106 protein-coding genes, 1 tRNA gene, 1 pseudogene and 1 riboswitch are annotated in these 110321 nt (G+C 72.5%); of the genes and pseudogenes, 53 read left to right on the plus strand and 55 right to left on the minus strand.

All coding sequences use genetic code 11. The features are described 5' to 3' along the window. Positions 1 to 280: 280 nt before the first annotated feature. Both H181DRAFT_RS30045 and H181DRAFT_RS22120 read left to right on the plus strand, forming a co-directional pair. Positions 281 to 463, plus strand: a pseudogene (locus H181DRAFT_RS30045) (maleylpyruvate isomerase N-terminal domain-containing protein); the annotation flags it as partial. After that, the gene (locus tag H181DRAFT_RS22120; RefSeq protein ID WP_368073286.1) at positions 417 to 845 is read left to right on the plus strand and encodes a TIGR03086 family metal-binding protein; all 429 of its coding nucleotides are present in this window, start codon (positions 417 to 419) and stop codon (positions 843 to 845) included. The pseudogene H181DRAFT_RS30045 and the gene H181DRAFT_RS22120, both read left to right, overlap by 47 nt. A 260-nt stretch (positions 846 to 1105) precedes the next feature. Here H181DRAFT_RS22120 and H181DRAFT_RS22125 read toward each other — a convergent pair whose 3' ends face one another. Next, complete coding sequence (locus H181DRAFT_RS22125) at positions 1106 to 1612, minus strand: winged helix-turn-helix transcriptional regulator (RefSeq protein ID WP_175439816.1); 507 nt, start codon at positions 1610 to 1612, stop codon at positions 1106 to 1108. Positions 1613 to 1720: 108 nt separating this feature from the next. On the opposite strand from H181DRAFT_RS22125, the gene H181DRAFT_RS22130 reads away from it, so the two are divergent. The 3 genes from H181DRAFT_RS22130 (at position 1721) to H181DRAFT_RS22140 (ending at position 4605) form a co-directional block, all read left to right on the plus strand. Then, positions 1721 to 2506, plus strand: coding sequence for an SDR family oxidoreductase (locus tag H181DRAFT_RS22130; RefSeq protein ID WP_045861920.1), 786 nt, complete (start codon positions 1721 to 1723; stop codon positions 2504 to 2506). Positions 2507 to 2531: 25 nt separating this feature from the next. Beyond that, complete coding sequence (locus H181DRAFT_RS22135) at positions 2532 to 2891, plus strand: nuclear transport factor 2 family protein (RefSeq protein WP_045861921.1); 360 nt, start codon at positions 2532 to 2534, stop codon at positions 2889 to 2891. Positions 2892 to 3393: 502 nt separating this feature from the next. Next, entirely contained in the window at positions 3394 to 4605 is a 1212-nt protein-coding gene (locus H181DRAFT_RS22140; protein WP_045862041.1) for a Cmx/CmrA family chloramphenicol efflux MFS transporter, read from the plus strand. 44 nt (positions 4606 to 4649) lie between these two features. Here H181DRAFT_RS22140 and H181DRAFT_RS22145 read toward each other — a convergent pair whose 3' ends face one another. Beyond that, complete coding sequence (locus tag H181DRAFT_RS22145) at positions 4650 to 4931, minus strand: DUF4031 domain-containing protein (RefSeq protein WP_045861922.1); 282 nt, start codon at positions 4929 to 4931, stop codon at positions 4650 to 4652. A gap of 151 nt (positions 4932 to 5082) precedes the next feature. Continuing rightward, complete coding sequence (locus H181DRAFT_RS22150) at positions 5083 to 5439, minus strand: hypothetical protein (RefSeq protein ID WP_045861923.1); 357 nt, start codon at positions 5437 to 5439, stop codon at positions 5083 to 5085. Between the two features lie 113 nt (positions 5440 to 5552). On the opposite strand from H181DRAFT_RS22150, the gene H181DRAFT_RS22155 reads away from it, so the two are divergent. The 3 genes from H181DRAFT_RS22155 (at position 5553) to H181DRAFT_RS22165 (ending at position 9607) form a co-directional block, all read left to right on the plus strand. Then, entirely contained in the window at positions 5553 to 6563 is a 1011-nt protein-coding gene (locus H181DRAFT_RS22155; RefSeq protein ID WP_074467991.1) for a MurR/RpiR family transcriptional regulator, read from the plus strand. Between the two features lie 228 nt (positions 6564 to 6791). Further along, positions 6792 to 7799 carry an N-acetylmuramic acid 6-phosphate etherase gene (murQ, locus tag H181DRAFT_RS22160; RefSeq protein ID WP_074467992.1) on the plus strand — a complete coding sequence of 336 codons (1008 nt, stop codon included), beginning with the start codon at positions 6792 to 6794 and terminating at the stop codon, positions 7797 to 7799. A 143-nt stretch (positions 7800 to 7942) separates the two neighbouring features. Further along, the gene (locus H181DRAFT_RS22165; RefSeq protein ID WP_045861924.1) at positions 7943 to 9607 is read left to right on the plus strand and encodes a PTS transporter subunit EIIC; all 1665 of its coding nucleotides are present in this window, start codon (positions 7943 to 7945) and stop codon (positions 9605 to 9607) included. A gap of 176 nt (positions 9608 to 9783) precedes the next feature. On the opposite strand, the gene H181DRAFT_RS22170 is transcribed toward H181DRAFT_RS22165, so the two are convergent. Continuing rightward, positions 9784 to 10395 carry a hypothetical protein gene (locus H181DRAFT_RS22170; RefSeq protein ID WP_052708364.1) on the minus strand — a complete coding sequence of 204 codons (612 nt, stop codon included), beginning with the start codon at positions 10393 to 10395 and terminating at the stop codon, positions 9784 to 9786. Next, complete coding sequence (locus H181DRAFT_RS22175) at positions 10392 to 11039, minus strand: hypothetical protein (protein ID WP_175439817.1); 648 nt, start codon at positions 11037 to 11039, stop codon at positions 10392 to 10394. The genes H181DRAFT_RS22170 and H181DRAFT_RS22175 overlap by 4 nt, the downstream gene beginning before the upstream one ends. Positions 11040 to 11239: 200 nt before the next feature. On the opposite strand from H181DRAFT_RS22175, the gene H181DRAFT_RS22180 reads away from it, so the two are divergent. Then, a complete protein-coding gene (locus H181DRAFT_RS22180; protein ID WP_045861925.1) occupies positions 11240 to 12595 on the plus strand; it encodes an MFS transporter in 1356 nt (451 codons plus the stop codon). Positions 12596 to 12630: 35 nt separating this feature from the next. Here the strand turns inward: H181DRAFT_RS22180 and H181DRAFT_RS22185 are convergent, their stop codons facing one another. Both H181DRAFT_RS22185 and H181DRAFT_RS22190 read right to left on the minus strand, forming a co-directional pair. Next, positions 12631 to 13395 (minus strand): SDR family NAD(P)-dependent oxidoreductase, encoded by a 765-nt coding sequence (locus H181DRAFT_RS22185; RefSeq protein WP_045861926.1) that lies wholly within the window; start codon positions 13393 to 13395, stop codon positions 12631 to 12633. An 8-nt stretch (positions 13396 to 13403) separates the two neighbouring features. Next, positions 13404 to 14819 (minus strand): MFS transporter, encoded by a 1416-nt coding sequence (locus H181DRAFT_RS22190; protein WP_074467994.1) that lies wholly within the window; start codon positions 14817 to 14819, stop codon positions 13404 to 13406. A 214-nt stretch (positions 14820 to 15033) separates the two neighbouring features. Here H181DRAFT_RS22190 and H181DRAFT_RS22195 point away from each other — a divergent pair, with 214 nt between their 5' ends. The 3 genes from H181DRAFT_RS22195 to secD all read left to right on the plus strand — a co-directional run bounded on the left by H181DRAFT_RS22195 (position 15034) and on the right by secD (position 18957). Beyond that, positions 15034 to 15831, plus strand: coding sequence for an IclR family transcriptional regulator (locus tag H181DRAFT_RS22195; protein WP_045861927.1), 798 nt, complete (start codon positions 15034 to 15036; stop codon positions 15829 to 15831). A gap of 156 nt (positions 15832 to 15987) precedes the next feature. Further along, the gene (locus H181DRAFT_RS22200; protein WP_045861928.1) at positions 15988 to 16371 is read left to right on the plus strand and encodes a hypothetical protein; all 384 of its coding nucleotides are present in this window, start codon (positions 15988 to 15990) and stop codon (positions 16369 to 16371) included. A gap of 195 nt (positions 16372 to 16566) precedes the next feature. Next, a complete protein-coding gene (secD, locus tag H181DRAFT_RS22205; protein ID WP_045861929.1) occupies positions 16567 to 18957 on the plus strand; it encodes a protein translocase subunit SecD in 2391 nt (796 codons plus the stop codon). A 93-nt stretch (positions 18958 to 19050) separates the two neighbouring features. Here the strand turns inward: secD and groL are convergent, their stop codons facing one another. From groL to thrC, 4 genes are all read right to left on the minus strand, one after another. Next, positions 19051 to 20679 carry a chaperonin GroEL gene (gene groL / locus H181DRAFT_RS22210; protein WP_045861930.1) on the minus strand — a complete coding sequence of 543 codons (1629 nt, stop codon included), beginning with the start codon at positions 20677 to 20679 and terminating at the stop codon, positions 19051 to 19053. Positions 20680 to 21037: 358 nt separating this feature from the next. Continuing rightward, the gene (locus H181DRAFT_RS22215; RefSeq protein ID WP_028429801.1) at positions 21038 to 21241 is read right to left on the minus strand and encodes a cold-shock protein; all 204 of its coding nucleotides are present in this window, start codon (positions 21239 to 21241) and stop codon (positions 21038 to 21040) included. A 475-nt stretch (positions 21242 to 21716) separates the two neighbouring features. Then, entirely contained in the window at positions 21717 to 21995 is a 279-nt protein-coding gene (locus H181DRAFT_RS22220; RefSeq protein WP_045861931.1) for a MoaD/ThiS family protein, read from the minus strand. Beyond that, positions 21992 to 23296, minus strand: coding sequence for a threonine synthase (thrC, locus tag H181DRAFT_RS22225; protein ID WP_045861932.1), 1305 nt, complete (start codon positions 23294 to 23296; stop codon positions 21992 to 21994). The genes H181DRAFT_RS22220 and thrC overlap by 4 nt, the downstream gene beginning before the upstream one ends. A gap of 19 nt (positions 23297 to 23315) precedes the next feature. Continuing rightward, positions 23316 to 23475, minus strand: a riboswitch (SAM riboswitch). A 165-nt stretch (positions 23476 to 23640) separates the two neighbouring features. On the opposite strand from thrC, the gene H181DRAFT_RS22230 reads away from it, so the two are divergent. After that, complete coding sequence (locus H181DRAFT_RS22230) at positions 23641 to 24612, plus strand: glucosyl-3-phosphoglycerate synthase (RefSeq protein ID WP_045861933.1); 972 nt, start codon at positions 23641 to 23643, stop codon at positions 24610 to 24612. 85 nt (positions 24613 to 24697) lie between these two features. Then, the gene (locus H181DRAFT_RS22235; RefSeq protein WP_045861934.1) at positions 24698 to 26203 is read left to right on the plus strand and encodes an alpha,alpha-trehalose-phosphate synthase (UDP-forming); all 1506 of its coding nucleotides are present in this window, start codon (positions 24698 to 24700) and stop codon (positions 26201 to 26203) included. On the opposite strand, the gene otsB is transcribed toward H181DRAFT_RS22235, so the two are convergent. From otsB to H181DRAFT_RS22250, 3 genes are all read right to left on the minus strand, one after another. Next, positions 26200 to 27072, minus strand: a complete 873-nt coding sequence (otsB, locus tag H181DRAFT_RS22240; RefSeq protein ID WP_045861935.1) for a trehalose-phosphatase — start codon at positions 27070 to 27072, stop codon at positions 26200 to 26202. The two genes, H181DRAFT_RS22235 and otsB, sit on opposite strands and share 4 nt — an antisense overlap. Before the next feature lie 111 nt (positions 27073 to 27183). Continuing rightward, positions 27184 to 27528: a DUF3263 domain-containing protein gene (locus tag H181DRAFT_RS22245; protein WP_078895362.1), complete on the minus strand. Its 345-nt coding sequence runs from the start codon at positions 27526 to 27528 to the stop codon at positions 27184 to 27186. Between the two features lie 50 nt (positions 27529 to 27578). Beyond that, on the minus strand, positions 27579 to 28859 hold the full coding sequence (locus H181DRAFT_RS22250; RefSeq protein WP_045861936.1) for an extracellular solute-binding protein: 1281 nt from the start codon (positions 28857 to 28859) through the stop codon (positions 27579 to 27581). Between the two features lie 312 nt (positions 28860 to 29171). On the opposite strand from H181DRAFT_RS22250, the gene H181DRAFT_RS22255 reads away from it, so the two are divergent. The 3 genes from H181DRAFT_RS22255 (at position 29172) to H181DRAFT_RS22265 (ending at position 32549) form a co-directional block, all read left to right on the plus strand. Further along, positions 29172 to 30152 (plus strand): ROK family protein, encoded by a 981-nt coding sequence (locus H181DRAFT_RS22255; RefSeq protein WP_045861937.1) that lies wholly within the window; start codon positions 29172 to 29174, stop codon positions 30150 to 30152. Continuing rightward, positions 30149 to 31336, plus strand: a complete 1188-nt coding sequence (gene nagA, locus H181DRAFT_RS22260) for an N-acetylglucosamine-6-phosphate deacetylase (protein ID WP_045861938.1) — start codon at positions 30149 to 30151, stop codon at positions 31334 to 31336. Before H181DRAFT_RS22255 ends, nagA begins: the two co-directional genes overlap by 4 nt. Positions 31337 to 31493: 157 nt before the next feature. Beyond that, on the plus strand, positions 31494 to 32549 hold the full coding sequence (locus tag H181DRAFT_RS22265; protein ID WP_045861939.1) for a 1-phosphofructokinase family hexose kinase: 1056 nt from the start codon (positions 31494 to 31496) through the stop codon (positions 32547 to 32549). Between the two features lie 110 nt (positions 32550 to 32659). Here H181DRAFT_RS22265 and H181DRAFT_RS22270 read toward each other — a convergent pair whose 3' ends face one another. Next, complete coding sequence (locus tag H181DRAFT_RS22270) at positions 32660 to 33598, minus strand: carbohydrate-binding protein (RefSeq protein WP_045861940.1); 939 nt, start codon at positions 33596 to 33598, stop codon at positions 32660 to 32662. 374 nt (positions 33599 to 33972) lie between these two features. Beyond that, the gene (cdgB, locus tag H181DRAFT_RS22275; RefSeq protein WP_045861941.1) at positions 33973 to 35613 is read right to left on the minus strand and encodes a diguanylate cyclase CdgB; all 1641 of its coding nucleotides are present in this window, start codon (positions 35611 to 35613) and stop codon (positions 33973 to 33975) included. A 578-nt stretch (positions 35614 to 36191) separates the two neighbouring features. On the opposite strand from cdgB, the gene H181DRAFT_RS22280 reads away from it, so the two are divergent. Beyond that, positions 36192 to 36725: a flavin reductase family protein gene (locus H181DRAFT_RS22280; RefSeq protein ID WP_078895363.1), complete on the plus strand. Its 534-nt coding sequence runs from the start codon at positions 36192 to 36194 to the stop codon at positions 36723 to 36725. 51 nt (positions 36726 to 36776) lie between these two features. Here H181DRAFT_RS22280 and arfB read toward each other — a convergent pair whose 3' ends face one another. Further along, entirely contained in the window at positions 36777 to 37214 is a 438-nt protein-coding gene (gene arfB / locus H181DRAFT_RS22285) for an alternative ribosome rescue aminoacyl-tRNA hydrolase ArfB (protein ID WP_045861943.1), read from the minus strand. 220 nt (positions 37215 to 37434) lie between these two features. Here arfB and H181DRAFT_RS22290 point away from each other — a divergent pair, with 220 nt between their 5' ends. Next, a complete protein-coding gene (locus tag H181DRAFT_RS22290; protein WP_045861944.1) occupies positions 37435 to 38010 on the plus strand; it encodes a TerD family protein in 576 nt (191 codons plus the stop codon). Between the two features lie 166 nt (positions 38011 to 38176). Beyond that, on the plus strand, positions 38177 to 38683 hold the full coding sequence (locus H181DRAFT_RS22295) for a hypothetical protein (protein WP_045861945.1): 507 nt from the start codon (positions 38177 to 38179) through the stop codon (positions 38681 to 38683). Between the two features lie 144 nt (positions 38684 to 38827). Here the strand turns inward: H181DRAFT_RS22295 and H181DRAFT_RS22300 are convergent, their stop codons facing one another. From H181DRAFT_RS22300 to H181DRAFT_RS22310, 3 genes are all read right to left on the minus strand, one after another. Beyond that, positions 38828 to 39508, minus strand: a complete 681-nt coding sequence (locus H181DRAFT_RS22300; RefSeq protein WP_078895364.1) for a pentapeptide repeat-containing protein — start codon at positions 39506 to 39508, stop codon at positions 38828 to 38830. 117 nt (positions 39509 to 39625) lie between these two features. Continuing rightward, on the minus strand, positions 39626 to 39988 hold the full coding sequence (locus H181DRAFT_RS22305) for a cupin domain-containing protein (RefSeq protein ID WP_045861947.1): 363 nt from the start codon (positions 39986 to 39988) through the stop codon (positions 39626 to 39628). Positions 39989 to 40253: 265 nt separating this feature from the next. Next, the gene (locus tag H181DRAFT_RS22310; protein WP_045861948.1) at positions 40254 to 41102 is read right to left on the minus strand and encodes a lysozyme; all 849 of its coding nucleotides are present in this window, start codon (positions 41100 to 41102) and stop codon (positions 40254 to 40256) included. A 259-nt stretch (positions 41103 to 41361) separates the two neighbouring features. On the opposite strand from H181DRAFT_RS22310, the gene H181DRAFT_RS22315 reads away from it, so the two are divergent. The 3 genes from H181DRAFT_RS22315 (at position 41362) to H181DRAFT_RS22325 (ending at position 43457) form a co-directional block, all read left to right on the plus strand. Further along, a complete protein-coding gene (locus H181DRAFT_RS22315; RefSeq protein WP_045861949.1) occupies positions 41362 to 41637 on the plus strand; it encodes a hypothetical protein in 276 nt (91 codons plus the stop codon). Between the two features lie 49 nt (positions 41638 to 41686). Continuing rightward, positions 41687 to 42460, plus strand: coding sequence for an SOS response-associated peptidase (locus H181DRAFT_RS22320; RefSeq protein WP_045861950.1), 774 nt, complete (start codon positions 41687 to 41689; stop codon positions 42458 to 42460). A gap of 94 nt (positions 42461 to 42554) precedes the next feature. Then, positions 42555 to 43457, plus strand: coding sequence for a bifunctional helix-turn-helix transcriptional regulator/GNAT family N-acetyltransferase (locus tag H181DRAFT_RS22325; protein WP_045861951.1), 903 nt, complete (start codon positions 42555 to 42557; stop codon positions 43455 to 43457). A 293-nt stretch (positions 43458 to 43750) separates the two neighbouring features. Here the strand turns inward: H181DRAFT_RS22325 and H181DRAFT_RS22330 are convergent, their stop codons facing one another. After that, a complete protein-coding gene (locus H181DRAFT_RS22330; protein ID WP_045861952.1) occupies positions 43751 to 44656 on the minus strand; it encodes a S1 family peptidase in 906 nt (301 codons plus the stop codon). A 566-nt stretch (positions 44657 to 45222) separates the two neighbouring features. Between H181DRAFT_RS22330 and H181DRAFT_RS22335 the strand changes: the two genes are divergently transcribed. The 4 genes from H181DRAFT_RS22335 (at position 45223) to H181DRAFT_RS22350 (ending at position 50760) form a co-directional block, all read left to right on the plus strand. Further along, on the plus strand, positions 45223 to 46740 hold the full coding sequence (locus H181DRAFT_RS22335; protein WP_045861953.1) for an FG-GAP-like repeat-containing protein: 1518 nt from the start codon (positions 45223 to 45225) through the stop codon (positions 46738 to 46740). Positions 46741 to 47206: 466 nt separating this feature from the next. Further along, positions 47207 to 47779 (plus strand): helix-turn-helix domain-containing protein, encoded by a 573-nt coding sequence (locus H181DRAFT_RS22340; RefSeq protein WP_045861954.1) that lies wholly within the window; start codon positions 47207 to 47209, stop codon positions 47777 to 47779. 40 nt (positions 47780 to 47819) lie between these two features. Further along, entirely contained in the window at positions 47820 to 49262 is a 1443-nt protein-coding gene (locus H181DRAFT_RS22345) for an NAD(P)/FAD-dependent oxidoreductase (protein ID WP_045861955.1), read from the plus strand. 115 nt (positions 49263 to 49377) lie between these two features. Continuing rightward, entirely contained in the window at positions 49378 to 50760 is a 1383-nt protein-coding gene (locus tag H181DRAFT_RS22350; protein WP_254666942.1) for a peptide MFS transporter, read from the plus strand. Between the two features lie 145 nt (positions 50761 to 50905). Here the strand turns inward: H181DRAFT_RS22350 and H181DRAFT_RS22355 are convergent, their stop codons facing one another. From H181DRAFT_RS22355 to H181DRAFT_RS22370, 4 genes are all read right to left on the minus strand, one after another. Continuing rightward, a complete protein-coding gene (locus tag H181DRAFT_RS22355; protein WP_045861956.1) occupies positions 50906 to 51556 on the minus strand; it encodes a hypothetical protein in 651 nt (216 codons plus the stop codon). Between the two features lie 666 nt (positions 51557 to 52222). Continuing rightward, the gene (locus tag H181DRAFT_RS22360) at positions 52223 to 52570 is read right to left on the minus strand and encodes a hypothetical protein (protein WP_139131743.1); all 348 of its coding nucleotides are present in this window, start codon (positions 52568 to 52570) and stop codon (positions 52223 to 52225) included. 728 nt (positions 52571 to 53298) lie between these two features. Further along, on the minus strand, positions 53299 to 53712 hold the full coding sequence (locus H181DRAFT_RS22365; protein WP_045861958.1) for an ATP-binding protein: 414 nt from the start codon (positions 53710 to 53712) through the stop codon (positions 53299 to 53301). 125 nt (positions 53713 to 53837) lie between these two features. Then, on the minus strand, positions 53838 to 55052 hold the full coding sequence (locus H181DRAFT_RS22370) for a helix-turn-helix domain-containing protein (RefSeq protein ID WP_045861959.1): 1215 nt from the start codon (positions 55050 to 55052) through the stop codon (positions 53838 to 53840). A 17-nt stretch (positions 55053 to 55069) separates the two neighbouring features. Here H181DRAFT_RS22370 and H181DRAFT_RS22375 point away from each other — a divergent pair, with 17 nt between their 5' ends. Further along, a complete protein-coding gene (locus H181DRAFT_RS22375) occupies positions 55070 to 55375 on the plus strand; it encodes a site-specific integrase (RefSeq protein ID WP_045861960.1) in 306 nt (101 codons plus the stop codon). Positions 55376 to 55579: 204 nt separating this feature from the next. On the opposite strand, the gene H181DRAFT_RS22380 is transcribed toward H181DRAFT_RS22375, so the two are convergent. Then, positions 55580 to 55653: transfer RNA gene (locus tag H181DRAFT_RS22380), tRNA-Thr, on the minus strand. 180 nt (positions 55654 to 55833) lie between these two features. Here H181DRAFT_RS22380 and H181DRAFT_RS22385 point away from each other — a divergent pair. From H181DRAFT_RS22385 to H181DRAFT_RS22395, 3 genes are all read left to right on the plus strand, one after another. Further along, positions 55834 to 56958: an ABC transporter ATP-binding protein gene (locus H181DRAFT_RS22385; protein ID WP_045861961.1), complete on the plus strand. Its 1125-nt coding sequence runs from the start codon at positions 55834 to 55836 to the stop codon at positions 56956 to 56958. A gap of 317 nt (positions 56959 to 57275) precedes the next feature. Next, on the plus strand, positions 57276 to 57692 hold the full coding sequence (locus tag H181DRAFT_RS22390; RefSeq protein WP_045861962.1) for a hypothetical protein: 417 nt from the start codon (positions 57276 to 57278) through the stop codon (positions 57690 to 57692). Between the two features lie 123 nt (positions 57693 to 57815). Beyond that, positions 57816 to 58571 carry a nucleotidyltransferase family protein gene (locus tag H181DRAFT_RS22395; protein WP_045861963.1) on the plus strand — a complete coding sequence of 252 codons (756 nt, stop codon included), beginning with the start codon at positions 57816 to 57818 and terminating at the stop codon, positions 58569 to 58571. A gap of 147 nt (positions 58572 to 58718) precedes the next feature. Here the strand turns inward: H181DRAFT_RS22395 and H181DRAFT_RS22400 are convergent, their stop codons facing one another. The 7 genes from H181DRAFT_RS22400 to H181DRAFT_RS22430 form a co-directional block, all read right to left on the minus strand. Then, positions 58719 to 60608: a DoxX family protein gene (locus H181DRAFT_RS22400; RefSeq protein WP_078895365.1), complete on the minus strand. Its 1890-nt coding sequence runs from the start codon at positions 60606 to 60608 to the stop codon at positions 58719 to 58721. A gap of 148 nt (positions 60609 to 60756) precedes the next feature. Beyond that, positions 60757 to 61707 (minus strand): 23S rRNA (guanosine(2251)-2'-O)-methyltransferase RlmB, encoded by a 951-nt coding sequence (gene rlmB / locus H181DRAFT_RS22405; RefSeq protein ID WP_045861965.1) that lies wholly within the window; start codon positions 61705 to 61707, stop codon positions 60757 to 60759. A gap of 191 nt (positions 61708 to 61898) precedes the next feature. Further along, on the minus strand, positions 61899 to 63308 hold the full coding sequence (gene cysS, locus H181DRAFT_RS22410; protein WP_045861966.1) for a cysteine--tRNA ligase: 1410 nt from the start codon (positions 63306 to 63308) through the stop codon (positions 61899 to 61901). 157 nt (positions 63309 to 63465) lie between these two features. Beyond that, the gene (locus H181DRAFT_RS22415) at positions 63466 to 63870 is read right to left on the minus strand and encodes a PPOX class F420-dependent oxidoreductase (RefSeq protein ID WP_045861967.1); all 405 of its coding nucleotides are present in this window, start codon (positions 63868 to 63870) and stop codon (positions 63466 to 63468) included. Between the two features lie 167 nt (positions 63871 to 64037). After that, a complete protein-coding gene (gene ispF, locus H181DRAFT_RS22420; RefSeq protein ID WP_045861968.1) occupies positions 64038 to 64565 on the minus strand; it encodes a 2-C-methyl-D-erythritol 2,4-cyclodiphosphate synthase in 528 nt (175 codons plus the stop codon). After that, positions 64555 to 65403: a 2-C-methyl-D-erythritol 4-phosphate cytidylyltransferase gene (gene ispD, locus H181DRAFT_RS22425; protein WP_078895366.1), complete on the minus strand. Its 849-nt coding sequence runs from the start codon at positions 65401 to 65403 to the stop codon at positions 64555 to 64557. Before ispD ends, ispF begins: the two co-directional genes overlap by 11 nt. Positions 65404 to 65834: 431 nt before the next feature. Beyond that, positions 65835 to 66317 carry a CarD family transcriptional regulator gene (locus H181DRAFT_RS22430; RefSeq protein WP_045861969.1) on the minus strand — a complete coding sequence of 161 codons (483 nt, stop codon included), beginning with the start codon at positions 66315 to 66317 and terminating at the stop codon, positions 65835 to 65837. Positions 66318 to 66900: 583 nt separating this feature from the next. Here H181DRAFT_RS22430 and H181DRAFT_RS22440 point away from each other — a divergent pair. Next, positions 66901 to 67533, plus strand: a complete 633-nt coding sequence (locus H181DRAFT_RS22440) for a copper chaperone PCu(A)C domain-containing protein (RefSeq protein WP_045861970.1) — start codon at positions 66901 to 66903, stop codon at positions 67531 to 67533. A gap of 165 nt (positions 67534 to 67698) precedes the next feature. On the opposite strand, the gene H181DRAFT_RS22445 is transcribed toward H181DRAFT_RS22440, so the two are convergent. Then, a complete protein-coding gene (locus H181DRAFT_RS22445) occupies positions 67699 to 68379 on the minus strand; it encodes a two-component system response regulator PhoP (RefSeq protein ID WP_045861971.1) in 681 nt (226 codons plus the stop codon). Next, positions 68376 to 69890 carry a sensor histidine kinase gene (locus tag H181DRAFT_RS22450; protein ID WP_045861972.1) on the minus strand — a complete coding sequence of 505 codons (1515 nt, stop codon included), beginning with the start codon at positions 69888 to 69890 and terminating at the stop codon, positions 68376 to 68378. Before H181DRAFT_RS22450 ends, H181DRAFT_RS22445 begins: the two co-directional genes overlap by 4 nt. A gap of 205 nt (positions 69891 to 70095) precedes the next feature. Between H181DRAFT_RS22450 and phoU the strand changes: the two genes are divergently transcribed. The 3 genes from phoU (at position 70096) to H181DRAFT_RS22470 (ending at position 72703) form a co-directional block, all read left to right on the plus strand. Then, positions 70096 to 70797: a phosphate signaling complex protein PhoU gene (phoU, locus tag H181DRAFT_RS22455; protein WP_045861973.1), complete on the plus strand. Its 702-nt coding sequence runs from the start codon at positions 70096 to 70098 to the stop codon at positions 70795 to 70797. A 597-nt stretch (positions 70798 to 71394) separates the two neighbouring features. Further along, positions 71395 to 71883: a GNAT family N-acetyltransferase gene (locus tag H181DRAFT_RS22465; RefSeq protein WP_045861974.1), complete on the plus strand. Its 489-nt coding sequence runs from the start codon at positions 71395 to 71397 to the stop codon at positions 71881 to 71883. An 88-nt stretch (positions 71884 to 71971) separates the two neighbouring features. Next, entirely contained in the window at positions 71972 to 72703 is a 732-nt protein-coding gene (locus tag H181DRAFT_RS22470; protein ID WP_045861975.1) for a class I SAM-dependent methyltransferase, read from the plus strand. A 72-nt stretch (positions 72704 to 72775) separates the two neighbouring features. On the opposite strand, the gene H181DRAFT_RS22475 is transcribed toward H181DRAFT_RS22470, so the two are convergent. Continuing rightward, entirely contained in the window at positions 72776 to 73975 is a 1200-nt protein-coding gene (locus H181DRAFT_RS22475) for a PP2C family protein-serine/threonine phosphatase (protein ID WP_254666943.1), read from the minus strand. A 222-nt stretch (positions 73976 to 74197) separates the two neighbouring features. Then, complete coding sequence (locus H181DRAFT_RS22480; RefSeq protein WP_045861976.1) at positions 74198 to 74956, minus strand: phosphoglyceromutase; 759 nt, start codon at positions 74954 to 74956, stop codon at positions 74198 to 74200. A gap of 101 nt (positions 74957 to 75057) precedes the next feature. On the opposite strand from H181DRAFT_RS22480, the gene H181DRAFT_RS22485 reads away from it, so the two are divergent. Continuing rightward, positions 75058 to 76506, plus strand: a complete 1449-nt coding sequence (locus H181DRAFT_RS22485) for an MFS transporter (protein WP_045861977.1) — start codon at positions 75058 to 75060, stop codon at positions 76504 to 76506. On the opposite strand, the gene H181DRAFT_RS22490 is transcribed toward H181DRAFT_RS22485, so the two are convergent. Continuing rightward, the gene (locus H181DRAFT_RS22490) at positions 76468 to 78378 is read right to left on the minus strand and encodes a helix-turn-helix domain-containing protein (RefSeq protein ID WP_045862050.1); all 1911 of its coding nucleotides are present in this window, start codon (positions 78376 to 78378) and stop codon (positions 76468 to 76470) included. The two genes, H181DRAFT_RS22485 and H181DRAFT_RS22490, sit on opposite strands and share 39 nt — an antisense overlap. 144 nt (positions 78379 to 78522) lie before the next feature. Continuing rightward, positions 78523 to 79323 carry a 3-hydroxybutyrate dehydrogenase gene (locus tag H181DRAFT_RS22495; RefSeq protein WP_045861978.1) on the minus strand — a complete coding sequence of 267 codons (801 nt, stop codon included), beginning with the start codon at positions 79321 to 79323 and terminating at the stop codon, positions 78523 to 78525. A 167-nt stretch (positions 79324 to 79490) separates the two neighbouring features. Here H181DRAFT_RS22495 and H181DRAFT_RS22500 point away from each other — a divergent pair, with 167 nt between their 5' ends. Next, entirely contained in the window at positions 79491 to 80504 is a 1014-nt protein-coding gene (locus tag H181DRAFT_RS22500; RefSeq protein WP_045861979.1) for an extracellular catalytic domain type 1 short-chain-length polyhydroxyalkanoate depolymerase, read from the plus strand. A gap of 220 nt (positions 80505 to 80724) precedes the next feature. On the opposite strand, the gene H181DRAFT_RS22505 is transcribed toward H181DRAFT_RS22500, so the two are convergent. Together H181DRAFT_RS22505 and mshA are read right to left on the minus strand one after the other, a co-directional pair. Further along, positions 80725 to 81267, minus strand: a complete 543-nt coding sequence (locus H181DRAFT_RS22505; RefSeq protein WP_045861980.1) for a type III secretion system chaperone family protein — start codon at positions 81265 to 81267, stop codon at positions 80725 to 80727. Beyond that, complete coding sequence (gene mshA, locus H181DRAFT_RS22510) at positions 81260 to 82663, minus strand: D-inositol-3-phosphate glycosyltransferase (protein WP_045861981.1); 1404 nt, start codon at positions 82661 to 82663, stop codon at positions 81260 to 81262. The genes H181DRAFT_RS22505 and mshA overlap by 8 nt, the downstream gene beginning before the upstream one ends. A gap of 305 nt (positions 82664 to 82968) precedes the next feature. Between mshA and H181DRAFT_RS22515 the strand changes: the two genes are divergently transcribed. Next, a complete protein-coding gene (locus tag H181DRAFT_RS22515; protein ID WP_045861982.1) occupies positions 82969 to 83775 on the plus strand; it encodes a class I SAM-dependent methyltransferase in 807 nt (268 codons plus the stop codon). A gap of 181 nt (positions 83776 to 83956) precedes the next feature. Here the strand turns inward: H181DRAFT_RS22515 and H181DRAFT_RS22520 are convergent, their stop codons facing one another. The 11 genes from H181DRAFT_RS22520 to H181DRAFT_RS22570 all read right to left on the minus strand — a co-directional run bounded on the left by H181DRAFT_RS22520 (position 83957) and on the right by H181DRAFT_RS22570 (position 96395). Then, the gene (locus H181DRAFT_RS22520) at positions 83957 to 84355 is read right to left on the minus strand and encodes a DUF2267 domain-containing protein (protein ID WP_254666944.1); all 399 of its coding nucleotides are present in this window, start codon (positions 84353 to 84355) and stop codon (positions 83957 to 83959) included. A gap of 172 nt (positions 84356 to 84527) precedes the next feature. After that, positions 84528 to 84950, minus strand: a complete 423-nt coding sequence (locus tag H181DRAFT_RS22525) for an Hsp20/alpha crystallin family protein (RefSeq protein ID WP_045861984.1) — start codon at positions 84948 to 84950, stop codon at positions 84528 to 84530. 228 nt (positions 84951 to 85178) lie between these two features. Further along, on the minus strand, positions 85179 to 86564 hold the full coding sequence (locus H181DRAFT_RS22530) for a CHAD domain-containing protein (RefSeq protein WP_052708366.1): 1386 nt from the start codon (positions 86562 to 86564) through the stop codon (positions 85179 to 85181). 190 nt (positions 86565 to 86754) lie between these two features. Beyond that, complete coding sequence (locus tag H181DRAFT_RS22535; RefSeq protein WP_078895368.1) at positions 86755 to 89064, minus strand: RNA degradosome polyphosphate kinase; 2310 nt, start codon at positions 89062 to 89064, stop codon at positions 86755 to 86757. Positions 89065 to 89229: 165 nt separating this feature from the next. Next, entirely contained in the window at positions 89230 to 90135 is a 906-nt protein-coding gene (gene mshD, locus H181DRAFT_RS22540) for a mycothiol synthase (RefSeq protein ID WP_045861986.1), read from the minus strand. A gap of 149 nt (positions 90136 to 90284) precedes the next feature. Then, positions 90285 to 90893, minus strand: a complete 609-nt coding sequence (locus tag H181DRAFT_RS22545) for an NADPH-dependent FMN reductase (RefSeq protein ID WP_045861987.1) — start codon at positions 90891 to 90893, stop codon at positions 90285 to 90287. Between the two features lie 120 nt (positions 90894 to 91013). Beyond that, positions 91014 to 92492, minus strand: coding sequence for a HAMP domain-containing sensor histidine kinase (locus H181DRAFT_RS22550; RefSeq protein WP_078895369.1), 1479 nt, complete (start codon positions 92490 to 92492; stop codon positions 91014 to 91016). After that, positions 92489 to 93214, minus strand: coding sequence for a response regulator transcription factor (locus H181DRAFT_RS22555; RefSeq protein WP_045862053.1), 726 nt, complete (start codon positions 93212 to 93214; stop codon positions 92489 to 92491). Before H181DRAFT_RS22555 ends, H181DRAFT_RS22550 begins: the two co-directional genes overlap by 4 nt. Positions 93215 to 93396: 182 nt before the next feature. Then, positions 93397 to 94350, minus strand: a complete 954-nt coding sequence (locus H181DRAFT_RS22560) for a S1C family serine protease (protein WP_045861988.1) — start codon at positions 94348 to 94350, stop codon at positions 93397 to 93399. A gap of 106 nt (positions 94351 to 94456) precedes the next feature. Beyond that, on the minus strand, positions 94457 to 95494 hold the full coding sequence (locus H181DRAFT_RS22565; RefSeq protein WP_045861989.1) for a LacI family DNA-binding transcriptional regulator: 1038 nt from the start codon (positions 95492 to 95494) through the stop codon (positions 94457 to 94459). A gap of 64 nt (positions 95495 to 95558) precedes the next feature. Further along, positions 95559 to 96395 (minus strand): response regulator transcription factor, encoded by an 837-nt coding sequence (locus tag H181DRAFT_RS22570; protein ID WP_045861990.1) that lies wholly within the window; start codon positions 96393 to 96395, stop codon positions 95559 to 95561. A gap of 134 nt (positions 96396 to 96529) precedes the next feature. Here H181DRAFT_RS22570 and H181DRAFT_RS22575 point away from each other — a divergent pair, with 134 nt between their 5' ends. The 11 genes from H181DRAFT_RS22575 to H181DRAFT_RS22625 all read left to right on the plus strand — a co-directional run bounded on the left by H181DRAFT_RS22575 (position 96530) and on the right by H181DRAFT_RS22625 (position 104493). Further along, positions 96530 to 97639: an alpha/beta hydrolase gene (locus H181DRAFT_RS22575; RefSeq protein WP_078895370.1), complete on the plus strand. Its 1110-nt coding sequence runs from the start codon at positions 96530 to 96532 to the stop codon at positions 97637 to 97639. 41 nt (positions 97640 to 97680) lie between these two features. Then, positions 97681 to 97947 carry a MoaD/ThiS family protein gene (locus tag H181DRAFT_RS22580; RefSeq protein WP_045862055.1) on the plus strand — a complete coding sequence of 89 codons (267 nt, stop codon included), beginning with the start codon at positions 97681 to 97683 and terminating at the stop codon, positions 97945 to 97947. Continuing rightward, positions 97944 to 98966 carry a hypothetical protein gene (locus H181DRAFT_RS22585; protein ID WP_052708367.1) on the plus strand — a complete coding sequence of 341 codons (1023 nt, stop codon included), beginning with the start codon at positions 97944 to 97946 and terminating at the stop codon, positions 98964 to 98966. The genes H181DRAFT_RS22580 and H181DRAFT_RS22585 overlap by 4 nt, the downstream gene beginning before the upstream one ends. Positions 98967 to 99095: 129 nt before the next feature. After that, a complete protein-coding gene (locus H181DRAFT_RS22590) occupies positions 99096 to 99803 on the plus strand; it encodes an LmeA family phospholipid-binding protein (RefSeq protein WP_045861991.1) in 708 nt (235 codons plus the stop codon). 198 nt (positions 99804 to 100001) lie between these two features. Continuing rightward, positions 100002 to 100085 carry a putative leader peptide gene (locus tag H181DRAFT_RS30270; protein WP_368073287.1) on the plus strand — a complete coding sequence of 28 codons (84 nt, stop codon included), beginning with the start codon at positions 100002 to 100004 and terminating at the stop codon, positions 100083 to 100085. Positions 100086 to 100319: 234 nt separating this feature from the next. Then, entirely contained in the window at positions 100320 to 101159 is an 840-nt protein-coding gene (locus H181DRAFT_RS22600) for a sulfurtransferase (protein ID WP_045861992.1), read from the plus strand. A gap of 61 nt (positions 101160 to 101220) precedes the next feature. Next, positions 101221 to 101508: a DUF1416 domain-containing protein gene (locus H181DRAFT_RS22605; RefSeq protein WP_045861993.1), complete on the plus strand. Its 288-nt coding sequence runs from the start codon at positions 101221 to 101223 to the stop codon at positions 101506 to 101508. Between the two features lie 127 nt (positions 101509 to 101635). Then, a complete protein-coding gene (locus H181DRAFT_RS22610; protein ID WP_045861994.1) occupies positions 101636 to 102004 on the plus strand; it encodes a DsrE family protein in 369 nt (122 codons plus the stop codon). A gap of 362 nt (positions 102005 to 102366) precedes the next feature. Next, the gene (locus H181DRAFT_RS22615) at positions 102367 to 102945 is read left to right on the plus strand and encodes a heme-binding beta-barrel domain-containing protein (RefSeq protein WP_045861996.1); all 579 of its coding nucleotides are present in this window, start codon (positions 102367 to 102369) and stop codon (positions 102943 to 102945) included. 22 nt (positions 102946 to 102967) lie between these two features. Then, positions 102968 to 103459 (plus strand): Fur family transcriptional regulator, encoded by a 492-nt coding sequence (locus H181DRAFT_RS22620; protein WP_045861997.1) that lies wholly within the window; start codon positions 102968 to 102970, stop codon positions 103457 to 103459. A gap of 62 nt (positions 103460 to 103521) precedes the next feature. Continuing rightward, positions 103522 to 104493, plus strand: a complete 972-nt coding sequence (locus H181DRAFT_RS22625) for a CAF17-like 4Fe-4S cluster assembly/insertion protein YgfZ (protein ID WP_045861998.1) — start codon at positions 103522 to 103524, stop codon at positions 104491 to 104493. Between the two features lie 56 nt (positions 104494 to 104549). Here H181DRAFT_RS22625 and dtd read toward each other — a convergent pair whose 3' ends face one another. Beyond that, positions 104550 to 104999: a D-aminoacyl-tRNA deacylase gene (gene dtd, locus H181DRAFT_RS22630; RefSeq protein ID WP_074468001.1), complete on the minus strand. Its 450-nt coding sequence runs from the start codon at positions 104997 to 104999 to the stop codon at positions 104550 to 104552. Positions 105000 to 105161: 162 nt separating this feature from the next. Here dtd and H181DRAFT_RS22635 point away from each other — a divergent pair, with 162 nt between their 5' ends. From H181DRAFT_RS22635 to H181DRAFT_RS22645, 3 genes are all read left to right on the plus strand, one after another. Further along, entirely contained in the window at positions 105162 to 105752 is a 591-nt protein-coding gene (locus H181DRAFT_RS22635) for an RsiG family protein (RefSeq protein WP_175439818.1), read from the plus strand. Between the two features lie 74 nt (positions 105753 to 105826). Then, entirely contained in the window at positions 105827 to 106915 is a 1089-nt protein-coding gene (locus H181DRAFT_RS22640; RefSeq protein WP_078895371.1) for an asparaginase, read from the plus strand. A gap of 157 nt (positions 106916 to 107072) precedes the next feature. After that, entirely contained in the window at positions 107073 to 108323 is a 1251-nt protein-coding gene (locus tag H181DRAFT_RS22645; RefSeq protein WP_045862001.1) for a GNAT family N-acetyltransferase, read from the plus strand. 45 nt (positions 108324 to 108368) lie between these two features. Here the strand turns inward: H181DRAFT_RS22645 and H181DRAFT_RS22650 are convergent, their stop codons facing one another. Beyond that, positions 108369 to 108764 carry a DUF6188 family protein gene (locus H181DRAFT_RS22650; protein WP_045862002.1) on the minus strand — a complete coding sequence of 132 codons (396 nt, stop codon included), beginning with the start codon at positions 108762 to 108764 and terminating at the stop codon, positions 108369 to 108371. A 157-nt stretch (positions 108765 to 108921) separates the two neighbouring features. Continuing rightward, positions 108922 to 109098 carry a hypothetical protein gene (locus H181DRAFT_RS29545; RefSeq protein WP_175439819.1) on the minus strand — a complete coding sequence of 59 codons (177 nt, stop codon included), beginning with the start codon at positions 109096 to 109098 and terminating at the stop codon, positions 108922 to 108924. Between the two features lie 263 nt (positions 109099 to 109361). On the opposite strand from H181DRAFT_RS29545, the gene H181DRAFT_RS22655 reads away from it, so the two are divergent. Continuing rightward, complete coding sequence (locus H181DRAFT_RS22655) at positions 109362 to 110237, plus strand: GntR family transcriptional regulator (RefSeq protein ID WP_045862003.1); 876 nt, start codon at positions 109362 to 109364, stop codon at positions 110235 to 110237. The last annotated feature ends 84 nt before the right edge of the window (positions 110238 to 110321 follow it).

Consider the following 110321-nt stretch of genomic DNA (forward strand, 5'->3'; position numbering starts at 1 on the left):
CCCGCGTGCCGGGACGACAGGGCGTGAGCAGCCGGCTCTTCCTGCTCACACCCGCGCCCGCCCCGGCACTCCCCCGAGTGCACGCAGCCCGGCGACCGCGCCGCCCGGAGCCGTACGCCACCGTGCGCGGCCCGGACGCCCGGTACACGCACCCGGGGTCGTCCCCGTATGACACGGAAGCAAGTGACGTATGTCACACGACGAGGGCGGATGCGGGTGCCCGGAGGCCCGTACGGGTCAGCCGGGATGCCGCCCGCCGCAGCAGGCGCACCATTGACGCATGGAACTGATCGACGCCTTCGACTCAGCCTTCAAGGAGTGGGACCGGCTGGTGCACGAGGTCGGCCCCCGGCAGTGGGAGGAGCCCACGCCCTGCTCGGACTGGAACGTCCGGGACCTGGTCAACCATCTCGTCAGTGAACACTGTTGGGCACCGCACCTGCTCGCCGGGGAGACGCTCGCGCAGGTCGGCGACCGCTACGAGGGCGACGTCGTCGGCGACGACCCCGTGGCGGCGTGGGAGCGCGCGGGCAGCGGCTCGTGGCCGGCGTTCCACCGCGAGGGCGCGCTCCACGGCGACGTCCACGTCACCGGGGGGGAAGAGCCCGGCGACGGAGTACGGCTGGCAGATGACCACCGATCTGGCGGTGCACGGCTGGGACCTCGCCCGGGGGATCGGCGTACGGAGCCGGATGCACGACGAACTCGCCGACGCCGTCTACGCCCACATCGCCCCGATGGCGGAGAGCTGGCAGGGAGCGGGCGTCTTCGACCCTCCGGTGCCCGTACCGGACGACGCGGTGCCGCAGGAACGGCTGGTGGCGCTGCTCGGCCGCCGTCCGTAGTGCGGTGACCGGGAAGGTTCACCAGGTCGGGCCGCACTGATTACTCACTCCGGCTCGGAGGGGATCCGGGGGCGCAGCCCATGACGGCGATTCTTGGAAGGACGGCCACCGTTGCCCCTCGCCTCACCTGACCTGGTCATCAACGTCTCGGGATGATTGGCATGCGTGATGCCGACGGCGATCCGGTGTTGCCTGGTCGATCAGGTACGAGGGTGCGTCCCGGTCCTGCTCACGGCGTTCGGTGCTGGACCGGGGCAGCCCTACGCCTCCGCGGGCGTGGTCGGTCGTGTCGCATATCGGTGGCGCATGGCGTCGCTGGCTGCAGGACCTGCGGTGAAGACGTAGGTGTCGCTGTCGTCGAGCCGGCGGCCCGTCTTGGCGTCAACGACGACGGGCTCGACTTCGTCGCCGCTGTGCGCGTCGATGAGGATCATGCTGCGTTCGGCCGGTGTGAGGCGGGAGTTGCCCCACGCGGCCAGGGCGACGACCACCGGTCGCAGGGAGCGCCCGAGTTCGGTGAGGACGTACTCGTGGCGTACGGGGTTGGTCTGGTAGGGCCGGCGCTCCAGCAGTCCGTCGGCGACGAGGGTTTTCAGCCGGGTGGTGAGCATGCTGGAGGAGATGCCGAGACTCTCCTGGAACTGGTCGAAGCGCGTGTAGCCGTCGAAAGCGTCGTGGAGGATCAACAGCGTCCACCACTCGCCTACGTGTTCCACCGTCGTGGACAGTGGGCACTCCCGGTCCTCCAGCCTTATCCGGCTTGCCATGGCGGCCATCCCCTCGGTTACTGCTAAAGTCGAAGCTAGTAGCTTCTATTTTAGCAGTAATGACGGGAGCGGTGCCTTCTGCGCCCGCATCCGGGAACGGAGCACACCGTGACCACATCCCTCAGCGAATCCCTCGAAGGCCGACGCGCTCTGGTCACCGGCGGCACCAAGGGCACCGGAGCCGCCATCGCCCGACGTCTCGCCCAGGCCGGCGCAACCGTGCTGGTCACGGCCCGCAGCCGCCCCGACGACGTCGAGGAGGAGGCGTTCATCACCGCCGACCTGTCCACCGCCCAGGGCGCAGCCCACGTAGCCGCCGAGGCGGACGCCCGCGTGGGAGGCGTGGACATCCTGGTCAACACCCTCGGCGGGTCCGAGTCGCCGGCTGGAGGGTTCGCCGCCCTCGGCGAGGACGACTGGGCCAGGGAGCTGAACACGAACCTCCTGGCCGCCGTCCGCCTGGACCGCGCACTCCTGCCGCACATGATCGCCACAGGCAAGGGCGTGATCGTGCATGTCACCTCTGTCCAGCGCCGCATGCCGCTGTGGAACGGAACCCTGGCCTACGCATCCGCCAAGGCCGCCCTGACCACCTACAGCAAGGGTCTGGCCAACGAGGTCGCCCCGCACGGCATCCGCGTCAACACCGTCTCACCCGGTTTCGTGCAGACCTCGGCCGCCGACAACCTCGTTGCCCGGATCGCCCACGACGCAGACATCACGCAGGAAGCGGCGCTGGGCCGGCTCATGGACTCCCTGGGCGGCATCCCGCTGGGCCGTCCCAACCGGCCCGAGGAAGTCGCCGAGCTCGTCGCCTTCCTCGTCTCGGACCGCGCCTCGGCCATCGTCGGCGCCGAACACGTCATCGACGGCGGCACCACCCCCACCGTCTGAACCTGCCACCACCCCAAGGAGCGTCATGCACGACAACCAGCCCCGAACCAGCAGCCCGGACATCCTGCCCGAGGTGATCACCCGCTATCTGGCAGCGCACCGCGCCCACGACATTGCCACCGCAATCACGGCGTTCACCCGCGAAGCCACAGTGATCGACGACGGCAACACCTACGAGGGCACCCAGGCGATCGGGAAGTGGCTCGGCCGATCGGCCACCGAGTTCACCTACACCATCCACCTCACCGGCGCCCAACAGACCGACGCAACCCGCTACACCGCCACTCACCACCTCGAGGGCGACTTCCCCGGCGGGAGCATCGATCTGCGTTACCAGTTCACACTCCGCGACGGTCTCATCGAACGCCTCGTCATCGAACCCTGAGTCCCTGCCGGCGCCACCCGTTGCCGCCTCGGGCGAGAAGCCCCGCTCGCCCCGCAATCTCGGTGACTCACCTTCCTGCCGGGTCACACCGCCACTCGCAGGGACCGTCCGCCCCACCGGCCGCACGCCGCGGCTCGGACGGGACTTTGAGACACCTCCTGGGCCCTCCCGGCCCTGGAGCCTCCCGCCCTCGGAGCCCGCCCGCTCGCCGGACCGCCGTCCGCACAGGACCTGCGCGGGACGCACGCGGGACCCGCCCCCTGCGAGACGCCTCGCCGGAATGCCGGGCGCCGGCGCGCCGTTGACGCGTGACATGCCCGACACCAGCGCAGAGAGCGGCCGTCCGGCCCGGCCCCCTTCCCACGAAGCCTCCGGCGCCCCCGGCAGCGCCGCCCGGGACACCGCCGTCGAGACCACCGTCCCCGGAACCCCCGCCTCGCAGGCTCCCGCCGGCTCCGGCCCCGACGGCGGCAAGGCTGCCGGCACCGCCCGTCGCAGCCGCATGCCGCTGTCCGTCCACGTCCTCGGACTGGCCGTCTTCGCGCTCGGCACCTCCGAGTTCATGCTCTCCGGCCTGCTGCAGCCCCTCTCCCGGGACCTGGGCGTCTCCATACCCCAGGCCGGCCTGCTGATCTCCGCGTTCGCGGTCGGCATGGTCGTCGGGGCGCCCGTGCTCGCCGCGGCGACGCTGCGCCTGCCGCGCCGCACGACCCTCGTCTCGCTGCTCCTCGTCTTCGGGCTCGGCCAGGTGGCCGGCGCGGTCGCCCCCACCTACGAGGTGCTCTTCGCCTCCCGCGTCGTCAGCGCACTCGCATGCGCCGGCTTCTGGGCCGTGGGCGCCGCGGTGGCCGTCTCGGTCGTGCACGTGGACGTGCGGGCCCGGGCGATGGCCGTTCTCGTCGGCGGGCTGAGCATCGCCAACATCCTCGGGGTTCCCGCGGGTTCGCTGCTCGGCCAGCACGCGGGCTGGCGGTCGGCGTTCTGGGCGGTGGCGGTGATGTCGGCGGTCGCGCTGGCCGGGGTGCTGGCGTTCGTACCGCGGACGCAGCCGCCGACGGGCGACGACCGCCCGAGGCTCGCCCGGGAGGTGCGCATCTACCGGGACAGGCAGCTGTGGCTCACCGTCCTCACCATCGCGCTGAACGGCGCGGCGGTCTTCGCCGTCTTCTCCTACCTCGCGCCGCTGCTCACGGAGGTCGCCGGTCTGCGCGAGAGCTGGGTGCCGACGGTGCTGGCGCTGTTCGGGCTGGGCGGGCTGCTCGGCACCGCCATCGGCGGCCGGGTCTCCGACGGGCACCTCTTCGGCACCATGTACGGGGGCATCGCGGCGTCGACGGCGGCGCTGGCGCTGCTGGCCCTCTTCGCCCGGAGCGGTGCCGCGGCGGTGGGGCTGGCGCTCCTGCTGGGGGTCACGGCGTTCATGACGGCCCCCGCGCTGAACACCCGGATGTTCGACGTCGCGGGCACGGCGCCCACTCTGGCGGGAGCGACGACGACGGCGTCGTTCAACATCGGCAACACCGTCGGCCCCTGGCTGGGCGGCCTGGTGATCGACGCCGGGTGGGGCTACCAGTCGGTGGCCTGGACGGGCGCCGCCCTCGCGGCGGCCGGCGTGGGCACGACGGCATGGGCGTCGCACGTGCGGAGGAGGACCGCCGCTTGCGTCCGTCCCCCGCTCCGCGAGCCCGCGGCGGCGTGCCCGGACCCCCGGTGAACGACAGCCGGTGAACGTCGGCCGGCGGGCGTCAGCAGGGGGCGTCAGCCGGCGGGCGGCGCCGGTCCCCGCCGGCGCGGTCGGCGCAGCCCGGCGCCGGTGAGGCGCCGCAGCAGCTCCTTGCAGCCCACCTCGACCGCCCCCGCCCGGACGGCCGCCTGGTAGAGGGTGCTCGGCACGTCGTAGTGGTCGCGGTCGAAGGCCCCGCGCGGGCAGCCGATCGCGACCGCGAACGCGTGCAGCTCCTCGTAGGAGGAGTCGCTGACGAGGTGCGACCACATGCGTCCCCGGCCCGGCCAGTCGGGCGGATCGATGTAGACGGTCATCGGCGTCGCGCCACGGCAGAGCAGGCCTGCGCCCCGGAGCGGCGGGCGTGCGTCCCCACGCCCGCGGCGCCGCGGCGGGTGGCATCGCCGCAGTTCGGGCCATACGCCCCTGGCCGTACGGGTCGTCGTCGCGCCGTCCGGACGCGGCGGCTCAGAGCCACTTGCTCAGCGCCCCGACGCGCGCCACCGAGGTCGTCGTCTTGCTGCACACCCAGTGCGGGTCCTCGCCCAGCGCCGGCTCGATGTCCAGCGCGTGCGGGTCGGAGCCGAGGCACACGGGGCACAGGGGCCACCGCCCGTACCGTTCGAGCAGGGCGTCCTGCACGTCCTGGGCGATCAGCCCGTTCACGAAGGCGACGCCCTCGGGCCACTGCTCGACCCACCACCGGCGGTGGGAGACCGCCTCCTCGACGAGCGAGACCACGTCGGCGTCCGCGACCTTGCCGGCCTCCAGGTCGGCGAGCACGAGGGCACGTGCCGCGTGAAGTGTCTGCTCCAGCTGGTCCATGCCTCCATTGCACCAAAAGGGCGGCGGCGACCGCCCCGGAGCGGCGCGAAGATCCCCGTCGATATGGCCTGAAAGCCTTGACGCACCCTCCCTGGTGAAAATATCTTCCGGCGATGACGACCTACCTGAAGGAAAGTTTCGCCAGGAACAACAGGACGCAGCGGAGACCCGAAAGCGGCGGCCCGGCCCCCGGCTCCGGCGCTTCGCACGGCCCGCCGCCCCCAGCCCCGCGGCCCGCTCCCGGCCCGCCCGCCCCGGGCGCCCTCGCCGCCAAGGTGCGCACCATGGCCCCCTCGATGACGCGCTCGATGCAGCGCGTCGCGGAGACCGTCGCCGGAGACCCCGCCGGCTGCGCCCAGTTGACCGTCACGGGCCTCGCCGAGCGCACCGGTACGAGCGAGGCGACCGTCGTACGCACCTCCCGGCTCCTCGGCTTCCCCGGCTACCGCGACCTGCGCCTGGCCCTCGCCGGGCTCGCGGCACAGCAGGAGTCCGGCGCCGCACCCGCGGTCACCGCGGACATCGCGGTGGACGACCCGATCTCCGACGTCGTGGCCAAGCTCGCGCTCGACGAGCAGCAGACGCTGGCCGACACCGCCGCCGGCCTGGACACCGTCCAGCTGGAGGCCGCCGTGACCGCCCTCGCCGCGGCCCGCCGCGTCGACGTGTACGGGGTCGGGGCGTCCGGCCTGGTCAGCAAGGACCTCGCGCAGAAGCTGCTGCGGATCGGGCATGTCGCCAACGCGGAGGCCGACCCCCATCTGGCCGTCACGACCGCGGTGCAGCTGCAGGCCGGGGACGTCGCGGTCGCGATCACCCACTCGGGGCGGACGGTCGACGTCATCGAACCGCTGCGGGTCGCCTTCGACCGCGGTGCCACCACCATCGCGATCACGGGACGCTCGGACGGTGAGGTCGCCCAGTACGCCGACCACGTGCTGGCCACCTCCACCGCCCGGGAGAGCGAGCTGCGCCCCGCGGCCATGTCCAGCCGTACGAGCCAGCTCCTCGTCGTCGACTGCCTGTTCATCGGGGTCGCGCAGCGCACGTACGAGAGCACGGCCCCCGCGCTCTCCGCCTCCTACGAGGCACTCGCACACCGGCATTCGCCCCGTCCACGCTGACCGCGCGAGGAGCTGCCCTCCGCCACCGGCGTGACACCCGTCCCGGTCGGAACCGGTTCCCGGCCCGGGCCGAGGGGGAAGGGTCAAGCGCCGGTCGCCGCACCCGTACCGACGAGGCAGCTCCACCCGGCACCCGTACACACCACACGCACCAACGCCCACCGACAGGCCCCACCGACAGCAACCTCCCAGCCGCAACCGCGCCTGCCAGAGAGAGCCGTTCCCTCCATGACCTCTACCGCCGACACACCGCCGTCCTGCAACGACGACGCCCCCCGCCCGGCCCGGGGCGGGACGGGCGGCGCCACCTACAGCGAACTGCGCGCCCAGCTGGAGACGCTGACCACGGAGGCGTTCCGCAGCGAGCTGTCCGAGATCGACCGGCTGCCCACGCTGGAGATCGCCCGCATCATGTCGGGCGAGGACTCCACCGTCCCCGCCGCCGTCGCCGACCAGCTTCCGCAGATCGCCTCGGCCATCGACGGCATCGCGGAGCGGATGGCCCGCGGGGGCCGTCTGATCTACGCGGGCGCGGGCACCGCCGGACGCCTCGGGGTGCTCGACGCCAGCGAGTGCCCGCCGACGTTCAACACCGACCCCGCCGACGTCGTCGGCCTCATCGCGGGCGGCCCGGCCGCGGTGAGCACCTCCGTGGAGGGCGCGGAGGACAGCAAGGAGCTGGCCGCCGCCGACCTCGACGGGCTCCAGCTGACGGCGGACGACACCGTCGTGGGGATCTCGGCCTCGGGCCGCACCCCGTACGCCGTCGGCGCCGTCGAGTACGCCCGCAACACCCACGGCTCGTTCACGGTCGGCCTCTCCTGCAACGCGGACTCGCCCCTCGGCGGCGCCGCCGCGCAGCCCATCGAGGTCGTCGTCGGGCCGGAGCTGCTCACGGGCTCCACACGGCTCAAGGCCGGAACGGCGCAGAAGCTCGTCCTGAACATGCTCTCGACCATCACCATGATCCGTCTGGGCAAGACGTTCGGGAACCTGATGGTCGACGTCCGCGCCTCGAACGAGAAGCTGAGGGCCCGTTCGCGCCGCATCGTCTCCCTCGCGACGGGAGCCGACGACGAGACGATCGAGGCCGCTCTCACCCAAGCGGACGACGAGGTGAAAAACGCCATCCTGATCATTCTGGCCGGGGTCGACGGCCGTACGGCCGCCAAGTTGCTCGCCGACGCCGACGGCCACCTGCGCGACGCGATCCGCACGGCCACGGGTGAGGGCTGACAGTGGTGCCAAGCGGCTGACGGAGACCGCGACCGGCGCCGGGGGGCGCCGGACGGCCGGCGCAGTCCCGGCGAGGTCCCGGCCGGCACGCCCGACCGCACCACGTTCCGGGCCCCCCGGACCGCCAGAGAGCGACCGCACCCATGAGCACAGACCAGAACCGCCAGATCGCTGAGGCTCTGCTCCCCCTCGTGGGGGGCGCGCAGAACGTCTTCTCCATCAACCACTGCATGACCCGGCTGAGACTCGGCCTGCGCGACCGTGCGCTGGTGCAGGACGCCGCGCTGCGGGCGCTGCCGGAAGTCATGGGCCTGGTCGAGGACGACGAGGCGTTCCAGATCGTGCTCGGCCCGGGCAAGGTCGCCCGGGTCACCCCCGAGTTCAGGGCCCTGGTCGAACGGGACCCGCACCCCGCCGCCGCGTCCGCGCCGGACGGAGGCGACGCCGCACGGACGGACGCGCCACCGGTACCGGCGGGCGGCGCCACCGCCGAGGAGCTGGCGGAGCGGGGCGAGGCGATCCGCGCCGCGCGCGGGCGCAGGAACGCCACCCCGGTGAAGCTGATGCTGCGCCGCGTGGCCAACATCTTCGTCCCCCTCATCCCGGCCCTCATCGGCTGCGGCATCGTCGCCGGCATCAACGGGCTGCTGACGAACCTCGTCAGCAGCGGCAGCGCGCAGTGGGCGTCCGGCATCGTCCCGGCGCTGACGGCGATCTCCACCGGCTTCATGTCGCTGATCGCGGTGTTCGTCGGCATCAACACCGCGGCCGAGTTCGGCGGCACGCCCGTACTGGGCGGGGCGGCGGCCGCGGTCATCGTCTTCGCCGGCGTCTCCGACGTCTCGGCGTTCGGCGAGAAGCTCGCCCCCGGCCAGGGCGGCGTGCTGGGCGCCCTCTTCGCCGCCCTGCTCGCCGTGCACGTGGAGCGGTGGTGCCGCCGCCGGGTGCCGGAAGCGGTGGACGTGCTGGTCACTCCCACCGTCACCGTGCTCGTGGCCGGCCTGGTCACCCTCTTCGGGCTGATGTACGTGTGCGGGCTGATCTCCACCGGGATCGGAGAGGCCGCCAACTGGCTGCTCCTGCGCGGCGGGGCGGTCGCCGGGTTCGTCCTCGGCGGCCTCTTCCTCCCGCTCGTGATGCTCGGCCTGCACCAGGCGCTCATCCCCATCCACACCACCCTCATCGAGCAGGACGGGTTCACGGTGCTGCTGCCGGTCCTCGCCATGGCCGGTGCCGGCCAGGTCGGAGCGGCCCTCGCCGTCTACCTCCGGCTGCGCCGCAACACCTCGATCCGCAAGACCATCAGGTCGGCCCTGCCCGCGGGGCTCATGGGCGTCGGCGAACCGCTGATCTACGGCGTCTCGCTCCCCCTCGGACGGCCCTTCGTCACGGCCTGCGTGGGCGGAGCCGTCGGAGGCGGCGTGGTCGGGCTCTTCCACCAGATCGGGACGTCCGTCGGATCCACCGCCATCGGGCCCTCCGGCTGGGCGCTCTTCCCCCTCCTCAAGGGCAACCAGGGGCTGGGCGCCATCGCCGCGGTGTACGGGCTGGGCATGGCGACGGGTTACGTGGCGGGCTTCGTCGCGACGTACTTCTTCGGCTTCAGCGAGCAGATGCTGGCGGAGCTCGACGTCGCTCCGGAGGCGGCTCGCCCGGCGGGCCGGGTCGTGGCGGGCGGCATGCCCGCGGCGCCCGAGGCCGCAGCTGCGGAGCCCGGGGCGCCGGCCCGCGGCGGCGGGGCGCCGGACGGGGCCGACGAGGAGGACGGCGACGGCCAAGGGGGCCCGAAGCGCCCGGTCGGCGTCTGACCGGGACCCGGCCGCAGACCTGGTCGGCCCAGCTGGGCCGGAGGGGCTTCCCGCCCGAGCGGGTTTCCCTGCGCGGACGCGGATCGGCCCGGAGGGGACGGGATGTCCCTCCGGGCCGATCCGCGCTCACGGTCGTCCGGCGGCCGCGACCGCCGGTCAGAGCTCGCGACCGCCGGTCAGAGCTTCAGCAGGCGCTCCGTCGCCTCCTTGTACTCCCGCAGGGCCAGCCGGAGTTCCTCCGTGCCGGCGTCCGCGCCGCCGGAACCGGCGGCGGTGCGCTGCCCGTCCCGGTGCAGTGGCTGCTGCAGCGCGCGGCGCCGATGGGCCAGTGCCTCGGTGAGGTGGCGGGCAGCCTCGTCGAAGACGTGGTCCGCCTCCTCGACGGCCTTCCGCGGACCGTCCACGAACCCGCTCACGGCGTGGTGGAGACGGGCCGTGAGACGGTCCCGCTCGTCCAGCCCGAGCAGCGGGCCGGACGCGTCGCCGGTCCTGCGGAGGGCCGCGGTCCGGTGCTCCTGCGACCGGTCGCTCCGGGGGTCCGCGGCCGGCGGGACGAGCCCGTGGCCCGGTCCGGAGTCGGCGGCGGCCGCGGGATCGGCGGGCGCGGCCGGCGGGACGGGCGGCGGGGCCGCCGTGTTCGCCGACGCCGGAGTCCGGGTCGAGCCCGGGTCGGCGGCCGGGCCGCCCGCCGGCTGCGCCGGCGTCTCCGCCGGAGGGGCGACGGGCGGAGCCGGAGCGGCAGGAGGCGTCCCGGCACCGGTGCGCCTGCCGGATTCGTAGGTCGTCACAGCGCCTCACGTCCCTTCGCGTTGCCGCGCGGCGAGAGCAACGGCCGCCGCGCGTGGCCGTCGTGGGTCAGCGGACGGTGGGTGCGGTCGCGGCCCTTACGGCCGAAGTGCTTCCCGGCGCCCGCGGTGCGGCCCGTCGGCTCGGCCGCCAGCGCGTCGAAGAACGCACGGGCCTGGAGCATGGCCTCACGCATCTCCTCGGTGCCGCTCAGACCGGCCGCGGCGGCGTGCACGCGCCGGTAGCCCTCGACGTGGTGCGCGTGGTGGACGGAGAGCGCGTCGACGTGTTCGTCGGGACGCTCCGGCCCCGGGAACCCGCGCGCCTGGGCCAGTCCGGCCAGCAGGCGTTCGGCCTCGGCCAGCGCCTCCTGCGGCGACTCGACGAAGCGCTCCTGCGCCGCCGCCCACCGCGTCACGTACTGCTCCCGCACATGCGGGGGGAGCGGATGCGCCTCGATGGTCCCGTACCGGCGCACACGCTCGGAGAGTTCGTGGTCGGCGGCCTTGGAGTCGCCGCTGTGCCGGGCGAGCACCCGGTCGTATTCGGGTCCGAAGCGCCGCCTGAGGCTCACGCCGCGGTTCCCCGCGCCCCGCTTGGCGAGGCTGGCGTAGGCCGTACCGGCGATGACAGCCGCAACGGCCACGATCAGGACAATGATCATAATTGTGGACACGGTGACCTACCCCGAGCTTTCTGCGCTTAGCGGATAGTTGACCTCCGGGTAGCCCGTACGGGGGAGGCACAAACCCTGCGCGCGGGAGAAGCGTTGAGGACGGCCGCGTCCAGCACGGGCCGCTGCGCGGCCTGTTCACGTAGCGCGGCAGGTGTGCCGATCATGAAGCCATGCATGCACCCGGCGAGGAACACCGCGCACGCGAACGGCGTCCCACGGCCCCGTACTCCGTCGCGTTCTGGCTGGTGGCCGCGGCGTTCGGGGTGACGATGCTCGGCACCACCCTGCCGACCCCGCTGTACGTCATCTACCAGCGCGAACTGCGCTTCTCGACCCTCGTGATCACGCTGATCTACGCGGCGTACGCGGTGGGCGTGCTCGCGGCGCTGCTCCTCTTCGGGCGCCTGTCGGACGAAATCGGCCGCCGCCGCGCCCTGTTGCCGGGACTGGCGGCCTCCGTGCTCAGCGCGGTGGTCTTCCTCGTCGCGTACGACGACCTCGAACTGCTCTTCGTGGGACGGGTGTTGTCCGGGATCTCCGCCGGGATCTTCACGGGTACGGCCACGGCCGCCCTCGTCGACCTGGCCGGGCGGCGCGGCACGGGGCGGGCCAGTCTCGTCGCGACCGTCGTCAACATGGGAGGGCTCGGCAGCGGTCCGCTGCTGGCCGGCCTGCTCGCCCAGTTCGCCCCGGACCCGCTGCGCCTGCCGTACGCCGTCGACCTGGGCCTGCTGATCGCCGTCGCGGCCGGGGTGTGGTTCATGCCGGAGCCCGTGCGGCCCGGCGGGAGTTCAGGTACCGGTTCGGACGCGGACGCCGACCCGGGCTCCGGTTCCGGTTCGGGCACGGGCTCCGGTACCGGGCCACCGCCGGCCCGGACCGGCCGCCGGCGCCCGAGGGTCATGAGGCCGAGCGTTCCGCCCCAGGTGCGCGGCGTCTTCCTGCGGGCGGCCATCGCCGGGTTCGCGGGCTTCTCGGTGCTCGGGCTGTTCACAGCCGTCGCCCCGTCGTTCCTCGGTTCGGTGCTGGACATGCCCAGCCTGGCCCTCTCCGGCGGCGTGGTCTTCTCGGTCTTCGCCGCCTCGACCGCGGGCCAGATCCTCCTCGTCCCGCGCTTCGGAGGTGCGTCGCTGGCCGCGGGATGCACCGGGCTCGTACTGGGAATGTCCCTGCTGACGGCGGCGCTCGCCGTCGAGTCCTTCGAACTCCTCGTCGCCGCGGGCCTGGTGGCGGGGCTCGGGCAGGGCATGAGCTTCCGTGCCGGGCTCACCGCCGTGAACGCCGCCGCACCCGCCTCCCGACGGGCCGCCGTGGCCTCGACGTTCTTCATCGTCATCTACGTGGCGCTCTCGCTGCCCGTGGTGGGGGTCGGTATCGCGACGGATCTCGCCGGGCTGCGCGTCGCGGGTATCGGATTCAGCGTGGCCGTCGCGGTACTGGCCGGGTCGGTGCTGGCCGCCCTGCTGCGGCACAGGAACGACGCGGGGGCCGCGAGCGGCACTCCGGGCGGCTCTTCGAGCCCCTGACCTCCTCGGGCAACTCCCCCGCGGAGGCGGCGCGTTCAGTACCGGACGTGCTTGCCCCCGTCCACGACGAGCGTCTCGCCCGTCACCATGTCCATCCCCAGCAGCCCGGTCACCGCCTGCGCCACGTGCTCCGGTTCGGCGGTCCTGCGCAGCGGCACGAGCTCCCGCTCGGCCAGGGCGCGCTCCGCGAACCCCGCCTCCCCGTGCAGGCCCGTCTGCCAGCGGGTCGCGACGGTGCCCGGTGCCACGGCGTTGACGCGTACCTCCGGCGCGAGGGCGCTCGCGAGGTTCCGGGTCAGCTGCAGCATGGCGGCCTTGCTCACGCCGTACGCGATGGACGAACCGCCCGCGCGGTAGGCGGAGATGGAGGAGACGTTGACCACCGCACCGGCCGCCTCGCGGAGCGCGGGCGCGAAGGCGCGGGTGGTGCGGAAGGCGCCGACGACGTTGACGTCGAGCAGGTCGTGCCAGATCTCGTCGCTCAGCCCGTCGAGGTCGGTCTCCGCCACGGCGCGGGTGGTGCCCGCGTTGTTGACCAGCACGTCCACCTGCCCGTAGCGCTCCAGCACGCTGCTCGCGAAGGACCGTACGGCCGCGTCGTCGGACACGTCGGCCCGTACGGTCATGGCCTCGCACCCGTGGCCCGCCGCGAGGCGGACGAACTCCTCCGCCGCCTCAGCCGACCGCGTCCAGCTCGCCGCGACCGCGCGCACCCCCGCCCCGGCGAGCGCCATCGCGGTCGCCCGTCCGATGCCGGTGCAGCCCCCGGTGACGACGGCGACCTTCCCGCGGAGCTCCATCGCCGCCCTCACCCCTTTCCGGGGCCGGGTCCCGCGTCTTCGGCCAGCTCCGGCCCGGCACGCCGCGACGGACCTGCCCCGGGCCCCGCCGGAGCGTGCTCCGCGAGACCGACGTCCGTCTCGCGGGACTCCTTGGAGTACAGGAACGCCACGAGCGAGATCACAGCGGTGCCCGCCATGAACAGGGCGACGAGCCACGGGTCGCCGTCCGCGTATCCGAGCAGCGCCGCGGCGATGAACGGCGAGAACCCGGCGAGCGCGGCACCGATCTCCCGCGAGGCCGCGAAGCCGGTGTAGCGCACGCGGGCCCCGAACAGCTCGGCGTAGAAGGCGGGCTGGACCGCGATCATCGGCGCCAGCCCGAGGGACGTCGCCAGGATCATCGCGAGCCAGATGACGGCGGGCACGCCCGTGTCCAGCAGCAGGAAGAACGGGTACGCGAACAGGCCGGTGAAGATCACGCTGAAGAGGTTGAGCGGCCTGCGTCCGATCCGGTCCGAGAGGGCGCCGTACACCGGCTGAAGGGCGATCACGACCAGCCCGAACGAGATCACCCCGGTGAGAGCAACCCACTTGGGCTGCTCGACCTGGACCGTCAGGTACGACACGGAGAACGTCGCGTAAATGTAGACGACGGACGTGTCGCAGATGTGCGCGCCGATGCCCACGAGGAAGCTGCGCGGGTAGCGCTTCAGCGCCTCGCGCACCGGCAGCTTCACCACGTCCCGCTCCGCCTTCATCCGCCGGAAGACCGGTGATTCGGCCACCCGCAGCCGCAGGTAGAGCGAGACGGCGATCAGTACGAAGCTGAACAGGAACGGCAGCCGCCATCCCCACGACTGCTGGCTCGCCTGCGGCATCAGCCCCACCAGCAGGAAGACCACCATGCCCAGTACGAGCCCGATCTGGACGCCCATCTGCGCGAACGAGGCGTAGAAGCCGCGCCGTTCGGCGGGCGCGTGCTCCGCGAGCAGGGTCGACGCGCCGCCGAACTCGGCCCCGGCGCCCAGCCCCTGGCACACCCGCATGAGGGTCAGCAGCACCGGCGCCGCGACGCCGATCGACCCGTACGTCGGCAGCAGGCCGATCACGCCGGTGGACAGGCCCATCACGAGCGTCGTCAGCACGAGCGTGGACCGCCTGCCGATGCGGTCGCCCAGCGCTCCGAAGAAGAAGCCGCCGACGGGGCGGAAGACGAAGCCGACGCCGAAGGTCGCCAGTCCGATGAGCGTCCCCATGGCCGGGTCGTCCTGGACGAAGAAGAGGTCGTTGAAGACGAGGACGACGGCGGTGCCGTAGATGAAGAAGTCGTACCACTCGAGCGCGGTGCCGACGACGGACGCGGTCACCACGCGCCGCAGCTCGCCGCCGGTTCCCGCGCCGCGCCCTTCTGGGACGTCCGCGCGGCTGGCTGTACTGGACATCGGCGTCTCCTCACGTCTCGCCGCAGCTCAATATTCCGCGTGAAGGAATTCCGTTCCGGAAATCCTGGAGGATGCCGAGATGCTGCCACAGGCCTCCGTGCCTGGGAACCCACCGCGCAGAGGAAGACCCGGCGCGCCTCCGCCCCGCCCGGCAGGCCCCGGGCCCCGCTCCGCACGCCCTGGACCCCTCTGCCGCCGCCCGTAGACTGGGGCGATGGCCAGTGAGGCGCGCCGTACCGCGGCAGACAAGACACTCGACGTGCTGGAGGCGCTGGCCCGGCACCGCAGCATCGCCGAGATCTCCGAAGCCACCTCGCTGCCCAAGCCGACGGTCCACCGCATCCTGCAGACCCTCGTCCAGCGCGGCTTCGCCCGGTACCTGGGGCGCGGCAGCTACACCGGCGGCCCCCGCATCCTCACCCTCGTCGGCAGCCACCAGCGCGAGGTCGACCTCCCCAACCAGGTGCTGCCCACCCTGGAGGAGCTCCGCGAAGAGACGGACTGGACGGTCCACTTCGCGCTGCTCACCGGGGACGAAGCGGTCTACGCCGCGAAGCTGGAGGCCGACAGGCCCTACCGGCTGGCCTCCCGCGTCGGCATGAGCCTCGCCCTGCACTCCACGTCCGTCGGGAAGTCCGTCCTGGCCGCCCTGCCGGAGGAGTCGGTGCTCGCGCTGCTGAAGCGCACCGGCATGCCGGCACGTACGGAGCGCACGCACACCGACCCCGCCCGGCTCCTGGAGGAACTGGCCGCGGTACGCCGCCGCGGGTACGCCGAGGACCACGAGGAGAACGAGGCCGGCGTCATCGCCGTGGGCGCACCGGTCTTCGACCACTCGGGCACGGCCGTCGGCGGCATGAGCGCGGCCACCCTCGGCAGCTTCTCGGACGAGGACGCCCTCGCCGGGTGCGGGCAGGCCGTGGCCGCCGCCGCCCGGCGCTTCTCGCTGACGCTCGGTGCCCCCGCACACCGCAGCGGCCTGACGCCCGGACAGCCCGACGCCCCGTCCTGAGCACCACGGCCCCGTACCGCCCCGTCACAACTCCCCGGCCGCCCCGGCACCGGCACACCGCCCGATCCCGCACCGCCGGACGGCGCCTGTGGCATGGTGGGCAGACCGCGCGCCGCCGATCCAGCGCGGTCACGGCCGGACCGGTGAGGAGAGCGCATGGTGATCAGCCGCACGGCGTCGCCCTCACGCCGGTCCGTCCGCCTGATCGGCGTCCTCTTCGCCGTGGTCCTGGCCGTACTCGGCGGCACCTCGCCCGTCGCGGCGGCCCCGCACCAGCCGGTCCAGGCTGCCGGAGCGCACGCGGTCAGCGCCGCGCCCGGACCCGACGCGGCGGACGACGCGTTCCACATGCGGGTGGCGCGTTCCGCTCCGCCCCTGCTCGCCGGCCAGCCCGACGCTCCGCTCCTGCCCGAGGCAGCGCGGGAGAACCCGGCCTGGGACCGCTCCGTCCTCCCGGCGCCGCCCTCCGTCTCGGCCGCGCACCTCGCGCACCGGTCGCCGCGCCACGGGCGCGCACCCCCTTCCCCGGCAGGCATCTGACACCCGGCGGTCGCACGCGCTGACGCGGTGAACCGGCGCCCCGCGCCCGGTACTCCCGCGTCCGTCCCGCGCGTCGCCGGCATCACCCGGCGGCCCCTCCGCTTCGCGCCGAGGGCGCCCCGGACCCCAAGCCGACCAGCACCGGAGTCCGTCCCGGACGGCTGCCGGTGTGCCTGTGCAGGAGGAAGAACACCCATGACTCGCGCCAACAGGGTGCGGGCGGTGATCGCGCTTGCCGTCATGGCTCTGGCCGCGGTACTCGCCGTCACGAAACAGCCCCGCCTGGGCATCGATCTGCGCGGCGGTACGCAGATCGTCCTCGAAGCCCGCGACTCCGCCGGATCGAAAGCCACGTCCCGGACGACGGACGACGCCATGGAGGTGCTGCGCCAGCGCGTCGACTCGCTGGGCGTCGCTGAACCGACCCTCGTCCGCTCCGGCGAGACCCGCATCATCGTCGAACTGCCGGGACTCCAGGACCCGCGTGAAGCCGCCGAGGTCCTCGGCCGCACGGCCCAGCTCACCTTCCACCCCGTCAAGGGCACCCCGCCCAAGGGCACCGGCGAGAAGCCTTCCCGGGCGGGCGAGGGCGGCGTGCTGCCCGACGAGTCCGGGCGGCGCGTGCAGGTCGGCGACGCCGCGATGACCGGGAAGGAGGTGAAGGCCGCCGAGGCGGCCATCGACTCCCAGCGGGGTTCCGGCTGGTTCATCGACCTGGGTTTCCGGTCGAAGGGCAAGGACACCTGGGCCGAACTGACCGGCAAGGCCGCCTGCGCCGCTCCCGGCGATCCGCAGCGGCGCGTCGCGATCGTGCTGGACGAGAAGGTCATCTCGTCGCCGCAGATCGACCCGTCCGTCCAGTGCGACCAGGGCATCAAGGGCGGGAACACCCAGATCACGGGCGACTTCAGCGAGGCGGGCGCCAAGGAACTCGCCACGCTGATCGAGGGCGGCGCCCTCCCCGTGCCGGTCGAGGTCATCGAGCAGCGCACCGTCGGCCCGACGCTCGGCGCGGAGGCCATCGAGGCGAGCGCGTGGGCCGCCGTGATCGGCGTGCTGCTCACCTCGGCGTTCATCGTCGCCGTCTACCGGCTGCTCGGCCTCCTCACCGCGATCGGCCTGCTCTGCTACGGACTGATCTCGTACGCGGCGCTGCTGGCGTTCGGAGCGACGCTCACCCTTCCCGGCCTCGCGGGCTTCGTCCTCGCGATCGGCATGGCCGTCGACGCGAACGTCCTCGTCTTCGAGCGTGCCCGCGAGGAGTACGCGTCCGCGCCGCCCCGGCGGAGAAGTCTGCGGACCGCCACGCTGAAGGGGTTCCGCGGCGCCTTCGGCGCGGTCGTCGACTCCAACGTCACGACGCTGCTCGCCGCACTGCTGCTGTTCACCCTCGCCTCCGGGCCGGTGCGCGGCTTCGGGGTGACGCTGTCGATCGGCGTGCTGGCCTCGATGGTCAGTGCGCTGGTCATCACCCGGGTACTGGCGGACTCCGTGGTGGCCCGCCGCGCCGTCCGCGCCCGCCCGAAGCTGACGGGTCTGGCCTCGCTCGGCCGGGTACGCACAAGGCTGACCGAGCGTGCCCCCGACTGGATGCGGCACGGGCGGCGGTGGCTTGCCTTCTCGTCCCTCGCGGTGCTGGCCGCGGTCGCCGGGATCGTGCTGCGCGGGCTCGACTTCGGCGTCGAGTTCACCGGCGGCCGGCTGGTGGAGTACACGACGTCCTCGGCCGTCGCCCCCGAGCAGGCCCGTGCCGCGCTCGCGGACGCCGGCATCCCGGACGCGCTCGTGCAGAGCTCGGGCGGCGAGGAGATCTCCGTGCGCTCGGAGCACCTCACCAACGAGCAGGAGGCGACGGTACGTTCGACACTCGCCGAGCTCGGCGGAGAGGCCGACAAGGTGCGCGACGAACTGTTCGGGCCGAGCCTCGGCGACGAGCTGCGCCAGAACGCCCTGATCGCCCTGGCCGTGGCCCTCTCGGCACAGCTGGCCTACCTCGCGTTCCGCTTCCGCTGGACGTTCTCGGCCGCCTCGGTCCTCGCGCTCGCCCACGACGCCGTCATCCTCGTCGGGGCGTTCGCCTGGCTGGGCAAACCGGTGGACGGGGTGTTCCTCGCGGCGCTGCTCACCGTGATCGGCTACTCGGTCAACGACTCGGTCGTCATCTTCGACCGCGTCCGCAGCGAGGGACGCACCCCGCGCGGGACGGCGTTCCGCGACATCGTCAACAGGGCTGTCGTACGGACGGTGCCGCGCACCCTCAACACCGGTATGGGGGCGCTGTTCATCGTCGCCGCGCTCGCCGCGCTGGGAGGCGACTCGCTCAACGACTTCGCCGTGGCCCTGCTCATCGGCATCGTCGTCGGCTCGTACTCGTCGATGTTCGTCGGGGCGCCGCTCGCCGTCGAGTTCGAGAAGCGCCGGGACCCCGGGAAGCCCGGCCGCGGCGGGGCCGGAGGCCGCAACGCGAGCGCCAAGCGGCCCAAGGAGGGCGGTGGTTCCGGAAGCCGGCCGCCGGAGCCGCGGCCACGTGAACCGCACAAGCGGCCGCGGGGGCGGCGGCCGGACGACAACGGCGCCCGCGTCTGACATGCCGAAGGCGGCACCCCGGTGCTCCGGGATGCCGCCCTCGGTCCTCGACCTGCCCGGCTGGTGCGGGCGGGACTGCTGACCGCTGCGCGATCAGAAGTCCATGCCACCGCCCATGCCACCGGTCGGGTCGGCCGCACCCGCGGCCGCCTTCTCCGGCTTGTCGGCGATGACGGCCTCCGTCGTCAGGAAGAGCGCCGCGATGGAGGCGGCGTTCTGCAGCGCGGAGCGCGTGACCTTGGCCGGGTCGTTGATGCCCTCGGCCAGCATGTCGACGTACTCGCCGGTCGCGGCGTTGAGGCCGTGACCCTTCTTCAGGTTCCGCACCTTCTCCGTCACGACGCCGCCCTCGAGACCGGCGTTGATCGCGATCTGCTTGAGCGGAGCCTCCAGCGCGTACTTGACGGCCTGTGCACCGGTCGCCTCGTCGCCCTCCAGCTCCAGCTTCTCGAAGACGCTGGAAGCCTGGAGCAGAGCCACGCCACCACCGGCGACGATGCCCTCCTCGACGGCTGCCTTGGCGTTGCGCACCGCGTCCTCGATGCGGTGCTTGCGCTCCTTGAGCTCCACCTCGGTGGCGGCACCGGCCTTGATGACGGCGACGCCGCCGGCCAGCTTGGCCAGACGCTCCTGGAGCTTCTCGCGGTCGTAGTCCGAGTCGGAGTTGTCGATCTCCGCACGGATCTGCGCGACGCGGCCGGCGACCTGCTCGCTGTCACCCGCGCCGTCGACGATGGTCGTCTCGTCCTTGGTGATGACGACCTTGCGGGCGCGGCCCAGCAGGTCCAGCCCGGCGTTCTCCAGCTTGAGGCCGACCTCTTCGGAGATGACCGTGCCGCCGGTGAGGATGGCGATGTCGCCCAGCATGGCCTTGCGGCGGTCGCCGAAGCCCGGGGCCTTCACGGCCACGGACTTGAAGGTGCCGCGGATCTTGTTGACGACCAGCGTGGACAGGGCCTCGCCCTCGACGTCCTCGGCGATGATCAGCAGCGGCTTGCCGGACTGCATGACCTTCTCCAGCAGCGGCAGCAGGTCCTTCACGCTGCCGATCTTGGAGTTGACGATGAGGATGTAGGGGTCCTCGAGCTCCGCCTCCATGCGCTCCATGTCGGTGGCGAAGTACGCGGAGATGTAGCCCTTGTCGAAGCGCATGCCCTCGGTGAGCTCCAGCTCCAGCCCGAAGGTCTGCGACTCCTCGACGGTGATGACGCCTTCCTTGCCGACCTTGTCCATCGCCTCGGCGATGAGCTCGCCGATCTGGGGGTCGCCGGCGGAGATGGAGGCGGTGGAGGCGATCTGCTCCTTGGTCTCCACGTCCTTGGCCTGCTCCAGCAGGGCGGCGGAGACGGCCTCGGTGGCGCGCTCGATGCCGCGCTTCAGGGCCATCGGGTTGGCGCCCGCGGCGACGTTGCGCAGACCTTCCTTGACGAGCGCCTGGGCCAGGACGGTCGCGGTCGTCGTGCCGTCACCGGCGACGTCGTCCGTCTTCTTCGCGACCTCCTTGACCAGCTCGGCGCCGATCTTCTCGTAGGAGTCCTCGAGCTCGATCTCCTTGGCGATGGAGACACCGTCGTTGGTGATCGTGGGAGCGCCCCACTTCTTCTCCAGCACGACGTTCCGGCCCTTGGGGCCGAGCGTGACCTTGACGGCGTCGGCGAGCTGGTTCATCCCGCGCTCGAGGCCGCGCCGCGCCTCCTCGTCGAACGCGATGATCTTGGCCATGTGAAGTGGTCCCTCCCGGACTGGGGATCCCCCTGCACAACCAGGGGACGGGGCTGTCCGGACCGCGCTGGTGCCCGCGACGGACGGCACGCTCACCGCGTGGTTCCTTGCTCCACGCGGCGGACGAGCCTCACCGACCCGGTCCTTGTCTGTCACTCTCACTCGTAGAGTGCTAACGCAATGATTAGCACTCGACCCCTGCGAGTGCAAGCGCCCTCAGGACATCACGCCGGACGCCGGGGAGCGCCGGACGGCCCCTCCGGAAGCCGAGCCGCAGCACTGTGGACACGCGTAGAGGGGCCGCATCCCGAAACCGGGATGCGGCCCCTCCAGCAACTCTGCGCAGTGTGGCCGGCGCTCAGGCCGTCACGCGGACCATGTCAGCCTGCGGCCCCTTCTGCCCCTGCGAGATCTCGAACTCGACCCGCTGTCCTTCGTCCAGGGTGCGGTAGCCGTCCATCTGGATCGCGCTGTAGTGCACGAACACGTCCGCACCACCGTCGACCGCGATGAAGCCGTATCCCTTCTCCGCGTTGAACCACTTGACGGTGCCCTGAGCCATGCCTAACTCCCCTATTACTGGCCCTTGCACGAGCCCGCACTTCACGAACCCGGGTCAGAACTCGCCCCCGGCCGGCCCCCTCCCCCACGGCGGGAGCACGGGACACACGAGCCAGGACGCGTCGACCGCGGCTGAATGTATCTGCACGGACGCCCTCTGCAACAGGCCATGAAGACGAGAAATCTGGGCAGGGGCCGAGCGGTCGAATGCCCTCAACTCCCGGGAAACCAGGGCAAGAAGGGCCAGGCATAGTGCGCCAACACGACAATTGCCGCCCCGATTTCGCGCACAACTTGTCGCGTTCTCATATGCGTCCGGCACGTACCGGATCACTTGCGGGGCGGGGATTCCCCGCACTCTATCGCGGCCCAAGACGCGGAATCGCCCCCTCCGCTTCGGACTTGTCCTGGAAGGGGGCGATTCGCCGGTGCGGGTCGACGGAAGCGGCAGAGGGCCTTCACCGAGCCCTCACGACTCAGCAGCCGCCCGCCACCGCCGGGATGATCGAAACGCCCGCGCCGTCGGGCGTCGGGGTCTCGAGGCCCTGCTCGAACCGGACATCGTCGTCGTTCACGTACACATTGACGAAACGGCGCAGCTTGCCCGAGTCGTCCAGCACACGGGGGCCGATGCCGGTGTGGTTCTTCTCCAGGTCGGCCAGCACCTCCGAGAGCGTCGAGCCCTCGGCGCTCACCTCCGCCTGACCGCCGGTGTAGGTACGCAGGATGGTCGGAATACGGACGTTGACGCTCATGATGCGAGACCAGCCTCTCGGAAGGAGTCCAGGTTGGGGCGGATGACCGCGGACGGCCCCGTCGTCGGAGCCACCGCGTCCAGTGTCTTCAGTCCGTCGCCCGTGTTGAGGACGACGGTGGTGAGGGACGGGTCGAGCCGGCCCTCCTCGATGAGCTTCCTCGTGACGCCGACCGTCACACCGCCGGCCGTCTCGGCGAAGACGCCCTCCGTCCGCGCCAGCAGTTTGATGGCGTCGACGATCTGCGCGTCGGTGACGTCCTCCACGGCGCCGCCCGTCCTGCGGGCGATGTCCAGCACGTAGGGGCCGTCCGCCGGATTGCCGATGGCGAGCGACTTGGCGATCGTCTCCGGGCGGACGGGGCGCACGACGTCGTGCCCGTCCTTGAAGGCGCGGGAGACCGGGGAGCATCCCTCGGCCTGCGCGCCGAAGATCCTGTACGGCTTGTCCTCGACCAGCCCCAGGGCGACGAGCTCCTTCAGACCCTTGTCGATCTTGGTGAGCTGGGAGCCGGAGGCGATGGGCACGACGAGCTGGTCGGGCAGCTCCCAGCCGAGCTGCTCGCAGATCTCGTAGGCGAGCGTCTTGGAGCCCTCCGCGTAGTACGGGCGGAGGTTGACGTTGACGAAGCCCCAGCCCTCGCCGATCGGATCGCCGATGAGCTCAGAGCAGAAACGGTTCACGTCGTCGTAGGTGCCCTCGATGCCGACGAGGTCGCCGCCGTAGACCGCGGCCATGACGACCTTGCCCTGCTCCAGGTCGTGCGGGATGAACACGCACGAGCGCAGCCCCGCGCGGGCCGCCGCCGCACCGACCGCTCCCGCGAGGTTGCCCGTCGAGGAGCAGGAGAGGGTGGTGAAGCCGAAGGCGCGCGCGGCCTCCACGGCGATGGCGACGACGCGGTCCTTGAAGGAGTGCGTCGGGTTGCCGGAGTCGTCCTTGATGTGGAGGGAGCCGGTCACGCCGAGCTCGCGGGCGAGCCGGTCGGCCTTGACGAGCTTGGTGAAGCCGGGGTTGATGTTCGGCTTCGAGGCGACGTCCGCCGGAACGGGCAGAAGCGGTGCGTAGCGCCAGATGTTGTCGGGCCCGGCCTCGATCTGCTCGCGGAGCCGGGCGGGATCGCCGCCGGGGAAGTCGTATGCGATCTCCAGCGGCCCGAAACACGCCTCGCAGGCGAAGAGCGGACCGAGCGGCAGCCGCTCCCCGCATTCGCGGCAGCTGAGCGCGGCGGCGGGACCGAGCCGGACACCCGCGTCGCCGGGAAGGGGGGTGGACTGCTCGGAAGCAGCTTGAACAGCCATGATTCGGCGAGGCCCTTTCTCCTCATCTTCCCCGTGACGTATCTCGCCACGAGACGGAATTGGCACCTTCCCGAGCCGGGAGCCTCGCACTGGACATCAGCTGTGACGCTGGACGCGAGACCGGCCGGAGGGTTGCCGGGGCTTCAACGGGCCGTTCCCTCTGCCCCTCTGGATGAGCGGTATGAAGTTGTGGACGCCGTGTCGGCGGCCCGCGCAGTACGGCGGCGGGAGCCGGGCGGGACCCGGCATGCGGACGCCGTCCGCGTTGTTCAAGACTGTAGCCGACGGACCCGGCCGTTGAGACAGGCGTCCGAACCGCGAGATGGATCACAGGGAGTGCGTGCGTGCTGGAGGAAGTCGAGCAGTGGCTGAGGCATCGCTCCTGGTCGTGCGGCGAACGCCCGCCGGCGGTGCTGGCGGCCGCCAAACGCGCCACGGGCAGCCGCGTCAGCGTGGTCCTGCCGGCGCTCGACGAGGAGCGGACCGTCGGGGAGATCGTCTCGGTGATCCGCGGCGAGCTGATGGCGCCGGCGCTTCCCGTCCCGCTCGTGGACGAGCTGGTGGTGATGGACTCGGGTTCGTCCGACCGCACCTCGCAGGTGGCCGAAGACGCGGGCGCGAAGGTCGTGCACCGCGACGACGTGCTGCCGCGGCTGCCCGCGCTGCCCGGCAAGGGCGAGGTGCTGTGGCGTTCGCTGCTGGTGACGAGCGGCGACGTCGTCTGCTTCGTCGACGCCGACCTGCGGGACTTCTCCGCCCGCTTCGTCTCCGGCATCGTCGGGCCGCTGCTCACCGACCCGCGGCTCCAGCTCGTCAAGGCGATGTACGACCGCCCGCTGGGCGGCGACCCCTCGGGCGGCGGCCGGGTGACGGAGCTCGTCGCCCGCCCGCTGCTGAACCTCCACTGGCCGCGGCTGGCCGGCTTCGTCCAGCCCCTCGGCGGCGAGTACGCGGCACGGCGCACGCTGCTGGAGGAGCTGCCCTTCCCCGTCGGCTACGGCGTGGAACTCGGGCTGCTCGTCGACGCGTTGCACACCGCCGGGCTCGACGCGCTCGGCCAGGTCGACGTGGGCGTGCGCCACCACAGGCATCAGGACGGGCAGGCGCTGGGGCGGATGGCCGCGGCGATCCACCACACGGCGCAGGCGCGGCTGGCGCGCGGCGGCCGGCCGGCCCGCCCGACGCTCACGCAGTTCGAACGGGTCGGCGGCGGCGGAGGGTTCGGGGGCTTCGCACCGCGCAGCCACGCCGTGGACACCGTGGAGCGTCCGCCGATGCGGGAGATCCCGGAGTACGCGGCCCGGCATGCGGCGTAGGGCGCGGCGTCGGGGCGGGCGCCACGCGCGGCGCATGTCACGTCTGCGTGGATCTGTCCTCGGACGGAACAGCTAAGCTCCGGCCATGGCTGCCGACCGCTCCGCCCAGCAGGGAAACGCCCCGGCCCGCGTCCTCGTCGCCTCCAACCGCGGGCCCGTCTCGTACTCGAAGGCCGAGGACGGCTCGCTGTCCGTCAAGCGGGGCGGCGGAGGGCTCGTGTCGGGGCTGTCCGCGATCAGCGCGGAGAGCACCGGAGGCGACGGCGGCGGAGCGGTCTGGGTGTGCGCCGCGCTGGGCGACGGCGACCGCGAGGCGGCACGCCGCTTCGCGGGCAGGCTGGACCCCGCGGACACCGGCGGCCAGTCCGTGCGCATGCTGGAGATCCCGGCCGGAGACTTCGCCGACGCCTACAACGGGGTCGCCAACTCGGTGCTCTGGTTCGTGAACCACCTGCTGTACCAGACGCCCCTCGAACCGTCCTTCGACACGGAGTTCGAGCGGCAGTGGGCGGCGTACGAGCGCTACAACGGCGCCTTCGCCGACGCGCTCGCGGCGGAGGCCGCCGAGAACGCCGCGGTGATGGTGCAGGACTACCACCTCACGCTCGTCCCCGGCCTGCTGCGCCGCCTCCGTCCGGACCTGCGCATCGGGCACTTCTCGCACACCCCCTGGGCGCCGCCGGACTACTACCGGATGCTGCCCGACGCCGTCGGCGGCGAGGTGCTGCGCGGCATCCTCGGCGCGGACCGCGCCGCGTTCCTGACCCGGCGCTGGGCGGCAGCCTTCGCCGACTGCTGCGAGCGGCTGCTCGGCGCGGACGTCCGGACGGACGAGCCCACCGGCGAGCTCCTCGTCACGCTGGAGGGCCGCACGACCCGGCTCGGGGTGCACGGCCTCGGCGCGGACGCCGGGTTCCTGCGGGAGCGCGCCAACCGCGAGGACGTCTACGACCGGATCGCGGCGCTGCGCGAGGAGATCGGCAGCGGACCGGACGGGAAACCGCGGCGGGCGCTCGTACGCGTCGACCGCACCGAGCTGTCCAAGAACATCGTGCGCGGACTGCACGCCTACCGCCGCCTCCTCGACGACCACCCCGAGTGGCGCGAACGAGTCGTGCACCTCGCACTCGCCTACCCGTCCCGGCAGGACCTGGCCGTCTACCGCGACTACATGGACGAGGTGTCCCGCGTCGCCGACGAGATCAACTCGGCGTACGGAACGGACGGCTGGACGCCCGTCGTGCTGTTCCTCAAGGACGACTTCGCGCGTTCCCTCGCCGCCTACCGGCTGGCCGACGTGGCGCTGGTCAACCCCATCCGGGACGGCATGAACCTCGTGGCCAAGGAGGTGCCCGTCGTCTCCGACGAGGGCTGCGCGCTCGTGCTCTCGCGGGAGGCCGGAGCGTACGAGGAGATGGGCGGGGACGCCCTGGTGGTCAACCCGTACGACATCGCGGACACCGCACGCGCCCTGCACGAGGGCCTCACGATGGATCCCGCCGAGCGCACGGAGCGCACCCGGCGGCTCGCCTCGGCGGCCACGGCGCTGCCGCCGGACCGCTGGTTCCTCGACCAACTGCACGCGCTTTAGGGCGCGTCGGGGCCCGCCGCACCGTCGGCAAGAGACGCCGCCAGCGACTCCAGGAGCCGGACCACGCCGGACGGGCCGTCGACGACGACGTCCGCCCGGTCGGCGACCTCCGGAACGCTCTCGCCCGTCTCACCGCCGCCGCTGCACACCAGCAGGCCGGGCACGCCCTCGCCGCGCAGCTTCTCCACGGCGGCGAACGCGGCGAGGTCCCCCAGGTCGTCGCCGCCGTACAGCACCGCGCCGCCGCCGGCCTCGCGCACGTACGCCTCCAGCGCCGCGCCCTTGTCGGCTCCCGGGGCACGCAACTCCAGGACCATGCGGCCGGGTTCGACGAGCAGTCCGTGCCGCTCGGCCAGCGCCCGCAGCGGGCCGCTCAGGAGGGCGAACGCGGCGGCGGGGTCGTCGGTGCGCCGGGTGTGGACGGCGACCGCCCTGCCCTTGTCCTCGACCGCCGTGCCGGGAGGCGCCCCCGACTCCCGCAGCAGACCGGGCAGTTCGGCCCGTACGGCCGCGACGCCGGGCGGCTGGGGCGCCGCGGTGAGCGAGCCGGTGGCGGCGTCCCAGCGTTCCGCCCCGTACGCGCCGAGGACGGTGAGGTGTTCGAGGCCCTCGACGCCTTCGAGCCCCGCGTAGCGCACGGCGTCCGCCGCCGGGCGCCCCGTGATGACCGCCACCGCGCACAGCCGCGGCGCGAGGCCGGAGAGCACGGGGACGGCGCCGGGATGGGCGCGGGCGTCGCGGGGGTCGGGGACGATGGGCGCCAGCGTGCCGTCGAAGTCGAGAGCGACGACAGCACGCCCGGGGTCGCCCGTGATCGCGTCGAGGCCCTCGCGCCCCGCGGCGGTACGGGGGGTGGGTAGGGCTGCCATAGTGCGAGCCTATCGGCAGCTCAGGGGCACGGCGGCATGGCGCGTGCCTGGTCCCGCCGTGCCGCGTGTGCCGCGTGTGCCGCGTGTGCCGCGTGTGCCGCCGAGGCGGTTCTAGCGGCGCGCGCGTTGCTCCTCGCGTCTGCGGAGGAGGCGGTTGACGGTCACCGGGTCGTGGGCGAGGGCGTTCCGGTCGTCGAGCAGGGCGTTGAGGAGCTGGTAGTAGCGGGTGGGCGACATGTCCAACTGCTCGCGTATCGCGCGCTCTTTGACGCCGGGGCCGCTCCAGCCGCGGCGTTCCAGGGCCAGTACGGCGACGTCGCGCGCCGAGAGGCCGTGCGGCAGAGGGGGCTCGGCGGGCCCACCGGCTTCCGGCCCGCCGGCCGCTCCGTCAGCCGCCGGCTCCCCGGAGGGCCGTTCCTCCGGGGCCGCCGCCGTACCGTCCGCTTCGGCGCTCATCCGTCCAATCTAACTCCCGGCCCGGACACGGCCGTCGGCCGTTCCGGCCGCTAGCGCGCCCGCGTCGCGGAGTCCTCCGCCTCCGCCTTCCGCTGGATGACGCCCAGCACGGCCGCCGGGTCCGTTCCTCGTTCGAGCACGTTCCCCACGGACGTCTTGAGCTCGCGGCTGACCCGGGCCCACGAGACCTTGCCCACGGGGTAGAACTCCGCACCGGGCAGCTGGTCCTGGAACCGGCGCAGCCGCTTGTGCTCGGGCGCCGCCCGCATCCGCTCGTTCGCGGAGGTCGTCACGGGGAGCAGGTCGTACCGGTCGACGAAGGTGTAGTGGTTCCTCTCCTCGAAGACGAACTCCAGGAACCTGCCCGCCTCTTCACGGCGGCCGCCCTGCTTGAAGGCCATGATCCAGTCGGCGACGCCGAGCGTCGTGTCGGCCGGGCCCTCGTCGCCCGGCAGGACCGCGGTGCCGTAGTCCACCCCGCCGGCGGCGGCTTCCTTCATCAGCTTGGGGTGGCCGTTGAGCATCCCGACCCGGCCGCTGGTGAAGGCGTCGAACACGTCCTGCCGGTCGGTGCTCCCCGGGGAGCGGTTGGTCAGCCCCCTGCCGACGAGGTTCTCCCGCATCCACTCGAAGGTCCTGATGTTGGCCGGGGCGTCGATGGTCCAGGCCCCGGCCTTGTCGGTGTAGCCGCCTCCGCCGCCGAGGACCCACATCAGCGCCTCCGCCGGAGCCTCCTCCCGGCCGAGCGGGAGCCCGTACGGGACACGCACCCCGGCGGCCTTCAGCCGCCTGGCCGTGCGCACCAGCTGGCCCCAGTCGCGGGGCGGCTTCGACGGGTCCAGACCGGCCTTGGCGAAGAGCTTCCGGTTGTAGAAGAGGAGCCTGGTGCTGGCGGCGAACGGCAGGCCGTACTGCACCCGCTCCACCTTGCCGGCTTCCGCCAGGCGCGGGAGGAAGTCGGCCTGCACGGGTATGGAGAGCAGCTCGTCGGCGCTGTAGAGCTTTCCGCCGGCGGCGTAGTCGGCGTAGGAGCCGAGCTGGGCGATGTCGGGGGCACGTCCCTCCGCGACCATCGCGGCCACTCTCTTGTCCACGTCCTTCCAGCTGAGGACGGTGACGTCGACGGCGACGCCGGGGTACCTCTGGTTGAACTTGCGGACGAGCGCGTCCCAGTAGCCCTGGGTGCTGTTGCCGCGGCGGGGCTCGCCGTAGTCGGCGGCGACCATCCTGAGGGTGACGCTCTCCGCGCTCGCCCCGGCACCGCATCCGGAGACCGCCAGGCCGCCGCCCGCTCCCGCCGCCGCCATGCCCAGAAAGCTCCGACGCTTCACAGCAACTACCCCTCACAGCAGACGACCCGCTCCGGCAGGGCGCCCCGCCCCGTTCTCCGGCCGGCCGGGCACGCACGGGAGAGGAGTCTTCCGCCCGCACCGCCGAAGGTCTATGCCATTACGGATATCGCTTTCGCAACAGTCGTCCCTTCTTCGGCCTTCTTCACCCTATGCATGACGCTGCGTCACCGGACGCAGTACATATCCGTCCCGTCCACCCGCCCCGGGGGCCCCACGTGCCACCTGCGAAAAACCCGAGAGATATCGCGAGTGGACTAGACCTGTTGGCGTCCGCCGGGCGACACTGACCCCGTGAGCCTCAGCCCCGGGAACCCGCAGTACGTCATCGCCCTCGACGTGGGCGGCACCAGGATCAAGGCGGCCCTCATCGCCCCGGGCGCGGAGACCCGGCCCGGCACGGAGCACGGCCTGCTGTACGAGACCCGGCGCGCCACCGCACGGGAGGGCGGCCCCGACGCCGTGGTCGACGGCATCCTCGACCTCGCCGCCGAGCTGCGCGCCCACGGCGTCCGGCAGTTCGGCACCGGCCCCTCCGCCGCGGGCGTGGCGGTGCCCGGCATCCTCGACGCGTCCACCGGGACCGCCGTCTACGCCGCGAACCTCGGCTGGCGCGACGTACCGCTGCGCGCACTGCTCACGGAACGGCTCGGCGGCATCCCCGTGGCGCTGGGCCACGACGTCCGTACGGGTGGGCTCGCGGAGGGGCGCATCGGGGCCGGGAAGGGGGTCGACCGCTTCTTCTTCATGGCACTGGGCACCGGCATCGCGGGGGCGCTCGGCCTGGAGGGGCGCCTCGAACCCGGCGCCCACGGAAGCGCGGGCGAGATAGGCCATGTGGTGGTGCGTCCCGGCGGACCGGAGTGCGGCTGCGGGCAGCGCGGCTGCCTCGAAGCGCTCGCCTCCGCGGGCGCGGTGGGACGCGCCTGGGCCGCGGCGTGCGGCGATCCGTCGGCCACCGCGGCGGACGCGGCGAGAGCGGTCGAGTCCAATGACGGACGCGCGATCGCCGTGTGGCAGGACGCGGTGGACGCGCTCGCCGCGGGGCTCGTCACCGCCCTCACCCTGCTCGATCCGCGCACGGTGATCCTGGGCGGCGGACTGGCCGAGGCGGGCGACGTCCTCTTCACGCCGCTGCGGGACGCGGTCCGCGCACGCACCACCTTCCAGCACCTACCCACCATCGTCCCGGCGGCCCTCGGGGACGCCGCGGGCTGCCTGGGCGCGGGACTTCTCGCCCAAGACCTACTCTCCGCGGAGGTTTCGAGCCGATGAGCGCCACGAATTCCACTGGTCACCGCCCGGCCGGGCGCACCGTGCTGGCCGGGGCGAGGGTGGTCCGGCCGGACGGCGTCGAGGACGCGGGAACGCTGAGCGTCGAGGGCCGCGCGATCGCGGCGAACGTCCCCGGCGAGGCGCCCACGCACCGTCTGGCGGGCCACTGGATCGTGCCCGGCTTCGTGGACATGCACGTGCACGGCGGCGGCGGCGCCTCCTTCTCCGCGGGCACCGTGGAGCAGGCCTTCACCGTCATCGACACGCACCGCCGGCACGGCACCACGACGATGGTCGCCTCCACCGTGACGGGCGAACTCGGCGATCTGGCTCACCAGGCGGGCGTCCTCAGCGAGTTGACGGAACAGGGCGATCTGGCGGGCGTGCACTTCGAGGGGCCGTTCATCTCGCCGCACCGCTGCGGGGCGCACGACCCTGGCCTGCTGCGCGACCCGGACCCGGCGGAGGTGCGCAAGCTCGTCGACGCCGCCCGCGGCAGCGCCAGGATGATGACCCTCGCCCCCGAGCGCCCCGGCGGGCTGGAGTCCGTACGGGCCCTCGCGGACAGCGGGGTCGTCGCCGCCATCGGCCACACGGACTCCACGTACGAGGGAACGGTGGAGGCCGTCGAAGCGGGAGCGACGGTCGCCACCCACCTCTTCAACGCCATGCCGGCGCTCGGCCACCGCGCACCGGGCCCCATCGCGGCACTGCTCGAAGACGAGCGCGTCACCGTCGAGTTGATCAACGACGGGACCCATCTGCACCCCGCCGTACTGGAGCTGGCCTTCCGCAGCGCGGGCGCGGACCGCGTCGCGCTCATCACCGACGCCATGGGCGCCGCCGGCATGGGCGACGGCCGCTACCCGCTGGGCCCCCTGGAGGTGGACGTGCGCGAGGGTGTCGCCCGGCTCGTCGAGGGCGGCTCCATCGCCGGGTCGACCCTCACCCTGGACCGGGCGTTCCGGCGGACCGTCACCGTCGACGGCCTCCCGGTGGAGGAGGCCGTACGCGCGCTCTCCGCCAACCCCGCGCGCCTGCTCGGCGTCGACGACCGGACGGGCTCGCTCGAGACCGGAAAGGACGCCGACCTCGTCGTCCTCGACGCGGACTTCGCGGTCGCGGGCGTGATGCGGCAGGGCGAGTGGGTGGTGCCCCCGCCCGCGGACGCCGCGGAGGGGTGACCGGCGGGCGTCCGCCGGTTCGGTACGAGGGGTCGCACGCCGTAAGGCCAAGTGGCATGATCGCTCGCGCGGTTGCCACGGACACCTCTACGCGCGTCCGCCCGGCCGGCCCCCGCTACGTCCCCGCCCTCGCCCAGCCTCCCCTGGAGTGTCTCCGGTGATCCTGACGGTCACGCTCAACACCGCCCTCGACCTGACCTACCGGGTGCCGCGCCTCGACGTCCACGGTTCGCACCAGGCACGCGACGTGACCGAACGCCCCGGCGGCAAAGGGCTCAACGTGGCACGCGTCCTCGCCGCCCTCGGGCACGCCACGGTCGTCACCGGGTTCGCAGGAGGCCGCACGGGCGAATGGGTGCGGGAACTCCTGGGCCGGGAGGCCGGCGTCTCCGACGCGCTCGTGCCCATCGGGGGCAGCACCCGGCGCACCGTCGGCATCGTGGACGAATCCACCGGCGACGCGACGCAGTTCAACGAGCCCGGCCCGCACATCGCCGCCGACGAATGGGCCGCGTTCCTCGACACGTACGGAAAACTGCTGCACCGCAACGCCGGGGCGGCGCACGGCAGTCCACGCTCCGGAGACGGCTCCCCGCCCCGGGGCGGCGGTGACGGCGGAGGCGGCGAGGGAACTTTCGGTGACGGGCAGGACGGGGGCGGCTCCCGCGTCGAGGCCGTCGCCCTGTGCGGCAGCCTTCCGCCGGGGGTGCCCGTCGGCGCGTACGCACAGCTGATCCGCGAGGCGCACGCGGCGGACGTACCCGTCGTGCTGGACACCAGCGGTGAACCGCTGCGCCGGGGCCTCGCCGCACGCCCCGACCTCGTCAAGCCCAACGCCGGCGAACTCGCGGGCATCACCGGCACCACCGAGCCCCTGCGCGCGGCGCGGGCGGCACAGCGGCGCGGAGCGCACGCGGTGGCGGCCTCGCTCGGGCCCGAGGGCATGCTGCTGGTCACCCCGGACGGCACGTGGCAGGCGAGCCCGCCCCGCTCCCTGACGGGCAATCCGACCGGCGCGGGCGACTCGGCCGTGGCGGGACTGATCTCCGGCCTGGTCGAGCGGCTCCCCTGGCCGGAGCGGCTGGCCCGGGCCGTCGCCCTGTCGGCCGCGACCGTACGGGCTGCGACGGCGGGCGAGTTCGACGAGGAGGTCCACCGGGACCTGCTGGCACGGGTGAGAGTCGAGGAACGCGGAGAAGCGACGGCTGACTGACCGGCACCGGCCGGAGCGGCGGGCCCGCCCCCGGACGGTTCGGCCGCCGCCCCGCGGCGTTCAGCGCCGGTCCGAGGCCGGCACCGTCCCCGCCCCGATCCCCGTCGGCGCTACCGCTTGACCTGGCCGGCCTTCAGCCACAGCTGGTCGAGGTTGAAGTTGCACTTGTTCCCCTGCTCGCAGGAGATCTTGAAGGTGTTCCGGCCTTCCTTGAGGTCGACCCAGGCCCAGGTACGGGCCCACCCCTTGTCCCACTCGCCCTTCTTCGCCTGGGCGAAGTTGGCCATGCTGAGCGGCTTCTGCTGGGCCTGGCCGTTCACCGTCAGCGTCGAGTCGGCGTCCTCGCCCGGCACGCCGAACCGGACGAAGAGGGTGTAGGCCCCTGACTCCGGCACTTCGGTCGTCCAGGTCGCCGCCGCGCCCGGCTTGTTCATGGCGGCGACGTAGTTGCCGTTCTTGCCCTTGGCGTTGGGGACGTCGTTCGCCGCCGCGGCGCCGCCGCCGAGGGCGAGGCTCGCCGCGTCCTGCTTGCGGCCCACGAGCTGGCCCTCGCTGAGCTTCTCGTCCTTCGGCTCGTCCTGCTTGCCGCCCTCGTCGCCGCTGCCGGCGCCGGCCGCGGGACCGCCGGTGTCGGCCTTCTCGGACGAGCCGCTGTTGAAATAGATCGCCGCCCCGATGCCCACGACGACCGCGGCGACGACGGCTATCGCACCGATGAGCAGACCGTTGCGGCTGCGTCCGCCGGCGGCCCTGGCGCCGCGGTGCCCGTTGCCGTCGCTCTGCACGGGGTGCTGCTGCGTCACGGCCCGGCCGCCGGGCATCGTCTCGGGTGCCGCGTAGTGCGCGTTGGGCTGCTGCCCGTAGCCGGCGCCCTGCGTCCGCGGGGCGCCGTACTGGCGCTCGCCGACGGTGCGGACCTGGTTGTACGAGCGCCGAGGGGTCCCGGGTTGCTGCGCCGTCGAGCCGTCACCGCCCTGCTGGCGGTACAGGTAGCCGAACGGGTCGTCGGCTTCCGGCGTCTGGCCGGCACCTTCGTTCTCGGCGGTCATCCCCTGTCACTCCCTACTGCGTCAGGTATCCGGCCGAGCCTACCTCTCCGGAGTGGACCTCACGCCAACTGCGGAGTGCCGGCAGCGGGCCTCCGGCGATACTTCCGGCCACTCCGCCCCGCGTCGTCCCGGGCGGCGGAACGCCTCCCCGGGGCCGCGGGCGCGAGCGGACGGAGATCCGGCGGAGAGGGAGCCCGGACCCAGGGCACACCGTTCGGATCTTCGCGGGCTCGCGATGCCCGGCACGCCCGTCTGCTGCGTCGTCGGAGTCGCCCGGGTACGCCCAAACACGAGGACGATCCTCCGCCCGGCGCCTGGACGCACCGGGCGCCGCTCACCGATCCACGGGTGTCAACAACGCTCGTGAGCAATACCTAACCCGCCCGGCGCTGCCCCTTCGAGCGTGAACGCTTCTCCACGTACATCCGCTGGTCCGCCGACTGCAGCACTTCCTCCGCCGTCATCCCGCATCCGGCCCAGCCGATGCCGAAGCTGGCGCCCACGCGGACGGCTCGGCCGTCGACGCGGATCGGCGGGATGATGGCGTTGCGCAGCCGCACCGCGAGGTCCTGCGCCTCGGCCGGCCCGACGCCGTCGGTGAGCACCACGAACTCGTCGCCGCCCATCCGCGCGACGGTGTCGTTGTCCCGCACCCCTGCCGACAGCCGCCGGGCGACCTCGACCAGGACGGCGTCGCCGCAGTTGTGCCCGAACCTGTCGTTGATCGACTTGAAGCCGTCCAGGTCGCAGAAGAGGACGGCGAGACCTTTCTCACCCGGCGTCTTCCCGGTCGGCGGCACCGTGTGGGTGTGGTGCGGGTCGTACATGCCGGTGGAGGCCAGCACGCCCGAGCCGGCCTCGTCGTAGCCGAGGCCCGGGCCGAAGGGGACGTCGGAGCCGCTGACGCCGGTGTGCGCGACGCCGGATATGACAGGCCCGGAGCGGGCGCACAGCCGCCCGTTCAGGCGGGCGCGCAGTTCGGCGCTGTTGGGCAGCCCCGTCAGGGAGTCGTGGCTGGCGCGGTGCGCGAGCTGGAGCTCGTGCCGCTTGCGGTCCTCGATGTCCTCGACGTGGGTCAGCAGGAAACGCGGACCGTCGGCAGTGTCGGCCACCACGGAGTTGCGCAGCGAGACCCATACGTAGGAGCCGTCCCGCCGGGCGAGACGCAGCTCGGCCCGGCCGCCCTCGGCCGACGTGCGCAGCAGCGTCCCGATGTCCTCGGGGTGGACTATGTCCGAGAAGGAGTAGCGCCTCATCGCGGAGGCGGGCCGCCCCAGCAGCCTGCACAGGGCGTCGTTGATGCGTATCAGGCGGCCGTGCTGCTCGCCGCCCATCTCGGCGACGGCCATGCCGCTCGGCGCGTACTCGAAGGCCTGGCGGAAGCTCTCCTCGCTCGCGCGCAGCGCCGACTGCTCCCGCTCCAGGCGGACGAGCGCGCGCTGCATGTTGGAGCGCAGCCGTGCGTTGCTGAGGGCGATCGCGGCCTGGGACGAGTACAGCTGGAGGGCCTCGCGCCCCCAGGCTCCGGGGCGGCGGCCGTTGCGGGGCCTGTCCACCGAGAGGACGCCCAGCAGTTCGCTGTCGGAGGCGTAGAGCGGTGCGAAGAGCCGGTCCATCGGATGCCAGTCGTCCGCGTTCTGCGGCGCCGGCCCGGCGGGATGCCACTGCGGCACGTCGTCCTCGTCGAGGACCCAGCCCTCCGTGTACGGGATGAAGCGGAGGTTGCCCCACTGCTCCCCCATGGACAGGCGGCGCTCCCAGGACGCGCGGGAGCCGACGCGGCCCGCCATCATCGCCTCGGCGCCCTGGCTCCCGGCGACGGCGGCGACGACGAGGTCGCCTTCGGGACGTACGAGGTTCACCGCGGCTATCTCGAATCCCAGGCCCTCGACCACGCCGTCGGCGACGGTCTGCAAGGTGTCGGCGAGACTGCGGGCGGTGCTGAGCCGGGCCACGACGTGGTGCAGCCGGCGCAGGCTGGCAAGGCGGACATAGGGCTCCGACTCGGTTTCCATCGCCCTCCCCCTGAGCCTCGTCCGTCAACTCCAGGTGTTCGCGGGACGTCGTTGTCCGACTGCCACGGCCACTGAATCACAGTGAGCTGTACACCAGGTACACAGGGTCAACAATTATTGCTCGCTGTGACTCAAGTCACAACTGTATGCAGCCTGTTGACTCCTCTCCGTGTGAGCCTGTCACACGCGGCGCCACCGGTCGAAGCATTCGTGGAGCACCCCCCGGCGGCACCTCCTGCCCGAACGGTACGGCGTTACCCGAGCGTAGAGCGCCGAACGGGAGCCTTTCGCACGCCCAACTACCCCTGCGATCAGGGCATTCCGGCCCCGCTCCCCTGCGGCCGCACGGCGCTCTCCAGCCTCCGCCCTGGTCACAAGGCCATTACCGGCCGGTCATCACCTGCGCGCACGAAGAGCACGCGAGCGACACATCTTTGTCACGGACGTGACCGCGCCCGGGCTGGGTCGCTGGTCCTGGTCCCAGGGCCCGATGCATGGGCCGCCCGGCAGCGGTTACCGTCCTTGACGTGTCATATGCAGTGCAGGATCAGCCGAGCCCCGGCCCGCCGGAAGGCCGCATGCCCCATGCTGGCGGGGTGAGCGAGGACGAGTTCCGGGCTGCCATGGCCCGGCTTGCAGCGGGCGTGGTGCTGGTGACGGCCCACGACCCCGACGACGGCCCCGGGGGCGCCGACGTCGGCATGACCGCGACCGCCTTCCTGTCCGTCTCTCTCGACCCTCCTCTGGTGATGGTCAGCGTCCGGGACGGCTCACGGATGGACGAGCTGCTGGAGCGCCAGCCGTACTGGGCGGCCTCGCTGCTCACGGAGGGCCAGCGCCAGACAGCCGGACGCTTCGCCATGAAGGGCCGGCTGAGCGACAAGCTCCTCTTCCGCGACCTCCCGCACACGCGCGGCGAGGCCTCGGACGCCCCGCTGGTGGACGGGGCGCTCGCCACCGTCGAATGCCACACGGAGCAGCGCGTACGGGCGGGCGACCACACCCTCGTCATCGGACGGGTGCTGGCGGCGGGACTGCCCCAGGTGCCCGACAGCGGGCCGCTGACCTACTACCGCGGCCGCTACCACACGCTCTCCAGAGGCAGCTCCTGAGCGACCGGTCCGCCCGTGGCCTCCGCCGCGGCGGCCGGGCCGGCGGGGCCTTCAGGTCCAGTCGCGGCCCGAACGGCCCCGCTTGAGATCGCCGCGCTGCTGCTTCTTGCGCAGCCGCCGCTCGTTCACCCCGCGCGGCACCTTCTTCTTGCGGCGCGGACGCGGCGGAGGAGCGGTGGCCTCCGCGAGCAGCGCGGCCATACGGGCGGCCGCCGCCTCCCGGTTCCGCCACTGGGAGCGGTGCTCGCTCGCCCGTACGGTCACGACGGAGCCGTTCACGAGGCGGCCCCCTGACGCGAGCCGCTCCAGGGCGCGCTCCTTCCACACCTCGGGCAGCGCCGTCGTCGCCGCAAGGTCGAAGCGGAGCTCCACCTGGGTGTCGCTGGTGTTGACGTGCTGGCCGCCCGGGCCCGAGGAGCGCATGAAACGCCACACCAGTTCGGCCTCCGGCAGGGAGACCGAGCCGCGGATGACGTAGGGCGGGGACATGGCTCCATGGTCTCGTGTCCCCATCCGCCCGTCACCGCCTTTTCCGGCGCCGACGCTCCGCCCGGGACGCATCGGCGCGGACTTCCGCGCGGATGCGGACAAGGAACGTGCGGATTGCTGGAACCCGCCCGCGCTCCGGCTGCGTTGTGCAGGGTGACAGCAGACACGTTTTGTGATCGCAGCGAGTCTCCGCGACTCACGACGAAAGAAGGGCATCCCCATGGCTGTAAGCCTGTCCAAAGGCGGCAACGTCTCCCTCACCAAGGAGGCCCCGGGGCTGACGGCCGTCACGGTCGGCCTCGGCTGGGACGTCCGCACCACCACGGGCACGGACTTCGACCTGGACGCGAGCGCCATCGCGGTCAACCCGACCGGGAAGGTCTACTCCGACCAGCACTTCGTCTTCTTCAACAACAAGACGACCCCCGACCAGAGCATCGTGCACACCGGCGACAACGTCACCGGTGAGGGCGAGGGCGACGACGAGCAGATCAATGTCAACCTGGCCGGGCTGCCGGGCGACGTCGAGAAGATCGTCTTCCCCGTCTCCATCTACGACGCCGAGGCCCGCAGCCAGAACTTCGGGCAGGTGCGCAACGCCTTCATCCGCATCGTCAACCAGGCGGACCAGAAGGAGATCGCGCGCTACGACCTGAGCGAGGACGCGGCCACGGAGACCGCCATGGTCTTCGGCGAGCTGTACCGCAACGGTGCGGAGTGGAAGTTCCGCGCCGTCGGCCAGGGCTACGCCTCCGGCCTCGTCGGCATCGCCCAGGACTTCGGGGTCAACGTCTGACGCAGCGCCACGAGCCGCCGAGGGCGGTGCCCGTCCCCCGTCGGGACGGCGCACCGCCCTCGCGGTTTCCGCGGCCCTCCCGCCCGTGTGCCCGGACACCCGCCACGGCCTCCGCTCTGCCCGGACACCCGACACGGGCCTCGGCCCGCCGTGACACGATCGGGCGGTGCTCGACATCGGCTACTCCCTCTCGCCGCGCTTCCCGGACCCGCCGCAGACCGATTACCGCTCGGCGGACGTGCACGCCCTGCGGCACGACCTCTTCTGCGGCGACGTCCACCTCGCCGACACGGAGACCGACCACGAACTCGCCACGTCCTGGGGCTGGTTGCCCGTACTCGACTTCGCCTGGGCGCTGTGCGACGTCGTGGCGGGCCTCGACGCCGACCCGCGCGGCAGCCGCGCGCCCGGCCCCCTGCGGGCCGAACTCGACTTCACCGAGAGCACCGACCGCATGCGCTTCGAGAGGCGCTTCGGCTGGGTGGACGTCACCGCCGACTGGGTCACGCGGAAGGACGGCCGGAGCACCCCCCTCACCTGCCCGTACGCTGAACTGCGGCGCGAGTCGCGGGACTTCCTGCACGACCTGCTCGCCGACCTGACGGATATGCACGAGGACCTCGCCGGCAACCCCGCGGTGTGGAACCTGCAGGCACGCTTCCCCCGCGTCTGAGGGCGCAGCCAGCCGGGGCGGCCCGGCCGCATTCACGCGAGTCGCTCTCGGAGGTGTAGGCGGACGTGGACGTGTAGGCGGACGCGGGCGAGGAGGCGGACGCGGGCGAGGAGGCGGACGTGGACGCTGGCCGCCGCAGCGCCCTCACCGCTCGACGCGGAGCCCCATCTCGGCCGCCAACGCCGGTGCGAGATCCAGCAGTTGACTCGTGTTCACCACCGCCCCGGCCAGCTCCCCCACCCCTGCGGCGATGTCCAGTTCGGCCGCCCCGCGCAGATCCACGTCCGTCATCGCCGCCTTCGTGAAGTCCACGCCGCGCAGTACGCAGCCGGAGAACGCGACCCTGTCGAGCTTCGCCCCGCCGAAGTCCGGCTCCACCAGGACGCAGTTCTCGAACGTGACGTCGGACAGCACCGACTGCCGCAGATTGAGGAAGTCGATCTTCCCGCCGCGCACGACGACCCGGGACAGGTGCGCGCCGTGCAACTGGACGCCGCCCAGCCGCGCGTCCACGATCTCCACGTCGCGCAGTTCGGCGCCCGCCAGGTCCGTGCCGACGCCCGTGACGCCCTCCAGCAGGCTGTCGAGGAGCCGCGCCCTCTCCCACCGGGCCTCGTCGAGGGAGCAGCGCCGGATCGCGCAGTCGAGGAACGTCGCCCCCGCGCCGTCCGTGCCCGACAGATCGGCGTCCTCGAAGCCGACCCCGTCGTGATCGCGCTCCAGCCCCGCGCCCTGACGGTACGCCCGCAGCTCCGGCAGTGAGAGCTCCGGGCGCCGGGGGCTGTTCACCGCCCCCGCGCTCTTCTTCGTCGTCGTCCTCGCCATCCGCACATCGTGCACCGTGCCACCGACAACGCGGCGGCGGCCGGACCGCGAGGCGGCGACGGCGGGCGGCACCCGTCCCGCGCGGGCGGACGGGACGGGAGTCCGGACGGTGCTCGCTCAGCTCGCCGGCTTGGCGTACTCGCTCGCCATGCCTCCGGCGAAGTCGTACACGATCACCGGTTCGTCGCCGACGACCCAGGCGTCGTGCCCCGGCGAGCAGACGAATACGTCACCGGGCCCCACTTCGGCCTCGGTTCCGTCGTCCATCCTTATGCGCAGGCGCCCCTGCATCACGAACCCGTTGTGGTGGACCTGGCAGGTGCCCGTGCCCGCGATGGGGCCCACCGACTCCGTCCAGCGCCAGCCCGGTTCGAACGTGGCGACCGCGAAGTCCATCCCGGTCAGATGCAGGCTCTCGAGGTGTCCCCGGGGAAAGTCGCGCCGCTCGTCGGCCTTGTCGATCGTCTTGACTTCCATCATGAGGCTCTCCTCCAATCGCCCCCGTGTGCTTCTTCCATGGTGCTGCGGGAGGCGCGGGGACCACGAATGCCGCGGCAGGCGAATCCGGGGAGGGCAGGGAAGGCGCGGGAAAGGCGGCGAGGGCGCTGGAGAGGCGGAGAACTCGTCGCCGGCGTGCGGGGAGGGGCCCTCGGCCGTCCCGGGCCCGGACATGCGCCCGGCCGGCGCCCCGCGAGTCCGCGGGGGCGCCGGCCGGTTCGTGCACGGACCGTGACGCCTCGGACGCTCAGCCCGTGGCGAGCACCTTGAGTCGGCTCAGCGCGCCGTTGAAGCGGTTGCGGTCCCCGACCGTCTTCCCGGTCGAGCTGTACTGCCAGAACGTCTGGAAGGGCCAGCCGCCGGGCAGCGAGCCCACCGACGAACCCCAGCTCGGGATCCACAGCGGGCTGGTGCTCTTGAACTTCGACGAGTTGCCGGTGCACTTCTTCCACCAGGTGGTGGAGGTGTAGATGACCATGTGGCGGCTCGTCCGCGCGCGGTACGTGTTCGCGAAGTCGGAGATCCAGTCGACCATGGCCTTCTGGGACTTGCCGTAGCAGGCGGAGCCGTACGGGTTGTACTCAAGGTCGAGAGCGCCCGGCAGGGTCTTGCCGTCCCGCGACCAGCCCCCGCCGTGCGAGGCGAAGTAGTTCGCCTGCGCCGCACCGCTGGAGTTGGACGGCAGGGCGAAGTGGTACGAGCCGCGGATCATGCCGCTCTTGTAGGAGCCGTTGTACTGCTGGGCGAACTTCGGGTTGGTGTAGGTGGTTCCCTCGGTCGCCTTCACGTAGGCGAATCGCACACCCTCCTTGTACAGGGCGGGCCAGGGCACGTCGCCGTTGTGGCTGGAGACGTCCACCCCTTCGACGGATGCCGCGAGCGTCCGGGACGAGGCGTCCCTCGTGTCGCGTTCGTGGGCGCGGATGGTGGAGCCCATCCAGTCCTTCTCTGGGTGAGCCGGCCGCTCCCCCTCGCCCTGCGCCTGCGCCGTTCCGGGAAGCGTCAGCAGCAGAGCGATTGCGGCGAGGATGACGGCGGGGGTACCCGCCGTGCCGGAGAGGGCACGGCGCGACGGGCCGGACCTTGGCAGGGGCATGCGTGCCTCCGTAGATGTCGATGAGTCGCGCTGCAGCAGATCGAATGTAACGGCAGATAAACGTATAAATAGGGCGCCTCGCCGAGTGCGGGCAGACCTGGGAGCGTCCCGTTCCCCGCACCCGCCCCTGCCGCTCGCTCCGGGCCTGGAGCCGCGCTCGTAGCAGGTCGGCACCGGACAGCGCATCCCTTTCATCACTTCGGGTGACCCAGACGCTCCGCACGGCTACCCTCCTCACCACGCTTCCAGGAGGGGGACCATGCGCGCCCGTGCCGTCGCACTACTGATCGCAGCCGCCGCACTGACCGGCTGCGCCCAGCCGCAGGAGGAGATCGCCGAAGAGTGCGCGGCGAAAGTCTCACAGATGAAGAAGCCCCCGAAGCACGCCATGAGCGACCCGCGGCCCGCGGAGTGCGAGGACCTCAACGACGAGGACTACGTCGTGATCGTCACGCACCGGGCGTACAACGACGAGGACATCTTCGACGAGGAGGGCGTCGTCGACCAGGAAAAGATCGACAAGGTCGACGAGTAGCTCCGCGCAGCCCCGACCGCTCCCCGCCCCGGCGTGGCAATGTGGACGCATGTGCGGCAGATACGCCTCCACCCGCGGGCCCGAAGACCTCGCCGGCCTCTTCGACGTCGACCGGTGGGAGCCGGAGCAGGCACTGGCCCCCAACTACAACGTCGCGCCGACGGACGAGGTGTGGGCCGTCGTCGAGGCACCCGACCGTGAGACCGGGGCGATCGAGCGGCAACTCCGGCCGCTGCGCTGGGGGTTGGTGCCGTTCTGGGCGAAGAACCCGAACGCCGGCGCGAAGATGATCAACGCCCGCATGGAGACCGTCCACGAGAAGCCGGCCTACCGGCGTGCGTTCGCCAAGCGGCGCTGCCTGCTGCCCGCGGACGGCTTCTACGAGTGGCGCACGGCCCGGGCGGCCGGGACCGGCAAGAGCTACAAGCAGCCCTACTTCATCACGCCGGAGGACGGCGGGATCATGGCGCTGGCGGGGCTGTACGAGTTCTGGCGCGACCCGGACCGCGACGACGGCGACCCGCGGGCGTGGTGGGCGACGTGCACCGTCATCACCACCGAGGCCACCGACGCCGCCGGCCGGGTCCACCCGCGCATGCCGCTCGCCATCACCCCCGGCGACCAGGCCGCGTGGCTCGACCCCGCACACCAGGACCCGGACGAGCTCCGCCCGCTGCTCTCCTCCCCCGCCGGCGGCCGCCTCGACGCCCGGCCCGTCTCGACCGCCGTCAACAACGTGCGCAACAACGGGCCCCACCTGCTCGACCCGGTCCCGGAGCCGGACGGCTCGCCGTCCGGCGACCAGCGGCAGGACGACTCGTAACCGGGCGGCCCACGCGGCCTGGCGGATCGGGCCGGCAGAGCTCAGGATCCGCCGCCTCTGGCCACCCGCACCATTCCCTGACTAGAGTCAGAGAATGGACCCGGCGCAGATCGAGCAGGTACGGCGGTTCAACCGCACCGTCACCGAACGCGTGGGCGCGCTGCACGACCGGTACCTGGGGCGGGAGCGGCCCATCGGCGCGGCGCGGCTGCTGTGGGAGACCGGGGACGGCGGACGCGACGTGCGGGAGCTGCGCGAGCGGCTGGGGCTGGACTCCGGATACGTCAGCCGGCTGCTGCGCTCGCTGGAGAACGACGGGCTCGTGACCGTCGAGCAGCAGCAGCGGGACAGGCGGGTGCGCACCGTCCGCCTCACCGGGGCCGGACGCGCCGAGCGCGCCGCCCTGGACTGCGGCAGCGACGAGCTGGCCGGCTCGCTCCTGGAACCGCTCAACCCCTCCCAGCGCGCCCGCCTCGTCGACGCGATGGCGGAGGTCGAGCGGCTGCTGACCGCCTCGACCGTGACCATGGAGACCGTCGACCCGGGCCACCCGGACGCGGAGTACTGCCTGCGGTCCTACTTCACCGAGCTTCAGGAGCGGTTCGACAGCGGCTTCGACCCCGCGCTGAGCCTGCTGCCCGACGCGGGGGAACTCCGCCTGCCGCGCGGCCTGTTCGTCGTCGCCCGGCTGCACGGCGAGCCCGTGGGCTGCGCCGGGCTGAAGCTGCCCTCCGGAGCCCCGGCCGAGATCAAGCGCATGTGGATCGCGCCCCGGGCCCGGCGGCTGGGACTCGGCCGCCGTTTCCTGTCCGAACTGGAGGCGCGCGCTGCCGAGAAGGGGGCCCGGGTGCTCCGCCTGGACACCAACAAGACCCTCGACGCCGCGATCGCGCTGTACCACTCGGCCGGCTTCCAGGAGGTCCCCGCCTTCAACGACGAGCCGTACGCCCACCACTGGTTCGAGAAGCGGATCGCGCCGGCGCACGGAACCGGGTGAGGGGGCGACGGGCCGGGTGAGCCGCCGCGGGGGCACCTGCGCGAGGTCGCGCGGGCGGGGCGCCCGTTCATCACCCCTCCCGGACCGGCGATCGACGCACGAGGAGCGGCCGTCCCCGGGCCGGGCGTCACGGCCGTGGCGGGGCGGACCGGGGTCCGGCGGAACGGGCGCGGGCCCCCTCGGAGCGTTCCGAGGGGGCCCTGGCAGCGACCGTGCGGCGGCCCGGGTGGACCCGGATCGTCACGTGCACACGACCCGGGCGCCGGCCCGGCGGTGGCGTACGCCGGCTCCGGTCAGTAGACGCTGACGCCGTAGGCGTTGAGCGCCTCGACGACAGGCTGGAAGAACGTCGTACCGCCAGTCGTGCAGTTTCCGCTGCCGCCGGAGGTCAGGCCGATCGCCCTGCTGCCGTTGCGCAGGGAGCCGCCGCTGTCGCCGGGCTCCGCGCACACGTTCGTCTGGATCATGCCGTAGACGATGTCGCCGCCTCCGTAGTTCACCGTCGCGTTGAGACCGGTGACGGTGCCGCTGTGCGTGCCGGTGGTGCTGCCGTGCCGGGTGACGGACATCCCGACGGTGGCGTTGGCGGCGCTGGTGATGTCGGCGCCTCCCGCCGTGCCCGGGTGGCTGGCGGAGGAGGAGCTGTAGCGGACGAGGCCGTAGTCGTTGGTCGGGAAGCTGGACCCGGCCGTCGGACCGATCACCGAGGTGCGGCCGGAGTTGGAGTACCAGGTGCCGGCACCGTCGGTGCAGTGGCCCGCGGTGACGATGTAGTACGTGCTGCCGCTGCGGACGTTGAAGCCCGCGGAGCAGCGCCAGCTGTCGGCGTAGATGGCGTCGCCGCCCTGCGTCAGCTTGCGGATCTTGCCGGGGGTGCGCTCGATCTTCAGGGCCGCGGCCTGGGGCCCGGCCGCCTTCTCGATCCTTGCGATCTCGGCCCGGGAGACGGAGCTGTCCGCCGTGACGACGAGCGTGTTGCTCTTCTTGTCGACGTGCCACGCGGTGCCGGCGACGTCTGCGCCGAGCACCGCGTCGCTCGCCGCGGAGAGCTGGGAGGCGCTGAACCGGGGGGTGGCGGGGGCCTCGGCCGCGACGGCGGGCGCGGTGAACGCTGCCGCGGCGGCCAGTCCGGACAGTCCGGCGATCAGCCGGGTGCGTCCGCGGATGCCCTTGGTGGGGGTGGTGCGCCTGATCCTCACTTCTTCCTCCAGGTAAGGAATCGGGGGTCCGTTTCACGGGCCCGTGAGGCGCAGTCAACGGGCACGGCGAACCTTATGTCCGTCGTGCCCCTGACAAGCGCTGAAGGGAGTATTTGGTGTCACTGTTCGAAAGACAAGAGCTTTGTTCCGTGTAGTTCATGTTTTGACTGAAGATGCTGCTTCTGTAGTGCAGTTACACGACAAGAGAGCCTTCAGACGGCGGCGGGGATCGTACGGACGGCCGGTACGGGCGCCGTGTCCGCACCGGCCGACTGCCGTGCTCAGCCCCGCAGTCGACGAACTCCCGCGCGGCGTCCCCCAGTCGGCCAACTGCCTGCGGCGGCCTCGTGGTCGGCGGCCTCCCCGGCCGGCCGCTCCGCGCGTGAGCTACGAAGTCCCGGCACACCGACGCCCGTTGAAGACCACTGCACGACGTGGGTCCGGAGCCGCGGTGCACGGTGCACGCCCGGCGCCCGCCGCGGCGAAGGCCGTCCGGTGCAACCGACTCGGACCCAGGCGTGTCTCCAGAGAGGAATGGTTTAGACAACCTGGAGAGGAATTTCCGGATGACACCCTTAAGACGCCCCGACACCCGCGGCCACCGCGCCGGACGGGCCGCCCGTACCGCGGCGCCGCTCGCCGCCGCGCTGCTGGCGGCGGGCGGCCTGAGCGCCCTGGCCCTTCCGCAGGAGGCGCACGCGGCTCCGGCCGGGGCGGTGGCCCCCGCGGACGACCTGAACGGCGACGGTTACGCCGACCTGGTGTCCGGCGCCCCCGGAGGCACCGTCTCCGGCAAGGCGCAGGCGGGCTACGTGGCGGTGACCTACGGCTCGACGGACGGCCTCGACCCGTCCCGCAAGAAGCTGGTGAGCCGCTCCACGAGCGGCGTGCCCGGATCGGCAGCCGCCGACCAGCAGTTCGGCTCCGCCTTCAGCACGGGCGACCTGGACGGGGACGGCTACGGCGACCTCGTCATCGGCTCCGCCGACGCCCCGTCCGGCAGCGTGATCATGTGGGGCTCGCCGTCCGGGCTGTCCGGCGGCACGGCCCTCGACGGGTACGGCGGCACGCCGCAGGCCGGTGACTTCGACGGCGACGGCAAGGCCGACCTGGCGCTGTTCGGCGAGGGCGACGTGGGTGGCGACGACCCCGAGGCCCAGGCGGCCGCCCTCTTCAAGGGCCCGATCGCCCGCGACGGCTCCCCCGCCGAACAGCTCGACTTCATGGACCGGTCGGAGTGGTGGGGCTACGGCGACGAAGGCCCGGGCTGCGCGGAGGACGACTCCTGCGTCGACGGTCCCGCCTCCATCAGCGGCCCCGTCACCGCCAACGCGGTGGGCGACGTCAACGGCGACGAGCGCCAGGACATCGCGATCTGGCAGTACGAGGGCGACGGCGTGTGGGGGAACCACGTCCTGCTCGGCGGCGGGGCGGGCTTCACGACGACCGGCACCGTCGGCGACTTCGGGTCCGCCGGCGACGACGGCGCCGGCGACGTCGGAGACGTGGACGGCGACGGGTACGACGACGTCGTACTCGGCGACGACGTGAACCAGCAGGTCACCGTCGTCTACGGCTCCGCTTCCGGTCCGTCCGGGGACCGCAGCCAGTCCTTCGGCCAGGACCTGCCCGGCTTCCCCGGCGTGGAGGAGGAGGGGGACAGGACGGGCTCCTGCGTCTCGGTCGCCGACGTCACGGGCGACGGCCGCGCGGAGATCGCACTCGGCATCAGCGGCGAGGACTTCGGGGGGTTCACCGACGCCGGCTCCGTGGCGCTCCTGCACGGCAGCTCCTCGGGCGTCACCGGTGAGGGCAGCCAGGTCGTGCACCAGGACACGGCGGGCGTGCCCGGCGTCGCGGAATCGGGCGACGAGTTCGGGGCGGCCTGCGCCCTGAAGGACGTCGACGGCGACGGGCACCGCGACCTGAACGTCTCCTCGGTCAAGGAGAACGCCTCGGCCGGGGCGGTCTGGTCGCTGCGCGGCACCGGCGAGGGCCTGACGACGCAGGGCGCGGCCGCCTTCGGCCCCGGCGACGTCGCGGGACCGGTCGCCAAGGCGCGCTTCGGCAGCTTCCTGCGCTGAGGCGCCGCGGCCGGACGGGCGGGCACCGGCGCCCCCGTCCGGCCGAGCCGTCGGCTCCCGGCCCCAGGGCGTCCAGGCCCGGGGCCCGGAGCCGACGGCGTTGACGCGCCATGAACCACGATCAGCTGACGGGCCGTCAGGGCGCTTCCGTCCCCCGCCGGACCGCACCGCCATGAGCGGCTCAACCGAGCGAGAGCAGCAACTCGTCCCCCGGCCAGGGGAGTCGGCCGGGGGACGACGCGTTCCCGACAGCAAGCCGGGCCTCTGCGAACCGCCCATCCGGAGCTGAACCGCCGACGCGCACCGCGCACGGGCGGCTCGCTCGCCATGGACGGGGGCGCGTCCCAAGGCAGTCGCCCGGGCTGTCGCCCCCGCCGAAGATCGCCCTGACCGGCGCCATCAAAGAAAACTTTGATCAATGCATCGCCCATTGTGACTACGGCAAAGTCTTGTTAGGTTCCCGCCCATGCCGAATGACCAGCCCGGATCCAGCACCGGAATCGGGGCCAGACTGCGACGGCGCAGGCGGGCCCTCCACCTCACGCTCAAGGACGTAGCCGAACAGACCGGCCTCACCGAGGGATACCTCTCCCAGGTCGAGCGGGACCAGGCGAACGCGAGCGTGCACACCCTCCAGCGGCTGTGCGGGGTACTCAAACTCACCGTCGGGGACCTCTTCGAGCAGGGCGGGTCCATATCCAGCCCCGTGCTGCGGTTCCGCGACACCCACGGCATGTCGTTCGGCGAGGGCGCCACGAAGATCAAGCTCACGCCCGGCTCCTTCGACCATCTGGAAGTGCTCCTCGGCCACTTCGCCCCCGGCGGGTCCACCGGAGTCGAGCCCTACACGCACGGGAGCTCCGAAGAGCTGCTGCTCGTCCTGTCCGGCGAGGTGGAGGTGGAGGTCCGCGGGCAGCGCCACAGGCTCTCCGCCCTGGACTCGATCCACTACCTGAGCAGCGACCCCCACCGCGTCGCCGAGGCGGGCGGCACGCAGGAGGCCCGCGTCCTGTGGGCGATGGCGCCCCCCACCTACTGACCCGTCCACGTCACCGCGCACCCCCCGGTTGGAGCTTCTGATGACCGCGTACCGCAACGGCGAGATATCGCACTGGATGCGGGCCGCCCACACCGCGGACGGGCCGGCCGGTCCGTCGCGGCACCGGGCCGCGGACCTGCCCGTCGAGGAGCAGGACCTCACCGTCGTCGGCGGCGGCCTGACCGGACTCTGGGCCGCCTACCACGCCGCAGCCGGCGACCCCGGCGCGAAGATCACCGTCCTGGAGGCCGAGGAGGCCGGTTACGGCGCCTCCGGGCGGAACGGCGGCTGGCTCTCACCGCTCCTCCCCGGCAACCGCGCGGTGTACGCCCGAGCCGCCCGGTCCCGCGGGGAGGACGGCGCCGCCGCCGTCGCCGCATTCCAGCGGGAGATGGACGCAGCGGTGGACGACACCCTCCGCATCCTCCAGGAGGAGGGCATCCAGGCGGACCAGCACCGCGGCGGGCACCTGCGAGTGGCCACCACACCGGCCGCGATGAGACGCCTCGAACTGGCCCACGCGGCCGACCTCGCGGGCGGATACCGCGAGCAGGACGTCGCGCTCCTCGACGCCGGCGCCGTCAAGAAGCGCATCGCCGTCGGCCCGGCGCTCGGCGGTCTGCTCACCCGCACCACCGCCCGTATCGACCCCGCCAAACTCGTCCTCGGCCTCAAGGCCGTCGTCGAGGCCAAGGGCGTACGCGTCATCGAGGGCACTCCCGCCACCCGCATCGCACCCGGCACAGTGCTCACACCGCGCGGCGACGTACGCAGCAAGACCGTCCTCGCCTGCCTGGAGGCCTACTCGGGCCAGGTCGACTGCGACGTCCGCGGCCTCGGCAAGCGCGACGTCGTGCCCGTCAACTCGTCGATGATCGTCACCAATCAGCTCCCCGAGGACGTCTGGCAGCGGATCGGCTGGCAGGGCAGGGAATGCCTCGGCGACGCCGCCCACACCTTCGTCTACGCGCAGCGCACCGCCGACGACCGCATCGCCATCGGAGGCCGCGGCACGCCCTACGCCTTCAACTCCGGAACGCCCGGCCGCGGCGGCGTGGACGCCCGTACCGTGCGCACGCTGTGCGAACGGCTCCGGCTGTTCTTCCCGGACGTGCAGTTCACCGTCGACCACGCGTGGCGAGGCGCCATCGGCGTGACCCGCGACTGGTGCGCCGGGGTCACCTTCGACTCCGGCTCCAGGATCGGCGTCGCGCGCGGCTTCGCAGGACACGGAGTCACCGCCGCCCACCTCGCCGCACGCACCCTTCTGGACAGGGCAGCGGGACGCGACACCGCGCTGTCCAGGCTGCCGTGGAACGACCACGACTCAGGACGCTGGGAGCCGGAACCGCTCCGCTGGGTCGGCATCCACGCCATGTACCGGCTCTTCGGCATCGCCGACCGGTGGGAGGAGAGCCGCCACTCCCGGAACACCTCCCTCATAGCCCGCTTCGGCTCGCGACTGGCAGGACTCAGCGAATGAACATGAAACCGGACCGGACAACCGCGGCGACCGACCGCGAGACCGACGGGACAGCCGACGGACGCCCCGGGCATCCGCTCAAGCGCGGCCTGTGGAGCATGGCCTTCACCGAACTGTGGGAGCGCTACTCCTTCTACGGCCTCCAGGGCATCCTCTCGTTCTACCTGCTCTACGAACTCGCGGACGCGGTCTCGCCCTCGACCCGGCCGTCGCGTCCGGCATCGTCGGCGCATACGGCGGCGCCGTCTACCTGTCCCAGATCCTCGGCGCATGGCTGGGCGACAGGCTCGTCAGCCCGCGCGACATGGTGCTGTACGGCGCCGTCGTCATCACCGCCGGACACCTGGTACTCGCCTTCGCACCCGGCCTCGCCGGGCTCGGAACCGGGCTGGTGTGCATCGTCCTCGGCACCGGAGCGCTGAAGACGAACATCACCTCGATCGTCGGCTTCGTCCTGGACGGCGACGAGCGCTACCGCGACGTCGGCTTCTCGTACTTCTACATGGCCATCAACATCGGCGCGGTCGTCGGCCCCCTCACCACCGGCCTCGCCCAGAACGAACTCGGCTTCCACTACGGGTTCGGGCTGGCTGCGATCGGCATGTGCGCGGCGCTGATCCAGTACGCCGCATCGATGAAGCAGCTCCCCGAACGGGCCCGGACCGTCAACAACCCGCTTCCCGCGAACCGCCGGCCGCTGCTGGCCCTGGCGTTCCTGGCATCGTCGGCGGCCATCGGCGCCGCAGTCACCACCGGCCTGCTCCACGCGGAGAACCTGTCCACCGTGGTGACCTTCGCCTCGCTCGCGGCGGCCGCCGCCTACTTCCTGACCATGACGCGGACGTCGGCCGTCAGCCGCGACGAGCGGCGGCGCATCCTCGGCTACCTTCCCCTGTTCCTGGCGTCCGGGGTGTACTTCGGGTTCCTGTTCCAGAAGTTCACCGCGATATCGATCCTCATCACCGAACGCATCGACCTGACCATCGGGGACTGGAAGTTCCCCGTCGCCTGGATCACCACCGTCAGCCCGCTCGCGGCCGTCCTCGTCACACCTCTCATCGCCAGGACGTGGAACAGGCTCGGAGAGCGCCAGCCCGGGACGGTGGCCAAGGTCGGCATCGGACTCGCCCAGATCGGCTGCGCCTACCTGTTCCTGCTCGTCATCGCCGAGGCCACCGGCGAGGCCGACATCCCGCTGTTCCTCATCCTGCTGTTCATGGTGCTGGCGGGCTCCTCCGAGGTCTTCGTCGGCCCCATGGGCCTGTCGCTGGCCACGAGGATCGGACCCGAGAAGTTCCGGTCCCAGATGGTCGGGCTGAACTTCCTCACGCTCGCCCTCGGCTCGTCCCTGGCGGGGCTGCTCGGCCAGCTCTTCACCAAGATCGGCAACTCCGCGTACTTCACCGTCACCGCCGTCTGCGGCATCGGCATCGGCCTCGCCCTCCTCGCGGCGCGACGGCCGGTGGGACGTCTGCTGGAGTCCGGACTGGAGCGCTGAGAGAGGGGCGGCGGGGGCGGGCCGGTCACAGGCGCGTCGGCCCTGCCCCCGTCAGAAACCCGCCCCCGTCAGAAATGGGCATCTTATTCGGGTGTCGTGGTGGGTGTCAGTGTCAGAAGTGGGTGTCAGTGCCCGAACGTGGCTGTCAGAAGTGGGTGTCCTGCACCCAGCCCCAGCGCTTCGCGTTCGGAACGTAGACCTTGGTCCAGCCGGCCTTCCGCTCCGACGTCCGGTGGACGTGCCAGTCACCCTTGACGTTGCCGATCACGAAGCGGTTCGGGAAATCGCGCAGCGTCCCCTTGCTGTCGATCCGCTGCCGCGAGTCGACCACCGGGCCGGAGGCCACGCGGAAGTCGACCTTGCGGTAGTGGTCCTTCTCGACGGCGCTGCGCCCCTCGAGGACACGCTTCGGAATCTCCCGCCCGGCGGGGTAGGAGCTGTCCGGCGTGGGGAACGGCTCGCCGCCCACCGAAGTGCCGATGCAGCTCGGGTCGACGAACCCCCACCAGGCGTGGTCCTTGCTCTTGCGGTACTTCTTGTCACTGATCATCGCCCAGTGGCTGTTGACGTTGTAGCGCCAGGCGACGATCTCCCCAGGCTTGATGGTCCAGTTCGGGTCGTTACCCACGACCCCGTCCTTGGGGTAGTTCTCGTACACCTGGCAGGTCTTCTTCACGTTGTAGTCCAGGATCAGCGCCACATCACGTGCGGCACTGGCCTCCGGCAGAGCCATGAGAGCCAGCGTGACGCACCCGGCTACGCCCAGGACCGATCTGCGCAGCATGCGCTTGTGCATGAGATCTCCCGTTTTCTGGTCGTGGATTTTCCTCTGCTGCCCGTACTCCGCACAGCCCCTCCGAAGAGTTCACGCACTGGGGCCGCGGACGGTTTCGGCGCCGCGCACGGTTTCGGCGCCGCGGGCGGTTCGGCGCTGCCTCAGCTTGACGGGCACGGCAGCAGCCTGGAGCAGGACGCGGCGCGGCTCAAGTGCCGGGCGGCAGCGGGTCCCTCGTCAACGACAAAGCCGAACCGGCCTTGGACCGGCTGCTGAACCCACAAGCTGTGGACAACATTTGGACGTCCGCACGTCATCCGCCGCCGGGGGCCGGGCGACGTTCTGACGGATCTCCGGGGGACTGCCTGATGAAGGCGTGACGTCCGACTCTCATCGTCGTGTTCCCCGTGACGATGGCGGCATGGATCATCTCCGCGGTGGTGGGGATCGCCAAGGACGGAGGAACCCGAGGCGAGCGCCGACCGCCCCGCACCCCCAACTGCACGGGCACCCGCGCAGTTCAGCGGGATCGCGATGACGGGCCGCGCTCCGGGCCGATGCCCGGAGCGCGGCAGCTCTGCCTGCCCAAGAAGGGCTGCAGGCACCTGCCCGAACTACGCAGGACTCTGACAGAACCCGTCTTCCGCGAGAGGCGCACAACCGTGCGCGTGACAGGACAACGAGTCGTCAGGCGCGCCCGAGGTCCTCGATGCCCATCCTCCCGCCGTAGTTCCAGTAGCGCTTGCTGCCCTTCGACCCGCCGCCGACGGTGAACGTGTCGGTCTGCGTGCCCCCGTCGAACTTGTAGACCCTGAGCTTGTGGCGCGTCTTGCAGCGATTCTTGAAGTACATCGTCTGCGAGGCCCACGTGTCGTCGTCGTACGAAGCGGTGAAGCAGCCGTCTTTCAGACTGTGCTTCTTCTTGGTCTCGATCGGAGAGTGTTCGCCGGCCACGGCCGCCGGTGCTCCGGCAAGTGCGACGATCAGGACAGCAATGGTCGCCGTTGCACGCCGGACCAGAGTGGGGGATGACATCTGACACCTTCCTTTTTGCATCAGCCCGGGCTCCCCGGACTTCTCAACGATACGAAATGCAAAAACGTCAGAAACTCGGGGGTATGACTTCACAGTTGGAATCCCTCATTCACCCTTCGGGCCGATTCACCGATGCCACTCGGGCAAGAAGCGCTCCAACCACCACGCACCGTCCACCGCCCGCCGCAGCCCCCAAGTCTGCTGCTCACGGGGCGCGTTGCGTCCGGCGAGGTGGCGCCCGGCGCCTCCGCTCAACGCCCGCACGGTTCGAATTGCTCGACCCCGGAGCCGATCGAACATTCCGCCCGGCTGGTTTTTCGTAACACCGCGTCACGCGCCCTGCACAATTCTTCTTCAACGCCGTGTTCTGCGGCGGTCCTCCGCGTTACCGCGAGTCCGGGCGCATCCGAATCGCAGCGGGAACGAATAAAGCGAAACCGTCAGTTCACACCCTTGAGCGGTCCACACATCAGGAGAGATTCGCTCACAATGCTGTTCAAGTCGCCCCCGTCCACACAGTCCGTGAGAGCAGCGTGAGACGGCAAGGCGCCGATTCGGTGGGTTCACCGGCGCCGGGGTCTCGTTGCGTCATCGCGAAAGGCAGGCGGCGATCTCCCGGGCGGGCGGCATGCGCACACATCACCAGGACGCGGGCCAGAGCGCTCGCCCTGCATGTTCCCGGCGTCGGTGCACGAGCACTACGCCGGGGGGCTCACAGCGGATGCACTTCACGACGCCACCAGCTCCGCCCAGACCCGCTTTCCCCACGGCAAGGGATCGGTGCCCCACGAGTCGGCCAGCAGCTCGACCAAGGCCAGCCCGCGCCCACCCTCGTCGTCCTCGCCCGCTGCGCAGCGCACCGGCTCCGCACGGGACTTGTCCACGACGGCGACGTGTACGGACTTCACAGACGGGCGACTGACGACCACTCGGACAGCGCTGCTCCGAGCGTGCTGCACGGCGTTGGTGACCAGCTCGGACGTGATCAGCTCAGCCGAGTCGGCCAGCTGCTCCAAGCGCCACGTGGCGAGTGCCGTACGGACGAGCCGGCGAGCTATGCCCACGCTCTCCGGCGCGCGGGAGAACGTCTCTGAGTAGCCGGGATGGCCGGCCGGGCGTGCCTGCGTTGTAGGTTGCCGCATGTGGGTCTGCTTCCTCAGATTCGGCCGAGCCCCGGGCTGTTCGCACGGCTGCGGGGCGTCTTGCCGTTCATGCAAGCGAGAAGCTGAGGAAGCTGACAGGGGCGCTACGTCCCACTTTCGGGACGCTAGTCGGCGACGCCCAGGAATTCGGCCAACGCGCGAAGTCCAGGCGGATGGTTGGGGAGTGACCACAGGTCACGCACGACCGCCACGGCGAGCGTGTGGTGGCGCATCCACTCGGGCGCCACGCGGCGCAGGGACTCCAGCGTCTTCACCGCCCCGGCGGCGTCCCCGGTGTCGGTGTGCGCGCGGGCCACGTCCAGAAGCAGCCACGTACGCCACGAGGGCGGGGTGTCCTTGGACAGCCGCATCCCCTTGGCCAGCTTCAGGGCCTCCTCGGGGTGCCCGTACTGGACTGCCAGCCGCACGCGTTCGATGCGCACGGAGGACGGCGAGAAGACGCTGACCATGCGACTGTCACTGCCCTCGGGCAGCTTGGAGACCCTGGCCGCCTGCTTCTCGGCCGCGGCCATCATCTCGGCCGCACGCTCGTAGTCGCCGCTCCGCGCTGCGGAGGTGGCCGCGCTCATGGTCAACGCCCCCCACACCTTCAGCCCGTCGGCTGTGCCCCTGCGGCCGCCCTGCTCGATGGTCTCGGCCGCATGGAGTGCGACGTGCAGCGCATCGTCCAGGCGTCCTTGCCGCTGGTACGTCCATGCAACCGAGTTGGCCATCATCGGGGCGAGCAGCGGGTCAGAGGACTGCTCGGCCGCCCGTATGGCGCGCTCCAAACTCGCCAGGGCCAAATCCGTCTTACCCATACGCACGGACAGATGCCCGCCGAGCTGGAGCACCTTCCCCAGCGCCGCGAAGGCCGCTGCACGGTCCTCGGGCCTCGCCGCCACCGTGGCGGAACGGGATTCGGCGATCAGGTCCGGCAGGGCCTTCATCAGCACCTCGAACTCGGCCGAGTGGTACTGAGCCCAGCCGTCCGCGATCCGGCCCCGCAGGCTCTCCAAGTCGAACTCGGGGCCGGGGGCTTCGGGCTCAGGCCCCCACATGACGGGGGTGATCGCGCGGCGTACGGCCACGAAGCGCGGGCCGTCGTTCTCCCCGGTGGAAGCGACCGCCGGAGGGTCCCCGAGCAGCGTCGTCAGCTCCACGCCGAGGGCGTTGGCCAGGGCGTGCAGGGTGGGAAGCCGTGCCGAGTGCTTCCGCTGCTGTTCCAGCTGGCGGATCACGTCCACGGACACGTCGGAGCGTTCCGCCAACTCCTCCTGCGTCAGCGAGGCCAGACGGCGCAGGCGACGCAGCGTGCGTCCCAGATGCTCATTCGACACGCTGTCACGGTACGCCGTTGGCCCCACAGCAGCTCACCGAAGACGACGTGGAAGCACTCACGGCGTGGATGCCGACCAGCGAGCGCCTGGCGGAGGTCTGCGGCCTGCGCTGCTCCGACGTGGACCTGGGGGGTTACTGGACGTCCGGCTTCGTCGTCGTGGACGAACTGGGGCGCGCGGTGAAGACGGACTGGCTGCGCCGCCGGACGTACGAGCGGATGAAGCCGGCGGACGTACGGAAGGTCCGGCTGTACGACGCCCGGCACGCCTGTCTGTCGTGGATGGCGAACAACGGAGTCCCTGACACCGTCGTCTCCGCGTGAGCCGGTCACGCCGACCTCGGGTTCACGAAGCGCACGTACATCCACAGCGACCCCGGGAGCCTCAAGGCGGGGCCTGAGAAGCTGGCCGGACTGCTCGGCTAGAAGAAGATCGACAACTCAATCGTGAGAGACGGCCTCTCCGAGGCAACGGAGAAGGCCCCGACTCATAGACGGAATCAGGGCCCTGACCTGCCACTTCTCCAGAGCCGCCTGTCGGATTCGAACCGACGACCTTCTGTTTACAAGACAGATGCTCTAACCAGCTGAGCTAAGGCGGCGGGCGCTTGCGCGTGCAGTCTACCCACTCGGTCTCGGGGGGCCGCGATGCGGTTTCGTTGCTGTCCGAGGGCTGACAAGACGAGGATCCGCAGGTTAGCGTCACCGCACGTTCACAGAGGTGAAACGTACTCCCTTTACGACGGATCGTCCGGCACGTACCTGCCGGTGAAGGAGCACTCATGGCTACGGTCACGTACGACGCGGCGACGCGCATCTACCCCGGTGGCGACAAGCCCGCGGTCGACAAGCTCAACATCGACATCGCGGACGGCGAGTTCCTGGTACTCGTCGGTCCCTCCGGCTGCGGCAAGTCCACCTCCCTGCGCATGCTCGCTGGGCTCGAGGACGTCAACGAAGGCGCGATACGCATCGGCGACCGCGACGTCACGCACCTGCCCCCCAAGGACCGGGACATCGCCATGGTGTTCCAGAACTACGCGCTCTACCCGCACATGTCGGTCGCCGACAACATGGGCTTCGCGCTCAAGATCGCCGGCGTCAACAAGTCCGAGATCCGCAAGAAGGTCGAGGACGCGGCGAAGATCCTCGACCTCACCGACTACCTGGGCCGTAAGCCGAAGGCGCTCTCCGGCGGTCAGCGCCAGCGTGTGGCGATGGGCCGCGCGATCGTGCGTGAGCCCCAGGTCTTCCTCATGGACGAGCCGCTGTCGAACCTCGACGCGAAGCTCCGTGTCCAGACCCGTACGCAGATCGCGGGCCTGCAGCGCCGTCTCGGCATCACCACCGTCTACGTCACGCACGACCAGGTCGAGGCCATGACCATGGGCGACCGTGTGGCCGTGCTCAAGGACGGTCTGCTGCAGCAGGTCGACACCCCGCGGAACATGTACGACCGTCCCGAGAACCTCTTCGTCGCGGGCTTCATCGGCTCCCCGGCCATGAACCTCGTCGAGGTGCCGATCGCGGACGGCGGCGTGAAGTTCGGCAACAGCGTCGTGCCCGTCGAGCGCGAGGCGCTGTCCGCGGCCGTCGACAAGGGCGACAAGACCGTCACGGTCGGTGTCCGTCCGGAGCACTTCGACCTCGTCAACGGCGACGGCTCCGACAAAGCCCTCGCGAAGGACGAGCCGGCCGGCGTGGCCGTCACGGTCAACGTCGTCGAGGAGCTGGGTGCCGACGGTTACGTCTACGGCACGGCGAAGGTCGGCGGCGAGGAGTGCGACCTGGTCGTACGGGTCTCCGGCCGCAAGGTTCCGGAGAAGGGCTCGGTCGTCCACGTGGTGCCTCGCGGTGGCGAGACCCACGTCTTCTCCACCTCCACCGGCGAGCGCCTCAGCGACTGAACCCGCAGCTGAGCCGGGCCGGAGCGGCAAAGCGGACCGGACGCGGTGTACCGGGCCGGACGCGATGAGCCGAGGCAGGCACGTCAGGCGGTCGGCGGCCCGCTCGTGAGAGCTGGGGCAGCGTCCGGTGCGTGAGGCGTCCGGTGCGTGAGCACGCTTCCAGGGGCCGCATCCCGGGATCAACTCCCGGAGGTGCGGCCCCTGTTCGGTCTCCGTGTTCGGTTCCGGCCGCCGCGGTCTCGAACGCCGGGGTGCACCGTCGCTCGACGGGGTTACCGAATGTCGCCAAATCGCCACTCTTCGCTACGATCCGGTCCGTGAACCACGTAGCTCGCCGTATCGGCCGATCCCTCGCTCTGGTCCTCCCGGTCGTCCTCGTCCTCTCCGGGACGCTCGCGGTGGCAAGCGTTCCCTGGACGAACTCGTCCGCCGGGAACCAGGTGCTCACCGCTTCGTCCCACAAGGCGTCCACGAAGGCTGCGCCCCGTGCACCGGAGGAGGCGCTGCGGCGGCTCCTCGTCGCGGAGTTGCAGGAGAAGGACCCGGGTGCCGCACTGACCAGCCTGCAGCGGGAGATGGCACGCAAGCCGTCCCTGGCCCGGCACTGCACGTCGATCGCGCGTGCGCTCGGTCGTGCCGCCGTGCAGAAGTACGGCAGCGTGCAGCGTGCGCACCGCTACTCGCGGCCGGTCTGCGACACCTCGTTCGCCGCGGGCACGCTCCGGACGCGCTGACGGCCGCGCGGGGTGCCCGCCGCCCCGCTGCTCCACCGTCCAGCTGCCCGATCCCCGGCCGGGCCGTGCCCGGTCCGGTCCGGTCCGGCCGTGTGAGGCGCGCCGCCGCATAAGGTGCGCTGCATGACGCTGCGCCCCACGCAAGCCGTGATCCTCGCCGGAGGCCAGGGCACCCGGCTGCGGCCTTACACGGACGACCGCCCCAAGCCGATGGTGGAGATCCCCGGCACCGGCCTGCCCATCATCGGCCACCAGATCGCCTGGCTGGCCGCGGAAGGCGTCACCGACGTCGTCGTCTCCTGCGGGCACCTGGCCGAGGTGCTGCGCGAGTGGCTGTCGACGGCCGATCTCCCCGCCTCGGCCGGCGCGGACGGTCCGAGTCCCGTGCGGGTCGAGGTCGTCGTCGAGCAGCAGCCGCTGGGCCGCGGTGGCGGTCTCAAGTACGCCGCTGCCTCGCTCCCCCGCCCCGGCGAGCCCTGGTATGCCACGAACGGGGACATCTGGACGCGCTTCCCGCTGCGCGAGATGGCCGCCTTCCACGCCGAGCGGGACGCCGTCGCGACCCTCGCGCTCGCGCGTCCCCGCATTCCGTGGGGTGCTGTCGAGACCGACAGCTTCGGCCACGTGCTCGACTTCGTCGAGGCGCCGCCCTCCCCCTACCTCGTCAACGCGGGCGTCTACGTCTTCTCCGCGTCGTTCGCCGAGATGCTGCCCGAGCGCGGGGACCACGAACGGACCACGTTCCCTGGGCTGGCCCGCAGGCGGCTGCTCGCCGGCTTCCCGCTGCCGCAGGGCGCGTACTGGCGGGCGATCGACACCGTCAAGGATCTGACGGAGGCGGCGCGGGAGTTGGCGGAGATGACGGACGGCCGGCAGTAGACCCTGGCCACCGGATAGCGCCCGCGAGCTGATCCACCGGCGCGCGCCCGCACCGTCCGCCCGGCCCGCACCGCCCGCCCAGTCCACACCGTCCGGCCAGTCCGCACCGTCCGCCCCCTCCACCCGGTCCGCGAAGCGGAGCGCCGGTCAGCCGAGCAGGCCGCCGAGGCCCCCGCCGCTGCCGCTGCCGCCCGACGAGCTGCCGCCGCCCCCGCCGGAGGAACTCGAACCGCCCCCGCCGCCCCCGGAGTTCGAGCCGCCGCCCGTGCTGCCGCCGCCCGCCCCTCCGGTGCTGCCGCCGCTGGTCGCCTGCACCCCCGGGTTCGACTGCTGCGGCGGACGGACGCCGGGCACCGTCTGCTGGGGCGCCTGTACGGTCTCGCGCTGGCTGGGCGACGACGGACCGCCGCCGCGCCGGTCCCCCGGCGACGCGGAGGCCGACGGCCCGCCGGAGTGCCGGCTGCCGGGAGCCCTTGAGCCCTGCCCCTGCGTGGGCAGGCCGCTGTCCCGGGCGCCGGGGGTCTTGGGCAGCGGCGAGCCCGGAAGCTGGTTGACGGGCGGCTCGCCCGGTTCCTGCACGCGCGCGGTCTGCGCGGACCGGACCGCGCCGCCCAGCAGCGAGCCGGTCAGCAGCGCGACACCCGTCACCACCGAGGCGATCACCGTGCCGCGGCGCAGCACGCGCCGGCGCAGTTCCCACAGGTCCGCGCGCGGCCCGAGTTTCCGCCAGGCGTCGCCGGCGAGGCGTCCGTCGATCGAGTACACCGGGGCCCCCGCGATGACGAGGGGGCTCCACGCGGCCAGATAGATGATGTCCGGGGCCTCGTACGCGGGGCCGCTGCTCCAGCTGACGGTCATCAGGAGAGCCGCCGAGAGCAGCACGCCCACGGAGGCGGCGAGGCGCTGCCACAGTCCGCACACCGTCAGCACTCCGACGATGATCTGGACGAACGCGACGGTGAGTCCCGCGCCCACGGGGTGTCCGACGGCGAAGTCGTGCAGCGGCGAGGCGACGGCCCAGGGTTCGAGCGAGTTCAGCCAGGTCACCATCGAGCCGCGTTCTCCGCCGTCGAAGTAGACGGGGTCGCACAGCTTCCCCATGCCGGCGTAGACCGAGATGAATCCGAGGAAGATCCGCATCGGCAGAAGCACGACGCCGAGGTTCATCCGGCGGCCCGGGTAGTACGCCTGGCGGCGCGCCCCCACGCGTGTGACGCCTCCCAGCCCGTCGCGCTCGTCCTCAGCGCCCGCCCCTGAACCGTCGCGGAAACCCGCCCGCTCGTCGAAGCGGCGCTTCCCGCCCGGCTCGCCGTCATAGGAGCCGCCGTCGTAGGAGTCGTAGGAGCCGGAGTCGTAGGAGCCGGAGTCGTGGGAGCCCGGTGCGGGGGCGTCGAACGCGCCCTGGGCGGGGCGTACCCCTTCCAGCAGCCGCTGCGGCTGCGTCGACTCGGACGGCCGGGCAGCGCGTTGCCCCACGACGGTCGGGGAGCCGCCCGTGCTGTCGGCCCCGGTGCCGGTGCCGCGGGTGCGGTCCGGGGCATTGCTGTAACCCCGGGGTCCGTCGTAGCGGTCGTAGCCGTCGGAGTAGCGGTCGTGGCGCGGCGGCGCGGTGCCCTCCGCGATGCGCGGAAGCACCTGTGTCGTGGCCGCCGCGGGCTCAGCGGTGCCTGCCCTGATGCCGTGCGCCCCCTGCCGCAGCCCGCTCGCGCCGGAGCCGGTGTCGAGGAGCGCGTCCGAGCCTTCCGTACGCCCCCAGTCGACGGGGCCCCGGCGGCGGGGCGGCAGGTCGGCGGCCTCGGCCGGTGCGGGGTCCGCTTCCGGTACGGACGACCGCGGGGCCGCCGTGCCGGAGGGCGGAGTGAGCTGCACCCGGAAGCTGGCGTGGGTGACGACGACCTCTGCCGGATCGGAGGGGACCTTGACCGTGCTCAGCACGGGGTTGTCGTCGTAGAAACCGCTCGGGTTCTTCCGCTGGGTGTCCCCAGGGCGCCCACCCGAGGGGCCGGGCGTGCGGGGTGTTCTGGTGTCCACACTCATCTAACCGAGTGACGGACGCTTAAGACACTGCCCGGGCCGCCCCAATCTGTCCGAGGCCCGTCAAATCAGCTGAACTGCCCGCAACCGCCCCGACTGCCCGGCGCCTCCCGGCGTTTCGGGCCCGTCACGCCACCGTGGCGTCGAGGCCCTATCCCCTGCGGCGTGCCGTCTCGTAGAGCACGACGCCCGCCGCGACCCCCGCGTTCAGCGACTCGGCGGCGCCCGGCATCGGGATGCGCACGCGGACGTCGCAGGTCTCGCCGACGAGCCGCGAGAGGCCCTTGCCCTCGCTGCCCACGACCACGACGACCGGGCCGTCGAGTGCCTCGCAGTCCTGCAGTTCGACGTCGCCGTCCCCGTCGAGGCCGACGACCATCAGGCCGGCCTTCTGGTACGCCTCCAGCGCGCGCGTCAGGTTCGACGCCCTCGCGACCGGCGTGTGCGCGGCCGTGCCCGCGGAGGTCTTCCACGCACCGGCCGTCATGCCGGCCGCCCGCCGCTCCGGTACGACGACGCCGTGGCCGCCGAAGGCGCAGACGGAGCGGACGATCGCGCCGAGGTTCCTCGGGTCGGTGATGCCGTCCAGCGCCACGATGAGCGGGTCCTCACCCTCGTCCAGCGCGGAGGCCGTGAGGTCGTCCGGATGTGCGTACTCGTACTCGGGGATCTGCAGCACGAGGCCCTGGTGGTGCAGGCCCTTCGTCATCCTGTCGAGCTCCGGCCTCGGCGCCTCGAGCAGATTGACGGTGCGGGTCTCCCCGGCGAGACGCACGGCCTCGCGCACCCGGTCGTCGTTGTCGATGAACTGCTGCACGTACAGCGTCGTCGCCGGCACGTTCTCGCGCAGCGCCTCGACGACGGAGTTGCGGCCGACGACCAGTTCCGAACTGCTCTTGCCGCCGGTCCTGCGCTGCGGACGCCCTTGCGCCCGCCGCGCCTTGGCCTGCGCCGCGCGCTGCTTGGCGTGGCCCTTGCGCATCTCGGCGGGCGGCGTCGGCCCCTTGCCTTCGAGGGAGCGGCGGCGATTGCCGCCGCTGCCGACCTGGGCACCCTTCTTGTTGGACGTGCGCCGGCTGGGGCGCTGGCTGTTCCCGGCCATCGGGGCACCTGCTTCTCTGCTCGGTCAGCCGCCGCGGGCTCCCCGGCGGTCGCTGCTGGAATGTGTCCGGTCCCGCGCCCGCTGACGGCGGGGATCCGTCCCGGGCATTATCGCGGAGGGAGGGGCGTCCCGAAGAAGTGGATCACTGTCGGCTCGCACACACGCCCGACGCGCTCCGGCCGCGGGCGGATTCAGCTGCCGCTGTCCAGTTCCCAGCGCGGCCCGGAAGGCGTGTCCTCGATGACGAGCCCCGCCTGCTTCAGCTCGTCCCGGATGGCGTCCGCCGTCGCGTAGTCCTTACGGGCCCGGGCCGCCTGCCGCTGGTCGAGCACGAGGCGGACCAGCGAGTCGACGACGTCGCGCAGTTCCCCGCCGCGGCCGGCGTCGGCCTGCGAGGACTGCCACCGGGCGTCCAGCGGGTCGAGACCGAGGATTCCGAGCATCGCCCGCACCTCCGCGAAGGCTTTCGCCGTGGCGTCCTTGTCGCCCTCGCCCAGCGCGGCGTTGCCGTGCCGGACCGTGGTGTGGACGACGGCGAGCGCCTGCGGCACCGCGAAGTCGTCGTCCATGGCCTCGGCGAAGGCCGCCGGGACCTCCGCCGAGGGACGCACGTCCCCGACGGTCTCTCCCGCGCGGTGCAGGAACCCCTCGATGCGGCCGAACGCCGCTTCGGCCTCGCGCAGCGACTCCTCGCTGTACTCGATCGTGGAGCGGTAGTGCGGGGTGCCGAGGTAGTAGCGGAGCACGATCGGACGCCAGTGCTTGACCATCTCGCTGACGAGCACCGAGTTGCCGAGCGACTTGCTCATCTTCTCGCCGCTCATGGTGACCCAGGCGTTGTGCGCCCAGTAGCGGGCGAACTCGTCGCCGAACGCCCTGGACTGGGCGATCTCGTTCTCGTGGTGCGGGAAGACGAGGTCGACGCCGCCGCCGTGCAGGTCGAAGGCCGAGCCGAGGTACTTGTGCGCCATCGCCGAGCACTCGAGGTGCCAGCCGGGACGGCCCGGCCCCCAGGGCGTGGGCCAGCTCGGCTCGCCGGGCCTGGCCGCCTTCCACATCGCGAAGTCGCGCGGGTCGCGCTTGCCCGTCTCGCCCTCGCCCTCCGGCTGGAGGAGGTTGTCCAACTCCTGGTTGGAGAGCTGGAGATAGCCCTCGTAGGAGTGGACGTCGAAGTAGACGTTGCCGTCGGCGGCGTAGGCGTGACCGTCGTCGATGAGCTTGCTCATCATCTCGGTCATCTCGGTGATGTGGCCCGTGGCGCGCGGCTCGTAGGTGGGCGGGAGGCAGCCGAGGGCATCGTACGCGTCGGTGAAGGCCCGCTCGTTCTCGTAACCGATCGACCACCAGGGACGGTTCTGCTCGGCCGCCTTCACGATGATCTTGTCGTCGATGTCCGTCACGTTCCGGACGAACGTCACCTCGTAGCCCCGGTGGGCGAACCAGCGGCGCATGATGTCGAAGTTCAGACCGGACCTGATGTGCCCGATGTGCGGTGCCGCCTGCACGGTGGCGCCGCAGAGATAGATCGAGACGCGCCCTGGCTCGAGCGGGACGAACTCTCGGATCTGCCGGGCGCCGGTGTCGTACAGACGAATACTCACGCGGCCAGGGTAGTAGGCCCGCGAGACCGCTCGCCGCGCCGACCACCAACACACGGCAGTCGGTGACATACGTCAGCACGGCGGACGGCGGACGGCGGACGGCGGGACCGGCGGACGGGCCGCGGCCGGCGGCTCCCCCGCAGGCGGCCCCGCGGACTCAGAGGCGGCCGGCGATCCTGCGCGGAGTGACGCGGACGACCACGCGTTCGGCGTCCTGCTCCGAATTCGGGTTGAACTCGGCGTAGTTCTTGCCCACGTACTTCTGCGCCAGCTCGTCGATCAGCTCGGGCCCGCCGTCGGTGGTCAGCGTCGCGGTGCCGCGGATCTCCGCGTACGAGTACGGCGCGTCCGCGGGATGCACCAGGACGGTCACGCGGGGATCCCGCTCGAGGTTCCGCGTCTTGCGGCGGTCGACGGTGGTGGAGATCAGCAGCTCGTCCCCGTCACGCTTCACCCATACCGGTGACACCTGCGGTGAACCGTCGGGCTGGACGGTGGCGATGCTGACGAAGACCGGGCCGTCGAGGACCCGCTTGAGCTCGTCGGAGAACTGCGCTGACATGAGGGTCGCCCTTCGCTCGTGAACGCTCTGCCGCGGGCGGCCGCCGCCCGCCGGAAGTCTCGACACGTCAACTCCCCGGCGCCCCGCGGCATTCCGGCGCCGCGCGGCGACTCACCCGTACGAGGGAGCCGCCGCACGGCAGCGTCCCGGCCGCCGCGGACGTCGGATCACGGAAGCGGCAAGACCAGCGCCGTCGCCATCGCGGCCAGCCCCTCGCCCCGCCCCGTCAGGCCGAGCCCGTCCGTCGTGGTGCCGGAGACCGCCACCGGTGCGCCGACCGCGTCCGACAGCGCCCGCTGCGCCTCCGCCCGGCGCTTGCCGATCTTGGGCCGGACACCGATCACCTGGATCGCGACGTTGCCGACGGTGAACCCCTCTGCCCGTACGAGCCGCGCCGCCTCCGTGAGCAGGGTGACGCCGGAGGCGCCCGACCACTCGGGGCGGCCCGTGCCGAAGTGGGCGCCGAGGTCGCCGATTCCCGCGGCGGAGAACAGCGCGTCGCAGGCGGCGTGCGCGGCGACATCCCCGTCGGAGTGCCCGTCCAGGCCGAAGTGCTCGCCCTCCCAGAGCAGGCCCGCGCACCACAGCTCGCGCCCCTCCTTGAAGGCGTGCACGTCCGTGCCGATACCGACCAGCGGAAGCACCGGCGTCCCCGCCGCGTGGCCGGCCCGCTGCCGGGAGCCCTCAGAAGCCATCGGTGGCGCGCCTCCTCGCGATCACGGCCTCGGCCAGCACGAGGTCGAGCGGACGCGTCACCTTGAACGCCTCCTCGTGTCCCGGAACGACCACCACTTCGATCCCCAGGCGCTCCACCATGCCGGCGTCGTCCGTGGCGCCGTCGCCTTCCCGGGCCACCTGCTCGTGCGCCGCGGCGAGCACCTTCAACGCGAAGCCCTGCGGGGTCTGCACCGCCCGCAGCCGGGACCGCTCCGGAGTGCCCGTCACGGGTTCCGGGCCGCCGCCCGGGCGCGGCTCGACCTCCTTGACGGTGTCCGGAACCGGCAGCGCGGGCACCACGGCAGGCGCTCCCTCACGTACGGCCGCCGCGACCGCGTCGACCGTGTCGACCGGCACGAGCGGACGCGCGGCGTCGTGCACCAGCACCGCGTCGACGTCGCCGGGCAGGGCGGCGAGGCCGAGGCGGACGGAGTCCTGCCGGGTCTCACCGCCCGGGACGACAAGCACGTCGGTGGCGGGGAGCTCCCCGCCCGGGGCCAGCGACGTGTGCTCGTCGAGCAGGTGCCGCACCTCGTCCGCGCCGTCCGGCGGCGCCACCACGACGATCAGCGAGACGGCCCGCGCACGGTCCATCGCCCGTACGGCGTGCACCAGCATCGGAGTGCCGCTCAGCGTGCGCAGCGCCTTGGGCGCTCCGGGGCCCAAGCGCACCCCGCGGCCCGCGGCCGGGATGATCGCGGCGGTGCGGTGCCCGCCTTGCGGCGACGCCGGGTCCGGCGCGGTGCGGGGGGCGGGGCCCGGTGCGGCGGACGCCGCCGCATCCGTCGGCGACTCGCCCGCGGATTGGATTGACATCGGTTGCACGTTCAGGTTTGTGTCCTCAGCCGGGGTGGGTATGGCCAGGGATACCCCCGGCCGTAGGTTTGGGGGCGTGCCGGGCGCGAGCCTTGACCGGCCCTTCCGTGAACTCCGGTCGAGGCAGTTGCCCGGGCCCGGCACGCATCAGAGCAACTGTGAAAGGCCGCGTCGTACGCGGCGGGCGGGGAGAAGGTTACTGAACGAAGCCGGGATTCGCCGGATGACGTAGGCATGCCTGCACGCTCTGGCCGCAGACATGCCGCAGCGCCCGGCGACTGAACTACGTCACTCGGGCACTGCGGCACAGCCTTGCTCTCGTTTAACGTTGCCGGCTTGCTCTCTACTGCCTCGGGCTGCTCACACCTTCCGGCCTGATGTCCGTCCGCCTGCCGCACCCTTTGCGCGCCCCGGGCCGGCAGATCATCCGGTCAGGAGGCGAGAACCTCGTCGAGCAGCGCTTCGGCCTTGTCTTCGTTGGTGTTCTCCGCGAGGGCGAGCTCGCTCACCAGAATCTGGCGTGCCTTGGCGAGCATCCTCTTCTCACCTGCGGAGAGCCCGCGCTCACGCTCACGGCGCCACAGGTCGCGGACGACCTCCGCCACCTTGATCACGTCACCGGACGCGAGCTTCTCGAGATTCGCCTTGTAGCGTCGGGACCAGTTGGTGGGCTCTTCGGCATACGGCGCGCGGAGCACCTCGAAGACCTTGTCCAGCCCGTCCGAACCGACAACATCGCGTACGCCCACGAACTCCGCATTGTCCGCGGGGACACGCACCGTCAGGTCGCCCTGCGCAACCTTCAGAACCAAGTAGGTCTTGTCCACGCCTTTGATCTGGCGAGTTTCGATAGCCTCGATCAGCGCGGCCCCGTGATGGGGATAGACCACGGTGTCGCCAACCTTGAACGTCATGTGTCAGGTACCCCTTCCGTGACTATCCAGAGTAACACGGAATCGGGCTCTTCTGAATGGCGTTTTCGCAGGTCAGGCCGCATCTCGGGGCTTGACAAGCGCACCGGTTACGTGCTGCGGGCGGCGCGTTCGGACAGGTATTCGCAGGTCGGGGCACCTCTGTGAGCGGAGCGAAACATCACCGACACCGGCGAAGAAGGTGCGCCGGAAAGCGTCCACCGTCCGTTTTGTCCGGCTGTAAGTCGTCGCTCGTTCGGCCCTCCGTGACGTTCCGAGGACTTTCTCAATAATTGATCAGCAGTTCCGCTGATCAATTCACAAGCCGTTCGCATTCTTTCCCCGGAAACGGCCTCGGAGAGATACACGGCGAGCTCCCCGCAGAGGAGTCGGCCGTACGCGCGGCGGCCCGCCCAGGAGGGTCGGGTGCAGGGCCCCGGGAGAGGCTCGGTAACCTGATCGCGCCCAATGTCGGCGTCCCGGACCCCACGTCGACACGGCGCACCCGCCTCCGGGCGGGGGACCTGCCCGTCCGCGACCGGCTCGCAGTCCGGCCGCCACGACCCGCCCAGGAGTTGCCGCCGCCGTGAGCAGCAGCATTCGACGCGGCACCCTCGCCGCCACAGCCCTCGCGTTCGCCGTAGCCGCACTGTCCGCCTGCGGCGCCGGGAATGACGCTCAGACCCTGGAGGTCAAGCCGGACAACGCGGCGACCTCCGTCGGCGACGTCAAGATCCAGAACGTCAACGTCATCACCTCCGAGGACGGCTCCGGTCCGTCCGTGGTGACCGGCCGCATCTTCAACGGCGGCACCAAGGACGAGACCCTGACGTCGATCACGGTCAAGGGCGCCGGCGCCCGGGTGGAGCTCAGCCCCGCGAAGGGCGAGAAGAAGCTGACAGTGCCGGCCGGCGGGTCGCTCGCCCTCGGCGGCAAGGACGACGCCTCCGCCGAGCTCCCCCGGAGCGCCGCCTCCACGGTGAAGAACGGCAACGCGCAGGCCGTCTCCTTCGTGCTGAGCCGCACGGGCAAGGTGACCCTGCGGGCCACCGTGGTGCCGCCGCACGGCGACTACGAGAAGTTCGGGCCGAGCGCGGCGCCGTCGCCGGGGGACGCCTCCGGCTCCCCGTCCGCCTCGCCCTCGGGGTCCGAGGAGGAGCCGGAGTCACCCTCCGGCGAGGACGGGCACGAGGCCGCCGGGCACGGCGCCTCGCACTGACCCCGGGAGCCCTCCCAGCGCACGCGTGAGAGGCCCCGCCCGTACGGACAGCACCGTACGGGCGGGGCCTTCTCGTGCCTGCGTGCCTCCGTGCGCCGGGCGTGCGGCGGGGCGGGACGGGCGTGCGGGCCCCGGACAGCGCCGGGTCCGCCCGCGGTTCGTCCTCTACGGCTCGAACTTGTAGCCGAGGCCCCGGACCGTGACCAGGTAGCGGGGTGCGCCCGGGTCGGGCTCGATCTTGGCCCGCAGGCGCTTGACGTGGACGTCCAGCGTCTTGGTGTCGCCCACGTAGTCGGCGCCCCAGACCCTGTCGATCAGCTGCATGCGCGTCAGGACCCGGCCGGCGTTGCGGAGCAGCATCTCCAGCAGGTCGAACTCCTTCAGCGGCAGATCGACCTTGCCGCCGGAGACGGTGACGACGTGCCGGTCGACGTCCATCCGCACCGGACCCGCCTCCAGGGCGGCGGGGGCGGCCTCCTCCGGCTCGCCCCTGCGGCGCAGCACGGCCCGCACGCGCGCGACGAGTTCGCGGGACGAGAAGGGCTTCGTGACGTAGTCGTCGGCTCCGATCTCCAGCCCGACGACCTTGTCGATCTCGCTGTCCTTGGCGGTCACCATGATGACCGGGACGTTGGAGCGGCCGCGCAGCTGACGGCAGACCTCCGTGCCCGGCAGGCCGGGCAGCATCAGGTCGAGCAGGACCAGATCGGCGCCGTTGCGCTCGAACTCGTCCAGTCCGTCGGGCCCCGTGGACGCGACCGCGACCTCGAAGCCTTCCTTGCGGAGCATGTAGGACAGTGCGTCGCTGAACGATTCCTCGTCCTCGACGACGAGCACTCGGGTCACGGGAGGACCTCCGGGGCGGGTTCGGGGGCGCGGGAGGGCTCGCGCGCCGAAGAGCTTGCGGGGGGTGCGGACATGGGCGTGGAGGCGGCGGGAGCGGCGGTCCTGGCGGTGCCGTTCCGGGCCTGGGGGTGGTGGGGGTCGTGGGAACCGTGGGGGCCGCCGCGGTGCGGGGCGGCGCCGCCGGACGGGCCGGACGAGTCGTCCGATCCGTCCGCGTCGTCCGCGTCGTCGTCCGCGTCGTCGTCCGGGGCGTCGAACTCCTCGGCGTCCTCGTACTCGGCGGGCTTGCGCAGCGCTCCCGAGAGGCGGCCGCGGTCCCTCTTCTCCTCCTCTGCGCGGTCCCGCGCGCCGCCCGCCTCCGGCAGCCGCAGGGTGAACGTGGAGCCCTGCCCTTCGACGCTCCAGACGGTGACCTCCCCGCCGTGCGAGGCGGCCACGTGCTTGACGATGGCCAGGCCCAGGCCGGTGCCGCCGGTGGCGCGTGAGCGGGCCGGGTCGACGCGGTAGAACCGCTCGAAGACCCGCTCCTTGTCCCGCTCCGATATGCCGATTCCCTGGTCGCTGACGGATATCTCGATCAGGTCCCCGCCCTGGGCTGCCACCCGGCGGCCCGCGATGCCGACCCGGGTGCGCGCCGGCGAGTAGTTCACGGCGTTCTCCACGAGGTTGCCGAGGGCGGCCGCGAGCTGACTGCGGTTGCCCCAGACGTACAGGTCGTTCCCCGTCCCGGGGGCGGACGCCGGGGAGGCGAGGGTGATCTGCTTGCTGTCGGCCGACTGCCGGCACCGGTCGACGGCCTCGGCGACCAGCTCGTGCACGCCCACCGGCTCGGAGTCCTCGAGCGGGTCGTCGTTCTGTACGCGCGAGAGGTCGATCAGTTCCTGGACGAGGCTCGTCAGCCGCGTCGACTCGTACTGCATGCGGCCGGCGAAGCGCTCCACGGCTTCCGGGTCGTCCGCCGCGTCCAGTACGGCTTCGGAGAGGAGGGAGAGGGCGCCGACGGGGGTCTTCAGTTCATGGCTCACGTTCGCGACGAAGTCGCGGCGGACGGCCTCGATGCGGCGGGCCTCCGTCATGTCCTCGACGAGCAGGAGCACCAGCCGGGAGCCGAGCGGGGCGACCCGCGCGGAGACGGCGAGCGCCTCTCCCCTGCCCGTGCCGCGTCTGGGGAGGTCGAGTTCGACCTGCCGTATCTCGCCGTCCCTGCGGGTGTCCCGTGCCATCTGCAGCATCGGTTCGACGGCGAGCTTGCCGCCCCGCACCAGCCCCAGCGCGTACGCGGCGGAGCTGGCCTTGACGACGGAGTCCGCCTCGTCGAGTACGACCGCTGAGGAGCGGAGCACGGAGAGGACGGTGTCGACGCCGGGCGGGAGCACGGCCTCGGTGTGCAGTGAGGAACGGGTGGGACGGGCCTGCTCGCGTTCGCTCCAGCGGAACGCCAGCATCGCGATCACGCCGGTGCACACCCCGGCGATCGCAGCCGCTGCGGCGACCGCCGCATTCACGTTCATGCCACCAGGCTATGCATGCCGGGGAGCGGTGCCCCAGTGGAACCCCGGGCGGCTCGAACACTCGTCCCCCAGAGTTCACCTCGAGGCCGTGGCCGGTTCACTTCGGGGGTCGGCGGCGGACGCATTCCGGACGCAGCGTGGGAGCGTGGAGGGCCGCGGGCCCGCGGGCCCTCCGTCGGGAGACCCATGCAAGGGAAGGACAGTCATGCGGGACGCCTACCACGAGGAGCTGGACTCGATCAGCGACAGCCTGGTCGAGATGGCCCGGCTCGTCGGCTCCGCCATCGGCCGTGCCACCACGTCGATGCTGGACGCGGACCTGAAGCTGGCCGAGAGCGTCATCGCGGCGGACGAGAAGGTCGACGACCTCCAGCGCGATCTGGAGACCAAGGCCATCCAGCTGCTCGCCCGCCAGCAGCCCGTCGCCACGGACCTGCGGATAGTCGTCACCTCGCTGCGGATGAGCGCCGACCTGGAGCGCTCGGGCGACCTGGCGCAGCACGTCGCCAAGGTGGCCCGGCTGCGCTTCCCGGACTCGCCCGTACCGCGCGACCTGCAGGCGACGCTGCTGGAGATGGGGCAGCTGGCGCAGCGGCTGATGGCGAAGGCGGCCGAGGTGATCATCACCAAGGACGTGGATCTGGCGCTGCAGCTGGAGCAGGACGACGACGCGATGGACGACCTGCACCGCACTCTCTTCCAGCACCTCATGGACGACCGCTGGAAGCACGGCATCGAGACGGCCGTGGACGTCACGCTGCTCGGCCGGTACTACGAGCGGTTCGCGGACCACGCCGTGTCCGTCGCCCGCCGCGTCGTCTACCTCGTCACGGGCGACTACGCCGACGAGATCGACCCCGCGACGGCGGCCGCCGCGGACGGGACCGCTCCGGTCGAGGGCGCCTGAGCGCACTGACCGCGCCTGCCCGCGCCTGCCCGCTCCCCGTCGGCGGTGGCGGCCGCGGTGGCCGCCGCCCCTGCGCCGGGCCCTGCCGCGTGACGCACTCCGTGCAACGGCGCGCCCTTGATGCGCCCATGTGTCCCGCTTGAGGCTGGACGGCGACCGGGGGAGGAAGAGGAGGGAACCATGGCCGATCGAACCGATGCGCCGCCCGCCGCCGCACAGGGCCTCAGCCGTCCGTCCCAGCACGTACTGGGGGCGTGCGGGTGCGGTTCGGGGTGCGGCTGCGGATGCCAGTCCGGCGGCCCCTGCCGGTGCGGGGGAAGCTGCGGCTGATCATCGCCGCCGCGGCCGGGGCGGTCGCGGAGCGCAGGAGAGCGGCGGGCGCCCAGGGGCGGGCGCGGCCGCGTCCCTGTCCCGAGGCCGCCTCAGGGGGCGCCGCCGCGGTGGCTGCGGCTGCCGGGGGCCCCTGCCCAGTTCGACGGGGCAGGGTCCCCGGCCTGTGGCCCCGGCCTCCTGCTACGTGACGGTCCGACGTCCGTCCGTGGCGCCCGCGCCGGTACGGGTTTGGCGCGAGGACGTGCTTGCTGCGACGCTCTGCCCGTGCTGATCAGAGAAGCGACCCCTGACGACTGGAACGCCGTCTGGCCGTTCTTCCACGAGATCGTCGCGGCAGGCGACACCTTCTCCTACGCCCCGGACCTGGACAGCGAGACCGGGCGGGAGCTCTGGATGCTGTCTCCGCCCAGCCGCACCGTGGTCGCCGTGGACGACTCCGGCACGGTGGTCGGCTCCGCGAAGATGTACAGCAACCAGGGCGGCAACGGCGCGCACATCGCGAGTGCGAGCTACATGGTCGACCCCGCGCACGCCGGGCGCGGCATCGGGCGCGCCCTGTGCGAGCACAGCCTGGACTGGGCGAAGGCCGAGGGTTTCCTGGCCATGCAGTTCAACGCGGTCGTGGAGACGAACACCTCAGCCGTACGGCTGTACGAGGACCTGGGCTTCGAGGTGCTGGGGACCGTCCCGGACGGCTTCCGCCACCCGGTGCACGGCTACGTGGGGCTGCACATCATGTACCGCCGGGTCTGAGCGCCCTCGCCGAGGAGGGCCCACGAGCAGGGCCACGCCGCGGAAATCCAGCTGCCGGCGAGTGCCGTCCCTGACTAACGTCGGCCTCATGGCGGACGAGGAGTACGGGCACCCACGTTTGGCCGCGCTCTACGACTGGCTCTACCCGGACCGTGGCGACCTGGTTCCGTACCTCGGCATCGTCCGGGAGCTGGGCGCACGCCGGGTCCTCGACCTCGGCTGCGGGACGGGGGCGTTCGCGCTGCTGCTCGCCGGCAGCGGGATCGAGGTCACCGCGGCCGACCCCGCCCAGGCGTCCCTCGATGTGGCCATGACCAAGACGGGCGGTGAGCGGGTGCGCTGGATCTGCGGGGACGCGGCGGCACTTCCGCCTCTGCAGGTCGACGCCGTGACGATGACGGCGAACGTCGCCCCCGCCATCGCGGACCCGCATGCCTGGCAGGAGACCCTGCGGGGCGTGTACGGCGCGCTGCGCCCGGGCGGGAGCCTCGTGTTCGAGATCCGGAACCCGGCGAGGCGCGCCTGGGAGAGGTGGAATCGCGAGGCCTCGTACCGCGTCACGGAGGTTCCGGGTACCGGCCGCGTCGAGACGTGGGTCGATCTGCTCGACGTCCGCGGACCGCTGGTGACGATCCGCTGGACGTATACCTTCGCGGCGGACGGGGACGTGCTGACCTCGACGTCGGTGCTGCGCTTCCCCGAGCGTGAGGAGGTCGAAGCGGAGCTGGCGCACGAGGGGTTCGCCGTGGAGGAGGTCCGCGACGCTCCGGACCGGCCGGGGCGGGAGTTCGTCTTCCTCGCGCGCCGGCCCGGCGTCTGACCGCCGGCACGGGCACTGGCACGGCTACCGGGTCCGGCCCTGAGGTCCTGACGGCGGCTCAGGCCGGCGGGCTCACCCGCCGCGGTCGCCCTGTCCCGTGTCTTCTGGCTCCGCCGCGATCGCCATGAGGGCCATGTCGTCCGAGGAGGCGCCGCCGGTGTGCGCCTGGACGTCCGCGAGCACGGCGTCCAGGAGGGTCTCCGGATCGTCGAAGGCGCGCCCCGCGAGCGCCTTGTCCGGTTCGAAGAACTCACCGCCGGCGTTCCTCGCCTCGGACAACCCGTCCGTGTAGAGGAGCAGCGTGCTGTCCGGGGGGAACGCGGCCTCGTCGACCCGGTCGGACGCCGCCGCGCCCAGCTCGTACATGCCGAGGGGGAGGGCGGGCCTGCTCGGGTCGATGAAGCGGACGTCGCCGCCGGCGAGCAGCAGCGGGGACGGATGGCCGCGGTTGACGATGCGCAGCGCCCCGGTACGGCCGGCGGGGATCTCCGCGAGCAGCGCCGTGGTGAAGCCCTCGTCGTAGGCGTCGCCGCGCTGCCGCCCGGCCTCGCGGTGCAGGGCGCGCTCCAGGCGGGCGGCGACCGCCGTGAGGGTCGCCTCCTGCTCCGCGGCCTCCCGGAACGCTCCGATCACGACCGCCATCGTCGCGACCGCGTCCATGCCGGCGCCGCGTACGTCGCCCACGACGAGCCGGACGCCGTACGGGGTCTCCTGCACCGCGTACAGGTCGCCGCCGATGCGTGCGTCGACCTGCGCCGCCCGGTAGCGCGCGGCGATGCGGTGGCGGCCGATCCGGGTGGGGGGCACCGGCAGCACCGCGAACTGGGCGGCCTCGGCGATGGTGCGGGCGCTGGAGACGGCGGCCCCGCTGCGGCGCAGGAGGCGGTTGATGACGATCGCGAGCAGGGCCACGACGCCGGTGGAAGCGGTCTCGGAGAGGTCCATCAGCCCGGTGGACATCTCGTCGAGCACGCGCATGAGCGCGACGCCCCCGACCGAGAGCATCCCGATCAGCGCGGTGCCGATGGTCGTGAAGAAGGGCGCGGCCACGAGCGGGGCCGCGCAGAAAAGGGCGGAGCCGGTCAGCGTGGGGGCCGTGGCGAGGTCCAGCCCGATGGCGACGAGGATCATCACCACGGGCAGCGGGGACACGACGCGGCGCACGGACGGCGCCCCGGTGAAGCGGCCCTCTCGCTTGACCCGGCCGCCCCACGTGTCCGCCTGCCGTTCCCTGCCGGGCTGGGGCTGCCGGGCGCTGAAATGCCTCTCCACGCTCTCAATGTGCGCGGTGCGTCCCGGGGCGGCCAGTCGAACGGCTCCGGGCTGAGCCGGCTGCCGGGCGGAGGGAGGGCGCGGGCCCGGACGCCTCCGCCGAGCCGGACGAGGGACTGAGGTCCCGGAGAGGACCCAGAGAGGTCCCGGAGAGGCCCAGGGCGCGAGAACGCCCCCGAACCGCGCCGAGTGCGCAGTTCAGGGGCGTGGTCGCGGGCTCCGCTACTTCTTGCCCTGGTTCTTGACCGCCTCGATCGCCGCCTTCGCCGCGTCCGGGTCGAGGTAGGTGCCGCCGCGCTTCACGGGGTGGAAGTCGGCGTCCAGTTCGTAGCTGAGCGGGATGCCCGTGGGGATGTTGAGCCCCGCGATGTCCTCGTCCGAGATCCCGTCGAGGTGCTTGACGAGGGCGCGCAGGGAGTTGCCGTGCGCGGCGACGAGGACGGTACGGCCCGCCAGCAGGTCCGGGATGATGCCGTCGAACCAGTAGGGCAGCATGCGAGTGACGACGTCCTTCAGGCACTCGGTGCGCGGCCGCAGCTCGCTGGGGACGCCGGCGTAGCGCGGGTCGTCGCTCTGGGAGTACTCGGAGCCGTCGGGCAGCTCCGGCGGCGGAGTGTCGTACGAGCGGCGCCAGAGCATGAACTGCTCCTCGCCGAACTCCTCGCGCACCTGCGCCTTGTCCTTGCCCTGGAGCGCACCGTAGTGCCGCTCGTTGAGCCGCCAGGAGCGGCGGACCGGGATCCACAGCCGGTCGGCGGACTCCAGCGCGAGCTGGGCGGTGCGGATGGCCCGCTTCTGCACGGAGGTGTGCAGCACGTCGGGGAGGAGGCCGGCGTCCTTCATCAGCTCGCCGCCGCGTACCGCCTCCTTCTCGCCCTTCTCGGTGAGGTTCACGTCCACCCAGCCGGTGAACAGGTTCTTCGCGTTCCAATCGCTCTCTCCGTGGCGGAGGAGGATCAGCTTGTACGGTGCGTCGGCCATGCGGTGAACCCTACTGGGTGTGCCCGGAGGCGATATCCGGCCACCCCGCTGTGGCTGCCGAGCACATGGGGCGACAGCCGATTCGTCCCTACGGTCGCGCCATGACCCCCGAGAACTCAGCAGTCGCCAAGAGTTCGGCGGCCTCCGGCACGCCGTCCTCGTCCCTGAAGCGCATCGTCGCGGCCAGCCTCGTCGGCACGACGATCGAGTGGTACGACTTCTTCCTGTACGGCTCGGCAGCCGCCCTGGTCTTCAACAAGCTCTTCTTCCCCGAGTCCGACCCGCTCGTCGGCACGCTGCTCGCCTTCCTCACCTACGCCGTCGGCTTCGCGGCGCGTCCGATCGGAGCGCTCGTCTTCGGGCACTACGGCGACAAGATCGGCCGCAAGAAGCTGCTCGTGTTGAGCCTGATGATGATGGGCGGGGCGACCTTCGCGATCGGGCTGCTGCCGACGCACAGCGCGATCGGCTCGTCGGCGGCGGTGCTGCTGACGACGCTGCGCCTGGTCCAGGGGTTCGCGCTGGGCGGCGAGTGGGGCGGCGCGGTGCTGCTGGTCTCCGAGCACGGGGACGCCAAGCGGCGCGGCTTCTGGGCCTCGTGGCCGCAGACGGGCGCGCCCGCCGGGCAGCTGCTGGCGACGGCGGTCCTCGCGATACTCACCGCGGTGCTGTCGGACGCGGCGTTCATGAGCTGGGGCTGGCGGGTGCCGTTCCTGCTGTCGGGTGTGCTGGTGGGCATCGGCCTGTGGATCAGGCTGGCGGTGGACGAGTCGCCGGTCTTCAAGGAGGCCCGCGCCCGCGCCGAGGCCCGCAAGGCCGAGGCCAGGAAGGTCACCGGGGAGCACCAGGTGGAGAAGATGCCGCTGGTGGCGGTGTTGCGCTTCCACTGGAAGGACGTGCTGATCGCCATGGGCGCCCGCATGGCGGAGAACATCAGCTTCTACGTCATCACGGCGTTCATCCTCGTCTACGCCACCAACGAGCTGAAGCTGTCCCAGCAGACGGCGCTCAACGCGGTGCTCATCGCCTCCGCGGTGCACTTCGCCGTCATCCCCGCCTGGGGTGCGCTCTCCGACCGTCTGGGACGCCGCCCCGTGTACCTGCTGGGAGCGGTCGGAACGGGCCTGTGGGTCTTCCCCTTCTTCCAGCTGCTGGACACCAGGAGCTTCGGGGCCATCGTGCTCGCCGTGATGGTCGGCCTCGTGCTGCACGGCGCGATGTACGCGCCGCAGGCGGCCTTCTTCTCGGAGCTGTTCGCCACGCGGCTGCGCTACTCCGGCGCGTCCATCGGCGCGCAGTTCTCGTCGGTCGCGGCGGGTGCGCCGGCGCCGATGATCGCCACGGCGCTGCTCGCGGACTACGGCACCTCGACGCCGATCTCCCTGTACGTCATCGGTGCGGCGCTGCTGACGGTCGTCGCGATCCTCTGTGCGAAGGAGACCAAGTCGCGGGACCTGACGCGGATCGGCGAGGACGACGCCGTCGCCGCTCCCGCCGGGGAAACCGTCCCGTCAGCCGCCGACCGCACCCGAAAGGCGGTGCAGCCGTAGCGCGAGCTGGGTCTCCAGCGCGCGCTCCGGAGACTGCCAGTCGTCGCCCAGCAGCCTGGCCACCCTCTCCAGGCGCTGGGCGACGGTGTTGACGTGCACGTGCAGCATGTCCTTCGCGCGGGCGGGGCTCATGCCGCACGCGAAGTACGCCTCCATCGTGGCGACCAGGTCGGTGCCCCGCCGCGCGTCGTAGTCCAGTACCGGGCCCAGTGTGCGGCGTACGAAGCTCCCCACGTCGCGGCTGTCGGTGAGCAGCATGCCGATGAAGCCGAAGTCCTCGGCCGCCGCGCCGTGTCCGGCCCTGCCGAGCAGCCGCAGGGCGTCGACGCAGCGCCGCGCCTCGGGGTAGGCGGCCGCGACGGCGCCGGGCTGCGCTGCGGGCGCCGGGACCGTAGCGGAGGCGCCGACGGTGACGGGGGCGCCGGCCGCGACGCCCAGCTGCGCGGCGACGTCCTGGGCGAGCCGTGAGGGCGTGGCGGGTGCCGCGCCTCCCTCCCGCGCGGCGTCGGCGTCCGACAGGGGGAGCAGCAGCACCGTGCCGCCCTCGCGGGCGGCGGCCAGCCCGCGCCGGGTGGCCGCCAGGTGGGAGGCGGCGGCCCACAGCCGCTGCCGTCCGAGGCTCTCCTCCGCGTCCGCTCCGGCCTGCCCGTCGAGCCGGGCGCTGAGCAGTACGTGCGGGGCGTCGAGGTCGGCGTGGAGGCGAGCCGCGCGGTCGCGCAGCAGCCTGGGGTCGTGCCGGGCGGCGTCGAGGAGTTCGTCGAGCAGTTCGCCGCGTACGCGCTGTTCGGCCTCGCCTGCCGAGCGGCGTGCGAGGAGCAGCAGGGACGTCACCATGGCGGCGCGTTCGAAGGTGCGCTGGTCGACGGGGTTCAGATCGGGGTGGCCCTGGAGGACCAGCGCGCCGAGGAGTTCGCCGCCCGCGGAGACGGCGGTGACCCAGTCGTCGCCGTCCCGCACGGCGTATCCGCCGTTGCGCGAGCGTTCCACCGCGGGCTGAGCCGACGCCGCGACGGGTTCCGCGAACTCGACGCGCCCTTCGAGGACTTCGGCGACCGCGCCGGCCACGTCCGTCACGTCGCCGCCGCGCAGGACGAGTTCGGTGAGCCGGTCGTGGACGTCGCTGGCCCGCTCCATCGTCTCGTTGGCCGTCTCCAGCTCGGCGAGCGCGTCCCGCGTCTCCCCGAGGAGGCGGGCGTTGTCGATGGCGACGGCCGCGTAGGCCGCGAACGAGCCCAGCAGGGCGATCTGTTCGCGCTCGAAGACACGGGCGCGGCGGTCGGCGGCGTAGAGGACGCCGATCACCTCCCGCCCGCCGAGGAGGAGCGGCACACCGAGGATGGCGACCAGTCCTTCCTCACCGACCGCGCTGTCGATGGGGCTGGTGTGCCGGAAGCGCTCGTCCGCCGGGTAGTCGTCGGTGACGTACGGGCGGGCCGTCTGCGCGACGAGGCCGCCCAGCCCCTCGCCCATGCCGAGGCGCAGCTGCTGGAAGCGCGCGGAGACGGAGCCCTCCGTGACGCGCATGTAGGTGTCTCCGCGCTCGTGGTCCGTGAGCGTCATGTAGGCGACTTCGGTGCCGAGCAGCGAACGGGCGCGCTGCACGATGGCGCGCAGCACGTCGTCGAGGTCGCGCAGGCCGGCGAGGTCGTGGACGGTCTCGATGAGCGCGGTCAGCTCCGCCTCCCGCCGCCTGCGGCCCTCCAGCTCCGCGCGGATGCGCAGGGCCAGGAGCTTGCCGCTCTCGAGGTCGGCGAGCTCTTCGGGCGGCGCCCCGCTCGCCCGGGCCCGGGCGAGCGGTTCGTCGTAGGCCTCCGCGGGGGCGCGGCGGGAGAGGAGTTCCAGGTAGGCGGCGTCGGGGAGGGCTCGGGGCATGGTCACAGGCTTACCCGTGCGGCGTGCGCGACGCCAGGGGCGAGGGCCGGTCGTGGCCACCGTGACCGCTGGCGGGCCGGGCCGGGCCGGGAGCGGGCCGGCCCGGCACCGGGGACGGGGACGGTGCGGGCGGTGCGGGCGGTCTCAGTGGGCGGTCCAGGCGCCGTCGAGCGGCAGCGAGGCACCGGTGATGAAGGACGCCTCGGGCGTGCAGAGGTAGGCCACGGACTCGGCGACCTCCTCGGGTTCGAGGAGCCGCTTGAGGGCGGAGTCGGCGAGCAGGATCTCCGTGACGACGCGGTCGGCCGAGATGCCGTGGGCCGCCGCCTGGTCCGCGATCTGCTGCTCGACCAGGGGCGTGCGGACGTAGGCGGGGCTGACGCAGTTCGACGTGACGCCGTGCTCGGCGCCCTCGAGAGCGGTGACCTTCGACAGGCCCTCCAGCCCGTGCTTCGCCGAGACGTAGGCCGACTTGTACGGGGAGGCGCGCAGCCCGTGCACGGAGGAGATGTTCACGACGCGGCCCCAGCCCTGCTCGTACATGTGCGGCAGCGCGCCGCGGATGAGGCGGAAGGGCGCCTCCAGCATCAGGGTGACGATGCGGCGGAAGCCGTCGGGCGGGAACTCCTCGATGGGGCGGACCAGTTGGATGCCGGCGCCGTTGACGAGGATGTCGGCGCCCGCGGCGGCGCGTTCCACCGCGTCCAGTCCCTCCGGGTCCGTGAGGTCGAGGGGGTAGGGCTGCGTGGCGGCCCCGGGCCGGGTCTCCTGCAAGGCGTCGAGCCCCGCCGCGTCCCGGTCGACCGCCCGTACCTTCGCTCCGGCGGCTGCCAGCCGCAGCGCGCACGCGCGGCCGATGCCGCTCGCGGCACCGGTCACCAGGGCTGTGCGACCGGTGAGGTCGAGGGCGACGGAGTGCGGGCCGGGGGTGAACTGCTCGGTCATGCCGCAAAGCTAGGCGCGCTCACAGGGCGGCCCAATGTGCTCCCGCCACACTCGCGGAGCCGGACAGCTGGACGTACGACACGTTCGGCCGCGCGCTGCCGGGCCCCTACGGTCGTTGCATCCCCCACGGGACTCACCCCCCACGCTTCCCCCACGAAGGAGCGCCTATGAGAGCCACACGCCGCGGAGCCGCTCTGCTCTCCACCGTCGTCACCACCGTCGCGCTGGCGTTACTGGGCGGCGCGACAGCGTCCGCCGAACCGCCGTCGGCGGGGCCGGACGCGGACGCGGGTGCACGGGCCGCCGGTCTGGAGAAGGTGGAGGACTTCGGTTCCAACCCCGGGGGCCTCGGCATGTACCGCTACACGCCGGACGGGCTGCCCGCGGGCAGCCCCGTCGTCGTCGTGCTGCACGGCTGCACCCAGGACGCCGCCACGTACTTCGAGGGCGCGGGCTGGAAGAGCTTCGCCGACGCGGGCGGCTTCTCCGTCGTCGCGGCGCAGCAGGAGCAGGGCAACAACATCAACAAGTGCTTCAACTGGTTCCAGTCGGGCGACGTCGCGCGGGGCCAGGGCGAAGGGCAGTCGATCAAGCAGATGGTGGACAAGACCGTCGCCGACCTCGACGCCGACGCCTCTCGGGTCTTCGTCACGGGGCTCTCCGCCGGGGGTGCCATGACGTCCTCGATGCTGGCCTCCTACCCGGACGTCTTCAAGGCGGGCGCCGTCGTCGCGGGCCTGCCGCACGGCTGCGCGGCGAGTGTGGCCGAGGCGTTCACCTGCATGAGCCCGGGCGTCACGAAGTCCGCCGCCGACTGGGGCGACCTCGTCAGGAAGGCGTCCCCGGACCACACGGGTGCGCGGCCCACGGTCTCCGTCTGGCACGGCACGAGCGACAGCACCGTCGTACCGGCCAACGCGGACGAGTCCGTGAAGCAGTGGACGGACGTGCACGGCACCGACCAGGAGGCCGACGCCACCGAGGAGTTGGAGGGCGGCACCACGCGCTCCGACTACGAGGACGGCGGCGGGAACGTCGTCGTACGCAGCTACACCGTGCAGGGCATGGGCCACGGGACTCCCGTGAAGCCGGGCGACGGCTGCGGCAAGGCGGGCCAGCACTTCCTGGACACCATCTGCTCCAGCGGCCTCATCACGGCGGAGTGGGGGCTGGGCGGATGACCGGCCCTGTGACGTCCCCCGTGTGAACGGGGCGTCCAACGGCCGCGAAGGGCCTGACGTCCACCCCGCGGTCCCCCGGAGGTGCCCCATGTGCGCTCTCGCGCGCACGGCCGCTCACACCTCCGGGGGATGCCGCTGCCCGGACGGCCTGAAGGCCACCTCAACCCGTCCGCCGCGACCGGGAGTTGACCGCGCCCGGGCGAACAACGTCCCGGAGTGTTCAGCCCGCGGAGCCGCCTCGCGCCCCGCGGTCGTCGCCGGCCCCGGTCAGACGGGTGAACGCGTCGAGGTTGCGGGTCGGTTCGCCGCGCGAGGTGCGCCACTCGTACTCGCGGCGGATGGCTGTCGCGAACCCCATCTCCAGCAGGGTGTTGAACGACCCGTCGGCGTTCTCCAGCACCGCGCCCAGCAGCCTGTCGATCTCTTCGGGGGTGACGGCCGCGAGCGGCAGCCGGCCTGCCAGGTAGACGTCCCCGAGCTTGTCGATCGCGTAACTCACCCCGTACATACGGGTGTTGCGCTCCAGCAGCCAGCGGTGCACCGCCGCGTGGTTCTCGTCCGGGCAGCGGACGACGAAGGCGTTGACGGACAGGGTGTGCTTGCCGACGGCCAGCGAGCAGGTGGTCGAGAGCTTGCGCGTGCCGGGGAGCGTGACGACGTACGTCCCCTCGGACGGGCTCTCCCACTCCAGCTCCGCCTCGCGCAGCGCCTGTTCGACGGCCTCCCTCGCGGTGCGGCTCCCGGCACCCTTCGCGTCAGACATGGGCAGATCGTAGGCGACGGCGCTGATCGTGCAGCGCGGCGGCGTAGACCTCGAGGGTGCCGGACGCGGCGGCGTCCCAGCCGAAGCCCGCGGCGTGACGAGCCGCCGCCTCCCCCATGCTGCGGGCCAGCCCGCCCTCCCCGGGGGACGTCCCGCCGTCCCCGTCCCCGTCCGCGTCCGCGTCCGCCACGAAGCGGCGCAGCGCCTTCGCGTACTCCCCCGGCTCGTGCCCGTCGACGAGGAACCCGCTCACGCCGTCCCGGACGGCCACCGGCAGCCCGCCCACCGACGCGGCCACGACCGGTGTGCCGCACGCCTGGGCCTCGATGGCCACCAGCCCGAACGACTCGCTGTACGACGGCATGACCAGCACGCTCGCCGCGCGGTACCAGTCGGCCAGCTCCTCCTGCCCGACCGGCGGGCGGAAGCGCACCACGTCCGAGATGCCGAGCTTCGCCGCCAGCTTGTGCAGCCGCTCCGGCCTGGCGAGGCCGCTGCCGCTGGGGCCGCCCACGACGGGAACCACCAGGCGTCCGCGCAGAGCCGGATCCTCGTCGACGAGGACGGCGACCGCGCGCAGAAGGATGTCGGGCGCCTTGAGCGGCTGGATCCGGCCCGCGAAGAGCGGGATCAGCGCGTCCTGCGGCAGACCGAGCCGGGCGCGCGCCGCGGCGCGCCCGTCGGCGGGCCGGAAGCACTCCAGGTTCACGCCGGGGTGGACGACGGCGGTGCGGGCCGGGTCGGCCTCGTAGTGCCGGACGAGTTCGGCCGCCTCCTCGGCGGTGTTCGCGATGAGGCGGTCCGCCGCCCGCACGATCTGCGTCTCGCCGATCACGCGCGCGGGCGGTTCGGGGGTGTCGCCCTTCGCGAGCGCGGCGTTCTTCACCTTCGCCATGGTGTGCATGGCGTTGACGAGCGGCACGCCCCACCGCTGCGCGGCGAGCCAGCCGACATGGCCCGAGAGCCAGTAGTGGGAGTGGACGAGGTCGTAGTGGCCGGGCCGGTGCCCAGCCCACGCCTGCATCACGCCGTGCGTGAACGCGCAGAGCTGCGCGGGCAGTTCCTCCTTCGCCAGGCCCTCGTACGGCCCGGCGTCGATGTGGCGGACGAGCACGCCCGGCGCCAGCTCCACGGTGGGGGGCAGAGCGGCCGCCGTGGCGCGCGTGAAGATCTCCACCTGGGTGCCGTGGGCGGCGAGCTGCTTGGCGAGTTCGACGATGTAGACGTTCATTCCGCCCGCGTCGCCCGTGCCGGGCTGGTGCAGGGGCGAAGTGTGGACGCTGAGCATGGCCACCCGGCGGGGGCGGCGGAACGGTCCGTGGAACCGGAGCCGCGGCCGTTGCTGCTGCGGCAGCCAGGTGCGCCGCTGGCCCAGCCGGGCTATGTACTGGCTCACGGGCGATTGCCTCCTCGTACGGCCGGCGGTCGTCCCACCACCGGGGCCCCGGGATGCGGAACACCGGGAGGCCCGGTTCCCATTCCTGGTTTGCCGAATCGTGACAAGCTCCGCCCTTCCGGCTCCTCCCCCGGCGGGCGTGCCGCCCCGGGAGCCCCCCTCCCTCGTGCCCGCGCGGCCCCCTGGGGGTCTTTCCGGAGTGGGCGGACGATCAGCTCGCGGCGTCCGGTGCCGTGCATCGCAAGTCGGAGGACCGTCCTCGCACTGGGCGTACTCGGTCTGCAAGGAGCCCTTAGGCTCGTGCGATGGCCGCCCGTCCCCCAGACCGTCCCGTCGGGACAGTGACGCGCGGAACCACCAACCCCAACAGGCTGCGCCGCATGGACCGCTGGCTCGCCGCGGTCCACGGCCCCGCACTGCGCCGCTCGCCGCGTCCGCCTCTGGCAGTCGACCTCGGCTACGGCGCCGCGCCCTGGACGGCCGTCGAACTGCTGACACGGCTGCGGACCGTGCATGCCGCCGCCCGCGTGGTGGGCGTCGAGATCGCTCCCGAGCGGGTCGCCGCCGCCCGGCCCTACGAACGGGAGGGGCTGCGGTTCGTACGCGGCGGCTTCGAGGTGCCGCTCCCCGGCGGGGAACGCCCGGCGGTGATCCGGGCCGCCAACGTGCTCCGCCAGTACGGCGAGGACGAGGTCCCCGCCGTGTGGGAGCGGCTCCGCTCGCGCCTCGCCCCCGAGGGGCTGCTGGTCGACGGCACGTGCGACGAGATCGGCCGGCGGCACGTGTGGGTCGCGCTCGGCCCGGAGGGACCGCGATCGGTGACGTTCGCCGCCCGGCTCAGCTCGCTGGGCGAACCGTCCGACCTGGCCGAGCGGCTGCCGAAGGCGCTGATCCACCGGAACGTCCCGGGCGAGCCGGTCCACTCCTTCCTGCGGGACTTCGACCGCGCCTGGGCCACGGCTGCGCCCTACGGCGCCCTGAGCGCCAGGCAGCGCTGGATACGGACGGCGCGGGCGCTGTCCGCGGACTGGCCGGTCGCCCGTACGCCGCATCGCTGGCGGCAGGGCGAGCTGACGGTCGCCTGGGAGGCGGTCGCACCGCGCGGCAGCTGACCCGGCGCGGCGGACGGTCGGGGCCGCCGGTGGACGGCGGGCCCGGAACGGCGGGCCCGCGCCCCCTGGGGGCTTCCGGCAGCCGTCGGCCCGCCGGACAGATCCCGATCTGTCCGGCGGGCCGACGAGCCGGACGGCGTCTCCCGGCGAGTGGTGGCGACCGCGCGTCACGCGGCCGGCGTCAGGCGGCGGTCATCAGCTCGCCGCGGCCGAAGAGAAGTGCGTAACCCTGCGGAAGGGCCGCGAGTATGCGGTCCGTCAGCTCGTCGCCGCACGCCTCCGCCACGACGCACAGCACCGAACTGACGTCCCACCGGGCAGTGGCCGGCGTCGAACCCTCGATACGCCCGGAGACGGACTCCACGAACTGGGAGCCGGTCAGCTTCCTCGTCGCCGGCATCTGGTACGTCAGCGCCTCCGCTGCCGGCGCGGGCAGGCACTGCGCCAGTTCCGCCCGTACGTCCGGCGCGAGGTGGCCGCCCAGCTCGGAGAGCACGATCCTGACCTTGCGCCGCGCTTCGGCGTCGTCTTCGTAACGCCCGTGCTCGCCGACCCTGCTTACGAGTTCGCTCCACCGCATACCTGTGTGTTCCTCCTCATTCGGCAACCCGGACATGGGCGGCCCCGGGCCGAGTGGCCCGGGGACCGTCAAGGAAACGCTCTGGTGACGGACTTCACGTGCGGCGGGGCGGCGCGTCGCTCGTCGTCGCGTCGCCCGCCGCGTGTGCCTCACCTCGGTGGCGCCGCCCCGCTCACCTGGTGATCTGGGCGGCCTTCTCGCCGCCGCTGATCTGGATCTTGCGGGGCTTCGCCTGCTCCGCGACCGGGATGCGGAGCGTCAGGACGCCGGCTTCGTAGGCGGCGTCGATGCGGTCGACGTCCAGCGTGTCGCCGAGGAAGAGCTGGCGGCTGAACTTGCCCGACGGCCGCTCCGCCGCGATCAGCTCCGCGTCCTCGGGGGCCGGCGAACGGCGCTCCGCGTGGACGGTGAGCACGTTCCGCTCCACGTCCAGGTCGATGCTCTCGGGCGCGACGCCCGGCAGGTCGAAGTGGATCACGAAGTCGTCACCGGAGCGGTATGCCTCCATCGGCATTCCCGCCGGACGGTGCTGGGTTCCGAAGACCTGCTGGGTGAGGCGGTCGAACTCCCGGAACGGATCGGTACGCATGAGCATCACGAGTCACTCCCTCCGTAGCTGCTTCCGAGCGATGCCCTGTGCTTTCTTATATACCTCAACCCAAGGAAAGTTGACAACTACGGACTCAACTCATGTGAACTCGCAGGTCGCAGGCCCGCTGATCGAGGGTGTTCGGCAGCCGAGCCCGAAGCGGCGCGCAGAAGCGCCAAGGCGTGTCCGGCGCATGGCGCCGTCCGCCGCAGGCGGTGCTCGCAGGACAGGCCCCTACGGAACGGGGCGGCCGGGACCGCCGCGCCACACTCCCGCGAAGACGAGACGGGCCGCCCCGGCCGCCTGGCGCTGGTCCGCGTGCAGCACTCCGAGCGCGTACGCCGTCGACGGGGCGATACGCGGCGTGCGTGCCGCGGCGGCCGCAGCCTCGGCGGCCTCGACGGCCTCACGGTGCTCCTCCAGCGCGGCACCGGCCGGGAGGAGCCGCGACCGCTCCACGGCCGTTTCCGCTGCCTCGGCGGCCTCGCGGCCCTCGCGCCGCGCGGTGCCGTCGTCGGCGACGGCCCCGCCGGCCGGGTCCCGCGTCCGACCCCCGGCCCCGTCCGGCCGGGGCGGGCACCCGAGGAGCACCTCCTCGGCGTACCGGTGCAGCCGCAGCAGAACGCGCACCTCGTGCCACGCCGCGTCCCCCCGCAGCCGTGACGTCCTGGCGGTGACGGGACGGGGCCCGGCCTCCACCGCGTACGGCGACTGCGGCGGAGGAACCGGGAGCGGCAGCTCGGTGACGGCCCGGACGAGGCGGGCGTACGCCTCGTCCGCCGCCGGTACGAGCGCCTTACCCGCGGTGGCCTGCGCCGCGCCGTGCGCCAGCGGCACCTCGGAGGCCAGCACGGCGACCGCGTCGACGACGGCGTGGAAACGGTTCGAGACGAGCGCCCGGAGAGCAGCCGAGTGGGCGCGGTTCCTGGCGAGGGTGAGCTGCCGGTCCAGCAGCGCGGCCGCCCGGGCCGACCCCGCCTGCAGAGGCGAGGCGGTGCCCGGCGGCCGGCCGCCGCGGTGGCGTCCCCCGCCCGCCCCTCCGTGTCCGGCCTCGTCCCCGTGTCCGGTCTCGTACCCGTGACCGGCACCGCCTTCACCGGCGCCGTCGACGTCGCCCTCCCGGCTGAGCCGGTGCAGCGCCGACAGCAGCCGGTCGAGCCGGGCCGCGTGCCCGTACTCGCGCGACAACACGGCCGGCAGCCAGCGCAGTTCACCGCAGAGCCGGTCCGCCCAGGCCGCGTCGAGCAGCGGGCGGTACGTACGAAGCGTGCCGCTGAGGCGGCGCGACGCCTGGCCGAGCCTGTGCACCGCGTCGGCCGCCGGACCCGCCGTCTCGGCGCTTCCGGCGCTCTCCCGGTGCAGCCGCAGACTCCGCAGGAACTCCGAGGCCCACGCCTGCAGATAGCGGCTCAGCGCCTCGCCCGCGTCGACCCCGGCCAGCCACTCCGGACGGGGCGGCGCGAGGCCGGGGGGCTCCCCGTGCGGGGGCGCGGAGACCTCCCCGTACGCGGGCGCGGTGGCAGCGGACCGGCAGGACGTCCGGTCCGGGGCGGGCGTACGGTCCGGGGCGGGCGTCTGGTGCGGGGCGGGCGTCTGGTGCGGGGCGGGCGTCTGTGGCATCGGCGGCTCACTCGTCGCAGGCATCGGCGGTCACTGGCGGTCGGCAGCGGCGGGCCGGCGGCGCGGTACGGGCCACGCCCCGGCCCCGGTCGTCAGGCCCTCCTCCGTCGCGTGCTCCGCGGCGGGGTCCCTCCGCACGTCCGCGCCGCTGCCCGTACCGGACGGCCGTAAGCCCGGCAGGGGCGGCGCCTCACCCCGCGGGGCCACGGCGGCGTCTCCGGCTCTCGATCAGCGACTCCTGGACGTTGCGCAGCGGCTGCCCGTCCGGCCCGTACGCGTGCCGCGTCCACTCGCCGTCCGGGCCGAGGTGCCAGGATGCGACGTCGTCCGCCGTGCCCGTCTCCAGCAGCCGGCACAGCGTGGCGCGGTGTGCCGGGTCGGGGACGCGCACCAGGGCCTCGATGCGCCGGTCGAGGTTGCGGTGCATCATGTCGGCGCTGCCGAGCCACACCTCCGCGTCACCTCCGTTCGCGAACGCGAACACACGGGAGTGTTCGAGGAACCTGCCGAGGACGCTCCGGACCCTGATGTTCTCGCTCAGCCCCGGCACGCCCGGACGCAGCGCGCAGATCCCCCGCACCCACAGGTCGACCGGGACGCCCGCCTGCGAGGCGCGGTACAGGGCGTCGACGATCGCCTCGTCGACGATCGAGTTGACCTTGAAGCGGACGTGGGCGGGGCGTCCCGCCCTGTGGTGGCCGATCTCCCGGTGGACGCGGGAGACGAGGCCGTCCCGCAGGGAGCTGGGCGCGACGAGCAGCCGCCGCCAGCTGTCGCGGCGCGAGTAGCCGGAGAGCCTGTTGAACAGGTCGGAGAGGTCCGCGCCCACCTGCGGGTCGGCGGTCAGCAGGCCCAGGTCCTCGTACGTGCGCGCCGTCTTGGGGTGGTAGTTGCCGGTGCCCACATGGGCGTAGCGCCGCAGCGTGTCGCCCTCCTGGCGCACGACGAGCGAGAACTTGCCGTGCGTCTTGAGCCCGACGAGGCCGTGCACGACGTGGCAGCCGGCCTCTTCCAGCTTGCGCGCCCACTTGATGTTGGCCTGCTCGTCGAAGCGCGCCTTGATCTCGACCAGCACAAGCACCTGCTTGCCCGACTCGGCGGCGTCTATGAGGGCGTCGACGATCGGGGAGTCGCCCGAGGTGCGGTAGAGCGTCTGCTTGATCGCGAGGACGTCCGGATCGGACGCGGCCTGCTCCAGGAACGCCTGCACGGAGGTGGAGAAGGAGTCGTAGGGGTGGTGCAGCAGGACGTCCCGCTCGCGCAGCGCGGCGAAGACGTCGGGCGGCTGCGCGGACTCCACCTGGGCGAGGTCGCGGTGCGTGCCGGCAACGAACTTCGGGTACTTCAGGTCCGGCCTGTCCATCGCCGCGGCGACCTCGGAGAGCCCCGTCAGGTCCAGCGGTCCCGGCAGCGGGTAGACCTCCGACTCGGAGACGTTCAGCTCGCGTACCAGCAGCTCCAGGACGTAGTCGTCGATCGACTCCTCGACCTCCAGGCGCACCGGCGGCCCGAAGCGGCGGCGCAGCAGCTCCTTCTCCAGCGCCTGGAGGAGGTTCTCCACGTCGTCCTCCTCCACCTCCAGGTCCTCGTTGCGCGTGACGCGGAACATGTGGTGCGCCAGCACCTCCATGCCGGGGAAGAGCTCCTCCAGGTGCGCGGCGATGACGTCCTCCAGGGGCACCCAGCGGTGCGGGGACGCCTCCAGGAAGCGCGACAGCAGCGGTGGAACCTTCACACGTGCGAAGTGCTGGTGCCGGGTGACCGGGTTGCGCACGACGACGGCGAGGTTGAGCGAGAGTCCCGAGATGTACGGGAAGGGGTGCGCCGGGTCGACCGCGAGCGGCGTCAGCACGGGGTAGATCTGCTGCCGGAAGAGCGTGCAGAGCCGGTCCTGCTCGTCCTCCGTGAGCTGGTGCCAGCGGATGAGGTGCAGCCCCTCCGCTGCCATGGCGGGGGCGATGTCCTGCTGGTAGCAGCGGGCGTGGCGGGCCATGAGCTCGCGCGAGCGCGTCCAGATCTCCTCCAGGACCTCGCGCGGCCGGAGCCCGGAGGCGGAGCGGGTGGCGACGCCGGTCGCCAGGCGCCGCTTCAGCCCCGCGACGCGGACCATGAAGAACTCGTCGAGGTTGCCCGCGAAGATCGCCAGGAAGTTGGCCCGTTCCAGCAGCGGCGGTTCGTGGTCCTCCGCCAGCTCCAGGACGCGTTCGTTGAAGGCGAGCCAGCTGCGCTCACGTTCGAGGAAGCGGTCCGCCGGGAGGTCGTCCGGCGGGTCGCCGCCGGCGCCGGCGGGCGGGAGGACGTCCGGGTCGGCGTCGAGGTCCGGGTCCAGGGCGGGAACAGCGGAAACGGGGCCGTCCGCGTCCGCGGCGGCCGGACGTACGGCCGGCGAGGGGTGGGGAACGGGGGACGCGGCACGTGACACGGGCTCGCTCATGACCCCATTGTTCCCCGTGCCGGCGGGCCCGGCAGGGGTGGCGAGGTCATGTGCGGGGTGCTGCATCCCGCGATGCTCGCAAGCGCGCCTGAAGCGAGGGTTACGCGCACATGGCCTCCAGGCGAGCGCCGCACCACCGGGACGCGGCGTCCCCCGTCGTACCCGCCGTCCCCGCCCGGGCCCCGCCGTCCCCGCCCGTGCCTCCGCCCCAGCCGGTGCGTGCGGCCCGGCTCAGCTCTCGGTGCGGTACATCAGGTCCGTCTCGTACGTGGTGAACCCGAGCCGCTCGTAGACGCTGACGGCGGCCAGGTTGTCCGCGTCGACGTAGAGCATCGCGGTGGGCAGGCCGCGGTCCCGTTCGAGGTGCCGGAGGCCGATCGCCGTGAGCGTCTTGCCGAGGCCGCCGCCCTGCGCGCCGGGCGCGACGCCCAGTACGTAGATCTCACCGAGCTGCCGCGCGCTGTGCACCTTCGTCCAGTGGAAGCCGACGAGTTCGCCGTCCTGCTCGGCGAGGAAGAAGCCCGCCGGGTCGAACCAGGGCTCGGCCTTGCGGTCGTCGAGGTCGCGCTGGGTGAGACTGCCCTGCTCGGGGTGGTGCGCGAAGGCGGCGGCGTTCAGGGCCAGCCACGCCTCGTCGTCCTCGCCGGGCCGGAACGTCCGCACCGTCACGCCTTCGGGCAGGACGGGCTCGGCCAGGGCGGGAGTCGAGGCACCGGTCAACGGGCGCCGCATCTGGCGAAGTTCACGGAAGAGGGTGAGCCCCAGGGCCTGCGCCAGATGCCGTGCCGCGGGGTGCCCGCCGTGCGCCCACACGCGCAGCCGCTTGCCCGACTCCCGCAGCAGTGCCTGACCGAGCCGCCTCCCGTGACCGCGTCCGCGGTAGGCGGGATGGACGGCCAGCTCGCCCGTGGGCGGCTCGACGGGGTCGGTGTCCTCCAGCTGCGCGTACCCCACGAGCAGGCCGTCCTCGCGCAGCAGCAGATGCCGCACACCCGGCCGCGGCCCGCCCCGCAGATGCAGCCACCCCTGCTCGGACAGGGGCGCCTGCCCGTCGTTCCGTGCCGCCTCGTCGAGCAGCGACTGCGCCTCCCGTACGACTTCGGCTGACGCCTCGTCCACAACCACCACGTCGCTCATGGCACACGACCTTACGAGACCGGCGCGGCGCTCCACCCCCCGGCCACCGTGGTGCGGCGGCCGGGCCCCGGAGGGCGGCGGGCCGGAGCGGGCGGGGGCGGCGCGGTGCGGACGGGCCGGCGGGGGCGGGGGCGGGGGGCGCCGCGGGGTTACGCGACCGCGTCGTACGGAGTGCGCGTACGTGCCTCTCGCAGCGCGCGGCCCCACCATTCGAGCTGGCGCAGCATGCCCTTCGCCGCCGCGCCGCTCCCCTCCACGTCGTGCGGCCGCCCGTCCTCGGCGAAGCGCTCCCAGGCCGTGTGGAAGCTGAGGGTCTCGCGGACGGTGACAGCGTGCAGCTCGGGGAAGACCTGGCGGAGCTGTTCGACGGCGCGCTGGCCGCCCGCCATGCCGCCGTAGGAGACGAAACCGACCGGCTTCGCGTGCCATTCGCGGTGGAACCAGTCGATGACGTTCTTCAGCGCGGCGGGGAAGCTGTGGTTGTACTCGGGGGTGACGATCACGAACGCGTCGGCGGCGGCGAGCCTGGCCGCGAGGCCGCCCCGCACGCGCTCCACCTCGGGCGGCAGCTCGGCTCCGAACCCGGGCATGGCGAGAGGGAGTCCGTGTCCCGTCTCGGCCAGGTCGATGAGGTCGACGTCGTAGCCGCCGTGCTTCTCCGCCTCGCCGGCGAACCAGCCGGCGACGGTCGGCCCGAACCGGTTCGCGCGGACGCTGCCGACGATGACCGCGAGGCGCAGCGGTGTGGTGTTCTCCATGGGACTCTCCTCGGTCGCACTGGAAGCGCGGCGGGGCACGTCCTGCGTGCCCCGCCCACGCACTGCGCCAAGGATCGAACTTGAAGTTGAGTTGAAGTCAAACTACGGGTCCGCATGCCGCTACGGGTGCCGCGGCGGGCCCTCGCCCTGCGAGGGCGACTCCTCGGGCTCCCGCGGGGGCGGCTCCGGCGTCCCCGGGAGGCTCATCGCCGCCTCCGTCCCGCCGTCCGCGCCCTCGGCGGCCCGGAGGACGACCTCACCGCCGGACTGCTCGACGGTACGGGCGACGATGGACAGGCCGAGCCCCGAACCGGGCAGCGCCCGGGCCGACGGCGAACGCCAGAACCGGTCGAAGACGTACGGGAGTTCCTCCTCGCTGATGCCCGGACCCCGGTCGCGCACGCGGAGCGTGCCGCCGTCCAGGTACACGTCGACGGTGCCCTCCTCGGGGCTGAACTTGCCCGCGTTGTCCAGGAGGTTGACCACCGCCCGCTCCAGCGCGGCCGGTTCCCCCTGCACGTACCACGGCTCCACGCGCCCCGTCGTGATCGTGATGCCCTTGCTGCGCAGCCGCAGCCGCACCCGCTCCACCGCACGGTAGGTGATCTCGTGCAGCGCGACCGGCTCCGTGCGGCTGCCGCCGGGGGCCGCCTCCCGGGACAGCTCCTGCAAGTCGCCCACGAGGGAGGCCAGTTCGCTCAGCTGCGCCCGCACCGACTCCAGGAGCGCCCGGCGGTCCTCCGCGGGGAGCGAGCGCCCCGTCTCGTCGCTGCGTACGAGCAGTTCGATGTTGGTGCGCAGCGACGTGAGCGGCGTGCGCAGCTCGTGGCCGGCGTCGGCGATCAGCTGCTGCTGCAACTCCCGGGACGACGCGAGCGCTTCCGTCATGGAGTTGAAGGACCGCGACAGCCTGGCGATCTCGTCGTCGCCCTCGGCCTGGATGCGCACCCCGAGGTCTTCCGTGCGCGCGATGTGCTCGACGGCTCCGGTGAGGCGGTCCACCGGCCGGAGCCCCGCACGCGCGAGTGCGACGCCGGCGCCGGCGGCGGCCAGTACGCCCGCCCCTCCCACCGCCGCGAGGATCAGCGCGAGGTTCCGCAGCGACCTGTCCGTCTCCGTGAGCGGCCGGGCGACCGAGACGGCCACGTCGGTGCCCTCCACCTGGCTCGTCAGCACGCGGTAGTCCGTGCCGGAACCGTCCAGGCTGCGCGACGTGTGCACCGCCTCCGCGCGCTCGTGCTCGGCGACGTCGACGTCGGCGGGCGAGACCTCCACCTTGCTGCCGACGATGACGCAGCTCTTGCCGTCCTGGTCCACGACCTGGACGGTCGCCCCGAAGGGGTTCGGCGCCCGCTCGTCGGCGGGCGAGCACTGCCCGGTCCTGACCTGCCCGACGATGAAGCTCGGGTCGACCCTGCTGTTGTTGCGCAGCGACTCGTCCAGCGAGCCGATCAGCTGGCCCCGTACGAGGAACCAGCAGGCCGTCGCGCATGCCGCCACCGCCAGGGCCACCGTGAAGGCGGCCAGCAGCGCCAGCCGTGAACGCAGTTGCGGCCGGGAGAACCTGGGCCGCAGGGCGGCGGCGCCGGGCAGCCTCACGCCCCGTCGTCCTTGAGGACGTAGCCGACGCCGCGCACGGTGTGCACCAGCCGCGGCTCGCCCCCGGCCTCCGTCTTGCGGCGCAGATACATCACGTACACGTCCAGGGAGTTCGAGGACGGCTCGAAGTCGAAGCCCCAGACCGCCTTGAGGATCTGCTCGCGGGTGAGCACCTGGCGGGGGTGCGAGAGGAACATCTCCAGCAGCGTGTACTCGGTGCGGGTCAGCTCCACCTGCCGTCCGCCGCGTGTCACGTCCCGCGTTCCCAGGTCCATGCTCAGGTCGGCGAAGTCGAGGGAGCCCGAGCCCGCGGCGCCCTCGCCGCCGGTTCCGCTCCCGTGCTCCTGGGCGTAGGAGTTCCGCCTCAGCAGCGCCCGTATCCGGGCGAGCAGCTCGTCCAGCTCGAACGGCTTGACCAGGTAGTCGTCGGCTCCGGCGTCGAGGCCCGTCACCCGGTCCCCGACGGTGTCGCGGGCGGTCAGCATCAGCACCGGGACGCGGCGGCCGGAGGCGCGCAGCCGCCGGGCGACGGTCAGCCCGTCCATGCGCGGCATCAGCACGTCGAGGAGGATCAGGTCCGGTTCGTACGCCGCGGTCTTCTCCAGGGCATCCACGCCGTCGGCGGCCAGCGCCGTCTCGTACCCCTCGAAGGCGAGGCTGCGGCGCAGCGCGTCGCGCACGGCGGGCTCGTCGTCGACGATCAGCACCTTCCAAGCCGTCATGGGGTCAAGCTTCCCACCGGAGGGTGCCTCCGCCGACGCGGCGGCCGCGGGAGGCGGCCCGGGTTCCGCGCCCGGACCGGCGGCCGGACCGGCGGCAGGTCCGGCAGGTCCGGCCGAGGCAGCCGGGGCGGCCGGGGCGTGCAGGGCGAAGCCGTACGGGGTGCGGGTTCCGTCGTGCACGTTCAGTCCACCCCCGCGCCCGAGCGCAGCTCGTCGAGCACCTCGGCCACGGCGTCGACGGGCACGGCGAAGCCCAGCCCCACGCTGCCGCGGCCCTTCTCCGCCGCGCCGGCGGCCGGGCCCGAATCGCGCGAACCGCCTGAAGCGCCCGGACCGGAGGCGTACGTCGCGGAGTTGAACCCGACGACCCGGCCGTCGAGGGTGGCGAGCGGTCCCCCGGAGTTGCCGGGGTTCAGCGAGGCGTCCGTCTGGATGGCCTTGTAGGTGGCGCCGTCCCCGCCCGAATCGCCGCCGCCGTTTCCGCCGCCCGCGTGCCCCACCGTCACCTCGCGGTCCTTCGCGGAGACGACGCCGCTCGTGACGGTGGACGACAGCCCGGCCGGCGAACCGAGCGCGACGACCTGGTCGCCCACGCCGACCCGGTCGGAGTCGCCCAGCTCCGCCGGGTCGAGCCCGCTCACGCCGCGGGCGTCGATCAGCGCCATGTCGCGGTCGGCGGCCCGGCCGACGACGCCGGCGGTCGCGGTGCCGCCGTCGTGGAAGGTGACCCGGACGCTGTCCGCGCCGGCGACGACGTGGTTGTTGGTCAGGATCTCGCCGGATCCGGAGACGACCACTCCGGAGCCGGTGCTCCGCCCGCGGCCCGAGGACGCCTCGATCTCCACGACGCTCGGAGCGACCCTCTCCGCCGCCGAGGAGACGGTGCCCGCGTCCTTCGCGGCGGCACGGCTTCCGCCCGCGAACGCGCCGGGGGCCCTGCCGCCCGCGTCCTCGCCGAGCAGATGCCGCACGCCGACCGCCGCACCACCGCCGAGGGCCGCGGCCCCCACGGCCAGCGCGGCCGCCGCCGCCACCGGCATCCGCAGCGCGCCGGGCCCGCGCGGACCGCCCGGGCGGAAGGGAACAGGCGCCGGGTCGTGTCCCGGGTGGCCGGGGGAGTCCTGATGTCCGGTCATGGGCACACCGTCCCCCGGTTCCATGAGAGGAAGCTGAGACGCGTCTGAGAAGGCTCAGAGAACCGCGGCGGACAGTGCCGCCCCGTCGCCGGGGAGGCGGCCCCCGTCAGCGCCGGGGAGGCGATCCGCAGCCGCACGAGCGGCGGACGACGAGCCCTGCCGGGAACTGCCGCACGCGCTGCCCCCTGGAGCCGGTCACCCGCAGCGAATCGTCCAGCACCAGGTCGACGGCGGCCTTCGCCATGCCTTCGCGGTCGGAGCCCACCGTGGTGAGCGGCGGGTCCGTCAGGCCCGCTTCCTTCACGTCGTCGAATCCGGCGACCGCCAGGTCCTGGGGCACGTCCATGCCGAGCTCGCGGGCCGCCCTCATGACACCGAACGCCTGGTCGTCCGTGGAGCAGAAGACAGCGGTCGGCCTGTCCGGGGACTGCAGCAGCTCCAGGGCCAGCTTGTAGGTGTCGTACCGGTTGTAGGGGGCCTGGAAGAGGCGTCCCTCGACGGAGCGCCCTGCCTCCTTCATCGCACGGGTCCAGCCCTCGACGTGGTCGGTGACGGGGTCGCCGGACTCCGGCGTGGAGTCGATGCCGCCGAGGCACGCCACGTACTCGTGCCCGTGCTCCAGCAGGTGACGTGTGGCCAGCTGGGCGCCGCCCACGTCGTCGAGGACGACCGCGACGTCGTCGATGGCCTCCGGACGGCGGTGCAGCAGCACGACGCGTGCGTCCCAGGCGTCTATCTCCACGGCGGCGTGCTCGCTGGGGCCCTGGCTGATGAGGATCAGACCGGAGACCCGCATGCCGAGGAACGCCCGCAGGTAGTGGACCTCGCGTTCGTCCAGGTAGTCGGAGTTGCCGACGAGCACCATCTTTCCGCGCTCCGCCGCGGCCTGCTCGACGGCGTGGGCCAGCTCCGCGAAGAAGGGCTGCCGGGCGTCCGGGACGATGAGCCCTATCAGGTCCGTCCGGCGTGAGGCCATGGCCTGCGCGACCCGGTCGGGCCGGTACCCCAGCTCCTTGATCGCCGCCAGTACGCGCTCACGCGTAGCAGGTGCGACGGGCCGCGGCCCGTTGTTGATCACATAGCTGACGACCGCGGTCGACGTACCCGCCAGCCTTGCCACATCGTCCCGCGTCACCCTGGCCACCCGGGCAGTCTACGCGGGAAGCATCGGCCGTTTGAGGGGCCTCACGGGTTGGGCGTGCGGCCCCTCACGGACGGGCCGTGCGACCGCTCCGCACGTCCCCCTCGACGGGCCCGTAACCGGCCTCCCGCGGGTCGGGGCCGTCGACCGCCTCGCGGGCGACCCGGGTCGCCGCGTCGGTGACGGCGCGGGCCGCGGCGGCCGCCTCGCGCTCCTCCGCGGACTTCTCGCCCTTGTCCTGCGAGACGAAGCGGTAACCGACGTTGCGCACCGTCCCGATCAGCGACTCGTGCTCCGGGCCGAGCTTGGCCCGCAGCCGCCGCACGTGCACGTCCACCGTGCGGGTGCCGCCGAAGTAGTCGTAGCCCCACACCTCCTGGAGGAGCTGGGCGCGGGTGAAGACGCGGCCGGGGTGCTGGGCCAGGTACTTCAGCAGCTCGAACTCCTTGAAGGTCAGGTCCAGGACCCGCCCCTTCAGCTTCGCGCTGTACGTGGCCTCGTCGACCGACAGGTCGCCGTTGCGGATCTCGGTGGGGGCGTCGTCCGGCCCCGCTTGCTGCCTGCCCGTCGCCAGCCGCAGCCGCGCCTCGACCTCCGCGGGCCCCGCCGTGTCCAGCAGCACGTCGTCGACGCCCCAGTCCGCGGTGACGGCGGCGAGCCCGCCCTCGGTGACGATGAGGACCAGCGGGCAGCCGGGCCCGGTGGAGTGCAGCAGCCGGCACAGGGAGCGCACCTGCGGCAGGTCCCGCCGTCCGTCGACGAGGATCACGTCCGCACCGGGGGTGTCCACGAGGGCGGTGGCCTCGGCGGGCGCCACACGCACGTTGTGCAGCAGCAGGCCCAGTGCGGGCAGGACTTCGGTGCTGGGCTGGAGGGCGTTCGTCAGCAGGAGTAGCGAACTCACGTGAGGTCCTTCCTCGGTCCCGGGGGACTTCGGTACGGCACGGGGACTGCTTCGTACGTATGCGCTCCTGAAAGCACAAAAGGACCCGAGGGGCGGCGCTGCCCGGGTCCTTCACTCCAAGCAGAATAGCCGACATGAGTGACGAAGCGGAGTGTGAGTTCGCTCGCTCTTCCCCCTCGGACGGCTCCGGCGCCCCCGCCGCGGGCACCGCGCGCGGCCACGACGGCGGCCGGAGACCCTTGGACCGGGCCCTCCGGGAGACGCTGCGGACCGCGGACGGAGTGCGCATCGAAGCCGTCTACGACCCGTACACGGGCCCCGCGGTGACCGGAGACGACGGGACCGCCGTCCGCGGACTGCCGCAAGGCCCCTGCGCGATCGTCCTCGCACACGGCTTCAGCGGCGCGGCCGGCCGGCCCGCGCTCCGCAGGGCGGCGCGGGTGTTCACGCAGTACGGAGCGGTGGTCACCTTCTCCTTCCGGGGGCACGGCCGCTCCGGGGGCCACTCGACGGTCGGCGACCGCGAGGTCCTCGACCTGGCGGCGGCGGTCTCCTGGGCGCGGTCCCTGGGCCACGCGCGCGTGGCGACGGTCGGCTTCTCCATGGGCGGCTCGGTCGTCGTACGGCACGGGGCGCTGCACCGTCCGGGCGGGGCGGAAGCGGCCGTCTGCGAGCGCCCCGGCGGAGCCGCCGCGCACCCGCGGGCGCACGAAGGGCGCACAGGCGCATCGGACGGCACGGCCGCGCCGGCCGCGCGCGATCCGAGGCCCCTCTCCGGCGCCTCCCCCGGCACGGACGGCCGGACGCCCGCCCCCGCCGGCCCGGGCACGCACTCCGACGCCGTCGTGGCCGTCAGCGCCCCCGCCCGCTGGTACTACCGCGGAACCGCGCCCATGCGGCGGGTGCACTGGGCGATCCAGCACCCGGTGGGCCGACTCGTCTCGCGGTACGGGCTGCGCACCCGGATCCAGCCGCACGACTGGGACCCCGTCCCCCTCTCCCCCGTGGCCGCCGCACCGGCGCTGGCGCCCACCCCGCTGCTCGTCGTCCACGGCGACCAGGACCCGTACTTCCCCCTCGACCACCCCCGGTCCCTGGCCGGGGCCGGCGACCCGGGGAGCACGGACCTGTGGATCGTGCCGGGGTTCGGTCACGCCGAGAACGCCGCCGGACCGGCGCTCCTGCACCGCATCGGGGAATGGGCCGGCGCTCGATGGGAGCGCGCCGCCCGCGGCCCGGCATGATGGGTCCCGCAACCGGGACGGCTGAGAGGGACAGGACCACGATGGCGAGTGGCACGATCCGTTATTGGGCTGCGGCGAAGGCCGCCGCCGGGGTGGCCGAGGAGCGGTACGAGGCCGACACCCTCGCGGCCGCCCTCGACGGCGCCCGCGAACGGCACGGCGGACGCCCCGACTTCGCACGCGTACTGCTGCGCTGCTCCTTCCTCGTGGACGGTGAGCCCGTGGGCAAGCGCGCTCACCAGGCGGTGGCGCTGCGCGACGGCGGCACCGTCGAGGTGCTCCCCCCGTTCGCGGGAGGCTGCGCATGAGCGACCAGCCGCAGCACGGGGCGTACGGCGACGGCGCACGGCCGAGGCACCGGGGCCCCGAGGAGACGTACGGCACGCAGTACGCGGGCTACGGACGCCCCCACCCCGGCCCCGGCCCGATGCCGGCGGCAGCGCCCGAGACCGCGTCGGGACCGGTGCCCGCCGGCGCGCCCCCGGGTACGGCCGCGACGGGCCAGATGCCTGTCGCCCCGCCGGGAGCGGCGGCCCCCGGGCGGCCGGGCGTTCCGCGCTCCGGCGGCTCGCCCCTCATCGCGCCCGGCTTTCGGCCCGCGCTGCTGACCGCCGCCCTGGCCGTGCTGGTCGGCGGGGCCGCCCCGCTGGGGCCGCTCCCGCTCGCCGCCGCCGTCCTGATGCTCCAGGCGGTGACCGCCGCGGGCTGGTTCCGGCTCAACGGGATGTGGCCCGCACGGCAGGGCATCGTCCTCGCGTTCCTCGGGGGCCTGGCCGCCGACGCCGGACTGCTCCTGACGTGGAGCGGGCAGGCCGCCGCCGTCGTACTGGGCACGCTCGGCGTCTGGTGCCTGCTGACCCTCACGCTCCACCTGCGCAACCGGTCCGGGCCGGACGAGCGGCTCTACGCCCTGTCCGCGGCCTTCACGGCGACGGCGCTGACCGTCGTCGCCGCCGGGTTCCTCGCCACGCTCGACATGGCCGGGTCCGACGCCGTGACGGCCGGCTGCGCCGCCGTGGCCGTCGCCGCCCTCGCCCGTACGCTGCCGCTGCCGCCGTGGGTCTCGCCCGCGGTGGCGCTGCTCGCCGCGGCGGGCGCGGGGATCGCGGCCGGGCAGCTGACGGGGCTGAGCGGGGGCGGCGGGCTCGCGGGCCCCGCCGCCGCGGGCGGACTGCTCGGCCTGGTCGCGGGCGGCTGCGCCCTGACGGGCCTGCGGGTGGCGAGCTACGACTACCCCTCGCGGTTCGTGCACATGACGGCGGGCGTCGCCCTGCCGCTGACCCTCGCGGCACCTGCCGTCTATCTGCTCGGTCGGGCCTTCGTCTGACAAATCCCTCGGGTTAGGCTCGCGGCAGACCCGTGACCCCGGGTCCACGGGCTGCCCGCGGCCCGCGGGTCTGCGCAGACCGGAGACCCGGCCGAGCCGAGAGCCGCCGCCACATGGGGGAGATCGCAGATGCGCGTACTACGCAGGGGACTCCTCGTCCTCCTCGTCCTCGCGGTGCTGTTCGTCGGCGCCGACCGGCTCGCCGTGAAGCTCGCGGAGGACGAGGCGGCCGAGAGGATCAAGGGAGCGGACGGCGTCTCCTCCTCGACCGACGCCTCGGTCGACATCAAGGGCTTCCCTTTCCTCACCCAGATCGCCGGCCGGGAACTCGAGCAGATCGACGCGGAGCTGAACGGCATGAAGGCCGGGCCGGGCGACGCCCTGACCGTCAGCCGCGTCGACGCCCGGCTGAAGAACGTGCGCATCGGCAGCGACTACTCCTCCGCCGTGGCCGAGACGGCCAGCGGCAGCGCCTTCGTCTCCTACAAGGAGCTGACCAAGGCAGCCCACGAGGGCGTCCGGGTCAGCTACGGCGGCAAGGACGAGAACGGCAAGGGACGGGTCAAGGTCTCCGCCGGGATCACCCTGCTCGGCCAGACCTTCGAGCGCAGCGTCACCAGCACCGTCTCCGTGTCGAAGGGCGACATCGTGGAGCTGCACGCCGACGAGGTGCCGGGAGACGGCATCCCCGGCCTGGAGGGCGCGATCCGGCAGCGCATCGACTTCGCGCGGAAGATAGCGGGACTCCCCCCGGGCCTGGAGCTGGAGCGGGTCGAGGCGACGAAGAAGGGCATCGAGCTGTCGGTGCGGGGCAGCGACCTGGAGCTCTCCGAGTAGGAGCCGCACCGGGACGCCGCTCCGTCCGGCAGACGAGACGGAAGCGTCCGCGAGCGGGCCTCTTCCGGCCGCGCGCCGCACCCCGGCGCCCCCGGAGGGCCCGCCGCTCGCGCAGCGCGTCCCACATCGTGATCGAGGATGTCTCACCATATGGATTCACGGTGACACGGGACCTCCGACGTCCTTACGATCGGCTACATGAAGCGACAGGCGGACCTCACGAAGCGACGTGCAGTCGACTTGTGCCGTGTCGCCGCAATGCTCTGTCGCATCCCCTCCTGACGGCTGCCACCAGCACGCTCAGCCGGAGCCCCCACAGCCGGCGGCTGCTCGTCCGCATCCGCGTCCGCCCGCCGGACTCCGGCTCCCCGCCGCACGGCGCCCTGCCCGTGCGCGCCTGACGATCCCCTGCGTACGTGCGCGAGAAGCACACAAAGCACCGCATCCGTACGAACCTCCCCGCGGCCACGTGCGGGAGGTGCCGCCCTCATCAGCAACCTGCCTCGGAGGAGAACCATGAGCCGCAGTGACGTCCTCGTAGACGCCGACTGGGTCCAGGACCGCATCGACGACCCCAAGACGGTCATCGTCGAGGTCGACGAGGACACCTCGGCCTATGACAAGAACCACATCAAGAACGCCGTCCGCATCGACTGGAAGCAGGACCTCCAGGACCCGGTGCGACGTGACTTCGTCGACCAGGAGGGCTTCGAGAAGCTGCTCTCCGAGAAGGGCATCTCGAACGACGACACGGTCGTGCTCTACGGCGGCAACAACAACTGGTTCGCGGCCTACGCCTACTGGTACTTCAAGCTCTACGGCCACCAGGACGTGAAGCTGCTCGACGGCGGGCGCAAGAAGTGGGAGCTGGACTCCCGCGACCTCGTCGCCGAGGTGCCGTCCCGCGAGAAGACCCAGTACAAGGCGAAGCCGCAGGACACCTCCATCCGCGCGTTCCGCGACGAGGTCGTCGAGGCGATCAACACCAAGAACCTCGTGGACGTCCGCTCCCCCGACGAGTTCAGCGGCAAGCTGCTCGCCCCGGCCCACCTGCCGCAGGAGCAGTCCCAGCGTCCCGGCCACGTGCCGAGCGCCCGCAACATCCCCTGGTCGAAGTCGGCCAACGACGACGGCACCTTCAAGTCCGACGAGGAGCTGAAGGAGCTGTACGAGGGCGAGGGCGTCGACCTGGGCAAGGACACGATCGCCTACTGCCGCATCGGCGAGCGCAGCGCACACAGCTGGTTCGTGCTGCACGAGCTGCTGGGCCAGGAGAACGTCAAGAACTACGACGGCTCCTGGACGGAGTACGGCTCGCTGGTCGGCGTCCCCGTCGCCGTCGGCACCGAGGACTGACCCTCCCGGTCTCCAGCCGGACCGACCGATCCACTGACTGAAGAAACCGAAGGGAAGTTCCATGTGCGGAGCTAAGGCGGGCGGCCCCGACGCCTCCACCGTCAAGCCCGGTGAGACGACGATCCAGGGCAGCGTGACCCGCGACGGCGAGCCCGTCACCGGCTACGTGCGGCTGCTGGACTCCACCGGCGAGTTCACCGCGGAGGTCCCCACCTCCGCCACCGGCCAGTTCCGCTTCTACGCGGCCGAGGGCACCTGGACCGTGCGCGCCCTGGTTCCCGGCGCCACCGCGGACCGCAAGGTCGTGGCCCAGGACGGCGCCCTCTCGGAGGTCGCCATCGCGGTCTGACCGCCGCAGCGCCCATGGAGCCGCGCCCCGGGACGTCCCGGGGCGCGGCTCCGCCGCGTCCGGCACCCGGCACGGCCCGCCCGCCCGGACGTCTCCGGCCGCCGCCGACCGGCATACGCTTGCCCGCATGGCAGCTACCAGGAAGCTCGTGATCAAGGTGACGGCGGGAGCGGACGCTCCGGAGCGGTGCTCGCAGGCCTTCACGGTCGCCGCGGTGGCGGCGGCCAGCGGCGTGGAGGTCTCGCTGTGGCTCACCGGTGAATCCGCGTGGTTCGCGCTGCCCGGCCGCGCCGCCGAGTTCGAACTGCCGCACGCCGCGCCCCTTCCCGAACTGATGGAGGGCGTGCGGGCCGGGGGCCGCATCACTCTGTGCACCCAGTGCGCGGCCCGCCGCGGCATCGAGCAGAAGGACGTCGCCGACGGTGTGCGCATCGCCGGCGCCCAGGTGTTCGTCAGCGAGATCACCGGCGAAGGCGTCCAGGCGCTCGTCTACTGACCGGCGGCCCACCGCGGGCCGCCGCGGGCCGCCGCGGGCGCCCCCGCACCCGTAGGCCCCGTACGCCCCGCTGCCGTACGCCCCGTACGCCCCGCACCCGGCGGCGGGAGGCCCCCGCGGAGCCGATTAGACTCGGGGGTGCACGTCGAACAGCACACTTCGCCACATCCAAGGAGCACACCCCGTGCTTGAGGCATTCTTCACCGCGCTGATGGTCCTCGTCTGCGTCGGCACCGCGGCCTTCGCCGGTCTGACGCTCAAGAAGCTCTACCAGGGCCAGCGCTGACCGCACCGGCGGCCGGCTCTCCCCGGCTCCGCTCGTGAACCCCTCCCCCGGCTTCCTACAGATCGTCTGAGTCCTCATGATCGAGATCCCGTCCGACCTGCACCCGGACCTCGTCCCCCTGGCCTTCCTGCTCGGCAACTGGCAGGGCGCGGGCGTCGCCGCCCTCGACGGCGGGGACGGCCCCGGCACGGACAAGTGCAACTTCGGGCAGGAGGTCGCCTTCAGCCACGACGGGCGTGACTTCCTCCAGTACGTCTCGCAGAGCTGGCAGCTCGACGACGACGGCGGGAAGGTGCGTCCGCTGGAGACCGAGAGCGGCTTCTGGCGCATCGACGCCGAGCGCAAGGTCGAGGTCGTCATGGTGCGCGACCAGGGGATCGCCGAGGTCTGGTACGGCGAGATGGCCGACCAGAAGCCGCAGATCGACCTCGCGACGGACGCCATCGCCCGCACGCCCTCGGCCGGCGAGTACAGCGGCGGCAAGCGCCTCTACGGCTACGTCAACGGCGACCTGATGTGGGTGGGCGAGCGGGCCGCTCCGGGCGTGCCCCTCCAGCCGTACATGTCGGCGCACCTGAAGAAGGTCGTCGACCCCAGCGAGTGGGCGAAGGACCTGGGCGATCTGCCCGACGACGGCATCGCCTTCTTCAAGTAGGCCGCGGTCCTACACTGACCGTGTGGTGACAACCGACTGGCAGAGCGACCTCAGAGCGCGCGGATACCGGCTGACGCCGCAGCGCCAGCTCGTGCTGGAGGCCGTCGACAAGCTGGAGCACTCCACGCCGGACGACATCCTCGCCGAGGTCCGGCGCACGGCGGGCGGCGTGAACATCTCCACCGTCTACCGGACGCTGGAACTGCTGGAGGAGCTCGGTCTCGTCTCGCACGCGCACCTGGGCCACGGCGCCCCCACGTACCACCTCGCCGACCGGCACGACCACATGCACCTCGTGTGCCGCGACTGCTCGGACGTGATCGAGGCGGAACTGGCGGTGGCCGGCGCGTTCGTCGACCGGATCCGCGAGACGTTCGGGTTCGACACCGACATGAAGCACTTCGCCATCTTCGGCCGCTGCGCGAAGTGCACCGAGAAGCGGCGGGGCGCGGCGGAACCGGAACGGGACGAGCAGGTCCCGCGGCCCTCGAAGCGCCGCGGAGCCCCGTCGTAGGCTGGTCGTATGCCGTTCGAAAGCCAGGTCCGTCGCCTCTTCCCGCAGCCCGGTGGTGCCGCATGAACTCTCCGCTCCTTTCCCTGCCCGGCGCCGTCGCCGCCGAGGGCCAGGACGAAGGTGTCGCCGCGCACTACGGCGACCTCTTCCGGGAGCAGCGGTCGCTGGCCGAGGGCACCGGGTTCGTCGACCTCTCGCACCGCGGGGTCGTCACCGTCTCCGGCGACGACCGGCTCTCGTGGCTGCACCTGCTGCTGACCCAGCACGTCAGCGAACTCCCCGCCGGGCACGCCACGGAGGCGCTGATCCTCTCGGCGAACGGGCACATCGAGCACGCGCTCTACCTCGTCGACGACGGGGAGACCGTCTGGATGCACACCGAGCCCGGCTCCCCGGAGGCGCTCATCGCCTACCTGGAGAGCATGCGGTTCTTCTACCGCGTCGAAATCGCCGACCGCACCGAGGAGTTCGCGGTCGTCCACCTTCCGGCGGGCTCCATCACGGAGCCGCCCGAAGGCACTGTCGTGCGGGAGACGCCGCACGGCCGGGACCTCTTCCTGCCGCGCACCGCACTGAAGTCCTTCGCGGAGACGAGCGGTCCGGCCGTCGGCCTTCTCGCCTACGAGGCGCTCCGCGTGGAGAGCCACCGCCCGCGGCTGGGCATGGAGACCGACCACCGCACGATCCCGCACGAACTGGGCTGGCTCGGCTCGGCCGTCCACCTCGACAAGGGCTGCTACCGGGGGCAGGAGACCGTCGCCCGCGTCCACAACCTCGGCAAGCCGCCGCGCCGTCTGGTCTTCCTCCACCTGGACGGCAGCGAGGTGCGCCTCCCCGTGCACGGCGACGCGGTGCGGCTCGCGTCCGACGGGCCCGACGGGCGCAAGCTCGGCTTCGTCACCACCTCCGCCCGCCATCACGAACTCGGGCCCATCGCCATGGCGTTGATCAAGCGCAACGTTCCGGTGGACGCCCGGCTGATCGTCGGCGAGGACGCCACGGCGGCGGCGCAGGAAGTCGTCGTCGCCCCCTGACGCAGCGCCTCTCCGCACTCGCGGCGGGCGGCCGGTGCCCGCCGGCTCGCGCCGTGTCAGATCTCCAGCAGCACGGTGAACGGGCCGTCGTTGGTCAGCGACACCCGCATCTTCGCGCCGAACCGGCCGGTCGCTACCTCCGCCCCCAACTTGCGGAGCTGCGCGACGACTTCGTCGACCAGGGGCTCGGCGACGTCGCCCGGGGCGGCCGCGTTCCAGGTGGGGCGGCGGCCCTTGCGCGCGTCGCCGTAGAGGGTGAACTGGCTGACGACGAGGAGCGGCGCCCCCACGTCCGAGCAGGACTTCTCACCGTCCAGGATCCGCAACGACCAGAGTTTGGCGGCCAGTCGGGCCGCCGTCGCGTCGGTGTCCTCGTGGGTGACGCCGACGAGGACGCACAGGCCCTCGCCGGTGATCTCCCCGACGGTCGCCGGCGCCGTGCCGTCCGGCGGATCCGCTTCCACCACGACGCTCGCACCGTTCACTCTCTGCACCACAGCTCGCATAGCAAGCCATCATGCCGTGCGGCTCGGCGATGTGTTCGCATGCTCCGGATGGGTGCGACATCGCTGCGCGAGAGCCGCCCACAGTGGCACGATGCGTACACGCGGTACGTACCGCAGCTCTCGCCGCCATTGCGGCCATAAAGGATGAAGGGGACACCGCCCATGAGCGCTACCGGCGCCGCCCGTCCACCCGGCGGCCCACCGGCCGCCGCCCGTGCCGGTTCGGCCACCGCCCCGCTCAGCCCGCTGGGCCCCGACTCTGCGGGCGTCAGTGCCGAGGCGGAGCTCCACGGGCTGCGGCTGCCCGAGGTGCGGGCGCTGCTGCGCCGCGCACAGCAGGAGGAGGGCGACCTCAGCTACGTCCGGCGCCTGCTGCAGGGCCGCATCGACATCCTCCGCGCCGAACTCGCCCGGCGCTCCGCTCCCGGGTCGCCGCTGCTGGAGCTGCTCCCCGAGATCCTCGCCGACGGGCCGTCGCGGCACCGCTCCTCGGCACGGCACGTCACGCTGGGCACCCCGCAGAGCGAGGAGTACCGCTCGCTGGCCGAAGGGATGCTGGCCGAGGTCGAGTTGAGCGACCTGACCGCCCGTACGGACGGTGAGCTGCGGGACGCCATGGGCCGGCTCGTCCGCTACGAGCAGCACGTCTCGCAGCGCCGCCAGGTGATGCAGCGCACGGCGGACGCGTGCAGTACCGAGATCGCCCGCAGGTACCGTGAAGGTGAAGCGCAAGTGCAAGACCTCCTCCCCTGAGGGCCGGGCGGCGACGGCCGGGCCGGGGGTGCCCGGCGACGGGACGGGGTCGCCGACCGGAAAGGCTCCGCCGCATGTCCTCCCCCAGCTCGGGTGCGTTCCAGACGTCCGGCGCCCGGACGCCCGGCGACCCGGCGTCCGGCGCGCGCGAGGACGCGCCGGCCGCTCCGTCCGCCCCCGCCGCGTCCTCTTCCCTCGGCGACGACGGCGCGATACCGCCGGTGCTCGCCGAGGTCGTCCGCTCGGGGTTCACCGAGGGCCACCACCGGGGCTCCCTCGTGGTGCTGGCGGCGGACGGCGGTGTGGAGCGCGCGCTGGGCGACGTGACCTCGCCCTTCTTCCCGCGCTCGGCCAACAAGCCCGTCCAGGCGTCGGCGATGCTGCGTGCGGGGCTCGACCTCTCCGGCGAGCGGCTCGCGCTCGCGGCGGCCAGCCACTCCGGCGAGCCCTTCCACCTCGACCTCGTCCGCAAGATGCTCGCCGAGCAGGGGCTGAGCGAGGACAGCCTGCAGTGCCCGGCCGAACTCCCCATCGACCAGGAGGAGGCCGACCGCGCGATGCTCGCCGCCGGCTCCCGCGAGGCGGCGTGCAGCCGCGTCGCGATGAACTGCTCCGGGAAGCACGCCGCGATGCTCGCCGTCTGCGCGGCGAACGGCTGGTCGCGGGAGAGCTACCTCGACGCCTCCCATCCGCTGCAGCGGCTCATCGCCCGCACCCTCGAATCCCTCTCCGGCGACCGGGTCGCCCACGTCGGGACGGACGGCTGCGGCGCCCCCCTGATGGCCGTCACCCTGACCGGGCTCGCCCGCGCGTTCCGCGCCGTCGCGCTCGCGCCGGAGGACAGCCCGGAGGGCCGCGTCGCCGCCGCCATGCGGGCCCACCCGGAGTACGTCGCGGGGACGCGGCGCATCGACACCTGGCTGATGCGCGAAGTGCCGGGCGTCGTCGCGAAGGTGGGCGCCGAGTCGGTGCAGGCGGTGGGCCTGCCGGACGGGCGCGCCCTCGCCTTCAAGCTCTACGACGGCGGCAACCGTGCCGTCGGCCCGGTGCTGGCCCGCGCGCTCGCGGCCCTCGGGGTCGACTCCCCCGTCCTCGGCCGCATCGCCGACTCACCGCTGATGGGCGGGGGACGGCGGGTCGGCGAGGTCCGCGCGGCCTTCTGAGCCCCGGCGCCACGGGGTACGCGCACACTTCCGGGACGGGCGCACACCTGATGCGCGCACGCCCCGGCCCGCCCTGCCGCGCGGGCGCATGCACCCCGTCCCGGGCGGCGGGATATCCCGGTGCGACGCGGGGGCGTTCCCGCTTAACGTGGCCCGCATGTCCCTGGAGATCCGTACTCTCACGTCGCCGGACGAGCTGCCCGCCTGGTTCCGTGCCGTCGCCGTCGGCTTCCTGCGTTCCCCCGAGGTCTCCGACGAGGAGGCGGCGGCCCGCGCGCCGGGCATCGAACTGGCCCGTACGCAGGGCGCGTTCGACGGGGACCGCTGCGTGGGGACCTTCCGCACCACGCCGCAGCAACTGACACTTCCGGGCGGCGCGAGCCTGCCCTCGTGCGCCGTCACGAACGTCACCGTCTCCCCGACGCACCGGCGGCGCGGCCTGCTCTCGCAGATGATGGCGCGGGCGCTGACCGCGGCGAAGGAGCGGGGGGACGCCATGGCCTCGCTGATCTCCGCCGAGTACCCGATCTACGGGCGGTACGGCTTCGGCCCGGCCGCCTGGGTCGCCGAGTGGGAGGTCGAGACCGCCCGTGCGGGCCTCGACCCGCGCCACTCAGGCCCCGCCGACGGCGGAAGCGTCCGCTTCGCCGACGCGGACGAGGTGCTCGCCGTGGGGCCCGAGCTGTACGAGCGCTACCGCGGGCAGCCGCACAGGCAGGGCGTCATCGACCGCACCGGCCGCTGGTGGCGGCAGCTCGCAGGCCGGCACCGGTATCCGGGCGACCAGTTCACGATGCCCTTCTTCGCCGTCCACAGGGACGCCGACGGGGAGGTCCAGGGTCTCGTCGTCTACAGCGTGAAGGAGCACTGGGCGACGAAGCTGCCGGAGAACACCGTCGAGGTCTCCTCGCTCACCGCGCTCACCCCCGCCGCCGAGCGCGCCCTGTGGCAGTTCGTCCTCTCCATCGACTGGGTCGCACGCGTCCGCTCCGGCTTCCGCGCACCCGACGACGTGCTGCCGCTGCTGCTGCCCGACCCGCGTGCGGCCCGGATGCAGACCGTCGCGGACTTCCTGTGGCTCCGCCCGCTCGACGTCCCGCGCCTGCTGGAGTCCCGCAGCTACGGCATGCCGGGCACGCTCGTCCTCGATCTGCACGACGCGGCGGGCCTCGCCGGCGGGCGGTACCGCCTGGAGGCCGGACCCGAGGGGGCGGTGTGCGAACCCTGCGACGCCGATTTCGATCTGAGCCTGGAGATCGGGGAGTTGGGGACTCTGCTGCTCGGCGACGAGTCGGCCGTGCGGCTGGCCGCGCTGGGCCGCGCGGAGGAGCGGCGCGAGGGGGCCGCCGCTTCGGCGGACGCGCTCTTCCGCACATCGCGCAGGGCCTGGTGCCCCGACGTCTTCTGAACCGCCGGCGCGGGGAGCGGACAGACCCGTTGCCGTCTTCCGGCGTCAGCGGTGCCAGGAGGTTTCGCCGCCGGGGCCGACCAGCACGGGCGTGACTCCTTCTCCCGTCAGGTGCCATGACTCGTAACAGGGGTCGGGGCCGACGGTCAGACGCGACCCGTCGTCGAAGCCGAGCCTCAGCTCGCCGGGGCCCTCCACGTCGACGCCGGTGACCGTCGCGTCGAAGAGGCCCAGGACCGGGGCGAGTTCACGCCCTCCACCGGGATCGAGCCCATGCCGGACTCCGGAGGCGTCGCGGAGCGTGAAGCGGGTCTCGATGACGAGTTCCGCGTCGAGACGCGTCCTGGCGCCGTAGCGGTAGGCCGTGAAACCGACCCGGACCTGCTGGTCGAAGGCCGTGCGCGAAACCCGGGCACCGACCAGCTCCGTGGGGATCTTCACTCTGCCTCCGCCTCGTCGTGCGGCCGCGTGCGGCTGCGTCTGTCCGACGAGTCCGACGCGGCGCAGGGGCCGGGAAGTTGCGGCAGCACGAGGAGGCGGAAGTGGGGGTACGCGGCGCGCGGCATATGGCGTGGGATGGGAACCGCGCGCCGCGCAGTCAGACGATCAGCATGGTGAGAACCACCGCGCCGACGCAGCTGCAAGTGATGTTCTTGGCCTTCACACCGACGCTGAGCAGTACGAAGCCGATGACCCCGAGGGCACCGAACTGCCATTCCACCAGCCGCTCGAAACCGAGAACTGCTCCCGCGAGCATGAGCGCGTACAGAGGCATGGCAAGACCTCCTTCGTGAAGCACGGAGAAGACGGAGCGAGGCGCCCGTACGGCGTCGGACAGGCGGAGGAACCGGAACGGTGTTGCCGAATTGCGGGTGATGTTGGCGGGTACTGCGCTTACTTGGTGATACCTGCTGGACTTGTTCGCCATATGGATCAAGTTGTTCGCCAACTTCAATCGAAGTCTGCCCACTTGGCGGGAGATTGAAAACAGTTGTCCAACAACTCCCGCGGCTTGGCCCGAAGTTGTACCTTCTTGTTGTGGACAAGACGACCCCCGCTGAACACGGACGCCCGCAGCACGAAGAGGTCGCCCGCAGACTCCGGGAACGGATCGACTCGGGAGAGCTCCCGATCGGAGCCCGCATCCCCACACAGAAGGACCTCGTCAGCGAGTTCGGCGTCAACCGCACCGTGATCCGCCAGGCCCTCGACGAACTCAAGCGCGACGGACTTCTCACCGACACCGGCCGCGGCGCGCCCCCGACCGTCGCCGAACCCGCCCACTCCCACGGAGCGCCGAAACCGGCGGGCACCGAACTGGCGGAGCGCCTCTACGAAGCGTTCCGCGCCGAACACGTCACGATCGACGCGTTCTCCCTGACCACCGAGACCTTCAACAACGCCCTCGCCAGGCCCCACCGCGCCATCGCGGACGGCCTCCTCACCCCCCGCTCCATCAAGGTGCGCGTCATCATCCCCAGCTCCGACGCGTACCTGGCGCTCCCCCGCCTCGTCGACGACCCGGACGACCCCCGTCCGCTCGAGCGCCTCCGGTCGATCCAGCGCACGTGGGCGACGGCTCTGCAGATGAGCTTCGCGAGCTTCGCCGACCGGTACGAGGTGCCCGAAGTCGACTGCGAGATCCGGACGGTGGCGGCGACGCCGCTGCACAAGCTCTACGTCCTCAACGGCACCGAGGCGCTGACGGGTTATTACCACGTGGTGCCCGGCGAGGTGTCGTACCAGGGGGAGACGCTTCAGATCTTCGACGTCCTGGGGTTCGAGACGACGCTCTTCCGCTCCACCGCGGGCCCGGGCAGCCACGACAGGCAGGAGATCGCGTTCGTCCAGAACTCGAAGGACTGGTTCGACTCCCTGTGGGAGACCATCGCCACGCCGCTTCCCCTCGGCTGAGCAGGACGGCCGTGGCCGCACCGCGCCGCGCAGGGGGTAGTCTCAGCGCCCTCACTGTCCTCTGAGTCATCATCCGGTGGCGCG

Origin of the sequence: Streptomyces sp. WMMB 714 (assembly GCF_900090125.1) — a bacterium.
Lineage (GTDB): Bacteria > Actinomycetota > Actinomycetes > Streptomycetales > Streptomycetaceae > Streptomyces > Streptomyces daqingensis.

What these genes read in the sequence shown, in the direction of transcription:
- cdgB (WP_045861941.1), bottom strand. Translation starts at nt 35,613, where the DNA reads ATGGAAACCGAGTCGGAGCCCTATGTCCGCCTTGCCAGCCTGCGCCGG.
- H181DRAFT_RS30270 (WP_368073287.1), top strand. Translation starts at nt 100,002, where the DNA reads ATGAAGCGACAGGCGGACCTCACGAAGCGACGTGCAGTCGACTTGTGC.
- H181DRAFT_RS22560 (WP_045861988.1), bottom strand. Translation starts at nt 94,350, where the DNA reads ATGACCGGACATCAGGACTCCCCCGGCCACCCGGGACACGACCCGGCG.
- H181DRAFT_RS22635 (WP_175439818.1), top strand. Translation starts at nt 105,162, where the DNA reads ATGAGCGCTACCGGCGCCGCCCGTCCACCCGGCGGCCCACCGGCCGCC.
- arfB (WP_045861943.1), bottom strand. Translation starts at nt 37,214, where the DNA reads ATGTCCCCGCCCTACGTCATCCGCGGCTCGGTCTCCCTGCCGGAGGCC.
- H181DRAFT_RS22190 (WP_074467994.1), bottom strand. Translation starts at nt 14,819, where the DNA reads ATGTCCAGTACAGCCAGCCGCGCGGACGTCCCAGAAGGGCGCGGCGCG.
- H181DRAFT_RS22280 (WP_078895363.1), top strand. Translation starts at nt 36,192, where the DNA reads ATGCCCCATGCTGGCGGGGTGAGCGAGGACGAGTTCCGGGCTGCCATG.
- H181DRAFT_RS22335 (WP_045861953.1), top strand. Translation starts at nt 45,223, where the DNA reads ATGACACCCTTAAGACGCCCCGACACCCGCGGCCACCGCGCCGGACGG.
- H181DRAFT_RS22640 (WP_078895371.1), top strand. Translation starts at nt 105,827, where the DNA reads ATGTCCTCCCCCAGCTCGGGTGCGTTCCAGACGTCCGGCGCCCGGACG.
- H181DRAFT_RS22180 (WP_045861925.1), top strand. Translation starts at nt 11,240, where the DNA reads ATGCATGCACCCGGCGAGGAACACCGCGCACGCGAACGGCGTCCCACG.
- otsB (WP_045861935.1), bottom strand. Translation starts at nt 27,072, where the DNA reads ATGGCAGCCCTACCCACCCCCCGTACCGCCGCGGGGCGCGAGGGCCTC.
- H181DRAFT_RS22400 (WP_078895365.1), bottom strand. Translation starts at nt 60,608, where the DNA reads ATGAGTGTGGACACCAGAACACCCCGCACGCCCGGCCCCTCGGGTGGG.
- H181DRAFT_RS22480 (WP_045861976.1), bottom strand. Translation starts at nt 74,956, where the DNA reads ATGGCCGACGCACCGTACAAGCTGATCCTCCTCCGCCACGGAGAGAGC.
- H181DRAFT_RS22165 (WP_045861924.1), top strand. Translation starts at nt 7,943, where the DNA reads ATGAGCACAGACCAGAACCGCCAGATCGCTGAGGCTCTGCTCCCCCTC.
- H181DRAFT_RS22220 (WP_045861931.1), bottom strand. Translation starts at nt 21,995, where the DNA reads ATGAGCGTCAACGTCCGTATTCCGACCATCCTGCGTACCTACACCGGC.
- murQ (WP_074467992.1), top strand. Translation starts at nt 6,792, where the DNA reads ATGACCTCTACCGCCGACACACCGCCGTCCTGCAACGACGACGCCCCC.
- H181DRAFT_RS22485 (WP_045861977.1), top strand. Translation starts at nt 75,058, where the DNA reads ATGACCCCCGAGAACTCAGCAGTCGCCAAGAGTTCGGCGGCCTCCGGC.
- H181DRAFT_RS22590 (WP_045861991.1), top strand. Translation starts at nt 99,096, where the DNA reads ATGCGCGTACTACGCAGGGGACTCCTCGTCCTCCTCGTCCTCGCGGTG.
- ispF (WP_045861968.1), bottom strand. Translation starts at nt 64,565, where the DNA reads ATGGCTTCTGAGGGCTCCCGGCAGCGGGCCGGCCACGCGGCGGGGACG.
- H181DRAFT_RS22470 (WP_045861975.1), top strand. Translation starts at nt 71,972, where the DNA reads ATGGCGGACGAGGAGTACGGGCACCCACGTTTGGCCGCGCTCTACGAC.
- H181DRAFT_RS22125 (WP_175439816.1), bottom strand. Translation starts at nt 1,612, where the DNA reads ATGGCAAGCCGGATAAGGCTGGAGGACCGGGAGTGCCCACTGTCCACG.
- H181DRAFT_RS22150 (WP_045861923.1), bottom strand. Translation starts at nt 5,439, where the DNA reads ATGGACCAGCTGGAGCAGACACTTCACGCGGCACGTGCCCTCGTGCTC.
- H181DRAFT_RS22535 (WP_078895368.1), bottom strand. Translation starts at nt 89,064, where the DNA reads ATGCAGCACCCCGCACATGACCTCGCCACCCCTGCCGGGCCCGCCGGC.
- H181DRAFT_RS22320 (WP_045861950.1), top strand. Translation starts at nt 41,687, where the DNA reads ATGTGCGGCAGATACGCCTCCACCCGCGGGCCCGAAGACCTCGCCGGC.
- H181DRAFT_RS22365 (WP_045861958.1), bottom strand. Translation starts at nt 53,712, where the DNA reads ATGCGGCAACCTACAACGCAGGCACGCCCGGCCGGCCATCCCGGCTAC.
- H181DRAFT_RS22360 (WP_139131743.1), bottom strand. Translation starts at nt 52,570, where the DNA reads ATGTCATCCCCCACTCTGGTCCGGCGTGCAACGGCGACCATTGCTGTC.
- nagA (WP_045861938.1), top strand. Translation starts at nt 30,149, where the DNA reads ATGAGCGCCACGAATTCCACTGGTCACCGCCCGGCCGGGCGCACCGTG.
- H181DRAFT_RS22615 (WP_045861996.1), top strand. Translation starts at nt 102,367, where the DNA reads ATGATCGAGATCCCGTCCGACCTGCACCCGGACCTCGTCCCCCTGGCC.
- H181DRAFT_RS22430 (WP_045861969.1), bottom strand. Translation starts at nt 66,317, where the DNA reads ATGACGTTCAAGGTTGGCGACACCGTGGTCTATCCCCATCACGGGGCC.
- ispD (WP_078895366.1), bottom strand. Translation starts at nt 65,403, where the DNA reads ATGTCAATCCAATCCGCGGGCGAGTCGCCGACGGATGCGGCGGCGTCC.
- H181DRAFT_RS22395 (WP_045861963.1), top strand. Translation starts at nt 57,816, where the DNA reads ATGACGCTGCGCCCCACGCAAGCCGTGATCCTCGCCGGAGGCCAGGGC.
- H181DRAFT_RS22585 (WP_052708367.1), top strand. Translation starts at nt 97,944, where the DNA reads ATGAGCGACCAGCCGCAGCACGGGGCGTACGGCGACGGCGCACGGCCG.
- H181DRAFT_RS22645 (WP_045862001.1), top strand. Translation starts at nt 107,073, where the DNA reads ATGTCCCTGGAGATCCGTACTCTCACGTCGCCGGACGAGCTGCCCGCC.
- H181DRAFT_RS22245 (WP_078895362.1), bottom strand. Translation starts at nt 27,528, where the DNA reads ATGAGCGCCGAAGCGGACGGTACGGCGGCGGCCCCGGAGGAACGGCCC.
- H181DRAFT_RS22515 (WP_045861982.1), top strand. Translation starts at nt 82,969, where the DNA reads ATGGCCGCCCGTCCCCCAGACCGTCCCGTCGGGACAGTGACGCGCGGA.
- H181DRAFT_RS22610 (WP_045861994.1), top strand. Translation starts at nt 101,636, where the DNA reads ATGGCAGCTACCAGGAAGCTCGTGATCAAGGTGACGGCGGGAGCGGAC.
- mshD (WP_045861986.1), bottom strand. Translation starts at nt 90,135, where the DNA reads ATGAGCGACGTGGTGGTTGTGGACGAGGCGTCAGCCGAAGTCGTACGG.
- H181DRAFT_RS22215 (WP_028429801.1), bottom strand. Translation starts at nt 21,241, where the DNA reads ATGGCTCAGGGCACCGTCAAGTGGTTCAACGCGGAGAAGGGATACGGC.
- H181DRAFT_RS22580 (WP_045862055.1), top strand. Translation starts at nt 97,681, where the DNA reads ATGGCGAGTGGCACGATCCGTTATTGGGCTGCGGCGAAGGCCGCCGCC.
- H181DRAFT_RS22525 (WP_045861984.1), bottom strand. Translation starts at nt 84,950, where the DNA reads ATGCTCATGCGTACCGATCCGTTCCGGGAGTTCGACCGCCTCACCCAG.
- H181DRAFT_RS22155 (WP_074467991.1), top strand. Translation starts at nt 5,553, where the DNA reads ATGACGACCTACCTGAAGGAAAGTTTCGCCAGGAACAACAGGACGCAG.
- H181DRAFT_RS22520 (WP_254666944.1), bottom strand. Translation starts at nt 84,355, where the DNA reads ATGCGGTGGAGCGAACTCGTAAGCAGGGTCGGCGAGCACGGGCGTTAC.
- H181DRAFT_RS22195 (WP_045861927.1), top strand. Translation starts at nt 15,034, where the DNA reads ATGGCCAGTGAGGCGCGCCGTACCGCGGCAGACAAGACACTCGACGTG.
- H181DRAFT_RS22490 (WP_045862050.1), bottom strand. Translation starts at nt 78,378, where the DNA reads ATGCCCCGAGCCCTCCCCGACGCCGCCTACCTGGAACTCCTCTCCCGC.
- H181DRAFT_RS22545 (WP_045861987.1), bottom strand. Translation starts at nt 90,893, where the DNA reads ATGGAGAACACCACACCGCTGCGCCTCGCGGTCATCGTCGGCAGCGTC.
- H181DRAFT_RS22340 (WP_045861954.1), top strand. Translation starts at nt 47,207, where the DNA reads ATGCCGAATGACCAGCCCGGATCCAGCACCGGAATCGGGGCCAGACTG.
- H181DRAFT_RS22305 (WP_045861947.1), bottom strand. Translation starts at nt 39,988, where the DNA reads ATGATGGAAGTCAAGACGATCGACAAGGCCGACGAGCGGCGCGACTTT.
- H181DRAFT_RS22415 (WP_045861967.1), bottom strand. Translation starts at nt 63,870, where the DNA reads ATGTCAGCGCAGTTCTCCGACGAGCTCAAGCGGGTCCTCGACGGCCCG.
- dtd (WP_074468001.1), bottom strand. Translation starts at nt 104,999, where the DNA reads ATGCGAGCTGTGGTGCAGAGAGTGAACGGTGCGAGCGTCGTGGTGGAA.
- H181DRAFT_RS22450 (WP_045861972.1), bottom strand. Translation starts at nt 69,890, where the DNA reads ATGAACGTGAATGCGGCGGTCGCCGCAGCGGCTGCGATCGCCGGGGTG.
- rlmB (WP_045861965.1), bottom strand. Translation starts at nt 61,707, where the DNA reads ATGGCCGGGAACAGCCAGCGCCCCAGCCGGCGCACGTCCAACAAGAAG.
- secD (WP_045861929.1), top strand. Translation starts at nt 16,567, where the DNA reads ATGACTCGCGCCAACAGGGTGCGGGCGGTGATCGCGCTTGCCGTCATG.
- H181DRAFT_RS22145 (WP_045861922.1), bottom strand. Translation starts at nt 4,931, where the DNA reads ATGACCGTCTACATCGATCCGCCCGACTGGCCGGGCCGGGGACGCATG.
- H181DRAFT_RS22290 (WP_045861944.1), top strand. Translation starts at nt 37,435, where the DNA reads ATGGCTGTAAGCCTGTCCAAAGGCGGCAACGTCTCCCTCACCAAGGAG.
- H181DRAFT_RS22135 (WP_045861921.1), top strand. Translation starts at nt 2,532, where the DNA reads ATGCACGACAACCAGCCCCGAACCAGCAGCCCGGACATCCTGCCCGAG.
- H181DRAFT_RS22555 (WP_045862053.1), bottom strand. Translation starts at nt 93,214, where the DNA reads ATGACGGCTTGGAAGGTGCTGATCGTCGACGACGAGCCCGCCGTGCGC.
- H181DRAFT_RS22385 (WP_045861961.1), top strand. Translation starts at nt 55,834, where the DNA reads ATGGCTACGGTCACGTACGACGCGGCGACGCGCATCTACCCCGGTGGC.
- H181DRAFT_RS22325 (WP_045861951.1), top strand. Translation starts at nt 42,555, where the DNA reads ATGGACCCGGCGCAGATCGAGCAGGTACGGCGGTTCAACCGCACCGTC.
- H181DRAFT_RS22300 (WP_078895364.1), bottom strand. Translation starts at nt 39,508, where the DNA reads ATGGCGAGGACGACGACGAAGAAGAGCGCGGGGGCGGTGAACAGCCCC.
- thrC (WP_045861932.1), bottom strand. Translation starts at nt 23,296, where the DNA reads ATGGCTGTTCAAGCTGCTTCCGAGCAGTCCACCCCCCTTCCCGGCGAC.
- groL (WP_045861930.1), bottom strand. Translation starts at nt 20,679, where the DNA reads ATGGCCAAGATCATCGCGTTCGACGAGGAGGCGCGGCGCGGCCTCGAG.
- H181DRAFT_RS22495 (WP_045861978.1), bottom strand. Translation starts at nt 79,323, where the DNA reads ATGACCGAGCAGTTCACCCCCGGCCCGCACTCCGTCGCCCTCGACCTC.
- H181DRAFT_RS22605 (WP_045861993.1), top strand. Translation starts at nt 101,221, where the DNA reads ATGTGCGGAGCTAAGGCGGGCGGCCCCGACGCCTCCACCGTCAAGCCC.
- H181DRAFT_RS22185 (WP_045861926.1), bottom strand. Translation starts at nt 13,395, where the DNA reads ATGGAGCTCCGCGGGAAGGTCGCCGTCGTCACCGGGGGCTGCACCGGC.
- H181DRAFT_RS22270 (WP_045861940.1), bottom strand. Translation starts at nt 33,598, where the DNA reads ATGACCGCCGAGAACGAAGGTGCCGGCCAGACGCCGGAAGCCGACGAC.
- H181DRAFT_RS22200 (WP_045861928.1), top strand. Translation starts at nt 15,988, where the DNA reads ATGGTGATCAGCCGCACGGCGTCGCCCTCACGCCGGTCCGTCCGCCTG.
- H181DRAFT_RS22575 (WP_078895370.1), top strand. Translation starts at nt 96,530, where the DNA reads ATGAGTGACGAAGCGGAGTGTGAGTTCGCTCGCTCTTCCCCCTCGGAC.
- H181DRAFT_RS22505 (WP_045861980.1), bottom strand. Translation starts at nt 81,267, where the DNA reads ATGTCTGACGCGAAGGGTGCCGGGAGCCGCACCGCGAGGGAGGCCGTC.
- H181DRAFT_RS22625 (WP_045861998.1), top strand. Translation starts at nt 103,522, where the DNA reads ATGAACTCTCCGCTCCTTTCCCTGCCCGGCGCCGTCGCCGCCGAGGGC.
- H181DRAFT_RS22235 (WP_045861934.1), top strand. Translation starts at nt 24,698, where the DNA reads ATGGCTGCCGACCGCTCCGCCCAGCAGGGAAACGCCCCGGCCCGCGTC.
- H181DRAFT_RS22355 (WP_045861956.1), bottom strand. Translation starts at nt 51,556, where the DNA reads ATGCACAAGCGCATGCTGCGCAGATCGGTCCTGGGCGTAGCCGGGTGC.
- H181DRAFT_RS29545 (WP_175439819.1), bottom strand. Translation starts at nt 109,098, where the DNA reads ATGCCTCTGTACGCGCTCATGCTCGCGGGAGCAGTTCTCGGTTTCGAG.
- H181DRAFT_RS22600 (WP_045861992.1), top strand. Translation starts at nt 100,320, where the DNA reads ATGAGCCGCAGTGACGTCCTCGTAGACGCCGACTGGGTCCAGGACCGC.
- H181DRAFT_RS22310 (WP_045861948.1), bottom strand. Translation starts at nt 41,102, where the DNA reads ATGCCCCTGCCAAGGTCCGGCCCGTCGCGCCGTGCCCTCTCCGGCACG.
- H181DRAFT_RS22345 (WP_045861955.1), top strand. Translation starts at nt 47,820, where the DNA reads ATGACCGCGTACCGCAACGGCGAGATATCGCACTGGATGCGGGCCGCC.
- H181DRAFT_RS22140 (WP_045862041.1), top strand. Translation starts at nt 3,394, where the DNA reads ATGCCGCTGTCCGTCCACGTCCTCGGACTGGCCGTCTTCGCGCTCGGC.
- H181DRAFT_RS22315 (WP_045861949.1), top strand. Translation starts at nt 41,362, where the DNA reads ATGCGCGCCCGTGCCGTCGCACTACTGATCGCAGCCGCCGCACTGACC.
- H181DRAFT_RS22530 (WP_052708366.1), bottom strand. Translation starts at nt 86,564, where the DNA reads ATGCCACAGACGCCCGCCCCGCACCAGACGCCCGCCCCGCACCAGACG.
- phoU (WP_045861973.1), top strand. Translation starts at nt 70,096, where the DNA reads ATGCGGGACGCCTACCACGAGGAGCTGGACTCGATCAGCGACAGCCTG.
- H181DRAFT_RS22500 (WP_045861979.1), top strand. Translation starts at nt 79,491, where the DNA reads ATGAGAGCCACACGCCGCGGAGCCGCTCTGCTCTCCACCGTCGTCACC.